At 62.3% G+C, this 115343-nt stretch carries 100 protein-coding genes and 1 pseudogene; 51 read left to right on the forward strand and 50 right to left on the reverse strand.

Annotated elements, in window-relative coordinates; all coding sequences use genetic code 11:
- Positions 1 to 89: 89 nt before the first annotated feature.
- From ACFQ6Y_RS00005 to ACFQ6Y_RS00030, 6 genes are all read right to left on the reverse strand, one after another.
- Positions 90 to 782, reverse strand: a complete 693-nt coding sequence (locus ACFQ6Y_RS00005) for an alpha/beta hydrolase (RefSeq protein WP_378627349.1) — start codon at positions 780 to 782, stop codon at positions 90 to 92.
- A 69-nt stretch (positions 783 to 851) separates the two neighbouring features.
- Complete coding sequence (locus ACFQ6Y_RS00010; RefSeq protein WP_378627371.1) at positions 852 to 2075, reverse strand: lipase family protein; 1224 nt, start codon at positions 2073 to 2075, stop codon at positions 852 to 854.
- A gap of 277 nt (positions 2076 to 2352) precedes the next feature.
- Complete coding sequence (locus ACFQ6Y_RS00015; protein WP_378627374.1) at positions 2353 to 3009, reverse strand: TetR/AcrR family transcriptional regulator; 657 nt, start codon at positions 3007 to 3009, stop codon at positions 2353 to 2355.
- A 34-nt stretch (positions 3010 to 3043) separates the two neighbouring features.
- Complete coding sequence (locus ACFQ6Y_RS00020) at positions 3044 to 4837, reverse strand: AMP-dependent synthetase/ligase (RefSeq protein ID WP_378627379.1); 1794 nt, start codon at positions 4835 to 4837, stop codon at positions 3044 to 3046.
- 128 nt (positions 4838 to 4965) lie between these two features.
- Positions 4966 to 6327 carry a DUF1214 domain-containing protein gene (locus ACFQ6Y_RS00025; protein ID WP_378627381.1) on the reverse strand — a complete coding sequence of 454 codons (1362 nt, stop codon included), beginning with the start codon at positions 6325 to 6327 and terminating at the stop codon, positions 4966 to 4968.
- A 102-nt stretch (positions 6328 to 6429) separates the two neighbouring features.
- Positions 6430 to 6687 carry a helix-turn-helix transcriptional regulator gene (locus ACFQ6Y_RS00030; RefSeq protein ID WP_378627385.1) on the reverse strand — a complete coding sequence of 86 codons (258 nt, stop codon included), beginning with the start codon at positions 6685 to 6687 and terminating at the stop codon, positions 6430 to 6432.
- Positions 6688 to 7429: 742 nt separating this feature from the next.
- Between ACFQ6Y_RS00030 and ACFQ6Y_RS00035 the strand changes: the two genes are divergently transcribed.
- Positions 7430 to 8257 carry a dTDP-4-dehydrorhamnose reductase gene (locus ACFQ6Y_RS00035; RefSeq protein ID WP_378627389.1) on the forward strand — a complete coding sequence of 276 codons (828 nt, stop codon included), beginning with the start codon at positions 7430 to 7432 and terminating at the stop codon, positions 8255 to 8257.
- Between the two features lie 185 nt (positions 8258 to 8442).
- Here the strand turns inward: ACFQ6Y_RS00035 and ACFQ6Y_RS00040 are convergent, their stop codons facing one another.
- Genes ACFQ6Y_RS00040 through ACFQ6Y_RS00050 form a run of 3 tightly spaced genes read right to left on the reverse strand, consistent with a single transcriptional unit; the run spans position 8443 to position 11846 of the window.
- A complete protein-coding gene (locus ACFQ6Y_RS00040) occupies positions 8443 to 9255 on the reverse strand; it encodes an SDR family oxidoreductase (protein WP_378627392.1) in 813 nt (270 codons plus the stop codon).
- Positions 9248 to 11050, reverse strand: a complete 1803-nt coding sequence (locus ACFQ6Y_RS00045) for an AMP-dependent synthetase/ligase (protein WP_378627395.1) — start codon at positions 11048 to 11050, stop codon at positions 9248 to 9250. The genes ACFQ6Y_RS00040 and ACFQ6Y_RS00045 overlap by 8 nt, the downstream gene beginning before the upstream one ends.
- A 31-nt stretch (positions 11051 to 11081) precedes the next feature.
- Positions 11082 to 11846 carry an SDR family NAD(P)-dependent oxidoreductase gene (locus ACFQ6Y_RS00050; protein ID WP_378627398.1) on the reverse strand — a complete coding sequence of 255 codons (765 nt, stop codon included), beginning with the start codon at positions 11844 to 11846 and terminating at the stop codon, positions 11082 to 11084.
- Positions 11847 to 12039: 193 nt separating this feature from the next.
- Here ACFQ6Y_RS00050 and ACFQ6Y_RS00055 point away from each other — a divergent pair, with 193 nt between their 5' ends.
- Genes ACFQ6Y_RS00055 through ACFQ6Y_RS00065 form a run of 3 tightly spaced genes read left to right on the forward strand, consistent with a single transcriptional unit; the run spans position 12040 to position 14677 of the window.
- Positions 12040 to 13272 (forward strand): cytochrome P450, encoded by a 1233-nt coding sequence (locus tag ACFQ6Y_RS00055; protein WP_378627401.1) that lies wholly within the window; start codon positions 12040 to 12042, stop codon positions 13270 to 13272.
- A gap of 17 nt (positions 13273 to 13289) precedes the next feature.
- A complete protein-coding gene (locus ACFQ6Y_RS00060; RefSeq protein WP_378627404.1) occupies positions 13290 to 13484 on the forward strand; it encodes a ferredoxin in 195 nt (64 codons plus the stop codon).
- Positions 13481 to 14677 carry an NAD(P)/FAD-dependent oxidoreductase gene (locus ACFQ6Y_RS00065; RefSeq protein ID WP_378627407.1) on the forward strand — a complete coding sequence of 399 codons (1197 nt, stop codon included), beginning with the start codon at positions 13481 to 13483 and terminating at the stop codon, positions 14675 to 14677. Before ACFQ6Y_RS00060 ends, ACFQ6Y_RS00065 begins: the two co-directional genes overlap by 4 nt.
- A 63-nt stretch (positions 14678 to 14740) precedes the next feature.
- Here ACFQ6Y_RS00065 and ACFQ6Y_RS00070 read toward each other — a convergent pair whose 3' ends face one another.
- Genes ACFQ6Y_RS00070 through ACFQ6Y_RS00100 form a run of 7 tightly spaced genes read right to left on the reverse strand, consistent with a single transcriptional unit; the run spans position 14741 to position 21709 of the window.
- Complete coding sequence (locus ACFQ6Y_RS00070) at positions 14741 to 15154, reverse strand: acyl-CoA thioesterase (RefSeq protein ID WP_378627410.1); 414 nt, start codon at positions 15152 to 15154, stop codon at positions 14741 to 14743.
- Positions 15155 to 15173: 19 nt separating this feature from the next.
- A complete protein-coding gene (locus tag ACFQ6Y_RS00075; protein ID WP_378627414.1) occupies positions 15174 to 16328 on the reverse strand; it encodes a CaiB/BaiF CoA transferase family protein in 1155 nt (384 codons plus the stop codon).
- Positions 16329 to 16332: 4 nt separating this feature from the next.
- The gene (locus tag ACFQ6Y_RS00080) at positions 16333 to 17121 is read right to left on the reverse strand and encodes an enoyl-CoA hydratase/isomerase family protein (RefSeq protein WP_378627419.1); all 789 of its coding nucleotides are present in this window, start codon (positions 17119 to 17121) and stop codon (positions 16333 to 16335) included.
- A gap of 16 nt (positions 17122 to 17137) precedes the next feature.
- Positions 17138 to 18295, reverse strand: coding sequence for an acyl-CoA dehydrogenase family protein (locus ACFQ6Y_RS00085; protein WP_378627423.1), 1158 nt, complete (start codon positions 18293 to 18295; stop codon positions 17138 to 17140).
- A 27-nt stretch (positions 18296 to 18322) separates the two neighbouring features.
- Positions 18323 to 19849: a class I adenylate-forming enzyme family protein gene (locus ACFQ6Y_RS00090; protein ID WP_378627427.1), complete on the reverse strand. Its 1527-nt coding sequence runs from the start codon at positions 19847 to 19849 to the stop codon at positions 18323 to 18325.
- A gap of 13 nt (positions 19850 to 19862) precedes the next feature.
- On the reverse strand, positions 19863 to 20759 hold the full coding sequence (locus ACFQ6Y_RS00095) for an SDR family NAD(P)-dependent oxidoreductase (RefSeq protein ID WP_378627431.1): 897 nt from the start codon (positions 20757 to 20759) through the stop codon (positions 19863 to 19865).
- Positions 20756 to 21709 carry an acyl-CoA thioesterase gene (locus tag ACFQ6Y_RS00100; protein ID WP_378627460.1) on the reverse strand — a complete coding sequence of 318 codons (954 nt, stop codon included), beginning with the start codon at positions 21707 to 21709 and terminating at the stop codon, positions 20756 to 20758. Before ACFQ6Y_RS00100 ends, ACFQ6Y_RS00095 begins: the two co-directional genes overlap by 4 nt.
- Positions 21710 to 21932: 223 nt before the next feature.
- Between ACFQ6Y_RS00100 and ACFQ6Y_RS00105 the strand changes: the two genes are divergently transcribed.
- From ACFQ6Y_RS00105 to ACFQ6Y_RS00130, 6 genes are read left to right on the forward strand one after another with little or no spacing between them, the layout of a single operon-like run.
- Positions 21933 to 23120 carry a lipid-transfer protein gene (locus ACFQ6Y_RS00105; protein ID WP_378627462.1) on the forward strand — a complete coding sequence of 396 codons (1188 nt, stop codon included), beginning with the start codon at positions 21933 to 21935 and terminating at the stop codon, positions 23118 to 23120.
- A gap of 1 nt (position 23121) precedes the next feature.
- Positions 23122 to 23583 (forward strand): MaoC family dehydratase N-terminal domain-containing protein, encoded by a 462-nt coding sequence (locus ACFQ6Y_RS00110; protein WP_378627465.1) that lies wholly within the window; start codon positions 23122 to 23124, stop codon positions 23581 to 23583.
- Positions 23580 to 23990, forward strand: a complete 411-nt coding sequence (locus tag ACFQ6Y_RS00115) for a MaoC/PaaZ C-terminal domain-containing protein (RefSeq protein WP_378627467.1) — start codon at positions 23580 to 23582, stop codon at positions 23988 to 23990. Before ACFQ6Y_RS00110 ends, ACFQ6Y_RS00115 begins: the two co-directional genes overlap by 4 nt.
- Positions 23991 to 24022: 32 nt before the next feature.
- Positions 24023 to 24826: an SDR family NAD(P)-dependent oxidoreductase gene (locus tag ACFQ6Y_RS00120; RefSeq protein ID WP_228401825.1), complete on the forward strand. Its 804-nt coding sequence runs from the start codon at positions 24023 to 24025 to the stop codon at positions 24824 to 24826.
- The gene (locus tag ACFQ6Y_RS00125; protein ID WP_378627469.1) at positions 24826 to 25992 is read left to right on the forward strand and encodes a thiolase family protein; all 1167 of its coding nucleotides are present in this window, start codon (positions 24826 to 24828) and stop codon (positions 25990 to 25992) included. Before ACFQ6Y_RS00120 ends, ACFQ6Y_RS00125 begins: the two co-directional genes overlap by 1 nt.
- 31 nt (positions 25993 to 26023) lie before the next feature.
- The gene (locus tag ACFQ6Y_RS00130) at positions 26024 to 26821 is read left to right on the forward strand and encodes an enoyl-CoA hydratase/isomerase family protein (protein ID WP_378627471.1); all 798 of its coding nucleotides are present in this window, start codon (positions 26024 to 26026) and stop codon (positions 26819 to 26821) included.
- A gap of 166 nt (positions 26822 to 26987) precedes the next feature.
- On the opposite strand, the gene ACFQ6Y_RS00135 is transcribed toward ACFQ6Y_RS00130, so the two are convergent.
- Positions 26988 to 28184 (reverse strand): TetR/AcrR family transcriptional regulator, encoded by a 1197-nt coding sequence (locus ACFQ6Y_RS00135; protein ID WP_378627474.1) that lies wholly within the window; start codon positions 28182 to 28184, stop codon positions 26988 to 26990.
- 302 nt (positions 28185 to 28486) lie between these two features.
- Here ACFQ6Y_RS00135 and ACFQ6Y_RS00140 point away from each other — a divergent pair, with 302 nt between their 5' ends.
- The 6 genes from ACFQ6Y_RS00140 to ACFQ6Y_RS00165 all read left to right on the forward strand — a co-directional run bounded on the left by ACFQ6Y_RS00140 (position 28487) and on the right by ACFQ6Y_RS00165 (position 34522).
- Positions 28487 to 29359 (forward strand): ABC transporter permease, encoded by an 873-nt coding sequence (locus tag ACFQ6Y_RS00140; protein ID WP_378627477.1) that lies wholly within the window; start codon positions 28487 to 28489, stop codon positions 29357 to 29359.
- A gap of 19 nt (positions 29360 to 29378) precedes the next feature.
- Positions 29379 to 30176 (forward strand): ABC transporter ATP-binding protein, encoded by a 798-nt coding sequence (locus tag ACFQ6Y_RS00145; RefSeq protein WP_378627500.1) that lies wholly within the window; start codon positions 29379 to 29381, stop codon positions 30174 to 30176.
- 37 nt (positions 30177 to 30213) lie between these two features.
- Positions 30214 to 31188 (forward strand): ABC transporter substrate-binding protein, encoded by a 975-nt coding sequence (locus tag ACFQ6Y_RS00150; protein WP_378627503.1) that lies wholly within the window; start codon positions 30214 to 30216, stop codon positions 31186 to 31188.
- Between the two features lie 174 nt (positions 31189 to 31362).
- A complete protein-coding gene (locus ACFQ6Y_RS00155) occupies positions 31363 to 32400 on the forward strand; it encodes a LysR family transcriptional regulator (protein WP_378627505.1) in 1038 nt (345 codons plus the stop codon).
- Between the two features lie 121 nt (positions 32401 to 32521).
- Entirely contained in the window at positions 32522 to 33331 is an 810-nt protein-coding gene (locus ACFQ6Y_RS00160; RefSeq protein ID WP_378627508.1) for an enoyl-CoA hydratase-related protein, read from the forward strand.
- Between the two features lie 42 nt (positions 33332 to 33373).
- Entirely contained in the window at positions 33374 to 34522 is a 1149-nt protein-coding gene (locus ACFQ6Y_RS00165) for an acyl-CoA dehydrogenase family protein (protein WP_378627510.1), read from the forward strand.
- A gap of 379 nt (positions 34523 to 34901) precedes the next feature.
- Here the strand turns inward: ACFQ6Y_RS00165 and ACFQ6Y_RS00170 are convergent, their stop codons facing one another.
- The gene (locus ACFQ6Y_RS00170) at positions 34902 to 35270 is read right to left on the reverse strand and encodes a hypothetical protein (RefSeq protein ID WP_378627519.1); all 369 of its coding nucleotides are present in this window, start codon (positions 35268 to 35270) and stop codon (positions 34902 to 34904) included.
- Between the two features lie 292 nt (positions 35271 to 35562).
- Between ACFQ6Y_RS00170 and ACFQ6Y_RS00175 the strand changes: the two genes are divergently transcribed.
- Positions 35563 to 36234, forward strand: coding sequence for a DNA alkylation repair protein (locus ACFQ6Y_RS00175; protein ID WP_378627522.1), 672 nt, complete (start codon positions 35563 to 35565; stop codon positions 36232 to 36234).
- 69 nt (positions 36235 to 36303) lie between these two features.
- Here ACFQ6Y_RS00175 and ACFQ6Y_RS00180 read toward each other — a convergent pair whose 3' ends face one another.
- Positions 36304 to 37674 (reverse strand): lysine N(6)-hydroxylase/L-ornithine N(5)-oxygenase family protein, encoded by a 1371-nt coding sequence (locus ACFQ6Y_RS00180; protein WP_378627525.1) that lies wholly within the window; start codon positions 37672 to 37674, stop codon positions 36304 to 36306.
- Positions 37675 to 37986: 312 nt separating this feature from the next.
- On the opposite strand from ACFQ6Y_RS00180, the gene panD reads away from it, so the two are divergent.
- The 10 genes from panD (at position 37987) to ACFQ6Y_RS00230 (ending at position 62182) form a co-directional block, all read left to right on the forward strand.
- Positions 37987 to 38382: an aspartate 1-decarboxylase gene (gene panD / locus ACFQ6Y_RS00185; RefSeq protein ID WP_378532694.1), complete on the forward strand. Its 396-nt coding sequence runs from the start codon at positions 37987 to 37989 to the stop codon at positions 38380 to 38382.
- A 114-nt stretch (positions 38383 to 38496) separates the two neighbouring features.
- Positions 38497 to 45132, forward strand: a complete 6636-nt coding sequence (locus ACFQ6Y_RS00190; protein ID WP_378627527.1) for an amino acid adenylation domain-containing protein — start codon at positions 38497 to 38499, stop codon at positions 45130 to 45132.
- Positions 45129 to 52907: an amino acid adenylation domain-containing protein gene (locus ACFQ6Y_RS00195; RefSeq protein WP_378627530.1), complete on the forward strand. Its 7779-nt coding sequence runs from the start codon at positions 45129 to 45131 to the stop codon at positions 52905 to 52907. The genes ACFQ6Y_RS00190 and ACFQ6Y_RS00195 overlap by 4 nt, the downstream gene beginning before the upstream one ends.
- Positions 52908 to 53107: 200 nt before the next feature.
- Positions 53108 to 54103, forward strand: coding sequence for an iron-siderophore ABC transporter substrate-binding protein (locus ACFQ6Y_RS00200; protein WP_378530326.1), 996 nt, complete (start codon positions 53108 to 53110; stop codon positions 54101 to 54103).
- 41 nt (positions 54104 to 54144) lie between these two features.
- Positions 54145 to 55467: an enterobactin transporter EntS gene (gene entS / locus ACFQ6Y_RS00205; protein WP_378627534.1), complete on the forward strand. Its 1323-nt coding sequence runs from the start codon at positions 54145 to 54147 to the stop codon at positions 55465 to 55467.
- On the forward strand, positions 55467 to 57086 hold the full coding sequence (locus tag ACFQ6Y_RS00210; RefSeq protein WP_378627538.1) for a (2,3-dihydroxybenzoyl)adenylate synthase: 1620 nt from the start codon (positions 55467 to 55469) through the stop codon (positions 57084 to 57086). Before entS ends, ACFQ6Y_RS00210 begins: the two co-directional genes overlap by 1 nt.
- Positions 57083 to 58525: a salicylate synthase gene (locus ACFQ6Y_RS00215; RefSeq protein ID WP_378627542.1), complete on the forward strand. Its 1443-nt coding sequence runs from the start codon at positions 57083 to 57085 to the stop codon at positions 58523 to 58525. Before ACFQ6Y_RS00210 ends, ACFQ6Y_RS00215 begins: the two co-directional genes overlap by 4 nt.
- A 9-nt stretch (positions 58526 to 58534) precedes the next feature.
- Complete coding sequence (locus ACFQ6Y_RS00220; protein WP_378627547.1) at positions 58535 to 60400, forward strand: SIP domain-containing protein; 1866 nt, start codon at positions 58535 to 58537, stop codon at positions 60398 to 60400.
- Between the two features lie 68 nt (positions 60401 to 60468).
- Complete coding sequence (locus tag ACFQ6Y_RS00225) at positions 60469 to 61134, forward strand: HEAT repeat domain-containing protein (protein WP_378627550.1); 666 nt, start codon at positions 60469 to 60471, stop codon at positions 61132 to 61134.
- A gap of 13 nt (positions 61135 to 61147) precedes the next feature.
- Positions 61148 to 62182 (forward strand): MerR family transcriptional regulator, encoded by a 1035-nt coding sequence (locus tag ACFQ6Y_RS00230; RefSeq protein WP_378627552.1) that lies wholly within the window; start codon positions 61148 to 61150, stop codon positions 62180 to 62182.
- A gap of 43 nt (positions 62183 to 62225) precedes the next feature.
- On the opposite strand, the gene ACFQ6Y_RS00235 is transcribed toward ACFQ6Y_RS00230, so the two are convergent.
- Positions 62226 to 62597, reverse strand: coding sequence for an SdpI family protein (locus ACFQ6Y_RS00235; protein WP_378627554.1), 372 nt, complete (start codon positions 62595 to 62597; stop codon positions 62226 to 62228).
- Between the two features lie 174 nt (positions 62598 to 62771).
- Positions 62772 to 63113 carry a VOC family protein gene (locus tag ACFQ6Y_RS00240; protein ID WP_378541551.1) on the reverse strand — a complete coding sequence of 114 codons (342 nt, stop codon included), beginning with the start codon at positions 63111 to 63113 and terminating at the stop codon, positions 62772 to 62774.
- A 139-nt stretch (positions 63114 to 63252) separates the two neighbouring features.
- Between ACFQ6Y_RS00240 and ACFQ6Y_RS00245 the strand changes: the two genes are divergently transcribed.
- From ACFQ6Y_RS00245 to ACFQ6Y_RS00255, 3 genes and pseudogenes are all read left to right on the forward strand, one after another.
- A complete protein-coding gene (locus tag ACFQ6Y_RS00245) occupies positions 63253 to 63729 on the forward strand; it encodes a hypothetical protein (protein ID WP_378627556.1) in 477 nt (158 codons plus the stop codon).
- Between the two features lie 133 nt (positions 63730 to 63862).
- Positions 63863 to 64021 (forward strand): annotated as a pseudogene (locus ACFQ6Y_RS00250) (mini-circle protein); the annotation flags it as partial.
- A 79-nt stretch (positions 64022 to 64100) separates the two neighbouring features.
- Complete coding sequence (locus ACFQ6Y_RS00255; protein WP_370852753.1) at positions 64101 to 64193, forward strand: DUF664 domain-containing protein; 93 nt, start codon at positions 64101 to 64103, stop codon at positions 64191 to 64193.
- A 62-nt stretch (positions 64194 to 64255) separates the two neighbouring features.
- Here ACFQ6Y_RS00255 and ACFQ6Y_RS00260 read toward each other — a convergent pair whose 3' ends face one another.
- The 5 genes from ACFQ6Y_RS00260 to ACFQ6Y_RS00280 all read right to left on the reverse strand — a co-directional run bounded on the left by ACFQ6Y_RS00260 (position 64256) and on the right by ACFQ6Y_RS00280 (position 68407).
- Positions 64256 to 64717 (reverse strand): DUF6389 family protein, encoded by a 462-nt coding sequence (locus tag ACFQ6Y_RS00260; protein ID WP_378627559.1) that lies wholly within the window; start codon positions 64715 to 64717, stop codon positions 64256 to 64258.
- A 19-nt stretch (positions 64718 to 64736) separates the two neighbouring features.
- Complete coding sequence (locus ACFQ6Y_RS00265) at positions 64737 to 65453, reverse strand: NUDIX domain-containing protein (protein ID WP_378627561.1); 717 nt, start codon at positions 65451 to 65453, stop codon at positions 64737 to 64739.
- Positions 65454 to 65613: 160 nt separating this feature from the next.
- Complete coding sequence (dmpG, locus tag ACFQ6Y_RS00270) at positions 65614 to 66642, reverse strand: 4-hydroxy-2-oxovalerate aldolase (protein ID WP_378530352.1); 1029 nt, start codon at positions 66640 to 66642, stop codon at positions 65614 to 65616.
- Positions 66639 to 67583, reverse strand: coding sequence for an acetaldehyde dehydrogenase (acetylating) (locus ACFQ6Y_RS00275; protein WP_003943168.1), 945 nt, complete (start codon positions 67581 to 67583; stop codon positions 66639 to 66641). The genes dmpG and ACFQ6Y_RS00275 overlap by 4 nt, the downstream gene beginning before the upstream one ends.
- A complete protein-coding gene (locus ACFQ6Y_RS00280) occupies positions 67580 to 68407 on the reverse strand; it encodes a 2-keto-4-pentenoate hydratase (RefSeq protein ID WP_378627564.1) in 828 nt (275 codons plus the stop codon). Before ACFQ6Y_RS00280 ends, ACFQ6Y_RS00275 begins: the two co-directional genes overlap by 4 nt.
- Before the next feature lie 69 nt (positions 68408 to 68476).
- Between ACFQ6Y_RS00280 and ACFQ6Y_RS00285 the strand changes: the two genes are divergently transcribed.
- Positions 68477 to 69238 (forward strand): IclR family transcriptional regulator, encoded by a 762-nt coding sequence (locus tag ACFQ6Y_RS00285; RefSeq protein ID WP_378448369.1) that lies wholly within the window; start codon positions 68477 to 68479, stop codon positions 69236 to 69238.
- On the opposite strand, the gene helR is transcribed toward ACFQ6Y_RS00285, so the two are convergent.
- Positions 69200 to 71422 carry an RNA polymerase recycling motor ATPase HelR gene (gene helR, locus ACFQ6Y_RS00290; RefSeq protein WP_378627571.1) on the reverse strand — a complete coding sequence of 741 codons (2223 nt, stop codon included), beginning with the start codon at positions 71420 to 71422 and terminating at the stop codon, positions 69200 to 69202. The genes ACFQ6Y_RS00285 and helR overlap by 39 nt on opposite strands.
- 277 nt (positions 71423 to 71699) lie before the next feature.
- Between helR and ACFQ6Y_RS00295 the strand changes: the two genes are divergently transcribed.
- A complete protein-coding gene (locus tag ACFQ6Y_RS00295; RefSeq protein WP_378541565.1) occupies positions 71700 to 72164 on the forward strand; it encodes a hypothetical protein in 465 nt (154 codons plus the stop codon).
- A 12-nt stretch (positions 72165 to 72176) separates the two neighbouring features.
- Here the strand turns inward: ACFQ6Y_RS00295 and ACFQ6Y_RS00300 are convergent, their stop codons facing one another.
- From ACFQ6Y_RS00300 to ACFQ6Y_RS00330, 7 genes are all read right to left on the reverse strand, one after another.
- Complete coding sequence (locus ACFQ6Y_RS00300) at positions 72177 to 73094, reverse strand: carbohydrate ABC transporter permease (protein ID WP_378530360.1); 918 nt, start codon at positions 73092 to 73094, stop codon at positions 72177 to 72179.
- 8 nt (positions 73095 to 73102) lie between these two features.
- Entirely contained in the window at positions 73103 to 74053 is a 951-nt protein-coding gene (locus ACFQ6Y_RS00305) for a carbohydrate ABC transporter permease (protein ID WP_378541569.1), read from the reverse strand.
- A gap of 9 nt (positions 74054 to 74062) precedes the next feature.
- Positions 74063 to 74956 carry a phosphodiesterase gene (locus tag ACFQ6Y_RS00310; protein ID WP_378627574.1) on the reverse strand — a complete coding sequence of 298 codons (894 nt, stop codon included), beginning with the start codon at positions 74954 to 74956 and terminating at the stop codon, positions 74063 to 74065.
- A 25-nt stretch (positions 74957 to 74981) separates the two neighbouring features.
- Positions 74982 to 75731: a tyrosine-protein phosphatase gene (locus ACFQ6Y_RS00315; RefSeq protein WP_378627576.1), complete on the reverse strand. Its 750-nt coding sequence runs from the start codon at positions 75729 to 75731 to the stop codon at positions 74982 to 74984.
- 50 nt (positions 75732 to 75781) lie between these two features.
- A complete protein-coding gene (locus tag ACFQ6Y_RS00320) occupies positions 75782 to 77140 on the reverse strand; it encodes an extracellular solute-binding protein (protein WP_378627578.1) in 1359 nt (452 codons plus the stop codon).
- A 50-nt stretch (positions 77141 to 77190) separates the two neighbouring features.
- Positions 77191 to 78321 (reverse strand): ABC transporter ATP-binding protein, encoded by a 1131-nt coding sequence (locus tag ACFQ6Y_RS00325; RefSeq protein WP_378627581.1) that lies wholly within the window; start codon positions 78319 to 78321, stop codon positions 77191 to 77193.
- A 163-nt stretch (positions 78322 to 78484) separates the two neighbouring features.
- Positions 78485 to 79363, reverse strand: coding sequence for a MurR/RpiR family transcriptional regulator (locus tag ACFQ6Y_RS00330; protein ID WP_378627584.1), 879 nt, complete (start codon positions 79361 to 79363; stop codon positions 78485 to 78487).
- A 178-nt stretch (positions 79364 to 79541) separates the two neighbouring features.
- On the opposite strand from ACFQ6Y_RS00330, the gene ACFQ6Y_RS00335 reads away from it, so the two are divergent.
- The 3 genes from ACFQ6Y_RS00335 (at position 79542) to ACFQ6Y_RS00345 (ending at position 82446) form a co-directional block, all read left to right on the forward strand.
- Complete coding sequence (locus ACFQ6Y_RS00335) at positions 79542 to 79778, forward strand: CsbD family protein (protein WP_283306332.1); 237 nt, start codon at positions 79542 to 79544, stop codon at positions 79776 to 79778.
- A gap of 142 nt (positions 79779 to 79920) precedes the next feature.
- Complete coding sequence (locus ACFQ6Y_RS00340; protein ID WP_378627587.1) at positions 79921 to 82089, forward strand: catalase; 2169 nt, start codon at positions 79921 to 79923, stop codon at positions 82087 to 82089.
- An 87-nt stretch (positions 82090 to 82176) separates the two neighbouring features.
- A complete protein-coding gene (locus tag ACFQ6Y_RS00345; protein ID WP_378627589.1) occupies positions 82177 to 82446 on the forward strand; it encodes a Rho termination factor N-terminal domain-containing protein in 270 nt (89 codons plus the stop codon).
- 57 nt (positions 82447 to 82503) lie between these two features.
- On the opposite strand, the gene ACFQ6Y_RS00350 is transcribed toward ACFQ6Y_RS00345, so the two are convergent.
- Positions 82504 to 82797 carry a hypothetical protein gene (locus ACFQ6Y_RS00350; protein WP_378627591.1) on the reverse strand — a complete coding sequence of 98 codons (294 nt, stop codon included), beginning with the start codon at positions 82795 to 82797 and terminating at the stop codon, positions 82504 to 82506.
- 171 nt (positions 82798 to 82968) lie between these two features.
- On the opposite strand from ACFQ6Y_RS00350, the gene ACFQ6Y_RS00355 reads away from it, so the two are divergent.
- The 3 genes from ACFQ6Y_RS00355 (at position 82969) to ACFQ6Y_RS00365 (ending at position 85264) form a co-directional block, all read left to right on the forward strand.
- Positions 82969 to 84117 (forward strand): glutamate--cysteine ligase, encoded by a 1149-nt coding sequence (locus tag ACFQ6Y_RS00355; protein WP_378627594.1) that lies wholly within the window; start codon positions 82969 to 82971, stop codon positions 84115 to 84117.
- A 245-nt stretch (positions 84118 to 84362) separates the two neighbouring features.
- Positions 84363 to 84740: a hypothetical protein gene (locus tag ACFQ6Y_RS00360; protein WP_378530387.1), complete on the forward strand. Its 378-nt coding sequence runs from the start codon at positions 84363 to 84365 to the stop codon at positions 84738 to 84740.
- Complete coding sequence (locus ACFQ6Y_RS00365) at positions 84737 to 85264, forward strand: CinA family protein (protein WP_378627596.1); 528 nt, start codon at positions 84737 to 84739, stop codon at positions 85262 to 85264. The genes ACFQ6Y_RS00360 and ACFQ6Y_RS00365 overlap by 4 nt, the downstream gene beginning before the upstream one ends.
- A gap of 8 nt (positions 85265 to 85272) precedes the next feature.
- On the opposite strand, the gene ACFQ6Y_RS00370 is transcribed toward ACFQ6Y_RS00365, so the two are convergent.
- Positions 85273 to 85488 (reverse strand): hypothetical protein, encoded by a 216-nt coding sequence (locus ACFQ6Y_RS00370; RefSeq protein WP_003943261.1) that lies wholly within the window; start codon positions 85486 to 85488, stop codon positions 85273 to 85275.
- Between the two features lie 75 nt (positions 85489 to 85563).
- The gene (locus ACFQ6Y_RS00375) at positions 85564 to 86451 is read right to left on the reverse strand and encodes a PHP domain-containing protein (protein WP_378627600.1); all 888 of its coding nucleotides are present in this window, start codon (positions 86449 to 86451) and stop codon (positions 85564 to 85566) included.
- Between the two features lie 547 nt (positions 86452 to 86998).
- Between ACFQ6Y_RS00375 and ACFQ6Y_RS00380 the strand changes: the two genes are divergently transcribed.
- On the forward strand, positions 86999 to 90832 hold the full coding sequence (locus tag ACFQ6Y_RS00380; protein WP_378627603.1) for a GTPase: 3834 nt from the start codon (positions 86999 to 87001) through the stop codon (positions 90830 to 90832).
- Positions 90829 to 92436 (forward strand): GTPase, encoded by a 1608-nt coding sequence (locus tag ACFQ6Y_RS00385; RefSeq protein WP_378627606.1) that lies wholly within the window; start codon positions 90829 to 90831, stop codon positions 92434 to 92436. Before ACFQ6Y_RS00380 ends, ACFQ6Y_RS00385 begins: the two co-directional genes overlap by 4 nt.
- Positions 92437 to 92542: 106 nt before the next feature.
- On the opposite strand, the gene ACFQ6Y_RS00390 is transcribed toward ACFQ6Y_RS00385, so the two are convergent.
- From ACFQ6Y_RS00390 to ACFQ6Y_RS00400, 3 genes are all read right to left on the reverse strand, one after another.
- Positions 92543 to 92905, reverse strand: coding sequence for a hypothetical protein (locus ACFQ6Y_RS00390; RefSeq protein WP_378627608.1), 363 nt, complete (start codon positions 92903 to 92905; stop codon positions 92543 to 92545).
- Between the two features lie 101 nt (positions 92906 to 93006).
- Positions 93007 to 93342, reverse strand: a complete 336-nt coding sequence (locus ACFQ6Y_RS00395; protein ID WP_378627611.1) for a hypothetical protein — start codon at positions 93340 to 93342, stop codon at positions 93007 to 93009.
- 98 nt (positions 93343 to 93440) lie between these two features.
- On the reverse strand, positions 93441 to 94166 hold the full coding sequence (locus ACFQ6Y_RS00400) for a TetR/AcrR family transcriptional regulator (protein ID WP_378627613.1): 726 nt from the start codon (positions 94164 to 94166) through the stop codon (positions 93441 to 93443).
- Between the two features lie 97 nt (positions 94167 to 94263).
- Between ACFQ6Y_RS00400 and ACFQ6Y_RS00405 the strand changes: the two genes are divergently transcribed.
- Positions 94264 to 94641: a VOC family protein gene (locus ACFQ6Y_RS00405; RefSeq protein WP_378627616.1), complete on the forward strand. Its 378-nt coding sequence runs from the start codon at positions 94264 to 94266 to the stop codon at positions 94639 to 94641.
- Here ACFQ6Y_RS00405 and ACFQ6Y_RS00410 read toward each other — a convergent pair.
- Positions 94629 to 96242: a helix-turn-helix domain-containing protein gene (locus tag ACFQ6Y_RS00410; protein ID WP_378627618.1), complete on the reverse strand. Its 1614-nt coding sequence runs from the start codon at positions 96240 to 96242 to the stop codon at positions 94629 to 94631. The two genes, ACFQ6Y_RS00405 and ACFQ6Y_RS00410, sit on opposite strands and share 13 nt — an antisense overlap.
- 107 nt (positions 96243 to 96349) lie before the next feature.
- Here ACFQ6Y_RS00410 and fepB point away from each other — a divergent pair, with 107 nt between their 5' ends.
- The 5 genes from fepB (at position 96350) to ACFQ6Y_RS00435 (ending at position 101189) form a co-directional block, all read left to right on the forward strand.
- Positions 96350 to 97363: a Fe2+-enterobactin ABC transporter substrate-binding protein gene (gene fepB / locus ACFQ6Y_RS00415; RefSeq protein ID WP_378627622.1), complete on the forward strand. Its 1014-nt coding sequence runs from the start codon at positions 96350 to 96352 to the stop codon at positions 97361 to 97363.
- On the forward strand, positions 97356 to 98414 hold the full coding sequence (locus tag ACFQ6Y_RS00420) for a FecCD family ABC transporter permease (RefSeq protein ID WP_378627625.1): 1059 nt from the start codon (positions 97356 to 97358) through the stop codon (positions 98412 to 98414). Before fepB ends, ACFQ6Y_RS00420 begins: the two co-directional genes overlap by 8 nt.
- A 101-nt stretch (positions 98415 to 98515) precedes the next feature.
- The gene (locus ACFQ6Y_RS00425) at positions 98516 to 99466 is read left to right on the forward strand and encodes a FecCD family ABC transporter permease (RefSeq protein ID WP_378627628.1); all 951 of its coding nucleotides are present in this window, start codon (positions 98516 to 98518) and stop codon (positions 99464 to 99466) included.
- A gap of 25 nt (positions 99467 to 99491) precedes the next feature.
- The gene (locus ACFQ6Y_RS00430; protein WP_378627630.1) at positions 99492 to 100310 is read left to right on the forward strand and encodes an ABC transporter ATP-binding protein; all 819 of its coding nucleotides are present in this window, start codon (positions 99492 to 99494) and stop codon (positions 100308 to 100310) included.
- Positions 100311 to 100331: 21 nt separating this feature from the next.
- A complete protein-coding gene (locus ACFQ6Y_RS00435) occupies positions 100332 to 101189 on the forward strand; it encodes a siderophore-interacting protein (RefSeq protein WP_378627632.1) in 858 nt (285 codons plus the stop codon).
- Positions 101190 to 101237: 48 nt separating this feature from the next.
- On the opposite strand, the gene ACFQ6Y_RS00440 is transcribed toward ACFQ6Y_RS00435, so the two are convergent.
- Positions 101238 to 102587 (reverse strand): lipase family protein, encoded by a 1350-nt coding sequence (locus tag ACFQ6Y_RS00440; RefSeq protein WP_378627634.1) that lies wholly within the window; start codon positions 102585 to 102587, stop codon positions 101238 to 101240.
- A 289-nt stretch (positions 102588 to 102876) separates the two neighbouring features.
- On the opposite strand from ACFQ6Y_RS00440, the gene ACFQ6Y_RS00445 reads away from it, so the two are divergent.
- Entirely contained in the window at positions 102877 to 103518 is a 642-nt protein-coding gene (locus ACFQ6Y_RS00445) for a TetR/AcrR family transcriptional regulator (RefSeq protein WP_378627636.1), read from the forward strand.
- Positions 103519 to 103599: 81 nt separating this feature from the next.
- On the opposite strand, the gene ACFQ6Y_RS00450 is transcribed toward ACFQ6Y_RS00445, so the two are convergent.
- From ACFQ6Y_RS00450 to ACFQ6Y_RS00470, 5 genes are all read right to left on the reverse strand, one after another.
- Positions 103600 to 104337 (reverse strand): SDR family oxidoreductase, encoded by a 738-nt coding sequence (locus ACFQ6Y_RS00450; RefSeq protein WP_378541611.1) that lies wholly within the window; start codon positions 104335 to 104337, stop codon positions 103600 to 103602.
- Positions 104334 to 105809: an aldehyde dehydrogenase family protein gene (locus ACFQ6Y_RS00455; protein ID WP_378627639.1), complete on the reverse strand. Its 1476-nt coding sequence runs from the start codon at positions 105807 to 105809 to the stop codon at positions 104334 to 104336. The genes ACFQ6Y_RS00450 and ACFQ6Y_RS00455 overlap by 4 nt, the downstream gene beginning before the upstream one ends.
- A 133-nt stretch (positions 105810 to 105942) precedes the next feature.
- Complete coding sequence (locus ACFQ6Y_RS00460) at positions 105943 to 107127, reverse strand: winged helix DNA-binding domain-containing protein (protein WP_378627642.1); 1185 nt, start codon at positions 107125 to 107127, stop codon at positions 105943 to 105945.
- On the reverse strand, positions 107127 to 107768 hold the full coding sequence (locus ACFQ6Y_RS00465; protein WP_378627646.1) for a histidine phosphatase family protein: 642 nt from the start codon (positions 107766 to 107768) through the stop codon (positions 107127 to 107129). The genes ACFQ6Y_RS00460 and ACFQ6Y_RS00465 overlap by 1 nt, the downstream gene beginning before the upstream one ends.
- A gap of 16 nt (positions 107769 to 107784) precedes the next feature.
- Complete coding sequence (locus ACFQ6Y_RS00470; RefSeq protein ID WP_378627649.1) at positions 107785 to 109200, reverse strand: FAD-binding oxidoreductase; 1416 nt, start codon at positions 109198 to 109200, stop codon at positions 107785 to 107787.
- 141 nt (positions 109201 to 109341) lie between these two features.
- Here ACFQ6Y_RS00470 and ACFQ6Y_RS00475 point away from each other — a divergent pair, with 141 nt between their 5' ends.
- Positions 109342 to 110244, forward strand: a complete 903-nt coding sequence (locus ACFQ6Y_RS00475; RefSeq protein ID WP_378627651.1) for a LysR family transcriptional regulator — start codon at positions 109342 to 109344, stop codon at positions 110242 to 110244.
- 17 nt (positions 110245 to 110261) lie between these two features.
- Here ACFQ6Y_RS00475 and ACFQ6Y_RS00480 read toward each other — a convergent pair whose 3' ends face one another.
- On the reverse strand, positions 110262 to 111338 hold the full coding sequence (locus tag ACFQ6Y_RS00480) for a helix-turn-helix domain-containing protein (protein ID WP_378627654.1): 1077 nt from the start codon (positions 111336 to 111338) through the stop codon (positions 110262 to 110264).
- A 9-nt stretch (positions 111339 to 111347) separates the two neighbouring features.
- The gene (locus ACFQ6Y_RS00485; RefSeq protein WP_378627657.1) at positions 111348 to 112319 is read right to left on the reverse strand and encodes an alpha/beta hydrolase; all 972 of its coding nucleotides are present in this window, start codon (positions 112317 to 112319) and stop codon (positions 111348 to 111350) included.
- 93 nt (positions 112320 to 112412) lie between these two features.
- Between ACFQ6Y_RS00485 and ACFQ6Y_RS00490 the strand changes: the two genes are divergently transcribed.
- The 3 genes from ACFQ6Y_RS00490 to ACFQ6Y_RS00500 all read left to right on the forward strand — a co-directional run bounded on the left by ACFQ6Y_RS00490 (position 112413) and on the right by ACFQ6Y_RS00500 (position 114868).
- Positions 112413 to 113000: a hypothetical protein gene (locus tag ACFQ6Y_RS00490; protein ID WP_378627659.1), complete on the forward strand. Its 588-nt coding sequence runs from the start codon at positions 112413 to 112415 to the stop codon at positions 112998 to 113000.
- A 161-nt stretch (positions 113001 to 113161) separates the two neighbouring features.
- Positions 113162 to 113590: a YciI family protein gene (locus tag ACFQ6Y_RS00495; RefSeq protein ID WP_007735729.1), complete on the forward strand. Its 429-nt coding sequence runs from the start codon at positions 113162 to 113164 to the stop codon at positions 113588 to 113590.
- Between the two features lie 3 nt (positions 113591 to 113593).
- Positions 113594 to 114868: an RNA polymerase sigma factor gene (locus ACFQ6Y_RS00500; RefSeq protein WP_378627662.1), complete on the forward strand. Its 1275-nt coding sequence runs from the start codon at positions 113594 to 113596 to the stop codon at positions 114866 to 114868.
- Positions 114869 to 114883: 15 nt separating this feature from the next.
- Here ACFQ6Y_RS00500 and ACFQ6Y_RS00505 read toward each other — a convergent pair whose 3' ends face one another.
- Positions 114884 to 115297, reverse strand: coding sequence for a hypothetical protein (locus tag ACFQ6Y_RS00505; protein WP_378627666.1), 414 nt, complete (start codon positions 115295 to 115297; stop codon positions 114884 to 114886).
- Positions 115298 to 115343 lie beyond the last annotated feature (46 nt).

The raw sequence follows: 115343 nt of genomic DNA on the forward strand, positions 1-115343 counted from the left end.
TCTCTGCTCTCCGTGCAACGTAGCGGTTCGGTCCGACGCCCCCCGAGCGGACCGGGGATCTACGGCTCGGGGGGTGAGTAATCGGGTGGTCAGACCTGAATTTCGCTGAGCGCGTCGACGATCAAGTCGGCAACGGCTGATGGCTGCGACGCCAAGGACGCGTGCCCAGCCGGCAGTTCGACGAGTTTGCGGGGGTTCATTCGCCCAGCCATCATTCGCTCGTTGTCGGGATGGATCATTCGATCTTCACTGGAGACCTGGTACCAGGTCGGCTTGACCTTCCACGCCGGTGCAGTAACCGCGTCACCGAAAGCGCTTGCCAATGGCGCCTTTTGGGTTACTGCCATGATCAATGAGTCGCTGACGTCGAGATCCTGACAGAAGCTTTCGCGATACTTTTCCTGGATGATCCACAGGTATCCGTCGGAGTCCGGTGCCAGGTTTGCGGCGGCGGCAGGCGGGTTCTGTTGGGTGATACCGCCAGGGCTTTCGCCGGCGTCGGGTGCAAACGCTGCGATGTACACCAGCCCGACGACGTTGGGGAGGTCCCCCATTTCGGTGATGACTGCACCGCCGTAGGAGTGCCCGACCAGCAGAACTGGGCCTTGAATCTGCTTGACCATCTTGCGCGTGCGTTCGGCATCGTCAGCGAGTGATGTCAGAGGCAGTTCGACGGCACGGAGTTTCGAATATCCCCGGGCGTCCAGATCGACGATTACTTTGCCCCAGTGGGCCGCGCCGCCCCAAAAACCGTGTACCAAAACAATAGTTACGTCACTCATGCCGTTCCCTTCGGTTGATGATCTTTGCTGTCGGCAGTAGCCAGGCCACTGGTGTTCGTGGTCAGCCCGTCAAGCACCGCACGCGGAGTTGACGGGTGCCTTGTTGATTCGGTCCCACAAGAATTTTGCCGCAAGCGGCATTCCGGTCACTGTTCCGAAATCGTGACTGAGAGTTGATCCCGGTAGCAGAGGCGGTGTGATGTCGTCCTGTGTGAATTCGACTTCCGCTCCCAATGCACACCACCTGTCTCTCAGTGCTGCAACGGAATCAGCGGGAACGATGTCGTCGTTAGTGGACGTGTGCAGGTATACCGGGGCGGATGGGGCCGTGCGTCCGATTTGTTGATCGTCGACGACCGCCGCGAGTTCCGGCTCCTCGGACAGGATCTGAGAGAAGGATTTTCCGTCGACGGTGTAGTCGGTACTACGAGTACCCAACGATGTCAGCCCGGTATCCGGCACGCATTGCGTTGCGCTGGTCGTCAGCCATTGCTTTCCCTTGTCGTTGAGTCGCTTGTCGAAGATCGGCCCTAGCTCGGGGTACCTCGCCATCAAGCTGTTGAGGGTGTAGCCGACCGCTCCGGTGAGCAGGGACCCGTCTGCCTTGCGGAGAACCTCACGCAGGTCGGGATCGGCTGCCCCCGCGTAGGTTCCGAGCACGTTCAACTCGGGCGCTCGTTTGCCGACGATTTCTGCCGCGGACGCGCTCGCGCCGCCACCTTGGGAGTAACCCCAGAAGGCGATCGGTGTGGAGTCAGGCAGATTCCACAGTTGATTCGAGGCGCGCGCGGCATCGACGACGGCGTTGCCCTGCTCAACTCTGTTGACGTAGGTGTGGATTCCGGGAGTGCCGAGCCCGATGTAATCGGGCATGACTACACGAAACCCTGCGGTGAGCAGCAAGCCGGCGTCTGCGACGTTGTAGTTGACCGGCAGGCTCAACTGAGGGCTGATCTGAATGTTGAAGGCCCATGCAAGGTTCTTCGAACCGGCGCATTGATCGCCCTGACCGAACGTGCCCGGAGCAACGACGACGGTGGGCCGTTCACCGGGTCCGCGCCAGGGAAACGCCGGGGTGATGGCTGCGCCCGTGGTAGCGACGGGAGTCCCGTCCACGAGTGTGGAGGTGTACATGATCCTTTCCCCGTTGCCTGGCCACGTGCCGGATATGCCGGGTATCTGCCCGAGGAGGGCAGTTGTCTCGGACTTGATCATCGCTCCCTCCCCTGTCGGCAACGTCGCGGGTGGTTGATAAAAGTCCTGCGATTCCGCTTGTGCGAGAGCAGGAGTCATAGAAACAGCTCCTGCAGCGAGGAAGCCCACTGCCGCGAGACGGAGTAGTGCAACTTTGTGCATTTCTTCTCAGATCTTCCGTGTAAGACATTGTTGTCTAACTTTCTTTCAAAGTAGCGCACTTGTGACGGGACTCGCAATGGTCATCGCTCACCGGGGTTCGCCACAGCGGGCGCCCATGAGAGTGTCTGCAGGGTGAGCTTCGGCCGCAAAAGATCTCTGACCTGCGAGAAGTATCGGAACGCCGAACGGCTCCGGAGAGATGAGGGAGGTCGGATCAGCCGATCGAGGTGTCGGTGCCGATCAGAGCGCTCAGAATCGTGGACATGACTTTGACAAGACTGTCGACGGGCGGGCGAGTGGGCGTAGTGCTCCACTGATGCACGAGAGCTATGAGTGCGCCGATGAAGGCCGTCGACGCCATGTCGTATCCGCCGGGAGGAACAAAATCCTCACCCACGGCATTTTGCACTGTCGATTTGAAGAACGCGGCCCATTCTGTGCGCCGCTCTACTCGGTGTGCTTCCACTCGGGGGCTGACCCCGACGATGTCTACGTACGAGATCTGAGCTCGCCGAGGATCGCTGCCGATCGACTCGACGAACGCCGTCATCGCCGTTTCTGCGAGATCGGTGAGTGTGACGGGCTTTTCGTCAGCGATCGCAGTCAACATCGCGTCCCGCGCATCGCTTTGAATCTGGTCGTACAGAGCGATCAACAGATCTTCGCGGCTGTCGAATTCGTCGTAGAACTGTCGTCTTGCAAGGCTCGCGGCGGTGCAGATGTCTGCGACCGAACTCGATGCGTAGCCCTTGTCCGAGAAGACTTCCAGCGCAGCCCAAATGAACTGCAGCCGCCTTTCGGCACGCCGAGCCGATACCGGTCGACCACCGTAGTTTCGAGTCTCGTCGCTCACCTCCTGCACGTCGTACATGATAGTCCCTCGCTCGGTGGGCGACGCAGAGACCTCAGGCGTAGATCGCCTCCACGTCGGAAGCGTAATTTGCGAGGACGATGTCACGCCTGAGCGACAGCTTCGGCGTCAGTTCCCCGGCATCCTGAGACCATTCGGTGTCGAGGATGCGGAACTGTTTGATCTGTTCCGCCTTCGAGACCATCTTGTTGGTTTCCGCTACAGCACTGTCGATTTCGGCGTGCAGGCCGTGAACGAGCTCGAGATCGGAGACAGTTACCTCCTGGGGTAGGCCTCGCCGCTCCCGCCACGCCCGAAGTGCGGTGGAATCAAGAGTGATCAGCGCACTGATGAATGGTCGTGCGTCGCCGAGCACCATTGCCTGATTGATCAGGGGGTGAGCACGGAGGGCATCCTCGAGTGGGGCCGGTGAGACATTCTTTCCTGCAGCAGTGACCAGGATTTCCTTCTTACGGCCGGTGATGAAGACGTAGCCATGCTCGTCGATGGTCCCGAAGTCTCCGGTCCTGAACCATCCGTCGTCGAAGGCCTCCGAAGTGGCGTCCTCGTTGTGCCAGTATTGGTCGAAGACGACGGGACCCTTGACGAGAAGTTCTCCATCCTCGTCAACTTTTGCCGAGTGCCCGTCGAAAGGTCTTCCCACTGAACCGATCTTGTGGTGGCTGGGTGTGTTCAAGGTGATCGCGGCGCTGGTTTCCGTCAATCCGTAGCCCTCGAGTACGGGGACGCCGATGCCGTTGAAGTAATGCCCGAGTCGCGCCCCCAGGGGTGCGCCGCCTGAGACGACGTGGGTGCACCGGCCTCCGAGCACGGTCTTGATTCTCCGGTAGACGGCCCAGGAGAAGATCCGGTGTTTGAGCGCGAGTCCTGGCCCCATGCGCTCAGGCGACTGACGGCAGCGGCTCCATTCGATGGCCACATCTGCCGCTGCGTCGAAGATTTTGCCTCGGCCTGCGTCCTGCGCATTCTGCCTGGCACCGTTGTAGATCTTCTCGAAGACGCGCGGTACGGACAGGACGAAATGCGGTTTGAATTCCGCGAATTGGTCAACCAACGTGGTCCAATCAGACGTGTGCCCGACGGTGACCTTTGCATCGAAGGCGCTGAGCGAGACCACTCGCGCAAAGATGTGCGCCAACGGGAGAAACATGAGTGTGCACTTCCCGTCGCGCAGAGCTGCCGAGAGTGCATTTCGTGCAGCCATGGATTCGGCGAACAGGTTGCCGTGTGTCAACACGACCCCTTTGGGGCGTCCGGTTGTCCCGGACGTGTACACCAGGGTGGCGGGCGTCGAAGCTTTGACGGTTCGGCGCCTGGCCTCGACTTCTTTCCGGTCTGTCACCTTGCCGCGCCGGACGAGTTCGCCGATGGCGCCCGCATCGATCTGCAGCGTTTCGCGGAGTTTGTCCAGGGAGTTTCCGATCGTGTGCACGAGTTCGCGGTGAGCGGGGGTCTCGACGACGAGGAGGACGGCCCCGGAATCGTCGAGAATCCACGACACCTGCTCGGCCGACGAGGTCTCGTAGACGGTGACGGTGCATGCACCAACGGTCCAGATCGCGTAGTCGAGAAGCACCCACTCGTAACGCGTCGATGCCATGATCGCCACGCGATCCCCCGGCGTGATACCTGAGGCGATCAACCCGGCAGCAGCAGCTGTGACCTGCTCCGCGAATGCTGCCGCCGTGACATCAGCCCACTGCCCGTCCTCGCCGCGTTTCTTGAACGCGACGAAGTCCGGTGACTCGTCGGCGTAGCGAAACACGTTATCGGTCAGAGATATCCGGCTCGGCACGGTCAAAGTGACTGGTGAGGTGAAAGCGCGCATGTCTGTCGATTCCCTTCGAGGGCAGCTCGATGGCAGTCTCCCGCCGAGTTCGACAAATGTTAGACACACGTATCTCACTTTGTCGAGTGCTGCCTCCGCGTCGCGCGCAACGTCCGGCCCCGCCGAGCCTAAGAAGTGCGGGGTTCGTCGACGTCGATCAGGTCGACATCGTCCAACTCCCATTCTTTCGACATCACTTCGGGTCCGACGCCGTAGAAGCGGAACATCAGCTCGAACGTGACCGAGGCTCCGGTTGCAATGAAGTTCGACTCCAGTCCGGGAATTTCCTTCGGTCCGAAGTACACGTCGAGGGATCCGTCGTCGTTGACTTTCACTCCGGGAGTTTGAGAGGAAACCGAGAACTTCGTAGCGTGACGGATGAAGGTGTGGTCGTTGCCGTCATACATCGTGACGGACCAGTATTGGGAGACAGGTACGCCGGACGGTACTCGCATCCGGTACGTGCGATCGGAGCGGAACAGATTGCCTGCGCGATCGCGAATGTTCACAAGGTAGAACTGCCCGACGCCCAACCGTTTGAGACCGATGAAGGCCATGTGATAGACGACGGCGCGGTCGGTGTACGGGTAGACCTCGCCGTTCGCGAAGTTGCGATTCTGTCCTTCGATGAAATCGCGCCCGGCCGGAAAGAACCATTGTCGGCCTTCGAAGAATGCAGGCTCGTGCTCGTACAGCTCCCGCAGCCACTCGTGTGCTTCCTGTAACGCTCTCTCCAACAGCGCGATCCGCTGGGACGACGGCGTAAACGGCCGTCCGCGCTCGATGCCGATCGTCTTCAGCATCTCCGCAAAGGCGCGATCACGTGGAAGCCAGGGCTCGGCCTGCACCGTGCGGTCCAACGCTTCCCAATATCGGATGTCGTAGGGAATCCGTGTGTCGACCAACTGGCCGCGCAGGTCTCTCCTCGTCGTCGACCGCGGATTATCCGCCTCGGCGAGCGGATAGATGCCAATCTTGCTGCAGTACTCCAATCCTGAGTCGAGGGCAGCCTGGGTCGGGGCGGGGAGTACCGATCGCAGCAATGCGTACACCCGATTCGTATCGGATTGCAACACAACATATCCTTCGGGTATCGGGCCGTCGTAGCCAGGCGGTAGGACGAGATAACGGGCGCCCCTGCCCTCGTCGGCGCCGAACCTTCCCACGTCTTCGAGCGGTACCTGCCAGACGTTGCACACACTGCCGTTGAGTACGTGATGGTCGGATCCTGCCGGGATGTCTATGACCATCGGCCCGTCCCGCCCCGGGTCTATGAAGGCCATGTAGTAGATCAGGTCCGGATTGGGCGTCAATGTTTGATTCTGCCAGTCCAAAAGACCTGACCAGAAGAGGAATTCGTTCTTTCCCTCGGGCGCCATCTTCGAGCGCATGATTTCGTAGTTCACTGCGGCCATCCCCCAGACTGCCGCCTCGACGGCACGTCGGTGAATCACGCGCTCGATCGCATTCCCATCTGATCGATTCGACATCCTCGAACCCTCCTCGTTCCACCCGTCGTATTGACGCCCCCACAGCCTGGCTGCTCCCGGCGCATCGCGACTCACTCGAAACGGGTGATGTGCAGGTCGGGATTATTCGGTCCGAGCTCGAGAGGGGTACTGAGAAGGTGACACCCCGTAATACGTCTTGAACGCAGTGCTGAGATTGAACGCATCCGAATATCCGGTCTTCTTCGCCAAACGATCCAACGTGAGCGTTGGATCGACGATCAGCGAGTCCGCGACCAGCGCCAGCCTCCACCGTCGCAGATGCTGCATCGGGGGTTCACCGACGGAACTTTTGAATTCAGAGACGAACATGGATCGAGACATGCCGGCGATGGCGCTCATCGCCGGCAGGGTCCATTTCTTCTCAGGATTCGAGTAGACTTCCCGCAATACTGCGCTGATCGATTGACGGGGATCGTGTGACAGGTTTCCCACACTCCAACCTGCAGACCACTCCGCGAGCATCAAGCAGACAATCGACTCGAGGAGTCTGACCGCCGCGGACGGGAAACCTTTCCCATCGGCCCAGTTGTCGTGTTCCCGAGCAAGCGACTGCAGGGCATGGGATACCGAGCTGACCTCTGAGGTTTTGGACGTCAAGAGATTCGGAAGGTGATGCTCCAGAATCGAATACAGATTCCCCGCCGACTCGAAGGAGAATATGAGGGCGGATGGATGGCTCGACTTTTCCGCTCGATCCGAATCGCGATACGGTTCGGACAAACGAAAGTTACCTTCGCCGGACAGGCACAAGATGCCGACCCCACCAGCGTGGATCACTGTAACTTCTCCGCGTGAAGTGGTGGATGTAATCTCCAGTGATACTTCAGTATTGCTGAAAATGAGGAACTTTCGCGAGGATCCCATTTCGAATGTCGACGACTCTAGAGATGCACTGAAGTCCTCGATGCCGGGCTTCAGGATACCGAAGTTCACGATACGAAATGCCGAGAGTGCGCTGTCTACGGGACTGAGCATCTCCTGATCCTAGGCACATGGAGAGTGGGAGGGGCGAAACGCAATCACATGGATCCTGAACTCGCGCGCATGGTGAGTTGACCGGTCACGAACCTAGCGTTCAACCATGGCAAAAGGTAGAGAGATTCTGGTACTCGGAAGCACTGGCCAAACCGGCCGGATAGTGGCGGATTCACTGGAGAGTGAAGGATACGCCGTACGGCGAGCCTCCCGTTCGTCTGTGTCCACGCCCTTCGATTGGTTCACGCAGGGCACCTGGCGGCAAGCAGTCGAAGGCGTCTCGCGAGCGTACGTGGTTTTGCCCGAAAGATTGGTGGAGTTTGTTGCCTTCGTGAACCTTCTGGAGAATTGTGGAGTTGAGCATGCAGTTGTTCTGACGGCTAGAAACCCATCCGTCAGCGGTGACGGCATAGCTGTCGGCGCCGAATTCGCGTTTGCCCAGTCGGCGGTCAAGAGCACTTTCCTTCAGCCGAGTTGGTTCGCGCAGAATTTCACGACGGGTATGTTCGCGGGACAACTTCAGGCCACCGGCGCATTGAGGCTCCCAGCGGGAGCCGGTTCTGAGCCGTTCATCGATTACCGAGACATCGCCGAAGTGGCCTCCGCCATCCTTTCCATGGACGACCCGTCACCGAGCGGTCCTGTGCCGCTGACGGGTCCGAAGTCCTACTCATTCGAGGAAGCACTCCGGGTCCTTGCTGATGTAACCGGCACGGATGCAGGGAGATTCGAATCGATCTCCGTTCTCGAATGGAAATCCGATGCAGCACGTATGGGAATTCCTGAATCCTTCGTGCAGTCGCTGACAAACCTGTTCGTTGCGATATCCAAAGGTCGTGACGACTACATTTCCAGCGGTGTGTACGAGGTGCTCGGGCGGGAACCTCGTACACTTTCCGACACTTTCAGTGATCACTCGAACGTGACGAGTTGAGCAACTTGTGTCGCGAGACGGAGGTACCTTCCTCGTGATCATCTACCCTTGGACGGTCTGCTGAATCGAGCGCGCCTACCGGGACGCTGACGAGCACGAAGACCCGACTAGCTCTGTGCTAGTAGAGATTCCAGGGACGTTTCGGTAACGACGCGCTGATGCGAGTGTTTGCCAGTCCGCATTCATCACTGGAAGTCGCGTGTAGCACCCCTCCAAATGTCCTCGCGGCACATCAACGTCTCGCCACCACCGTCCACGAACAGGGTCTGCCCGGTGATCCGCGTATTGGCCGGACTGAGGAAGAACGAGATCGCCGGTGCGACGTCCCATGACTCTGCCCGTCCACCGAGCGGCATAGGACGTGCCGCCATTACGCGAGCGACCTCCGCCGGAGTCCGATCGCGGTTGGTCATCGGCGTGTTGACCCATCCAGGTGCAACTGCATTGAGTGGGATGCCTGCACCCGCCCACTCCGCGGTCGGAGCAGTGCGTCGTAGCCATCGGCCCGCTGCTCGTTTGCTGCTGGCATATGCCGTGTGCTCGGCGTCGCCGGGTAGCGCGTCGACCAGGCGGACGGCGAGCCCCTCATTTCCGGCTAAGCAAGCTTCGACCACACCGTCGTCAACGGGGAGGAGGACAGCACGCGACGTGATCAGCACCGCGCGGGGTGCGTCGCGACGCAACAAGGGGCGCAGTCCCTCGAGGCTCGCGATCGCGCCGAAGTAATTGATCCGCACCGTCATACTGTCCTGACGATGGACACCGGCATTGGCGACGATACCGTCGATGCCGGTCGGTGCGAGGTCATGAATTGCATCGAACAGAGAGGTGCGGCCGGTGAGCGTCGCGAGGTCCGCGATTACGTCGACGTCGGCCAGGTCGACACCGATGACGCGGTCTCCCTGGGCGCGGAGGTGTTCCGCTGTGGCCGCGCCGATGCCACTTGCGGCACCGGTGACGACGATGGTGCGTCCACCGTTGGATTCGTTGTCAGACATAGAGGGCGTCTATCTCAGCGGCATACTTCTCGTGTACGAGCTTGCGCCGTACCTTGGTTGTGGCGGTGAGCTCTTCGCCGTTGGTGTCCCAGTACAACGGCAGTACCCGGTGTGCACGCACCTGCTCCACGCGAGACAACTTCTCGTTGCCACGGGCAATGCCCTCGGCGATCTCGTTCATTATCTGTGGATCCTGTGAAAGCGTCTCCGCGCGAAGGTCCGTGATACCGCGGGTGGCCGCGAATGCGGCGACCTGCTCGCGGTCGAGAACCACCAGTGCCGCGATGTGTGACCGGCCGTCGCCGACCGCGACGACCGAACCTGCAAGGGGACAAGCAAGTCGGAGGGCGTTCTCGATGTTCGCCGGGGCGAGGTTTTTACCCGACGAGTTGATGATCATGTCCTTTTTACGGTCGACGATCCGGACATAGCCGTCCTCGTCGAGGGTGGCGATGTCGCCGGTATGGAGCCATCCCTCCCCATCGACCGCCTCGGCCGTTCTCGTCGGGTCGTTGCGATAGCCCCGCATCACGCCGGGACTACGGAGCAGTAGTTCACCGTCGTCGGCGAGCTTCACCTCGACACCGTTGCGCGCCTGGCCCACGGTGCCGATCCGTATCCGACGAGGGTGGTTGGCGATGCCCGATGCCGCGCTCTCGGTGAGCCCGTAGACCTCGCAGACCGTAACGCCAAGCGCGAGAAAGAATTCCAGTGTTTCCGGCGCGATCGGTGCTCCGCCGGAAGTCGCGTAGTACAAGGCATCGAGGCCGAACCGTTGCCTCCACCGGTTCAAGACGTTCACGTCCAGCGCGGCGTGTTCAGTCGCAAGCGCCTTGGAAACAGATGCGCCGGCGAGCTCCAGACGGATCTTTTCCAGCCCGACTGCGAGCGCTCGCTCGGTCATGTCCCGTTCGGCGGTGGACTCCGCGGCGATCGCATTTTCGATCATTGCCTTGAGCTTGTACCAGATCATCGGTACGCCCATGAAGGTCGAAGGGTGCACCTCCAAAAACGCTGTCAGTACCGATCTTCCATCGATTACGTCTGTCACCGTTGCCCCGGTCACCATCGGTAGGTAGTGCGCGGCGAACCTGTTCGCGAGGTTGGCGTCAGGCAGATACGACAACACGCGCTCCTCCGCATCAGGGGTTGTGAATTCCTGTTGCTGCGCCGCCCTGGTCGACGCGGAGTAGAGCAAGTTGGCATGGGTGATCTCGACGCCCTTGGGATCCCCTGTTGTGCCCGAGGTGTAGATCAATGCGACCAGATCGTCGCGCGCGACGGCGCGCCAGGACGCCTCGAAGTCGAAATCCGGATCGGAGAGCGCGTCGAGCGCGTCCAGTGAGATCTGGTCGGCGGCAGTGCCGTCGACGCAAACCACGCTAGTACCCGGGTACTGCCCTGCAGCCGGGCGAATGACCTCACTGAACTGCGCCTCACACACGACCACCTGGCTGCCGGCAGTGCCGAACAACGACGAGACCTGATCGGCGGTGAACGTGTTGTAGATCGAGTACGACACCGCACCGAGATGCATCACTGCTGCGTCGACGAAGTGAAATTCCGGCCGATTTCTCAACATGATCGCAACTGTGTCGCCAGGGCGCACCCCGAGTCCGGCGAGACCGGCGGCGATGCGTCGAACCTGTCCGTCGTACTCGCGCCAGGTGAACGCCCGCCCGCCCGCCCAGTCATGCAGCGCGACGCGATCGGGGTGAGCGGTGACTGTGGACTGGAATACGTGGCAGAGGCTGGGCGCCTGAGCGACCTGTTCCGTGGTCAGATGAGTCGGCACGTGAGGCCTTCCTTGGTCGAGGGGTCGGGACTCACAGGGCATTTGGGGGCCAGAGTTGGAGTACCTGTCCCGACATGTGGGTCGTGGCGGGTGAGACGAGATAGCACACGGCCTCGGCGACCTCTTCAGGTGTCCCGAGACTGTCGGCGATCTCTTTCTCGCGCTCGGGCTGTTCGCTGAGTCGCTTGCGCAGCCTGCCGGTCGAGATCAGACCTGGAGCAACGCAGTTGACCCGAATTCCCTCGGAGGCCAGCTCGTTCGCGAGGTAGCGGGTGTAGTGCATGACGGCTGCCTTGGTAATTCCGTAGTGGGCGTAAGTGCCCTGCGAGTTGGCGACCACCCCGGTGACCGAACCCATGGTGACGATCGCGGGATTGGTTGCCTTTCGCAGTGCCGGGAGACATGCCTGCACGGTCGTGATGGTGCCGTGAAGGTTGCGACGCAGAACGTCGTCCAATGCATCCAAATCTATTGTGGTGGCAGTATTTTCGGCAAGTCCTCCACTCCCGCCGCCAGCGTTGCACACCACGGCATCGAGTTGTGACCACTCCCGGAGGATCTGTTCGCCGAGCGCATTCATCGCCTCGACGTCGGTGGTGCTGGCCTCGAGTGCGATGGTCGGCGCGCCGATCTCGCTCAGTTCGTCGAGGACCGAACCGGCGGCCTCGCCGAACGTGCGGTATCCGTCGAAGTCGGTATCGACGACAGCGACGGCGAACCCCTCGCGTGCGAGGGAGAGGGCGATCTGGCGGCCGATGCCGCGAGCGGCCCCGGTAACGAGTGCGGTGGTGGACATTATTGCCTCCTGCGAGTCAAACGATCATTTACTTGTATGTGCCCCGACTGCGCCCTGTCAAGGGCCGAGGGGGAAATTGATGTAACAATCTGTTCGGGATGTGGCATTGCTTTTTATCCGATCAGCAGGATAATGATGTGAATAAGTGAATAACAACTAGATTTCAATCGAACACTCAGCCTCTGGAGATTGTATGACACACGCAGTCGATGTCCCCTTGTATCCGATGCCTCGAAGCGTCGAGCGCTGCCCGTTCGATCCGGCAGAGGGACTGTTCGCGATCCAGCGTGGCGACGGGCTACGCCGGGCGCGGATCTGGGATGGCAGCCAGCCCTGGCTCGTAACACGGCACGCTGACGTCCGGGCAGTGATGGCGAGTCCGCTGGTCAGCGCCGACACCGACAACCCGGCATATCCACACAGCTCCGCCGCGATCAAGGCGCGCCGGGCACGGGCGAAAACTTTCTTCACCGAAGACGGTGCCGCTCACGACATCCCGCGCCGCGCGCTGGCCAGGGACTTCACGGCCAAACGCATGCAGGGAATGCGCGAGGTCGTCCAGACCATCACCGACCAGTGCATCGACGAGATTCTCGCCGGCCCGAAACCGGTGGACCTCGTCGCGGCGCTGGCTCTCCCGGTGCCGTCGGTCATGATCTGCGAACTGCTCGGAGTGCCGTACGACGAGCACGATCGTTTTCAGGTGCTCACCAAGGTGTTCACGGCGGCGACATCTACGGCGCAGGACACAGTCGCAGCGGCGGAGGAAATGATCGAGATGATTGCCGTGGTCATCGACGGCAAGATGGACAATCCGGCTGACGACACGTTGAGCCGACTCGTCGTCGAGCAGCTGATTCCCGGACACATGACCGTCGAAGAGATCGCACGGATGGGGTTGCTACTTCTGACCGCCGGCCACGAGACGTCGGCGAACATGATCGCCCTCGGGACTGCAGCTCTGCTGTCCAATCCGGCGCAGGCCGCCTTGATCCGCGACTCCGACGATCCCGCGGTCGTCGCAGGCGCAGTCGAAGAACTACTGCGCTATCTGACCATCGTCCACTCGGGCGCCCGGCGCGTCGCGATTGGTGATTTCGAGATCGCCGGGACACAGATTCATGCCGGCGACGGTCTGATCCTCGACTTCGGTGCCGCCAACCGTGACGCCGACGCCTTCACCAGCGACGACCACGCCGAACCTGACGTCCTCGATATCAACCGACCCGCACGTCACCACCTCGCATTCAGCTTCGGTGTTCACCAGTGCCTCGGCCAGCAACTCGCCCGGGTCGAACTGCAGGTCGTGTACTCGACCCTGCTCAAACGAATCCCCACCCTCACACTTGCCGAACCGCTCGAAAATCTCGAATACAAAACCGACATGTCCATCTACGGCCTGCACAGCTTGCCGGTGACCTGGTAACCGAAAGGACCGATCTGATGAGAATTCACATCGACGAAGACAAATGCGTCGGCGGTGGGCAGTGCGTGCTAGCCGCACCCGAAGTGTTCGACCAGCGCGATGAGGACGGCATCGTCGTCCTTCTCCAGGACGCACCTTCGACGGACCTCGCAGCGCAGGTACACGAGGCCGCACTACTGTGCCCGGCACTTGCAATTGTGGTCGAAGAATGACCATCGACCAAGTTGTGGTCGTCGGAGTCTCGGCAGCGGGTCTGACTGCCGCCGAGACACTGCGCCGCGAAGGCTACGCCGGCCGACTGGTGCTGGTCGACAGCGACACGCGGCCTCCGTACGATCGGCCACCGCTGTCGAAGCAGCTCCTTCGGGGGGAGTGGGCAGAGGAGAAGCTCACATTGCGCCCGCCCGCCGCGCTCGAAGGCCTCGACGCCGAGTGGCGACTTGGAGTACGGGCCGAGCAACTCGACCTGGTGTCCCGCGAGGTCGAGCTCTCGGATGGCTCCCGAGCGCCATTCGACGGTCTGGTCGTCGCGACTGGTGTGCGTCCGCGGACGTTGCCGTTCGCGGCTGGCCGTCAGGGTGTACACGTACTGCGCTCCGTTGAGGACGCGCTTGCACTGCGACTGGGAATGGTGCCTGGCGCCGAGGTTGTCATCGTGGGCGCGGGCTTCCTCGGTACGGAGGCAGCCGCGGTGGCTGCTGGACTCGGCTGCCGAGTGACTGTGATCGATCCACTGGACCTACCGCTGGAACGCCAACTCGGTCCTCGGATCGGCAAGCGGGTGGCTCAGCTACACCGCGACCACGACGTCCAGCTTCTCTGCGGGAACGGGGTTACCGGTGTCCGTGAGATCGGCGGCCGCGTGTGCGGCGTCGTTCTGAACGACGGTGCGGAAGTCGCGGCCGACGTGCTGCTCGTTGCGATCGGCGCCGAGCCGGTCACAGACTGGCTGAAGGATAGTGGACTCGTCATCGAAAACGGCGTTCACTGTGACGAGTTCTGCCAGGCCGCGCCAGGGGTCGTCGCAGCCGGTGATGTCGCGTCGTGGCAGCACCCGACACTGGGCCGGCTCCGGCTCGAGCACAGAATGAACGCCACCGAGCAGGGGATGGCCGCCGCCCGGACTTTGTTGGGGCAACGGACTCCGTTCTCGCCGGTGCCTTACTTCTGGAGCGATCAGTACGACGTGCGGATTCAGGTTTACGGCCGTCCCACAGCAGCCGACTTCACCGCTGTGGAGGGATCCCTCGACGACGGACCCTTCGCCGCAGTGCAACGCTCCGTATCGGGTCGTATCACCGCCGTCGCCGGGTGGAACATGCCCCGCCAGCTACGTGGGCTCCGTCAAGAACTCGTGAATCAGCAGGCTGTCCAGTGCAGTGCTGATCGGACGGATTCGAAGTAGTTTCAATCGGCGAAGAGATATCTGGCCGGGCGGTGTGGCGTCGCCACCGCGCCCGGCCAGATTTCACATCTCCGAGATTGTCAGCCGAGGGCGGAACTCGTCAGGGATCGGCCACGGCTTGCGGGTCTCCTCGTCGACGAGCACGATTACCGCCTCGGCAGTCACTGCAGGATCGGCGGCGGTGCACGTGCGAATTGCGCTGTGCACGCGGAAGGACGTCGTTCCGACAGCGGATACCCACACGTCGACGAATAGCGGCGTGGCCTGGTACCAAAGTTCTTGGTGATACTCGAATTCCTGCTTGCGGACCAAGTGCCTCACAGTGGTGGGCAGCGGCTCGAGCAACCCACGTGCGGCGTGCAACGTCACCGGTCGGCCGAGATAGGTGCGCCGCGCCTCTTCGATGATCCGCACCGACGCGACATTGTTGATGTGGCCCTCGGGGCCGAGGTCGTCGTACCGGACCGCGACGGACACTGTCCGTACGGTGTCGAATTCAGTTGACGACATAGGCAGCACGCAGTTCGTCGATCCGTGTCGGTCCAATTCCCGCAGCGAGCAAGACCGTCCCGGTGTCGGCTCCGACGACGGGCGCAGCGACCGGTCGAGGCAGTGGCGTCCCGGAGAATCGCGGCATCGGTGCAGGTTCGATGCTCCCGGATGGACCGACGAGAAAAGTCTGACGCGCCCGGTTGTGCGGGTGGTGCGGTGCCTCGGTCATGTCGAGAACGGGGGAGAAGCTTGCGCCGCGGCCGTCGAAGGTCGTCTCCCACTCGTCACGTTCGTGCTGGATGAACAAGGCGGCGAGAGTCTTACGCATGAGCGGCCATGCGGCACTGTCCGTTCGGTTCGCGAACGTCGGATCCCCAGCAAGGCCCAGGACGCCGAGCAGCGCGCGGTAAGAACGCTCGTCTCCGATGCCGAGAGCGACATGGCGGTCGTCGGCGCAGCGGTAGATGTCGTAGCAGGGGTTGCCGCCGTCGATGCCGTTGGTGCTTCGTTCGACATTCCATCTGCCCGCGTTCCGGAAGTCGTGCACCATCGCCATCATCGTGGCGCTTCCGTCGACCATCGCAGTGTCGACAACCTGACCCTGGCCGGAGGTGCGGCTGTTCAGGACCGCACCGAGAACCCCTAGCGCGAGGAACATTCCGCCTCCCATGTCCCCGACCAGGTTGAGCGGCGGCACCGGCTCGTCGCGGGTACCAATTGCCCCGAGAACGCCGGTGAGTGCAATGAAGTTGATGTCGTGACCAGGATCTTGGGCGAGCGGGCCGTCCTGCCCCCAGCCAGTCATCCGGCCGTACACGAGAGCGGGATTACGCGAGAGCAGCTCCTTCGGCCCGACGCCGAGCCGTTCGGCTACCCCGGGGCGAAAGCCCTCGATGACAGCGTCTACGCCACTGACGAGATCCAGAACGAGATCGGCCCCGCGAGGGTCCTTGAGATCGACGGTGATCGAGCGTTGATTGCGGTGCAGCACAGGGAATGGGTTGTCCCGGCCGGCGTCGCTCGGGCGGTCGACTCGGATGACCTCGGCTCCCATGTCACCGAGGAGCATTCCGGCGAAGGGCGTCGGACCGATGCCGCCCAGTTCGAGTATTCGGACACCGGTGAGCGGACCCCGTGAGGTGGCTGATTTGGTGGTCATAGGGTCAGCTCACGAACTTCGGGGCGCGCTTCTCGACGAACGCCAGCCGGGCTTCTTCGGCGTCCGGCGACGCCAGGCAGGTTGCGAACTGCTCGGCCTCTAGCGACAGGTAGTCGCCGAGAGACAGGGTCGCAGCGGCCTTGAGGTTTCGCCGCGCAGCGGCAAGCCCGCGAGGCGATTTCGAGGCGATGTGGGCGGCGACCTCCCGAACCCGCGCCGAGAGTTGCTCGGGCGGTAGTACCTCGTTGGCCAGCCCCCATTCGACGATCTCCGCGCCGCGGATTTTCGGCGAGAGCAGCATCAGCTCTGCTGCCTTGGCCGGGCCGAGCATCCGCGAGAGCTGCCACGGCCCACCGAGATCGCCGCCGAAGGCGACGTCGACGAAGGCCGTGCGCATCACCGTCGTCGTCGAGACGTATCGCAGGTCGGCACTGAGGGCGAACGACATGTTCGCACCGGCGCAGCCGCCCCTGACCTCCGCGATGACCGGCGTGTTCATGTCGTGCATCTGGGTGATCAGACGGGTGTAGCGCATCAATCCGGTCCGACCCGAGAGGTGGTCCCCGGGAGGGTACGGTGCCGGATCGGTGCCGGAGTTGTCACGGCCTACGCCGAAATGGTCACCCGTACCGGTGAGAACGACGACTCGGACGGACGGATCCATCTCGGAGCGCTCGAGCGCGTCGAGAAGTCCGTCGGCCATTTCGAAGTTGAAGGAATTGCGACGCTCGGGACGGTTCATCGCGATAGTCGCGATGCCGTCCTCGATTGTGAACAGAACGGTGTCGGTCATGGTTGTCCTCCAGGCCTTACAGGCCCATGTCCTTCGCGATGATGGTCTTCATGACTTCGGTGGATCCACCGTAAATGCGGTTGACTCGCAAGTCGGCGAACATCCGGGCGATGGCGTACTCCCGCATGTAGCCGTAACCGCCGTGCAGTTGGAGGCACTTGTCGACAACGCGGCCGGCCATCTCCGTGGTCTGCAACTTGATACGCGCCGCATCGGCTGCGGTTAGTTCGTGATCGCTTTCCAGTTCGATGCCACGATCGACCAGGGCCTGACTCGCTGCTACCTCGGCGTCGCACTCGGCGAGCACGAACTTGGTATTCTGGAACGCCGCGACAGGCTTGCCGAAAACCTTCCGTTCTTGGACATATTCGCAGGTCATATCCACTGCGGCACGCGCACGCGCGACGGCGTCGACACCGACGATCAGCCGCTCCCGGGGAAGGTTCCGCCCGAGATAACTGAAGGCCGCCCCCTCCTCGCCGAGCAGATTCTCGACCGGAACATGCACGTCGGTGAACGACAGTTCGTTGGTGTCGCTGGCCTTGAGTCCGATCTTGTCGAGGTTGCGGCCGAACTCGAAGCCATCGGCGTCTGTGGGAACGACGATCAGGCTCAATCCCGCGCGTCGGTCGGTTTCGCTCGGCGTCGCCGTACGGGCCGCGACGACGCACAACTCGGAGTTTCGGGCACCGGAGATGAACGTCTTCGCGCCGTTGATCACGTAGTGGCGGCCGTCGGGGGAAAGCCGGGCCGAAGTCCGGATTCCGGCGAGATCGGAGCCGGTGCCGGGCTCGGTCATCGCGATGCACAACAGGATGTCGCCTGATGCGATACCCGGCAGCCAACGCTGCTTCTGCTCGTCGGTGGCAAGGCCCAGCAAGTACGGCAGTACCATTCCGGTGCTCAGGCCGTAGTGGCCCAAGTGCACGCACGCTCGCGCGACTTCTTCGGAGATGATCGCCTGGTATTTGAAGCTCACCTCGCCTGGCCCGCCGTACTCCTCGGGGATACCGAAACCGGTGACGCCGATCTTGCCCATCTTGCGGAAGAGATCCCGCGGCACCATCCGGTCGTGCTCCCACTCCGTGTAGGAGGGTGAGACCTCGGTTGCGATGAAGCCGCGAATCATGTCACGAAACGCATCGTGGTCGGCGTCGTAGATCTTGCGTTGCATTGTCGAACTCTCCTTGTGTCGTCTGGCTCAGCTAGCCGCGATGGTGTCGCGCAGCTTGCCTTTGATGATTTTTCCGGTGCCGGTCATGGGCATTTCGTCGACAATCGTCAGACTGCGCGGTGCCTTGTACCCGGCGATCCGGTCCTTGACGAAGGCCCGTACTTCCTCGATCGACGCGTCCTGTCCGGGTCGTAGAACGACGACGGCGTGTACCCGTTCCCCCCAGTCCGCGTCCGGGACGCCGATCACGGCGCAAGCCGCGACGGCGGGATGCCCTGCGAGCACGTTCTCGACTTCGGCGGGGTACACGTTCTCGCCGCCGGAGATGATCATGTCCTTGAGACGGTCGGCGATCCAGAGGTAACCATCCTCGTCGAGGTAGCCTCCGTCGCCGGTTTGGAGCCAGCCATCACGGATCGTGGCTGCCGTTTCGTTGGGTTTGTTCCAGTAGCCCGCCATCACATGGTCACCGCGGGTGACGATCTGGCCGACCGTCCCCGAGGGCACCGGGTTACCGTCGGGGTCGACGACCTCGAGTTCGATGCACGGGGTCGCCCGACCGACCGATCCGAGCTTGCGGCCGGCCCGGTGGTCGGGCCCGTTGAGCATTGTCAGGCAACCGGTTTCGGTCATGCCGTAGACGTGGACGAGTTGCGTGTGCGGCAAATTTTTCATGACCAGCGCGAGCAGGCTGTCGGGGGTCGCCGACGCGCCGTATCCGATGAATTCGAGGCTGCTCAGGTCGTACGACGCGAAATCCTCGTGCTCGCAGATTCGTTGGATCATCGTCGGTACCAGTGCGCATCCGGTGACGCGGTGTTCCTCGATCGTGCGCATTGCGTTTTCCGGCGAGAATGTCGGTACGAACACGAGCTTGCCGCCGAGCAGTTGCTGGGAGTACCAGCCCAGTAGGGCGCCGATGTGAAAGAGCGGGCCGGTCAACATGGTGACGCCATCCGCGCGGACTGCCGCCCCGGACATCTGATAACTCAGTAACCCGGTGAGAAACGAGCGGTGGGTGATCATCGTGCCCTTGGCAGCGCCCGTGGTGCCGCCGGTGTAGAGCACGAACGCGAGGTCGTCATCCGATCGGTGCGCGTCGGCGACCGGTTCAGCACCCGCGATCAACTCGTCGTAGGCCGCGGCGCCCTGGGGCGCCTCACCGCGTCCGATGTAGACGATGGTCGCGAGGCCGGGGACCTGCTCGCGTATCACCGGCACCATGGGGGCGAAGGCTTCGTCGACGAACACTACCTTGCACCCAGAGTCGTTGAGCGCGTATGTGATTTCGGCTGCCGACCACCGTGTGTTGAGCGGGCTCGGTACCGCCCCCGCCCACCAGCTTCCATGGAAGACTTCATGGTGCCTATCGGAGTTGAGCGCGACGATCGCAACCCGGTCGTTGTCGCCGACGCCGAGCGCGTGTAACGCGCCCGCGAGCCGGGCGACGCGATCAGCCGACTGAGTCGAGGTGAAGACGCGGTCGGCGTCGATGGTCAGGACGTCATCGGCCCAGTAGCGAACCGCGCGGTGCAAGGCATGGGTGAGGTACATCGGGTCAGACCTTTCAACTCATGATGTTCGGGCGAACGATCTCCAGTGCGTGGGGAAACGACTCGTCTTCCATGATCGCGGCGAGTTCGGTGACGCTCCAGCTGTGGTCGGCCTCCACGACGTGACCGACTGAGAACCCGCGATAGAGGCCGACATGACCACCGGTCACGGAAAAGACCTGCCCGGTGAACGGGCAGTCTGCTTTGACGAGGTATGCGACCAGTGGCGAAGCGTTTCGCGGGTGGAACTTGTCGAACGCATCTTCGTCCTTCGGCGCGGCGACGGCTGCAGCGAGTCCGGGCGACGAGGTAACCATCGCGGTCCGGGCGGCCGGCGAGATCGCGTTGGCGCGGACGCCGTAGTGGCCGAGTTCGGCCACCGCGAGGAGTGCCTGCGCGGCAAGACCGGCCTTGGCCGCGGCGTAGTTCCATTGTCCGACGTTTCCGTGCAGGCCCGCGGCCGATGTGGTGTTGACGATCGAGCGGTCGGCCTGACGGCCTGCCTTGCTTTCTGCCCGCCAGTGCCGTGCGGCTGCCCGGGTTACCGAAAAGGCGCCCTTGAGATGGACGTCGACAACGAGGTCGTAGTCCTCCTCGGACATGTTCCAGACCATCGCGTCGCGAACGACGCCCGCGTTGTTGACGATTGCATGCATGTCACCAAAGGTGTCGAGCGCAGCCTCGACAAGGCGCTCGCCGGTCGCCATTTCCGCGACGCTGCCAGCGACGCCGACCGCTTTGCCGCCAGCTGCGATGATTTCCGATACGACGTCGGCCGGGTCGGCCAGGTCGTTGACGACAACCCGCGCCCCCTCACGTGCCATGAGGAGTGCGTGCTCGCGACCGATGCCGGCGCCTGCGCCGGTCACGATGACGACCCTGCCGTCCAGTTGTCCTCTGTGTTGACTCACTTTTCGTCCTTTGTGTTGGAAAGAAGCCGGACCACCGACTCCTGGGCGGCGCTGGCAACCATCGTTCCGTTGGGGGACCAGAAGGAGCCCTGGTTGAATCCCCGCCGAGACGCGATGCTGATACTCGCCTGACGCAGAAGCAGCCAGTCGTCGGCACGCAGCGATCGATGAAACCAGACGGAGTGATCGATCGAAGCCAACCCGACTCGACCGGGCTCGCGGCGCAGCGGATACATCACCTCGTGCTCGATCGCCGAGGACTGCGCGAGTGTGCTGTCCGACAGATATGTCAGAGCGCAGGCGTGCACGAGCGGGTCGTCGGGCAACGGGTGGCGTGAGCGCAGCCAAATGTCCTGACGGACAGCGCCATCGCTGTCAGGTGCGGTGGGACCCGTCGGCCGCGGCACGATGCGCGCCTCGATCGCGCCGGCGTAGACCGCCTCGGCATATGCCTCGGGATGTAACGAGCGCCACACGTCGTACATGTCGGGTGCAGTGTCGGGAGCGGGCACGACCGGTGCGACCAGATGTCGCTCGCTGTCGGCAGTCGGACGCACGAAAGACGCTGTCATCACGAATATTTCGGAACCGTCCTGAACTGCGGCCACCTGGCGTGCGCTGTAGGTGCGGCCGTCTCGGCTTCGTTCGACGTGGTATTCGATGATCTGGTCCGGTCGGCCTTCGCGCAGGAAATATCCGTGTAGCGAGTGTGGAACTCGATCGGCATCGACGGTCGCTCCCGCGGCGGCGAGTGCCTGGGCGGCGACCTGGCCACCCATTACTCGCTTCGGTGCGCCCGCGTGGCCGAGTCCGTGGAAGGTGTCCGTGCGGTGCGGCCGAACGGAGACGAGGTCGGCCAGTGGTGCGGCCGTGGTGAAGTCAGGGTTTGGCTCGGGACCGTCGATCGAAGCGTTCGTTTCGAGCTTCGTCGGACTTGTCTGATGGGCCACGGCATCCTCCTTTTCGCTGGCGAACAGCCCCTACTTGCTACCGTTCTGACTCTAACGATAATTCACTTTACCCTGCTGGTGTCAAGATGGTTCCCGAATCGTCAGTTACTTTGCGGATCGCAGCCCCTTCGTTGACGACCTGGATCCGACTCCGCCTCGCGCAGTCTTGACAGTGCGCCTCTCGACGTTTAAAAGTTAATAGCTATTAGGCGAGGAGGCCAAAATGAAATCTCGAGTGCTGATAGCCGGCGCAGGGATGATCCCCTTTACCAAACCCAGTGTCGGTGCACGGTATGACGATATGGGTGTCGCAGCTGCCCGAGCAGCCCTCGACGATGCCGGCTTGAGTTACGATCAGATCGGCCAGGTCTACGCTGGATATGTTTACGGTGACTCGACTTCCGGTCAAAGGATTGCGTACCAGCTGGGGATGACTCGTATTCCCGTCCTCAACGTCAACAACAACTGTGCGTCCGGGTCGTCGGCACTGTGGTTGGCCCGCCAGGCAGTCGCGAGTGGTGCAACCGAATGTGCGCTAACTATCGGTTTCGAGCAGATGCCGCCGGGCGCCCTCACCGCGAAGTGGACGGACCGGCCCGCTCCGCTGTCGGCGTTCCAGTCCTCACTCGAGGACATCTACGACGTCGACCCCGCACTGCCGATGACGCCGCAGTACTTCGCCGCCGCAGCGCAGGAGTACTTCGACATCACGGGCGCCACCGTCGAGACGCTGGCCGCCGTCGCTGTGAAGGCTCGTAGGCACGCGGGCAACAACCCACTCGCCGTCTTCCGCACTCCGATCACCGTCGAGGACGTGCTTGCCTCGCCCACCGTCGCTGGTCCGCTGACCCGGCTGCAGTGCTGCCCGCCAACTTCCGGCGCAGCCGCTGCCGTCGTGTGCACAGAGGAGTTCGCCCGCAAGCACGGCGTCGACCCACAGGTCGCGATAGTGGCGCAGGCGCTGGAATCCGACGACGCGGACCTCTTCGACACTCGGAGCGCGATCTCCCTCGTCGGGTCGGACGTGACCCGTCGAATTGCCGAGCGCGTGTACGACGAGGCCGGAGTAGGCCCAGCCGACATCGACGTCGTCGAGCTGCACGACTGCTTCACCATCAACGAGGTGCTCACCTACGAGGGGCTCGGTCTCTGTGAAACCGGCGGCGCCGAGAAGTTCATCGCAAACGGCGACAACACCTATGGCGGCCGCGTGGTCACCAACCCGTCCGGTGGTCTGCTCTCCAAAGGCCATCCCCTCGGTGCCACCGGTCTCGCGCAGATCGTCGAGCTCACTCGACAACTGCGCGGCACCGCGGGCGACCGGCAGGTGCCGAACGCCCGGCTCGGCCTGCAGCACAACCTCGGCCTGGGAACAGCCGGCGTCGTAACCCTTCTGGAGAGGCTCTCGTGAGATGACTACCCCCATCGACCCCGCGCTCGTCGGTACTCGCACCGAGGAGTTCTCGACCTCCGCCGAACGTGGACGGCTCCGATTCTTCGCCGAGGCCACCGGCCAGACCGACCCGCTCTACAGCGACCTCGACGCGGCAAGAGCCGCCGGCCACCCCGATCTCCCGATTCCGCCGACCTTTTTCTTCTGCCTGGAGATGGACAACCCCAACCGCAGCGACTTCCTCACCCAGCTCGGCGTCGATGTCCGCACCATCCTTCACGGCGGACAGAAGTTCACGTACCACGCGCCTGCGTACGCCGGCGACGTGCTGACTTTCTGGACCGAAGTTACCGATGTCTCCAGCAAGAAGGGCGGCGCGCTGCAGTTCATCGTCCGCGACACCCACGTCGGCGTCTCAGGAAAACCCGTCGCGACACTCACCAGCACGATCGTCGTGCGCGATCCCAAGGCGGCTCGATGACCTCGCCAACCACCACCGGCACCGACCTCGTCCACGGCCAGGAGATCTACCTCGCCTGCCCTCGGATCACCCGCACCGCGCTGGCCCTCTACGCCGGCGCCTCTGGCGACCACAACCCGGTGCACATCGACACCGACGCGTGCCGTGCGGTCGGCATCGACGACGTCTTCGCCCACGGGATGCTCTCGATGGCCTATCTCAGTCGGCTGCTCACCGACCACTGGGCGCAGGAGCAGATCGTCTCCTTCGAGGTCCGCTTCAGCGCGATCACCCCCGTCAACAGCGCGCCGACGTGCACGGGCACCGTCACGAGGGCCGACGACAGCGTCGCCCATCTCGACCTCACCGTTGCTCTGCCCGACGGCACCGTCACGCTGCGTGGCGCTGCCGTCGTGCGGCTCGGCTGAACCAGACCCTCTCTCACAAAGGAAGAATTGACATGCCCACACTTCAGGACAAAGTAGCGGTCGTCACCGGTTCCGGTCGCGGAATCGGACGCGCCGTGGCGCTCAAGCTGGCAGCCGAAGGAGCCAAGGTCGTCGTCAACGACCTCGACGACGCGCCCGCCAAGGAGACCGTCGAGGACATCGTCAGGGCAGGAGGGCAGGCCGTCGCTTGCGTCGGCTCGGTCACCGCGCCCGACTTCGCTCAGCGCTTCGTCGACACCGCAGTCGAGAACTTCGGCGGCATCGACATCATCGTCAACAACGCCGGCTACATCATGGACAACGTCATCCAGCGGATGACGGACGAGCAGTGGGACAGCGTCCTCGAGATGCACCTGACCGCGCCGTTCAAGATCCTGCGGGCGGCCGCCCCGTACATCAAGTCGAACCCGACCGAGTACCACCGCAAGGTCGTCAACGTCTCGTCGGTCTCGGGCGTCTACGGCAACCCAGGCCAGGTCAATTACGCTGCCGCGAAGGCCGGCGTCATCGGTTTGACCAAGACCCTCGCCAAGGAGTGGGGCCGCTACCGGGTCAACGTCAACGCTGTTGCCTTCGGCTTCATCCTGACCCGGATGACCGAAGCTGTTGCGAGCGAGGACACCGTTGTCGAGATCGAGGGCCGCAAGATGAGGGTCGGTGTCAGCCAGGCCGCAATGGACAGTGTGCAGAAGACCAGCCCGCTCGGACGCCCGGGTACGCCCGAAGAAGCAGCAGGGGCGATCTACGCATTGTGCCTGCAGGAGATGAACTACGTCTCCGGTCAGTGCGTCACCGTTGATGCGGGTGCCCGATGATGCGTGACGCCGTTATCGTCGAGGCTGTTCGGACTCCGGTCGGGAAGCGCAAAGGTTCACTCTCCCAATTGCATTCGGCAGATCTCTCTGCCATCGTCCTCAACGCGCTCATTGAGCTCACGGGCCTCGACCCCGCGCTTGTGGACGACGTGGTTTGGGGCTGCGCCATCCCCATCGGCATGCAGAGCGGTGGCATCGGCCGAGCGTCGGTGCTCGCCGCGGGCTGGCCCGAGTCCGTCCCGGCTGTAACGGTCGAGCGCCAGTGCGGTTCGTCTCAGCAGGCGGTGCACCAGGCCGCTGCGGGTGTCATCTCGGGGCAGTACGACATCGCCGTGGCCGGTGGTGTGGAGATCATGAGCGCCGTTCCGGCGCAGGCGGCGCTCGGCGACGGTTCGTGTGGAGAACCATTTGGTCCTTCGGTGTTGCAGCGTTACAACGGAATGCGCTTCCATCAAGGTGTGGGCGCACAGATGATCGCCGACGAGTACGGCCTCACCCGCACGGACCTCGACCAGCATGCGCTCGATTCTCACGCGCGTGCCGCGCAAGCGATCGACGAGGGGCGATTCAAGAACCAGATCGTGCCCGTCGAGATCGTCGAAGAGGACGGCGCAACAAGACTTTTCGACACGGACGAGGGCATCCGTCGCGGCTCCACGATCGAGGGGCTCGGTGCACTAAAACCGGCCTTCGGGGGCGACGGAACCATCACTGCCGGCAACGCCTCGCAGATCTCCGACGGTTCGGCCGCACTGCTCGTCACGACCAGTGAGATCGCACAGAAGAAGGGCTGGCGCCCACTGGCGCGTATCCATACTGCTGTGGTCGCGGGTACCGACCCGGTCACCATGCTCAAGGGCCCGATCCCCGCGACCGCCAAGGCGCTGGCCAAGGCGGGTCTGGACATCGACGACATCGGAGTCTTCGAGATCAACGAGGCTTTCGCACCGGTAAGCCTCGCGTGGCTGCGCGAGACCGGTGCGTCGTACGAGCGGATGAATCCGAACGGCGGTGCGATGGCGATCGGTCACCCGATCGGCGGTTCCGGCGCCCGACTGATGACAACAATGGTCCACCACATGGTCGACCACGACATTCGATACGGGCTCCAGTCGATGTGTGAGGGCGGCGGGATGGCCAACGCCACGATCCTCGAACGCCTCTGACCCCCGAAGAAACCGAGCAGGAGTAAAAGCTATGGACGAGCTGCAGAAATACGCGTTCGACAACCTCGCCACCACCCGTCGCGGTGCGGTCCTCGAGGTCCGCATCGACCGCCCCGACGACTTCAATGCGATCAATCACGCCACGCATCGTGACTTCATCCGACTGTGGCGCGAGCTGCGCCGCGACACCTCGGTGCGGGCCGTCGTACTGACCGGAAATGGCAAGGCTTTCTCGGCCGGCGGCAACCTGAAGGGTCCGCGGATGTCGGCGGGTCAGGAGCTCGACGACTTCTTCCGCGACGCGCGGTCGATCATCGTCGACCTGCTCGAGGTGCCGCAGCCGATCATCGCCGCCATCAACGGCCCCGCAATCGGTTTGGGTGCGACGATTGCCTTGCTCTGCGACGTCACTTACGCCTCGCGCACCGCCATTATCGCTGACCCCCACGTCAACGTGGGTGTCGTCGCCGGTGACGGCGGCGCGATCGTCTGGCCCTGGCTGGTCGGCATGGCCCGGACCAAGGAGTATTTCTTCACCGGCGACAAGATCGACGCGACGGAGGCTGAACGCATCGGCTTGATCAACCACGTCGTCGAACCCGACGAGCTGCTCGACGCCGCGCACACGTTGGCCCAGCGGCTGGCCGGTGGGCACACTCGGGCCATTCAGGGAACCAAGCAGGTCCTCAACGCGATCCTGCGCGATACCGCCAATACGGTCCTCGACTTGGCACTGTCTGTGGAGAAGGAGTGTTTCGCCTCGGGCGACCATGCCGTAGCGGTCGAGCAGTTCTTTGCCCAGCGAGCGATGGAAAATCAGAACGCTTGAACTGCAAAAGGTTTCGTTGTCTGCCGCCGAATTTCGAGTGGCCTTGACGTACCCCGGGATCCGGCCGTGCTCCTACGGTCGGATCCAGATCGGGTTGCAATGGCATCACAGACAAACGTATTTCGGCAGCATCACGTGCCGCCGACCACCTTAGATCTGACTCCTCTCAGACCAGCAGGTTGGCGGTGTCGAACTTCTCTTCGATGCCGAGGACGGCGTGCCCGAGCCGCCGAAGAGGTTGGCGCTGCTCGGTTTTCCGCAAGGGAAGGTGATGTCGCATGGAGTCGATCACGCGCTGCGCCGACCGGACCAGTGCTTCTGTGTCGGCCTGGCTCAAGTCTTGCCGGCTGGCTGCGAGCAATACTGCCCACTCGTTGATGTAATCCTGCTGCGCCCGCCGGATCGGGGTGCGCTCCTCTGCAGGGACGTTGACGATCCCGGTTGTCAACGCCACGAGTGCGTCACCTTGAGCGACATTGATCCGGACGAATGACGCGAGCGCCAACTCGAGTGCCTCGGCGGGGTCGTCAGTACTCGACAGCACCGCTGCCAGGTCGAAATTCAGCGCTTCGAGACAACGCAGGATAATGTGCGAGAGTATCGCCGACTTGCCCGGAAAGTGGTGGTAGAGAGTCGGTCCCGAAATACCGGCCGCAGCGCCGATATCGTCCATGCCGACTGCCTGGAAGCCGCGTTCGGCGAATAGGTGAACGGCAGCAGCCAATGCGGCCTCACGCCGGGATGCGAAGCTCAGCTCGCTGGACGGCGGTGGAGGCAGCGGTGCCGGTGCCGCGGGCAGCAGTCGGGGCATCTCGGTTACCGCGGTGGCGGCGGCGACCATGAGCTGTCGACCTCGCTCGCGGTCGACCTTTGCGCGCTCGAAAGCTCGGGCACTGTTCATCACTGCATGGACGGCCCACGTCAGTGCGTCGGCGTCGGATTCGGTCAGATCGGGGCGCGCCTCGACGAGCGCGGTTCTCAACGGCTCCAGCGCTGCGAGATGGCGTTCGGTGAGCTTCGACTGTATCGCCGGCTCGAGGAAGGGGCTGGTGCGTTCCCACAGGGTATTGACACGGCCCGGACGCAAGAGGGCCTTCGCGGCCTCGTCGAGGATCGCGGGTAACTCCGTTGCGCTCGTGTAGATCCGTTCGATCTGTTCGATTTCGAGTTCGATCGCGGCCGTCAGCAGGTCGGCCTTGCTGCGGAAGTGGCGATAGAGGGCTGGACCGGTGATACCCACCTCGGCGGCAATATCTGCTACCGAGGTGTCGTGGAAGCCCTTTCTTTCGAACTGTTGCGCGGCGGCCGTTACGATCAGTTGTTTGCGATTGCGCGGGCGGCGCTGAGGAGACCCCTCGGACATTTAATGGCCCTCTCGTGGCGGAACGCCGATCGGCGTAGCGCAGATGTTAGCAGGCGTTCGAATTTCTCGACGTGATTCTCGACCTGCTCGGAACTCGTTCACGAATCGATCGAAGGCAGCACTCATTTTCGTAAAGTAAATGACTTCGTTATTTTTGAGAAAACTGGGCTTCCCTCAAAAAATGCTCATATGCACTGTTGACGTGGGGGACTCTAGGTGCAATGTTATTAATTACTCGGGTCGCGTACGAATTCGAGTTCTGGCGTCGCGGAGCGTAGGCCCGCCGCAACTTAGGAGCCCTCATGTCGCAAATCACTGCCGACGAGCAGTCGATGCATCGCAAGGACGACGTGCCGCCCGGCGCGCCGGTACCCGCGCCGGTGAAGGACCGGCGAACGCGAACCGCGCGGAGATCGACGCTGTTGATCCGCGGAGCGCAACTTGCGCTCGTGGTCGTCTGGCTCGGCGCGTGGGACCTGACCGCGCGCTACCAGTGGATCACTCCGATTCTGGCCAAGTCGCCGAAGCAGTCATGGGACTACTTCGTCGCGGCCGTGAAAAACGGGGAACTCTGGTCCAACGGCCAGGCCACGATGCTTGCCGTCGTGATCGCCTGGGTCGTTGCCAGCAGCGTCGGCGTTGTCGCTGGTATCACTCTTGGCCTCCTGCCGACCTTCGAGCGCATTCTCGCGCCGTTCCTCGACGCGGCCAACGCAATGCCCCGAATCGCTCTCGCGCCGTTCTTCATCGTTGCCTTCGGCATCGGCACAGAAGCCAAAGTGGCACTGGCCAGCACGCTCGTGTTCTTCATCGTGTTGTCAGCGTCACGGGCCGGAGTCCGGTCGGCCGACTCCGAGTGGCTACGCCTGTCGGCAGTTCTCGGCGCGAAGAAGCACCACCTGTTCTGGAAGGTCATGCTGCCGGTAGCGACTCCCGCGATCATCGCCTCGCTCCGACTCGGTCTGATCTACGCATTGCTCGGTGTCGTCGGATCCGAGTTGATCGCCGCCGAAAACGGCCTCGGCCAGCTGATCGCCAAGTACTCGTCCCTGTTCCAGCTCGAGGCGGTCTACGCGATCCTGATCTTGCTCGCCGTCATCGCCGTCGCTCTGAACCAGGTCATGGGATCCATCGAGAGGCGTCTCCTCCGCTGGCAGCCCCCGGCCGACCACTGATCCCAAGGAGACAACCGCCATGAACAGCACCACCGTCAGAGCCGCTACCGAGAAGGTCGAGCGCGGCGACACGATGATCCGCCTGCACCAAGCCCGAGTCACCTTCGACAAACCCGAGGGCGGTACCCGCACGGTGCTGCACGACATCGACCTCGACATCGCGGCCGGACAGTTCGTCGCCCTGGTCGGGCGCAGCGGCTGCGGCAAGACCACCCTGCTGAATATGATCGCTGCGCTGGTAGAACCGTCGTCCGGCTCGATCGAGGTCCATGGCACCACTCCCAGAGAGGCCCGCCGTCATCTGGGTTTCATGCTCGCCCGAGACGCGCTGCTCCCATGGCGTTCCGCGCAGGGCAATGTCGAGTACGGGCTGGAACTACGCGGCATCGACCGCACCACCCGGCGCAAGGTTGCCCGTGACTGGCTGGGGCGCGTACACCTCGGTGGCTCCGAACGGCTGTGGCCGTGGCAGCTGTCCCAAGGCATGCGCCAGCGGGTCGCTCTCGCCCGCACATGGGCCCTCGATCCTGACGTTCTGCTGATGGACGAGCCCTTCGCAGCTCTCGATGCCCGAACTCGGATCTCGGTTCAGCAGGAGTTCCTCGAGTTGTGGCAGTCGGGACCCCAACGCACGGTCGTCTTCGTCACCCACGATCTGGGTGAGGCAATCGCACTCGCGGACCGCGTCGTCCTCCTGGGCGAGGGCAAGATCCTCGACGATGTCGAGGTTTGTATCGAACGACCTCGTGATCTGGAGAGTGTGGCCGCCCACCCGCGTTACCAAGAACTGTACGAGCGATTCCGAGCATCCCTTTGAATTTTCGGTCCCTTCGAATCCAGGAGATCCAGGCGTGATGAAAACCAAGATTCTGTCCCTCTGCGGCGCGCTTGCGCTGCTTGCGGGAGCCGTTGCGTGCGGCTCGTCCGACGCTGACAGCGGCAATTCCAACAAGATCAATGTCGGCTCGTTCCCCGGCACCATTTACACCTACCCACTCGGTGTCGCCGAGACGAAGGGCTTCTTCACCAACGAGGGCCTGGATGTGACACTGATCGACGGCAAGTCCGGCCCCGAGATTCTGTCAGCGATGATCGGCGGCAGCACCCAGATCACCTTCGGGCAACCAGGCGTCATCGTTCCCGCCGGAGCCCAGGGCCAGGAACTCAAAGTGCTCGGCCCCTACTCGCGCGGCAGGGTCGTCATGGTGGCGACCGAGGAATCCGGCATCACCTCGCTCGACCAACTCCCGGGCAAGAGGTTTGCGGTCCCGCAGCGCGGCGATTCCAACGAACAGCGAACCCTGAACGTACTCGACGAGTTCGGTATCGACGGCACGGCGATCACCTTCATCGGCACCGGTTCGCCGGCCACGACGGCTGCCGCTATCGCGAACGGTCAGGCCGACGCGAGTGTCCTCGGCCTGACGACGTACGAGTCGCTACTTGCCAAAGGCACCAAGCTTCGCATCATCGCCGGTTCCACCGAGGGCACGATGGGTGAACGAGGCAAGAATGACGTGACCGGCATGTTCGCCACCACGAAGCAATTCTGGGACAAGAATCCCGACGCTGTCGGCAAGTTCTGCCGAGCGATGAGATCCTCGATCGAGTGGATTGCAGACGACGCCAACTCCGATGAGGCCACCAAGATTCTCATCGAGTGGACCGGTCTGTCCGAGGACACCGCCCGCGGCGTTTGGGAGAGCGAGCGCAATACCTTCAGCATGGATCTGAGCGAGCAACTTTGGGACGCCAATGTTTCCTACGTCGATCCGAATATCGACCCGAAGTACAACGCTATTGTCACCAACGGATGCCCTTCGAGCTAACCAACGCGAACAGGGGCGATTATCCCGTCCGTGACGGGCCTGTTCGGACTCGACGACTTCAACCGTCCTTCGAACCCCCAAACAGGTCATCGCATCTGATCGAAGTTCAGGTGGCGGCCGGATCAGCCCTTGACGACGCTCTCGACTGAGTTGCCAGTGCGCTACGTTGCCAGCATGGACGTGCGGCAAATGGAGTATTTTCTTGCGGTTGTCGACAACGGCGGCATCAACCGTGCCGCATCGGCGCTCCATGTGGCTCAGCCGTCGTTGTCTCAGTCGATTCGCAAGCTCGAGAGTGAACTGAAAACGGAGTTGTTTCACCGCGTCGGCCGGGGTCTTGTACTCGCCCCGGCCGGCGAGGCGTTGGTCGGCCCGGCGCGCAGAGTACTGCGCGAAATGGACGCGGCACAGGTCGCTGTTCGTGAGGTTCGGGCGCTCGAGCGAGGCCGCATAGACATCGCAGCTCTATCCGACATGTCCACCGATCCACTGTCGGTCTGGGTTGCGCGCTTTCGGGTGAAATACCCCAACATTCGTATGCGCATCGAGGAGCGTGACGACCTCGCCGGGGTGCTCGAGTTGGTGAAGTCCGGCGCCTGCGAACTTGGCGTGACCATGTTGCCGCTTCCCCGAGAGGAGTTTGCGAGCGCAGACGCCGTCCGTCAACGATTTGTTCTCGTACTACCGCCGGGTACTGGTGACGATTTGCCCGACCCCGTCCCCCTCGAGATGCTCGACCGTATCCCTTTGGTCATGGGTGGACGTAACACCGCCAATCGGGATTACGTCGAGAGAATGCTTCGCGAGAGTGGTGTCGAACCTTATGTTGCCGTCGAGGTACCTCAGCGCGGCGCTGTGGTTCCGATGGTTCTCTCCGGTGGTGGTGCAGCGATCCTCTCGATGCGCGTCGCGGTTGAGGCAATGCAGCGCGGTGCAGAGGTCAAAGATCTGACTCCATCCCTCAGCCGCGACATCGGGTTCGTACACCGCGTCGGTCGAACCACCGAAACTGCTACGGCATTTCTGGACTACTCGAACCTCCTGGTCGGACAGTGGGACCGAGCTGTGGACCGACAAATGGCCCTAGGACATTCACGGATAGAAGCAACCTCGACGATCGTCGCGGCAATGGAGCGCCGCAATGTGGCGGCGTTTCGCAACGAATCCCCGGTCGAGCGGGTTCCCGACGATCTTCTGCCGCCCGACCTATAGGCAATTGCAGTCGATGCAGCCCGAATTGCGTCTTTGACGCTGTCGATATCTCGTCGTTTGATGTGATGAATGCCGTTGCGAACAAGGATCTTCGGTGGCTCACAATCACGAAAGGCAATCGATGACAAACAGGGGCGCACGCTCGGTCGTCTCATGTTCGATCGAGAACGGTATCGCGACAGTCACACTCAGCAATCCTGAACGTCGAAACGCGCTTTCGCTGCAAATGTTCGGCGAATTGTCCGAGACGCTGTGCGAGTTGGAAAAGTCGGTCGATGTGCGCGTTGTGGTTCTCACCGGTGAAGGCTCGACGTTTTGCGTCGGTGCCGATTTGGCCGCTGAGCCTCGACTACGTTCCCTACAAGGGGATTCCGTCGAAGGGGACACCTCACGCCTGCGAGCCTCCACACGCGTTGCGGAGCAGTTGTATGAATTTCCGCGCCCGACGATCGCGGCGATCAATGGTCCGTGCGCCGGCGCCGGGCTGTCCCTGGCTGCAGCCGCCGACTTCCGTATCGCTTCGGACACAGCGGTCTTCAATACCGCATTTCTTTCTGCGGGATTGTCCGGCGATCTATGCGGTATCTGGTTTCTGATGCGAATGCTCGGTGGTGCAAGAGCGCGTGAGCTCTTCTTGACGCCGTCCAAGTTCGATGCGCAGTCTGCCTACAGGCTGGGATTGGTGAACTCGGTCGTGTTCTCCGACGAACTTGACGCAGCAGTCCGGCAGTTCGCTGATCGGCTGGCTGCATCTGCTCCGGTCGCGCTCCGGGCGATGAAGCAGAATCTCATTGCAGCCCAGACGATGTCATTGAGCGAGTACGCGGGTGCCGAGGTGGCCGCAATGGTCCGATCGTTTCACACCGAGGATGCGCGTGAGGCAGCGTGTGCATTCCTCGAGAAGCGTGCCCCCGTCTTCATGGGTCGATGAATCCAGCACACTGACCACTTACACACTCGTTCAGGAGAATTCATGTACAGGGATGTCTACACTGCCGATCACGACGCGTTCCGAGAGACTGTCGGACAGTTCATCGACAAGGAAATTGTTCCCAACATCCGAGAGTGGGAATCCGCCGGGGTGGTTCCGCGGGAGTTGTATCGCAAAACAGCGGAACTGGGCATCAACGGGCTGCAGATTGCCGAAGAATACGGCGGCGGCGGTGTCCAGGGATTCCGTTTCAACGCGGTAGTGCTCGAGGAAACCGGTTATGCTGCTGCGACAGTCGGCGGATTGCAGGTCCACCTCAACACCGTACTTCCCTATTTTCTCGAGTATGCGAATGACGAGCAGAAGGCGCGGTGGTTTCCGGGTTTCGCCAATGGTGATCTGGTGACTGCGATCGCGATGACCGAGCCCGGAACGGGTTCGGACCTCGCTGGGATGTCAACCACTGCTGTGCGCGACGGCGACGACTACGTGCTCAACGGTGCCAAGACATTCATCACCGGTGGAATCAATGCCGATCTGGTCATTGTCGCAGCGCGGACAGAGAAGTCGAGTAGTAACCGACGGAAGGGCCTGTCACTCTTGGTGGTCGAGGCCGGTATGGCAGGCTTTCTACGCGGCAGAAACCTCGACAAGATGGGCCTCAAAGCCCAGGACACCGCGGAACTCGTGTTCGACAACGTCCGGGTTCCCGCCGCGAACCTGTTGGGTGTCGAGGGCGACGCATTCACCATGCTGACTGCGAACTTGCCACAGGAAAGACTCACCGTTGCGATCGCCGCTCAGGCAACCGCCACCGCGGCTTTGAAATTGGCGATTGATTACGTCAAGGACCGCAGGGTTTTCGGGCAACGAGTTGCAGATTTCCAGAACACCAAGTTCGTTCTCGCCGATTGTGCTACGGACCTTGAGGCAGCGCAGGCGCTCGTCGACCGAGCGCTCGTTGCACTGGACGACGGACGACTTTCGGTTTCCGACGCAGCCAAGGTAAAGCTTTTCTGCACGGAGAATCAGGCCCGCATCATCGACAAGTGTTTGCAGTTGCACGGTGGATACGGATACATGAGCGAATATCCGATCGCCCGCCTTTATACCGACGCCAGGGTGTCCCGGATCTTCGGCGGTACCAGCGAGGTGATGCGAAGCATCATCTCGAAGTCGTTGAATCTTTAAGACATATGGTGGCCGATGTTGCCGGGTAGGCAGTTGCCGACGAACTGAAACGGAGTGGTGGGCGGCGGCGCCGATCTTGGTCGTGGCGTCGTTGGTGTTCAATGCCTTTCGCGGCGGCGTCAAAATGGGCGCGCACCCGAGTTCTTGCCGACGTATTCCCGATCGTGACCCCTCTCGCTCGACGGACCCGCTGCGGGAAGTCAGAGCGCACTGGGCAGGCGCAGCGACAATTAACGTCTTTGTCGGTAATCCCGCCGTTCTCGTGATGCGAGATCCGCTCGAGTAGTCCGGGACACCGCTGCCATCCGGCGGGGGAGTGTCCGGGTACTGAACCGACCTATCGGTGAATCTGTTTGCCGAGCAGACATATTCAGAGAATCTACACCCCGATCAAGAAGTAAGCTCCCGCCAGATAGACCAGGGTAAGTCCTGCCAAGACCCACGCCATGTAAGGACGGATGTAGAGGCGCCGCAGTCGGTGCAATCGCAGTGAGGTTCGCAAGAACGCGCCCACGGTCCCGAGCAACAACATGAGGCTCGGGACGAAGACCGCCAGTCGGCGATCTTTCGGCGAGCACAGCAAGGTATCGGTGGCGATGCATTCGCCTCGTCGGGAGCCCAGCCACACGATCGCGAGAACCAACACCGCGCTGGCCAGAACGACGGACAGGCCGTAGGTCAGGGTTCGCCTGTTGATCTTTCGCTCTCGACGCTGAATTACATCTGATGCGTCAGAACTGCCGGTCATCACACCCCCTCCTGAACATCGCACCACACTTAGCGGATCGACGTTGGCAGAGGGCGTACATAGATACCGGCGCCCAGAACGTCTCGAGGGTGAACACGAAAAGGAGTGGGCCGGTTATCGCCCGGGTGAGAACGTTCGTACCGCATGTGCAAGGTTCATCCTGTCGTCATGGTGACATGCCGCCACCTCAGGACCAGTCACGTACCCATTGGCCGACGTTTCAAACGTAGGTTGATCGCTTTCCCGTACTTTGCTTGTAGGTGAATTGCAGAAGTAGTGACTGGAGGACGAAGTGGCCCAAACAACGGTTGCCGCGGTGATGGACGAGTTGGCTGCTCTCGAAGATCCGAAGGCGCGTGCGGTGAACGAGAAGCACGGCGACAATCACGGCGTGAATCTCACAAAGCTGCGCGCTGTTGCGAAGCGATTGAAGACTCAGCAGGAACTCGCACAACAGCTTTGGGCGACGGGCGACACCGCGGCCAGGTTGCTGGCCATTTTGATCTGTCGCCCGAAGGCGTTCGAGCGTGACCAGTTGGACGTCATGTTGCGTGAGGCTCGTATTCCCAAGGTGCATGACTGGCTCGTCAACTATGTCGTGAAGAAGAACCCGCACGCCGAGGAGTTGCGGGTGGCCTGGACCGCTGACCCGGATCCTGTGGTCGCTAGCGCCGGGTGGGCTCTGACCACCGAACGTGTTGCGAAGAAGCCTGAGGGCCTTGACCTTTCAGGTCTACTCGACGTCATCGAGGCGGAGATGAAGGATGCTCCTGACCGCCTGCAATGGGCGATGAATCATTGCCTGGCTCAGATCGGGATCGAACATGTCGAGTACCGCGCCCGGGCAATCGAGATCGGTGAGCGACTACGGGTGCTCGAGGATTACCCGACGCCCCCGAACTGCACCTCGCCGTTTGCGCCCATCTGGATCTCGGAGATGGTGCGACGACAGGCCGCCGAGTAGAGAGGCCAGCTCTTCCCGCGGCGGCCCGGTGACGGCAAGCGTCAGTTACGTGACTATCGGTGTTCGGAGCTATCGGGTCGCAAGACTGTTCGGCGTGTTTTCCCTTCCTGTGGCTACCTCGACCGTGAAGCCTTCAGTTCGAGAATCGTTTCGCGGAAAGCGATGTGCAACTACGGAGCCGAGAATCTCCCCTGCACGGACGGCCACGTTCGACAGAAGTGACGCAGTCAGCCCGTGTGTCTTTTCGGTGCCGCCTTGCAGGTAAATGCCCGCCCGGACTTCCGGTTTCGTGGTGAGGCGGTAATCCCGCGCCACTTCCGTCGCCGAATCACCCACGGGTGCGAGGTCACCGAGGATCTCTCGCAGCGGCATCGGCGTGAACCCGGTTGCGAGCACGACAGCGTCGCAGGAAAGCGTGTCGGTGACGCCGTCGAGAGTGCTGCGGACGCTGACGTCGATACCGTCCTGGCCTTCGATCACGTTCGTGATGTACGACGCCTTGCGCATGAACAAGCGCCGCTTGCCGCGGACAATCTCCTGGTACTCGGTCGTGTAGAGCTCGTTGATCAGCTCGATGTCGACTACGGAGTAGTTGGTTCCCTTGTGAAGGGAGAGGAGGCGCTCCCGTTGTTCCGGTGTCGTGGCATGCAATTCGTCGACGGTCGAGGGGTCGAAAATCCGGTTGGCGTACGGGCTGTCGTCGGCGGGGCTGTAGCCGTAGCGAGAGAAGACGCTGTGCACCTCGGCATTCGGATAGTGCCGGTGCAGGTACTGCACTACCTCTGCGGCGCTCTGTCCGGCTCCGAGTACGACGAAACGCTGATGGCGCAGTTCGGGGAGGTTCTGGAGGTGGAACAGGAACTGGTGATTGTGGAAGCATCGGGGTGACGGGGCTGCCCATTCAGGCAGCCGCGCACGCAGACCCGCACCGACCACGACGTTGCGTGTCCGCAGGGTCTCGCCCGCGGACGTCTCGACGCTGAACTCGTCGACGGTCCCGCTGGAGGATCTGGATCCAGTGATCCCAGTCACAGTAGCGCCGTATTGGACGTCGGCGTCGACTCGATCGGCCGCCCACCGGAGGTAGTCGTCGAACTCGTGGCGAGTGGGGAAAAAGGTTTGGTGATTGACGAAGTCCACAAGTCGACCCTTGTCGAACAGGTAGGTGAAGAAACTGTAGGAACTCCTGGGGTTCCGAAATGTCACCAGATCCTTCGGGAACGCGATCTGCATCGTTGCTCCGTCGAGGAGCATGCCTGGATGCCAGGCAAAGGCGAGTTGTCGTTCGACGAAGCGGGCGCTGATGCGATCGGCGGGGATACACGTCGCGTTGTGCTCCTCGATCGCAATCGCCAGAGCCAGGTTCGAAGGTCCGAAGCCCACTCCGACGATGTCGAGTGCGCCGGGTGTCGAATCTTGTTTCGCCTGAGTCGAAGTCATGGCATCAGTCCATCCTCGCCGTTGGCGGCGGTACGAATATGTCGTCGGCCCGGTCTCGGCCAAGTAGTAGTGCAGCCTAACCTGATTCTGCGTTGCGATGGGGTCCGCGTGCTTCGTCCGGTCCGCGTTCCGGAGTCTCGGACGTTTGTCCATGACGGTTTCACGAAAGACCCTGTGCAGCACGGATTGTCTCTGGCCCTGGGGGTTCGCCGGTGGGCCCGGCAGATCGCACCGCACCGGTCCCATTTGGTGGAATTGCTACAACCCACCGATTGCTTGGGATAGGCTACCCTTCTGAACGTGAATCGAATCATGCTCTCAGGGAAGATCCACCGTGCAACCGTCACACAGGCCGATCTGCACTACGTCGGATCGGTCACGATCGACGTAGATCTCATGGAGGCGGCCGATCTACTCGAGGGGGAACAGGTCCACATAGTCGACATCGACAACGGCGCGCGGCTGGAGACCTATGCGATCGCCGGCGCACGCGGTTCTGGCGTAATCGGCATCAATGGCGCTGCTGCGCACCTTATTTCACCAGGTGACTTGGTGATCATCATGTCCTACCGACACCTCGACGATCGCGAGTTGGCCGATTTCGTGCCCCGAGTAGTGCACGTCGATTCGGCGAACACGATCGTCGAGCTGGGATCGGACCCAGCCGAGCCGGTTCCCGGCGCACAGGACCAGTACGCCAGTCGCTGACAGCCGGGTCGCTGAATCTTTCACGCGGGGTTCGGAATCAAGTCTTTTTCTTTACATTTTCATGGGGATTACGAGGGATCGAAGGGTTGGGCTGTGCAGCGACAGGCGACAGGGATGGACGACGTTCGAGCAGTCGTGGCGGAAGCCGTAGGTGTCGCGCCGTCCACAGTCGGTGACCATGTCAATCTCTTCGAGCTCGGCCTCGAATCGCTGGTCGTCATGCGGTTGGTGGGGCGCTGGCGCCGCAGCGGGCTGACCGTGACGTTTGCCGATCTGGCCGAGGTTCCGACTGTTGCACACTGGTCGACGATCCTGACCGAGACGAACGAAGTCGAGACAGCCTCGGCGGCATCGGACGTCCGCGCGGGCAGCGACGCTGCCTTCGATCTCGCAGTCCTACAGCACGCCTACTGGGTGGGCCGCGGTCACGACCAGTTTCTCGGCGGCGTCGCCCCTCACCTTTATACCGAATTCGACGGTCCGATCGTCGATCCAGAACGGCTTCGAAGCGCCTTGGCGACGGTCACCGCGAGGCATGGAATGCTTCGCGCCCGGATTACCGACAACGGCCAGCAGGTAATCCTGCCGAGCCTCGATCGCACCCTGCTCACCGTCGCCGATCTCACGGCAGCTGCTGAGTCCGAGATCGACGCCCACCTCGACGCCACTCGTCATCGACTTTCCCATCAGATGCTCGACATCGAAGCTGGGCAGGTCTTTTCGGCCGAGTTGACCGTCCTGCCTGGTGACCGGTCGAGATTGCATCTCGACGTCGACATGATCGCCGGAGATGCCGTGAGCTACCGCATCCTTCTCGACGACATCGCCCGGGTGTACGGCGGAGAGACGCTGCCGCCCCTCGGCTACGACTACGGTAACTACCTCGCCGACCGCCCGACGGAGCGCCGCGAATCCCGTTCTGCTGCACAGTCCTACTGGCGGGCACGCCTCGACGATCTGCCAGGTGCGCCGACTCTGCCGCTGGTGGAAGGGGATTCCGGTTCCGCCGCTGCGACCCGGCTGTCGTTCCACCTCGACGCCGACGGATACGACCGGCTTCGCATTGCTGCCCGAGCCAACGGAGTGACGCCGGCAGTCGCGGTGGCCACGGCGTTCGCCGAGGTAGTCGGCGCGTGGTCTCGTGAATCGCGTTTCCTGTTGAACGTTCCGATGTTCGACCGCGCCGACACCCACCCGGACGTCGCAGCACTGGTCGGCGACTTCTCCAGTTCGGTGATGCTCGACGTCGATCTCACCGAGACCGTGTCCTTCCTCGAACGGGCCAAGGCCGTTCAGGCGACCCTCCATGCGGACGCCGCCCATGCCGACTACTCCGGTGTCGAGGTCCTGCGGGATCTGAGTCGTTCACGGGGAGAGCAGGTTCTGGCGCCGGTGGTGTTCACCAGTGCACTGAGTCTGGGGGAACTCTTCCATCGCCGGGTCCGCGAGACGTTCGGCGATCCGGTGTGGATCATCTCCCAAGGCCCTCAAGTGGTTCTGGACGCGCAGATCACCGAACTCGACGGCGGACTCCTCGTCAACTGGGACATCCGCGCCAACGAGTTCCTTCCTGGAGTGCCCGAGGCGATGTTCGGCGCCTTCGAACATCTGGTGTCCTCGATCGTCGACGGAGGGAAATCATTCTGGGACAACGCAGTTCCCGCACTGACTGCGCCTGTCGGCGCCTGGAACTCTGACGTCATGAACTCTGACGTCATAGAGGCGCCGGTACCGGAGGTCCCGAACACGGCCTCGTCGCTGCTGCATGCCGCATTCTTCGAGAGGGCCGCAGCCACCCCGGATGCGATCGCGCTGACGTGGGCGTCGGGCACCACGATGACATACGGCGCGCTCGCCGACAGCGCGCTGCGGATGGCGGCGGCACTCGTCGGGGCCGGAATCGCGGTTGGTGACACCGTCGGAATCACCCTACCCAAGGGTTCTGACCAGGTCGTCGCGGTCCTGGGCGTCCTCGCGGCTGGGGCCGTGTACGTACCGGTGGGCGTGGATCAGCCACACTCGCGCGCAGATCTCATCGCCGACGCCGCAGGATTCCGCACGGTAATCGGGCGGGACTTGTCCGTAGCTGCGGCCCTTGCACACGATCCGATCACCCAGCCGCATCTCGGATCCCCCGACGACCCGGCGTACATGATCTTCACCTCGGGATCGACCGGTCGCCCCAAGGGCGTCGTGGTTCCTCATGTCGCGGCGATGAACACGATCGGTGACATCGTCGACCGGTACCGCTTGGACGAGTCTTACCGTCCACTGTGCTTGTCCGAGTTGGACTTCGACCTGTGCACCTTCGACTTGTTCTCGTGCCTGTCCGTCGGAGGCACCGCCGTGCTGATCGAGGAACACGAACGGCGCGATCCGCAGCGCTGGGCCCGGATGATCGTCGAGCACCGGGTCAGCGTCCTCAGTTGCGTACCTCCGCTTCTCGACATGATCCTGTCCACCGGCATCGATCTCGGAGCCACGTTGCGAGTGGTGATGCTCGGTGGGGACAAGGTGACAACCGATCTGTACCGTCGGCTGACTGCAGCGATACCTGGATGCCGGTTCGCCGGACTCGGAGGCGCTACCGAGACTGCGATTCACAACAGCATCTGCGAGGTGCGGACTGTCGATCCGCGATGGCGCACGGTCCCTTTCGGAACGCCACTGCGGAACATGGAGTTCCGCGTAGTCGACAGGCACGGTCGTGACGTTCCCCAGTGGGTCGGCGGCGAACTGTGGGTGTCCGGCATCGGCCTGGCCACCGGCTATCTCGACGACCCGCAACGCACGGCAGAACGGTTCGTCCAAGCATTTGGTCGTCGCTGGTACCGCACGGGCGACCTCGTTCGCTACGTCGAGGACGGCATGGTCGAATTCATCGGCCGTATCGACAACCAGGTGAAGATCAACGGTTTCCGGATCGAACTCGGCGAGGTCGAGTCCGTGATGAACCAGGATCCCGATATCGTCTCCGGTGCTGCTGCTCTCGACGTCTCCGGTTCGCCGAGTCTGGTTGCTGCCGTCGTACTCGAGGACGGCGCTACAGCATCGGACGCTACGGCATCCGTCGACATGATTCTGGAGCGTCTGTCCACTGCACTTCCGGCACACATGGTGCCCGACCGGATCGTGGTCACCACTGCACTGCCGGTCACGATCAACGGCAAGATAGACCGGGACGCAATCGTCGCCGCCGCCCGCACCTTGTCCGACACACAGCGCCGCGCCGCTCACGTAGCTCCCCGTACTCCGTTGGAGGAGAACATCGCCGACGTGTGGCGATCGGTGCTCGGTGTCGACCGTGTCGGTGTCACCGACACCCTCTTCGCGCTCGGTGGAGACTCGGTCCTCGCCACCACGATCGTCGCGCGACTGCGCGATCGTCTGAACACGGACGCGATAACCGTGCGGATGGTGTTCGCGGCGCCCACCGTAGCCGGCCTCGCCGCTCGGATCGACGCATCGGGCGGGCTCGCGGAACGGGCAGCGACAGTCGCGTCGGATGCGCCGCTGCTCAGCCTGACCGACGACGATCACGCTGCGATCGCCGACCGGTTCGGCGACGTCGAGGACATCTGGCCACTCTCACCGCTCCAACGTGGGCTGTACTACCAGATCAGCCTCGACCCGGCCGCGGCCCTGCTGTACACGGTGCAGAACGTCGCCGCCCTCGACCGGCACCTCGACGACGCACGCATCAACGCGGCAGTGTCCACCGTGATCTCCGAAAACCCCACCTTGCGAGCGGCATTCACGGTCACCGCCCTCGGCGAACCGGTGCAGGTGATCCGTCGCCGAGTCGACGCCGCCGTCCGTGTGGTCGACCTGACCACACACACCGACGCCGATCGACAGGTGATCTGCGAGCTCGCTGAGGACCGGGCGGCAGGCTACGACGTCGACGCACCGCCACTGTTCCGGGTGACCCTCCTGCATTTGCCCGGCAACGAAGACCGGCTGGTCGTCAACTACTGGTTCGGAGCCTTCGACGGCACCTCGTCGTGGCTGCTGGCAGACCGTATTCTCGATCTCCACGACAACCGCGCCGCGCCGGCACCCGAAACGAGCTACCGAGATCATCTCGCGTGGCTGACACGTCAAGACCGCGCCGCATCGTCGGCGGCGTGGCGAGATATGTTCGCAGACTTCGATTCTCCGACACTCCTTACCAACCGCACCGCTGATCGCGCAGGGGCAGCGTTGCCGCAGCGCCTCGAACGGCTCCTGCCCGGCGCCACCTCGGCTCGTCTGGCCGACATCGCTCGGACCGCCCAGGTCACTCCGTTCACCCTTCTCGCCGCTGCATGGGGAGCGGTCCTGACAGCGGTCACCGGACGCACGGACGTCGTATTCGGCACCGCGCTGTCCGGACGCCCGATCGAGGTCGCCGGCAGTGACCGGACGATCGGCGCCTTCATCGACACTGTTCCGGTGCGCGCGTTCGGTCGTGGATCCGACACTGCGGCGACGCTGGCGAGACGGATCCAGGATCAGCGCCTCGATCTGATGCCTCACGATCACCTCGGGCTCGGCGCCGTCCAGAAGGCGATCGGACTCGGAGAGTTGTTCGACACGCTGCTGGTTCTGCGGAATGCGGCCGCGCAAGATTCGGGTACGACGCCGCGCCTGCGGCATCTGTCGACCGTCGACGGCTCGGAATTCCCGATCTCCATCGCCGTCGACCCCGGTGACCGACTCAATCTCAGCGTCACCTACCTGCCGGATCTGGTCGACGAGTCCACCGCCCGCGATCTGCTCGACCGATTCCACGACGCCCTCGAGACGATCGCCGACGAACCTGATCGGCCGCTCGCCCGGTGGGCAACCCGTCGAATTCCCAGTTACCCGAGCCTGACCGGCACCCCCGACATCACGATTGCCGAACTACTTTCCGAGCGGGCCGAACTCGATCCGGACCGGACCGCGGTAGTTCTGGGCGAGGAGTCGGTGACCTTCGCCGAACTCTCCTCGCGTATAGACTCGTTCGCTGCTGCACTGATCCGCCGGGGAGCCGGGCCCGAACGTATCGTGGCGCTCGCTCTGCCTCGCACCGTGGAGACCGTGGTGGCCTTGTTCGCAGTGCTGCGTACCGGGGCGGCCTATCTGCCGCTCGAACTCGATCACCCCACGGACCGGCTGAACGTGATACTCGCCGACGCACAGCCGAGCATCCTGGTGAGCACCAGTGCCGTCGTGTCGCGGCCGTTTGTCACCGACGCCGATGTAATGGTGATCGACGACGCAGAAACCGTGGCAGAACTACGCGCCGATCGGGTGCTGACGGCCGCCGACCAGGTGGCATTCGCCCCCGGCGTCCCGGGCAGGCTGGAGCATCCCGCGTACGTCATTTACACCTCCGGGTCGACGGGGGCGCCGAAGGGTGTCCTGACGCCCTATCGGGGCCTGACCAACATGCAACTCAACCACCGCAGCAAGATCTTCGAACCCACGATCGCCGCTGGTGGTGGTCGGACATTGCGTATCGCCCACACCGTCTCGTTCTCCTTCGACATGTCGTGGGAGGAACTGCTCTGGCTCGTCGAAGGCCACGAGGTACACATCTGCGACGAGGAACTACGCCGCGACGCAACACGTTTGGCGGCGTACTGTGCGCAACGGAAGATCGACGTCGTCAACGTCACCCCGACCTACGCGCAGCTCCTCCTCGACGAAGGCATCCTCGACGGTGACAGCAGGATGCCGCTCGTGCTGCTCGGCGGCGAAGCCGTCCCGGACTCGTTGTGGTCCAGGCTTCTTCACGAACCGGGTGTAGAGGGCTACAACCTGTACGGGCCAACCGAGTACACGATCAACGCACTCGGCGGAGGGACAAGCGACAGCGAGACGGCGACCATCGGTTCGCCGGTCACCGAAACCCACGCCTACGTCCTCGACCCCTGGCTGCGCCCGGTTCCGGAAGGCACGATCGGAGAGCTGTATCTGGCCGGAGCTGGTCTCGCACGCGGATACCTCGGCCGGTTCGGCACCACCGCAGCTCATTTCGTGTCGAACCCGCTGGCGGACGGTGGCCGGATGTATCGGACCGGCGACCTGGTACAGGTGCGTCCGGACGGTCTATTCGACTACTGTGGCCGCGCCGACGACCAGGTCAAGATCCGCGGCTACCGCGTCGAACTCGGCGAAGTCGAGGCGGCGGTCACGTCCTGCCCGGGCGTGGGGTCCGCAGTGGTCCGAGCGATCACCGCACCGGCAACCGGGACCCGCCAACTGACCGCGTACCTCGTCCCTGACGGGAGCGTCGAAGCGGAAGGGCTGTTTGCTTCCGTCCGAGACCGTCTCGCGTCACGGTTGCCGGACTACATGGTGCCGACGTCGTTCGCGCTACTCGATCGAATTCCGATGACCGTCAACGGGAAACTCGACGTCCGTGCCCTGCCGGAACCCGACTCCAGCGGCAGCAACCATCAGCCGCCGCGCAGTCCGGTCGAAACCGTCCTGTGCGAGATCGTCGCCCGCATCCTCGGCGTCGACCGGGTCGGTATCGACGACGACTTCTTCGGGCTGGGTGGGGACAGCATCACTTCCCTCGCCGTGGCATCTGCGGCTCGAAGCGCCGGCATCGGCCTCACCCCTCGCGCGATCATGCAGAAGCGCACGGTGCGACTTTTCGGGACCGAGTTGACCGTCGAAGAGAACTCGGCGGCTGAGGAACGTGCCGCCGTGACGAGCGTCGAGGTGACGGACCTCAGTGCCGACGAACTCGACGAGTTCGAGAACAGCCTGTGAACGCACAAGCCCGGGCCGAAGCCACAGCAGGCCGATCGAAGATCCTCGAAGTCCTGCCGCTGACGGCGCTGCAGACCGGAATGTATCTGCAGTCCAGCCTGGCGGCGGCGGAGAACGATCCCTACCTCTCCCAGACGGTGGTGACCTTCCGGTCGGCGGTCGACGCCCGGATCGTCACAGTGAGTATCACCGCGATGCTCGACCGCTACCCGCACCTGAAAGCTGTTCTTCGACAACGGAGCAACGGAACCCTCGTATGGGTCGTGCCACGGGCGACGGTGCCACAGATCTCGCTGTCGGCGGCGGGAGCAGACCTCGAGGAAGCCAGAGCGGTCGATCGCGCCGCCGGATTCGAATTCCTGCGGAGCCCGCTGATCCGGTTCACGGTCGTCGATCGTGCACTGGTGATCACCTACCACCACAGTCTGATGGACGGATGGTCGGAAGCACTGTTCGTCCGCGAACTGCTGAGCGTTTACGAAGCGGGCGGCACGGCCGATCGGCTCGAGCCTGCGGCCGAATTCGGAACCTTCCTCGGGTGGATGGCGAAGCGGGACGCCGACGCTGCCCGTACGGGCTGGGCCGGCTACCTCGACGGTCTGGACGCGCCCACCCTCGTCGCATCCGGCACCGACGTGGTGGAGAGTACCCCGGTTCGGCTCGACGTCGTTCTCCCACCCGATCTGGGCGAGCGGGTCACGTTGTGCGCCAAGGACGCCGGGGTGACGGTCAATGTGGTGGTCCAGCTCGCCTGGGCACTTGTCCTCTCCTCCTTGACCGGCAGGCGCGACGTCGTGTTCGGGATGGCCGCATCCATCCGTCCGTACGATCTGCCCGGTGCCGCCTCGATCGTCGGTCTGCTACTCAACACCGTCCCGGTGCGCGTGCGGGTCGATCGGATCGTCACTACCCGTGATCTACTCGCCCACATCCAGTCCGGACACCTCGACCTCGACGACCACCGACATCTCGGCCTGTCCGACATCGCCCGCACCACCGGTCATTCGACGCTGTTCGACACGACAGTGGTCTACCAGAACTATCCCAGCGCAGTCCCGGACGACGGCGCCAGTGTCGACGACGTCACCGTGCTCGGTGCACCGATGAGTTTCCCCCTCGCTCTGGTCGCGGGCCCCGATCCCTCGCTGTGGGCGTTTGTCGTCTACCGACCCGAATCGATCCCGGCCGACGTCGCATCCACTGTGGCAACGCTGTTCACGGACCTGCTCGACGAGCTGACTGCCGATTCGGACGTACCCGTGTCGCTGGCGCTTGCGAACGCGCGGACAAGCACAGAGGTCCACGACACAGGCCAGATCGTCGCCGTACCGAGATTGGAACAGCAACTGGCGCACAGGTTCGCGGAGTCCGCGGCCGAGGTGGCGATCGTGTCCGGTGCCGACACCGTGACCTACGCCGAGTTGGCAACCCGGGTCGCTGACTTGTCGGCGGCACTGCGCGATGCCGGGACAGGGCCGGAATCCACTGTTGCAGTCGCTGTCCCACGCGGACCCGACATGGTCGCTGCACTCCTTGCCATCCTCGACGTCGGTGCGGCGGTGGTACCGATCGACATCCTGTACCCGCGGGATCGCATCGAGTACCTTTTGGCCGACGCGAATCCCCACACGATGATCGTCGACCCGGACACCAGTACCCTGCTCAGCACACTGGTACCCGCGACCACGCGCATCACGACCTCCGAGATCCCTCAGGATTGTGGGTCAGCGCCTTTCGTCTCCGAGTGGACCGGAGATCTGCCCGCGTACCTCGTCTACACGTCCGGCTCGACCGGCGCGCCGAAAGGTGTCCTCGGTACCCGAGACGGGCTTTCGAATCGTTTGCACTGGGCCGTGAATCGATGGGGTCAGCCACGTAGCCGTCTGGCCAAGAGTTCCCTGAGCTTCATCGACGGAACCACCGAACTCTTGACCGGTCTACTGGCTGGGCAACGTGTGATCGTGGCCCTCGACGACGAGTTCACCGACGCCTACGCGCTGGCCCGGTTGGCCACCACTCATCGAGCGGAACAGATGACGGCGGTCGGATCCCTCGCCGCCGCGCTCTGTGATGCAGCTGCAGCCGATGTCTCGACGGTTACCCACTGGATCGTCAGCGGTGAAACGCTGACGTCGGGCGTGATCGAGTCCATCGCACAAGCCTGCCCTGCAACACATCTGACCAATTCCTACGGGTCTTCGGAAGTGGTCGGCGACGTCGCCACTCATGACGTGTCGATTCCGGGGAACGATTCCCCGGCGGCCAGCGTCGTCGGTTCGGCAGTGCCGAACACGACAATCCGGGTCCTCGACGAGTTTCTCCTTCCCGTTCCTCGCGGTGTGGTGGGCGAGATCTACGTCGCGGGAATTCAACTCGCTCGCGGCTATCACCGGGCGCCGGCGGCGACAGCCACTCGATTCGTTGCCTACCCGGACGGCGCCGCCGGGGAGCGGATGTACCGCACCGGGGACCGCGGGCGACAGCTGCCGGACGGCACCCTCGACATCGTGGGACGCACTGACCGGCAGGTCAAGATCCGGGGACATCGAATCGAGCTCGGGGAGATCGAAGCTGCGACCGCCGCAAGTGGACTCGTCGACGACGTGGCCGTAGTTGCCGTATCCGACGCTGCCGGACGGCCGCGACTGGCCGGGTTCGTCGTTCCGAGTAGCAGTGAAGCCGAGCGGGGCGCCGAGAAGTCACACGTCGCCGACACGATCGGCGACGAGATCAGCGTGCGACTGCGTCAGACTTTGCCGGAGTACATGATTCCCGCCTCGTGGATGGTCTTGGCGACACTGCCGGTCACTCCCAACGGAAAGCTGGACCGGCTCGCTTTGGTTCGCATCGAGATCCCCACGACCTCGACGGGCGGCGCCGCGCCGCAGTCTGCCACCGAACTGGCGTTGGCGGCAATCATTGCCGACCTCGTGGGGATCGACATAGCCGAGATCGCCGCTGCCGACGACTTCTTCGCTCTGGGGGGCGACAGCATCGCGGCCATCACGTTCGTGCACCATGCTGCCCGTGAGGGGATCGTGCTGAGCACGGCGGACGTATTTGCCAGGCGCACGGTCGCGGCAATCGCTGCGTGCGCGGACGCTGCAGTTCCCCGTGGCGCGCAGCCGGTGGGCAGCGGAGCCGCTCCCCTGATCGAGCTCGACGACACCGAACGTGCGGAACTCGCAGCCTCGGGAACCGATATCGACGACGTTCGTCCAGCGACCGCTTTGCAGCAGGGTATTGTCTTCCAATCGCTGACCGCGGCCGAGGACTCGGACGAAATATACATAATTGCAACACAATTCGAAATCAACGGTGTGCTCGAGAGCGTCCGACTCGAAGAGGCGTTGCACGCACTCCTCGATCGGCATCCGAGTCTGCGATCGACGTTCACGACCCTGCAATCGGGTCGCACGGTCGCTGTACTCCGACCACATCGCGACATCGAGGTGCGCCGATACACCGTCGGCTCCCTCGACGGTCCGAACTCAGAGTCCCTGATCGCAGCAGACCGACGAACCTTCGACGTCGAGGATTCTGTCTTGATCCGCGTCACCGTGCTCGACGAATCACCGGTCCGCCACCGGGTGGCCCTGACGATGCATCATCTGCTCGTCGACGGATGGTCGATGGGGACCGTCGGCACGGACCTGTTCCGCCTGTACCAGGGTCGAACCCTCACTGCCCCGGCTTCGTTCGACGACTACCTACGGTGGTTGACCTCTCGCGAGAGCGCTGCGGCGACAACCGCGTGGCGGAAGGTGCTCGGTCGCGATCCCGAGTCACCTGGAAACCCTGTCCGCCCCTGCCTGGTGTCCGACTCCGACGGCCGTGCCTCACGAGTCGCTGCCGAGGAGATCATCGTCGATCTGTCCGAAGCAAGGACCGGGAATCTCAAATCCTTTGCTGCTCAGTCCGGGTCGACGCTCAGCGAACTGGTGCACGCGGCCTGGGCCGTGGTACTCGCGGCCGTCACCGGGCAGAACGACGTCGTGTTCGGATCGACGGTCTCGGGTCGACCTGCCGACCTCGACCGCTCGGCCGACATGGTCGGACTCTTCGTCAACACTGTTCCGGTGCGCGTGGACGTTCCTGCTGCCGCGACAGTGTCCGACGTCCTCGGTCGCCTGCGCGAGCAGACCGTGTCCGTCCTGGATCACCACCATGTGGGACTCGCCGACATCCAGCGGATCGGTGGCGTCGGCCGGTTGTTCGACACCCTCGTCGTGTTCGAGAACTTCGCCGAAGCAGACACTGCCGGTATCGATTCCGCCGACTTCACGGTGCGCGTTGGAGATTTTCACACGATGACGCACTATCCGATCACCGTGACCGTCTTTCCCGGAGACCGCTTGCGGATCGTCGTGGAGTTCCGGCCCGATCTGGTGGACACCCGCAGCGCCGCAATGATGAGTGACGCCCTGCATGCGGTCTTGGCGTCGATGAACACCCCCGAAGCCCACCGTGTATCCGACCTGGCGCTCGTCGACGCCGCAGAGCGCCGGCGCATCCTTGGTGAGTTCGCCGGAGCCGAATCACACTATCCGGGTGGCACGTTGGTGGAAGTCTTCGATGCGCAGTGCGTCCGAACGCCCGAGCTTGTCGCCGTCACCGATGCCCGGACCACTCTCACGTTCTCCGCGCTCGACATCCTCGCGAACCGTATCGCCCGAGCACTGCTGCGTCTCGGAGTGGGAGCCGAGGACGTCGTCGTCGTACCCGCGACGCGGTCTGCGCTCACTCTTGCCTCCATCGTCGCGGTGATGCGGTCGGGGGCTGCGTACCTGCCGATCGAACCGGATGCGCCCGCCTCACGCACCCAACGCATTGTCGACAGTGCCCGACCCACCGCGATCGTGACGACACCGGACGACCGCGCCGTCGACAATGCCTTGCTCGACGGATCGGTGACACTGGGGGCGTGCACGATCGTCGACACTTCGACGCTCGCCGAATCCGAAGACGACCACCGCGTCGTCACCGACGCCGAACGACGCACCCCGCTGCACGCTGACTCGCCGGCGTACCTGATCTACACCTCCGGCACCACCGGCGTCCCCAAAGGTGTCGTCGTTCCGCATCGGGGGTTGGCGAACCTGTACTTCAGTCATCGTGATCGGGTGCATGATCCAACGGTCGCACGCACCGGACGCTCTCATCTCAACGTCGGTCACGCCTGGTCGCTGGCGTTCGACGCCTCCTGGCAGCCGCAGCTGTGGATGTTCGGCGGCCACGCGGTCCACGTGTTCGACCGTGATGCCGCGGCGGATCCGTCCGCGCTGCTCCGTGAACTGCGCCGAGTGTCCGCCGATTTCGTCGAAGTGGTGCCATCGGTTCTCGAACACCTGATTCGCGCCGGGCTCGGCTCCGAGATCAGTGCGCTCGGTGTGGGCGGAGAAGCCGTGACCCGGGAGCTCTGGGACAGGATGCGGTCACTGGATTCGGTTGTGCTGCACAACTTCTACGGCCCGACCGAGGTAACCGTCGACGCCGTCCACACCTCGACGGAATGCTCCGGAGAGCCTCTCATCGGACGGCCCGTCGCTGGTCTGCGTGCCTACGTCCTGGATGCCGGCCTGCGTCCGGTGCCCGTCGGGGTGGTGGGCGAGTTGTATCTCGGTGGCCCCGGCGTTGTGCGCGGCTACCGTGCTGCCCCGGCGCTGACAGCCCAGCATTTCCTGCCGGATCCGTTCGCCGCCGACGGGACCAGGATGTACCGCACCGGCGACCTGGTGTCGTGGACGGACCACGGATTGCTCGACTACACCGGTCGCGCCGATCACCAGGTCAAGATCCGCGGGCACCGGGTGGAACTGGGCGAGATCGAACACTGCCTGCGCGCGCTCGACGGAGTGGCCGATGCCCGCGTCGTAGCCCGCACCGATGGCACTGGCACAGAACGGTTGTCGGCGCACGTCGTGCCGGAACCGCGGCGCACGCTGGACATCGGAGAGTTGCGTGCCGGCGTCGCCGGCCGGTTGCCGTCGTACATGGTGCCTGCCAGCTACACGGTCCTCGACCGGTTTCCGTTGCTGTCCAACGGCAAACTGGACCTCGCTGCGTTCCCCGAGGGCAAGGTTCCCGACCGAGTGCCCAGCCCGCCGGAGACCGACCTGGAACACCGGCTGTGCGCCGAGATCTCCGACCTGCTCGGCATCCCCGACATCGGAGTCGACGACGACTTCTTCGATCTCGGCGGCGACAGCATCATGTCGATGGAACTGTCCGCCCGTCTGCGTGCGCGCGGACTGACGGTCTCGCCCCGAGACGTCTCGACGGGGCGCACCGTACGCGCTCTTGCTGTATCTGCCGAGGCATCTGTTGGTGCACAGGTTGATTCGCGCTACTCCTCACTTTCGCCGTACGGCGAAGTGCCGCTCACTCCCATCGTGGCCTGGCTAGCCGGCGTAGACGGGCCGATAGACCAGATCTCGCAAGCGGTGCTGCTTCGGATCCCGGCCGAGTTCACCGAGCAGAGGATCGTCGCGATGATCGACGCGCTCGCGCGGCGGCACCCGATATTGCGGGCACGATTCGACGGTACCCAGTTGGATATTCCTGAACCCGATGGTTTTCCCTCCGAATGGCTTTCGGTACTGGACATCACCGGTGAGCGCGACGATTCCGCCCGGGAGGCGGTTCGTGCTGAGTCGCGGGCAGCAAAGGCACGATTGCGTCCGGCTGACGGGCGCATGATCGACCTGGTGTGGTTCCGGCGTGACGAAGAGCCCGGCGAACTGCTCATCACCTTGCACCACCTGGTGGTGGACGGAGTGTCGTGGCGGGTGCTGTTGCCCGACCTCCACGTCGACGGTTACGGCTCTTCCACGACGCCCGTGGCGGAACCAGCCCCCGACTCGTTCCGGCGGTGGGCGCATGCGGTGCACGATCACGCGCATTCGGCGTCGATCCTCGATGATCTCGACCGGTGGGCAGCCATCGCCGCACCCGGCGCTCGGATACCGCTGATCCGCCCCCTCGATCCCACTGCCGACGTCGGCGCCACGTTGGACCGGGTGTCGTTCACGTTGACCGAGGACGAGACGGCCGCGCTCCTTGCCGGTGTGTCCACCGTGCTCGGGGGGTCGGTGGACGACGTTCTGCTCGGCACGTTCACCGCCGCGCTCGCGGCCTGGTCCGAGGCCGGAACAGAAGGTGCGGACGCCGAATTCGTCGTCGACGTCGAGGGGCACGGCCGCGGAGACGTCGGCAAGAGCTCTGTCGACGGATCGGGGGTCGTGGGTTGGCTCACCGACGTCCATCCGATCAGGATCACCGCACGCACCGATCGATTCGACGCGGTGCTCACCGGTTCGGTTGCCGCGGCGCGTGAACTCGTCGCCGGGGCCAAGCGCGCACGGTCGGCGGTGCCAGGGGAGGGGATGTCCTACGGGGCGTTGCGTTACCTGAATCCGCAAGGGCGGAAGGTACTCGGTGAATACGACTCGGCAGCAGTGGAATTCAACTACCTGGGTCGATTCGACCTCGGCGGTGACGACGGCGGTGACGACGACGGCGGCAGGTTCAGGGCAAGCCCGCTGCGCGACAGTATGGATTCCGGACTCGGTGACGCCGTGCCGTGTTCTCATCCCGTGGTGGTGGACGGTTACGTGCACGATCGCCGTGGCGTCGGCGGCCTGACCACCTCCATGCTGGGCGCCACCGTGGCCTGGCCGCCTGCGGTGGTGGCTGAGGTGCCACGGTTGGTCGACGCGTGGGCAGCGGCGTTGCGATCCGTCGCCGCGATCGTTTCCGGTGGTGACGGGGGCTAATGAATCTGAGGCAAGGGTAACCTTCGTGCTACGTTAGGCGCCGTCACCCGCTGGGGGTGTATGAGCAGATCGATCGGTCGAGAGGTGTTGGAGTGAAAAGGATTATGGGAAGAGGGCCGTCAGAGCGGCGCAACCGGAGCGGCGGCAAGCGCGTCCGCGGAATGGTAGCTGTACTGGCGGCATGCGGCCTCGTGGTTGGAATGGCAGCCTGCAGCAGCAACGACGACAGCGGTAGCACCGAGACTTCGTCGGCAGCGAATGCCGCGTTCCCGGTGACGATCAAGTCTGCTCTCGGCACGGCCGAGATCAAGGAGGAGCCCAAGCGGGTCGCAACCTGGGGATGGTCCAACCAGGACGCCCTCCTGGCGCTCGGCGTCGTCCCGGTTGCGATGCCCACCTTCGCCGGACCTCAGTACGGGGCCGACGACAAGGGCATTCTGAAGTGGGACGCCGAGGCGCTCGACAAGCTCGGTGGCGAGCAGCCGACCTTGTTGTCGGGTGACGGAACCGGTGAGGCGCCCGTCGAGCAGTTCGCGAAGGCAGAACCGGATCTCATCTTCGCCCCGTACTCCGGTATCACTCAGCAGGAATTCGACGCGCTGTCGAAGATCGCGCCTGTGGTGTCCTTCCCGGACGAGCCGTGGACCGCGTCGTGGCAGGACCAGGTGACCATCGCCGGTCAGGCGTTGGGCAAGCAGGCCGAGGCCACCGCACTCATCGACAAGACCAATGCCGCGATCAGCGCGACAGCTGCGAAGAACCCTGCGCTGCAGGGTAAGACCGTGACCATCGCACTTCCGAACAGCCCGAGCACGTTCGCGGTGAGCAAGGACGCCGACGTGCGCGTCGAGTTCCTCGAACAGCTTGGACTGAAGAACGAGCCGACGATCCAGCAGGCAGATCCGACCAAGGACCCGGAGGCCGTGTACTTCGAGCTGAGCACCGAGCAGGCGCCCCTGATCGCGGCCGACGTGCTGTTCGTGGTCGCTTACGACAAGGACTCTCTCAACGCGTTCCTCGCCGAGCCTTTGGTTGCCGCACAGCCGGTGATCGTCGACGGCCGCACTGCATCCACCAAGGACTTCAGCGTCGACAAGAACTTCGCCTTCGGAGGACTGACGGTCCTGACCATCCCGTACATCCTCGACGACGTCGCCACGGTGCTGAACACCGCCGCAGGCAACGTCAAGGGATAGTCGAGGGACAAGGGCCGGATAACGGCCAGGGAGGAAACACCATGAGCGGCAAGGCTCTACTGCTGGACCTGTCGCCACTGCGCGAGAGCCCACCGTTCCGGAGCATCGTCATCGCACGCACCATCGCGGTGTTCGGAATCGGCATGCTGATCGTCGCAGTGCCCGTGCAGATCTTCGCGTTGACCGGATCGACGGCACACGTCGGATTCGCGTCGACGGTCACGGGCGTCGCCACCCTGGTCGGTCTGCTCACCGGGGGCGTACTCGCCGACCGGTACGACAGACGACGACTGATCGTATGGACCCGAACATTGTGCGGCTTGGCGTTTGTCGGGCTGGCGCTCAACGCGGCGTCGGCGGACCCGAGTGTATGGGCTATCTACGCACTCGGCGCCGTCGACGGCGCGATCGGCGCGATCAGCATCACCGCGCTCCTCGCCGTGACTCCGGCTCTGATCCCGGAGAACTCGTTCGCCGCGGCCGGAGCCATCAACGCACTCACCGTCCAGCTCGGCATGATGGCGGCCCCCGCGCTCGGTGGCGTGGTAATCGCCACCGGTGGGGTGACCTGGAACTACTGGGCTGCCGCAGCAGGCACCCTGCTCACTGTTCCACTTCTGGCGACTCTGCCGGAATTGCGGCCGGACGAGACGGACGAGGAGTCGCCGTGGGCGTCCCTCACCGGAGGGTTCCGGTTCGCGTTGAGCCGGAACATCGTTCGGTCGGTTCTCATCGTCGGAACCATCGCTTTGCTCGGCGGCGGCGTCGGGGTACTGATCCCGGCCTTCGTGGAGCAACGCTTCGACGGAGATCCGCGCACCGCCGGCCTGCTGTATTCGGCCACCGCAGTCGGGGCGGCCCTGGGATCGGTGGCCAGCGGGTGGATCAGCAGGGTGCGGCGCAAAGGCTACGTCCTCGTACTCGCGCTCGCGGCCAGTTTCCTGGCGCTCGCCGGAGTCGGACTGGCACCGATGGTCTGGGTAGCGCTCGTCCTGTTGGCCGTGGCCGGGGCATTCGGTGCCGTTCAGGAGATCGTGGCGTACACCGTGATCCAGACCAACACGCCGGACCGGCTGCTCGGCCGCGCGAACAGTCTGTGGAGCGCACAGAACGTATTCGGACTGTCCGTGGGGTCGGCGGTCGCAGGTTTGATCGGCACCGTGTTCGTCGCCTCCACCGCCTTGATCGTGTACGGCGTCATCATGGTGTCTCTGTCCGTACTCGCACTGATCTCGTTGGCGTCACTACGTGACTACGTGGACCACGCTGTCGACAACATGGTCGGCAACATTGTCGACAGCAGCTCGCCGGGCGTCACACCCGAGCATTCCGGCACAGAATCACTCGAACGCGAGGAACTATGATGACCGCAGAGCTCTCCACGAACATCGACGTCGTACCGTTTTCCGTCGAGCGGGCCCAACGGTACGCCGACGCCGGCTTATGGCGTGGACGTGCCATACCCACGGAATTCGACACTTGGGTTGCCGACCATTCACGTCGCCGAGCCGTCGTCGGTAGCGATGGGGCATTGTCCTATTCCGAGTTGGGAATCCGGGTACGTGCCACCGCTGCCGGCTTCGCCGAACGCGGCGTCAGTGCTGGGGATCGGGTGATTGTTCAACTGCCCAACACACCCTCGTTCGTCGTGGTGCTCTTCGCCTTGCTCGAATGCGGCGCCGTTCCGGTGTTGACCCTGCCCGCCCATCGTGCCCGAGAGATCGTGCACCTCGCCGGCCTGTCCGAGGCGACGGCATACGTGATCGCCGACAGCGACGGGGGTTTCGACTACCGCGACCTCGCCCGTGAGGTCGTCGGGTCAGTTCCTAGTGTGACAACGGTATTCGTCGACGGTGACGCAGCGGAATTCACCTCACTCGCAGATGTTCACGCCGAGCGCCGCGCCTTCGATCGGGCCGATTCACGGGACGTCGCGGTGCTGCTGGTGTCCGGCGGAACCACCGGATTGCCGAAGCTGATTCCCCGCACACACGACGACTACGCGTACAACGCCCGAGCCAGCGCGCAGATATGTGAACTCACCGCAGACGACGTGTATCTCGCGGTCCTTCCCGCGGCTCACAATTTCCCCCTTGCCTGCCCCGGCATTCTCGGTGCGTTCGGTGTCGGCGCCGCCGTGGTCCTGACGCGCGATCCCAGCCCGGACCACACGTTCGGACTGATCGAACAGCACGGCGTCACCGTGACCGCTCTCGTACCGAGTCTGACCCATTTATGGTGTGAAGCAACCGAATGGGAGAGTGCAGATCTCTCCAGCCTTCGGTTGCTGCAGGTCGGGGGAGCCAAGCTCACCCCGGAGGTCGCCAAACTCGTCCGGCCCGCCCTCGGATGCACCCTGCAGCAGGTGTTCGGCATGGCCGAAGGATTGCTGAACTACACGCGCCTCGACGACACCGACGATCTGGTGCTGACCACGCAGGGCCGTCCTCTCTCCGAACTCGACGAGATCCGGATCGTCGACGAGGCCGGTGACGATGTCCTACCGGGCGAGGTGGGGGAACTCCTCACCCGTGGGCCTTACACCATCAACGGCTATTACCGTGCCGCCGAACATAATCGGACCGCGATCACCGCCGACGGGTTCTACCGAAGTGGCGACCAGGTCCGCATGCTCGCGACCGGCCACCTGATCGTCACCGGCCGGATCAAAGACGTCATCACCCGGGGCGGCGAAAATGTCGCCGCAGACGCTCTCGAAGACCTGTTGCTCACCCACCCGGCGGTGTCCAGGGTCGCGGTGGTCGGCATCCCGGACCGTGATCTCGGAGAGAGCGTGTGCGCGGTGATCGTCACCCGCACAACCGAACCCACACTGGGGGAGTTGCGATCCTTCCTCGTCGGTCTCGGATGCGCCGCAAACACCCTTCCCGATCGTGTGGTCACTCGCCCGTCGCTGCCGATGACCGCAGTCGGGAAGATCGACAAGAACGCGTTGGTCGCTGCCGTCGGGAGCCGTTCGTGACATCATCGACCGTCGACGATCTCGACACCGATCTCGATCCTTCCCGTCTTACGGCAGGGAACCTACTCGACCGAGACCTCGCCAAGGTCGTCGCCTTTGCCGAATCCGGCCTGTTCGAGGAATACGTGGTCTACGAGAACCACGGGGACTGGGTGATCGCGGCAGGCATTCTCGGCTCCGTGGTGATGACAGGCCGGACCGTGACCACCACCTGGGACGGCGTCGACAGCGTGTCCGATTGGTCGGACGACCCGGCGCTCGCGCTGCAGGACTCCCTCGCGGCGCTCCCGGTTCAGCACTGGAATGCCTACGGCTGGGTGAGTTTCGAGTTCTCGGCGTACACCCATTGTGTGCCGGCCGGCCGGCCGCTGGGCGAGTCCACCCTGGCGCACCTGATCATCCCGCGCGTCGAAATCACCTTCGGCCGATCCCTGGGCGACGACATCGTCGTGACCGGCGGTACGCCCGCCGACGCGGCCGCGCTCACCGACGTCCTCCGGCGTGTCACCGCCGTGGTACCACCTTCGTCAGGTGCCGTCGACGTCTTCACCGACACCGATAGCTACCGAGAACGCGCCGCCGCGGCGATCGACGAAGTGCGTCGTGGCGACTACACGAAAGTCATTCTCTCCCGGACTGTTCCGGTCACTTTCGACGTCGACCTGCCCAATACCTACCGTGTCGGGCGACTCGCCAACACGCCGGCCCGCTCCTTTCTGCTGAACCTCGGAGACATCGCAGCGGCAGGATTCAGCCCCGAACTCGTCGTCGCCGTCGACGGCCGGAGAGGCGTCTCGGCCGAACCGCTCGCCGGGACCCGTGCCCTCGGTGTGGGACCGGAGGCGGACGCGGCAGCACGCAATGATCTGGAGGAGGACCCGAAAGAGATTGCCGAACATGCAGTATCGGTCCGCACCGCGTTCCGGGAGGTCGCCTCCGTCTCTACCAGCGACTCGACCACGGTCACCGACTTCATGAGTGTTCGTGAACGTGGCAGTGTGCAGCACCTCGCCTCGACCGTGCGCGGCCTGTTGCGCGACGACCTCTCACCCTGGGATGCGTTCGCGGCCGTCTTTCCCGCCGTCACCGCGTCGGGAATCCCTAAACGCGAGTCGATCGACGCGATCGCACGTCTCGACAACGGCGAACGCGGCCTGTACTCGGGGGCGGTGGTTCGCGCCTCGTCGACCGGGACGCTTGAAGCCGCCCTCGTTCTCCGGGCCGTCTACCAGCAGCAAGGACGCACGTGGTTGCGTGCCGGGGCAGGGATTGTCGCGCAGTCCACTCCGGACCGAGAGTTCGACGAGACCTGTGAGAAGCTCACGAGCGTTGCACCGTATCTGATTCGGCGGCAGCATCCCAGTGCTGTCGAAGTGAGCGGCACCGAAGTGAGCGGCGCCGACGCATTCGATGTAAGCGCATTCGACGTAGAAGGGTAATAGCGACACATGGCCAGATCCCACCGGCAACAGTTGGTGCACCCCGAGGTGATCCGGCGTGCCACGGTCGTCGAGACGTCCGACATCGACGCCGGGATGCGACGCATCGTCCTGCGCGGCCCGGAACTTGTCGCGTTCGAGAAGGACGGGTTCGAGTTCCCGGCGCTGTGCAGTTCCGGATTCGACGACTTCGTGAGACTGTTCTTTCCCACCGAGTCCGGCGAAGTGGTGCTTCCGCAGCAGCGCGCACGCACGGTCGAGTGGCCACGCGACCCCAAGCCCGTCACCCGCAACTACACCGTGCGCAAGTTCGATCCCACTGCCGCCGAGTTGACTCTCGATTTTGTCACCCACGAGACCGGAATCGCGTCCACCTGGGGACGACGGTGCCTGCCGGGCGACTCCATCGACCTCCTTGGTCCGGTTCGTTCGGGGCGTGCGCCGGAGGATGTGGACTGGGTACTCGTCGTCGGAGACGAAACTGCGATACCGGCAATCGCGCGTTGGCTCGAAGAGATGCCCGCCGGTCTGGACGCTCGAGTCGTTGTCGAGGTCACTTCAGCCGAGCACACTCTCGATCTGCCCAGCGCGGCTTCGGTCTCGCTCACTCGGGTAGGCCGAGACGACAGTCCGGCCGGTGAACTGTCAGCGCTCGAGCAGGCCGTGCGCTCCGTACCGTGGCGTGACGGCGCCGTGTTCGCCTGGGTAGCCGGAGAATCCACCTCGCTCAAGGGGATTCGTCGGTATCTGCGTGAAGAGCGTCAGTTGCCGGCGGAGATGGTGGACATCACCGGCTATTGGCGACGTGCCGAGGTCGTCACTCTCGCCGACGATCCCGCCGTGCCCGATCTCGCGGCCGCGACGACCGAACCGTTCGACAAGCTCGCCGAGCGGGCAGAGATCGTCTCCCCGTTCGCGATCAGGGCGGCAAACACTCTGCGTATTCCTCACCACGTTGCCGAAGGTGCCGACAATCTGGGCGAGTTGGCCTCTCGCACCGGAACCGACTCTCGAGCCTTGGCGAAGTTCGTCCGCTACTTGATCGCCACCGAGGTTCTGGCCCGGGGACCAGGGGAGACGCTGACCCTCGGCGAAGTGGGTGAGGCGATGCTGGGCGACGAGTGGGTCTCGAACTGGCTCGACCTCGAGGGAATCGAGGCACGGGTCGAGTTGTCCATCACCGGGTTGGTCGGCGCCGTTCGATCCGGAACGGCCGCGATCAGTGCCGTTACCGGCCGCACTCTCGACGAAGACTTGGACGCCCATCCACTGCTGGCCGACAAGCATCACCATCACATCGCCGACGAGGCAGCATTTCTGGGATCGGCCCTCGCAGCCGAATATCCCCTCAGCGACGTCACGCGCATCCTGGTCGCGGGTAGCGGTTCCGGAGTCGTGATGAACGCCGTGCTCGGTGCCGAACAGCACCTCGCGGCAACGGTCCTCGGTTTGCCCAGTGAACTCGAACGGATCGACAAGGACGTCGACCCCGCGGTGTCGGACCGGATCAGCCATCTGACGCAGAGTGTTCTCGCGCCGGTGACTGCCCACCCGTTCGACGCGTATCTCCTTCTCGAAGCGACCGGGCGTCTTCCGGACAATGACCTGAGCCTGCTGCTCCGTACAGCCAGCGATGCCGTTGTGCCCGGTGGCAAGATCATCGTTGTCGAGCGGTTGCTCGACGAAGGTGCCGCCGGAACCTCGATCAGTGAGGACGCTGCCGAATTCGACCTGCTGATGCTCTGTATGCACGGCACCGGAATACGTACCGCATCCGAGTTCGCAGCTGTCGCGGAAGATGCAGGTCTGGTCGTGTCTGCATCACGACTCGTCGGCTGGGGAATCGCAGTTCTGGACCTGCGCCGCCAGCTCTGAACTTGGCTGCGACCTTCGCCGGCTTGACCTTGACACAGTGACAAGGACTCCAATGGTCGACGAAGGAGGTGGTTGTCGTGAACACAACCAACCACGGTGGGCAGAATGCTCACCTCGTCGACGCATTGGCCGCAGCTGATTCCTCGGTTCGGCTGCGCGCCGCGCTAGCCGCCGGCACACGCCCGGACCCTGAGCTGACGGTTGCCCTGGTCGACCGGTGTGCCGTCGAGCCGGATTTCTTCGTCCGCGACATGCTGACCTGGGCGTTGTGCCGCCTGCCGGCCGAAATCACGGTGCCGAGGTTGATCTGTGAGCTCGGGTCCGATGGTTCGCAAGCCCGCAGTCAGGCGCTCCACACCTTGTCCAAGATCGGCGATCCGATCGCTTGGCCCGCGGTCTCTGCGGTGGTTCACGACCAGGACGACGAGGTCGTGCGCAGTGCGTGGCGTGCGGCTGTGGCCCTCGTGCCGTCAGGAGGCGAGGGGGCGCTCGCGGCCGAGTTGGCCACCGAACTCGGGCGGGGCGAACTCCAGATGCAGCTCAGTCTCAGTCGAGCTCTGACAGGACTCGGCGAGGCTGTACTCCCGGTGCTCGACGCGGCCGGTGCAAGCCTGAATCCGCGTCTTCGGGCGCATGCTGATGCTACAAAGCAACTCTGGCACGACCCCGACGGTGGGTTCGCTCTCTCACACGAGTTGGCGAAGCGCGTCGCGGCAATCGGCCCGGACGGGTAGGAAGGGGAGACGGATGTTGATCGGCGAGGTCTCGCGGCGTTGTGGTGTCAGCACACGGATGCTGCGTCACTACGACACGTTGGGACTGGTGAAGCCGACGGGCCGCACGTCCGGCGGTTACCGCGAGTACTCCGCCGATGACATCCGTCGACTCTTCCACGTCGAGAGCCTGAGGACGTTGGGGCTTTCGCTGAACGAGGCCAAGCGTGCATTGGACGAGCCCGACTTCGCCCCGGCCGATTTGGTGGGTGAACTCATGCAACACACTCGGCAACGGATCGCGGCGGAGGAAGAATTGCTGACCAAACTCGAAAGGGTCGACGCCTCCGCCCCTTCGGAGTGGGACGACGTCCTGCGCATGGTTTCACTGTTGCGTGCACTCGAATCCGAGTTCGCTGCCCACCGTCAGCAAGCGATCCTGTCGCAGGAGCTGAATGCAGCGTTGCCCGTCGACGCACTCGTCGAGGCCATCCTGTCGGAGAAGGATGCCAACGTGGCCGGAGCGTTGCAATGGGCGTTGGCGAGGACTGAAGGTGCGGGCCTTGCAGCTCTCGCGAAGGGTCTCGAATCGGAGGACGTCCAGGTTCGGCGTCGCGCGATGTCCGCCATCTCCGGGATCCACACCGAGGAGGCAACTCGGTGTTTGAAGCGAGCTCTCGATGATTCGGACGGGATAGTCCGCGCCGACTCCGCTCTCACCCTCGGAACTCGCGGAGAATCCATCTCGATGCCCGCTCTTCTCGAGATGGTCGCCGACGGGCGACGCGACGTCGAGGCCGGCGAGGTGCTGGGCCTTCTGGCGGAGCGCTCACCCGCGAGCGGCGAAGTCGTCGCAGCAGTGCAGGACAGGCTCGACAACACCGCCGACGCGCCGACTCGGCTGCGAATCACTCAGGCGCTCGCCGAGATTCCCGGCGCGGCAGCACACGAAGCACTCGCCCGGCTCACCCACGACGACGACAAGACGGTCGCGTCAACGGCAGCCGCGATCCTCGAGATGCGGGACCGTGGACCACGTCGGCGCGAACGACCGCGCATCGGGAACTGAAATCGGAGAACGAGGACACGTCTGACAACTGCGGCCCAGGCTGTCAACGCCGCAACGATTTTGCTGCGGCGTTGCCCTTCAACGCCGCACAGAGCAGGACGACGAGCACTGCTAGAAACACGACCGTTGAAGTGACAGCTGACACCACAGATCCGAAACCCGTCACGACACCGATCGCGACCTGCGTGCAGAGTCCCACTACGGCTGTCCACACCGTCCGGCGCAGAAGCGGCCGCGCAATCCGATGGGCCAATTGCCACGCCTCGGGGCTCGAGATCGTTGCCCTCGTGCGTATGCCGACAACGGGATTCGGTTCATCACCGACGACTCGCGGAAGAAGCCCGGCAACGAAGGCGAGAATAAGCGTCGACGACGACAGTGAGGCCGTCAGACCCAGCAAATCAGGCGATCCCATCCGTCCAGCCCCCTGTCGGCAGATTTTGACACAGCGGACATTCCAGTCTGGGGTGCCGCTGGGACACATCCGACTGTATGCGAACGAATGCATATACGGCTGTGTGGGTGAGGTACTTTCAAGCTTTGCCGAATGAGCAGTGGACTCGATCTCGGACTGGTTGTCAGACAGACCCTAATGCGGATCACCCACGCAGAAAAGGTTTCCCGCCGGATCCGCCAACACGTCCCAAATTGATCCGCCCGACTCATGGCGCTCGACGTGGGCTGCTCCTGCCGCGACGAAGGTCGCGACGACCTGGTCCCGCGGAGGATCCTGCGGTTCGAGGTCGAAGTCGAGGTGAACCGTATTCCTTTGGCTGCGAGCCTGATCGATCCGTTGGAAACCGAGAGTGAGTGGGAGGTCCGGGGCCGTCACCGTCAGGAAATCTTCGTCACCATCGATACTCGCCTCGCTGAATCGCTCCGACCACCAGGTGGCAAGTGATCGGGCATCCGTTGCATCGAACGTAACCATGGCCAATCGCACCATCGCACACCAACCTCTTTACATGTGACTGCCTTTCGATCGATCTTAGGCAAAGCCCTGCACCTGATGCGCACCCGCTGCGCGGTGATCAACGGATATGGTTTCTCACGTGGTGGATCAACGGCGAATGAGTTTGCGACGCAGGTACCTGAGCCTCGGTCTTGGCGAACTGGCCGCCGCGGGAGTGTTTGCCGCTGTGGCTGTCAGCGTCGTGGTGCCTCGGCTCGAAGGTCCGCACGACTCCGCGGCGCTGTGGTCGGCGCTGGCCCCACTGCTCGTGGTTCTCGTGCAAGCGGGTGTCTATTGGCTGCTTGCCCGAGGCTGGGTCGAGCAGGCGCCGATGCCGGCCCGCCTCGCGGCGCTCTACCGTGTGTTTCGGGTCCTCGACATTGTGGTCTTGGCGGTCGGTCTCCTCGGCGTGCTCATTTGGCTACCAGATCATTTCGTCACTGCGGCGGTCATCATGGTGGTGTGGGCTTTCGGCGTCGTCGAATACGTCAATTACTTCGTGGCCCGTCTCGCTTATCCGCTGCGGCGGTGGCCGTTCGAGGTCGGCAAGTGGCGGACACCTCAACTTGTGCGCGACCTGCATTCGGCGCGGTGATACCGGCAGTAAAGCCGGCCTTTGCCGCAACGGCAAAATTTGATGCGGGATCGGCGTGAGTTCGGAAGGATCGGTACTGCCTAGCCAGGAATGAAGCCTCTTCGTCGTTCTTCACCGAGGAAGGAGATCCACCATGGCACCGTCGCGTCGGAGCCGCCGTGATGTCCCACCACCCCGGACAGGGAATAGCGAGACCGATACGCTGCGCGCGTTTCTCGACTACCTGCGTGATTCGATCGCTGCCAAGGTTGAAGGTGCTCCGGACCCTCAGGTGCGCACCACAATTGTTCGGTCGGGAACAACCTTGCTCGGGCTGGTCAATCATTTGACCTTTGTCGAACGATCGATGTTTCTCGCCGAAAACGTGACTGATTGGAAAGCGACGTTTCAGCGAAGAGACCGGACGCCATGCCGGGCACGCTGACATCCTCCGCGAGCTGATCGACGGTTCGACCGGTCGGTGACATCGCAACATCGATCACAACAGTGGTTCGAAGTCGTCCATCTCGCCGACAGCTTCCGCGCTTCATCGAGGTGAATGTCCACGACTGAAATCGGGGCCTACAGTAATCGGGTCGGTTGCTCCGTCGGGGGTTGTTACTTCCCAGTGCAGTTCGGATGCAGTCGGGGGAACGAGCGCGCCGATCCACTCGGCGACGACACCGACGATAACTTCGTCGAGTTCCGTGCGTGACCACTCTCGCGGACGAGTGGGAACCGGTGGCTCCCAGCCTTCCTCACCCCAGATCACGCCGAAAAGCTCCCGCTCGTCGCCGATCTGCTGATTCAAACTGAACGCATCAGGATCGTCGAATCGCGCCCAGACGCCGAAAGTGCCCTCGCCGTCCTGGTCCACGGAGACGTCGATGACAATGCCTTCGGTATGTGCTGTCGCCGCGGCGCGCATCGCCGCCAGCCGGCTTTCGACTACCGACGATGCGGTGTCGAGGACAGACCTCAGCGCGTCACGGTACTCGGCAGGTTCCATCGGCACAGGATATAGAATTTCAGGCAATCGACGTCGAAGTCAGTGCCCCCGACATGGCAGCCCATTGAAGAAGAATGACGGTCTTACCGTCGACGATCTCTCCGCCGGCGACCATGTCGAGTGCCGTGTCGAACGGCAACTCCAGGACTTCGATGTCCTCGCCTTCGTCTGGCACCCCGCCGCCGCTGCCGGTTCTGTCCGCCGGACTGTATCGAGCGGCGTAGAAATGCACTCTCTCGGTGACGGATCCGGGGCTCATGTACAGATCGAACAGATGCTGCACCTCACCGATCGCGACCCCAAGCTCCTCGCTCGTCTCTCGCCGAATGGCTACTTCCGGGGTGTCGTCGTCGAGCAAACCGGCTGCGGTCTCGATCAACATTCCGTCGGGGTGTGCGTTGACGTAAGCGGGAAAGCGGAATTGCTTCGTCAGCAGGACGGTGCGCCGTTCGGGGTCGTACAGCAAGATCGTCGCGCCGTTCCCGCGGTCGTAGGTTTCACGTTGCTGCGTCTCGCGAGTCCCGTCCCGTCGCCGATACGTGAAGGTGCTGCGACGCAACACATGCCAACCGTCTGAGGTGACCTCGACTCGTTCGACTTCGACATCAGGATTACCGTGCAGCCCGAAGCCTGTTCGGTCGAGGCCGGTGCGACCCCGGCTGTCCGGTATGTCGACGCCGACACAACCCTCGGTTGAAGTTGGGTGTACCAGCGGGTCGCAGTCGGGTTCGGTCATGTCATTCACCGTAGCGAAGATCGGCCCCTCGCCGTTATTGGGCAACAACAGTTTCAGAGGTTGAGCGCTGTAATGACAGAACCTCTCAGCCCAACTGAGAAGTCCCGCCCCCGTCCGGAGACGTGAGCGGGACTCGGGTATCAGCGAATTCGGCAGCGCGTCAGACAGCTTCCTTGCTCGCCTGCGCAGCAAGGGTGAGCGCGATATCGACGATCATGTCCTCCTGGCCACCCACCAGACGGCGGCGTCCGGCTTCGAGCAGCAGTGTGCGAACGTCGATTCCGTAGCGCTCCGACGCAGCCTCAGCGTGGCGCAGGAAGCTCGAGTACACGCCTGCGTAGCCCAGTGTGAGGGTCTCTCGATCGACGCGGACCGGTCGGTCCTGCAGTGGACGGACGATGTCGTCGGCAGCATCTTGCAAGGCGAACAGGTCGCAGCCGTGCTCCCACTCCTCGATGTTCGCAACGGCGATGAATGCTTCGAGGGGGCAGTTGCCGGCTCCGGCACCGTGTCCGGCCAAGGAAGCGTCGACGCGCGTGACGCCGTTCTGCACGGCCACAACAGAATTGGCGACCGAGAGTGAAAGGTTCTCGTGGGCGTGGATACCGATTTCGGTGCCCTCGTCGAGAATATCGCGGTATGCGCGAACACGATCCGCGACGTCGTTCATCACCAGGCGTCCACCCGAGTCGGTGACGTAGACGCAGTGCGCGCCATACGATTCCATCAACTTGGCCTGCTTCGCCAACTCCTCGGCCGGTGCCATGTGGCTCATCATCAGGAAGCCCGAGACGTCCATGCCGATCTCGCGGGCGGTCTCGATGTGCTGCGCGGAGACGTCGGCCTCGGTGCAGTGGGTGGCAACGCGAACGGAGCGGACACCCAGGTCGTAGGCGTGCTTGAGTTCACTGATCGTGCCGACGCCGGGCAGTAGCAGCGTGGTGAGGCGAGCGTGCTGCAGTACCTCGGCTGCTGCTTCGATCCATTCCCAGTCGGTGTTCGAGCCGGGGCCGTAGTTGAGCGAGCCGCCAGCGAGGCCGTCACCGTGCGCAACTTCGATCGCGTCGACGCCGGCAGCGTCGAGAGCTGTGACGATCCGCTTGACGTCGGTCGGCGAAATGCGGTGGCGAACAGCGTGCATGCCGTCGCGAAGGGTGACGTCCTGGACGAAGATCTTGCGGTTGCTCACTTGGTTGCTTCCTTCTGCTGGGCGATGCGCTCCGCGATCTGCATTCCGGCGGACGTCATGATGTCGAGATTGCCGGCGTACGCGGGCAGGTAGTGCGCAGCACCCTCGACCTCGAGGAATACCGACACCTGGTGGGTAGGGCGATTGCCGTCGACGAGCAACGTCTCGACCGGCTGGTCGGCCGGGATCTCGGTGATCTGGACTTCCTGCTTGAGGCGGTAGCCCGGGACGTATGCCGAGACGTCGCCGACCATTTTCTCGATCGACTGACGGATCTCGTCGTGGACAGCCGGATCCGGCGCGTCGACGAGGCAGAAGACCGTGTCGCGCATGATGAGCGGCGGCTCAGCGGGGTTGAGGATGATGATGGCCTTGCCGCGACGAGCGCCGCCGACTGCCACGATCGCCTCGGACGTGGTTTCGGTGAACTCGTCGATGTTGGCGCGCGTTCCGGGACCGGCCGACTTGGAGGCGATGGACGCGACGATCTCCGCGTACGCCACCGGAACCACCCGAGAAACAGCGGCAACCATCGGGATGGTGGCCTGGCCGCCACACGTCACCATGTTGACGTTGGGTGCGTCCAAGTGTTCGTCCGCGTTGACGGCCGGTACGACGTACGGTCCGATCGCGGCAGGCGTCAGGTCGATCATGCGCTTGCCGAGGGGAGCCAGCCGCGCGTTGTTGGCCACGTGAGCCTTTGCCGAGGTGGCGTCGAAGACGATCTCGATTTCGTCGAAGTTCGGCAGACCGACCAGGCCTTCGACGCCTTCTGCCGTGATCGGTACGTTCAGACGCGCCGCGCGAGCGAGGCCGTCCGACGCGGGGTCGATACCGACCATCGCGCCCATCTCCAGGTAATCGGAGTTACGCAGCACCTTGATCATCAGATCCGTGCCGATGTTGCCCGATCCGATGATCGCGACCTTGACCTTGCTCATGCGTTGTCCTCTTCGCTGGAAAAACTGGTGGTGACGGAACCGAGCCCGGAGACGGTCACGGTGACTTCGTTGCCTGCGGTGACCGGCGCCATGGGGCCGAGTGCGCCGGACAGGATCACCTGGCCTGCGGTCAGCGGCTGCCCCAACTCGCGCGCCGTGCGGGCGAGCCAGACGACGGCTTCGATCGGATCGCCCAGGCAGGCGGTTCCGACGCCGGTGGAGACCTCGGTGCCGTCGACGGACATCGACATGACGACGCCCGCGGGTTCCACCTCGTCGAGGGTGCGGCGTTCGGTTCCGAGGACGTAGACGCCCGAGGACGCATTGTCGGCGACCGTGTCACCGAACTTGATGTCCCACGACTCGATGCGGCTGTCGCAGATCTCGATCGCCGCGACGGCGTAGTCGATCGCGCCGCGGACCTGGGCGCTGTCCAGTGGCCCGTCCACAAGGTCGACGCCGAGCACGAAGGCCACTTCCGCTTCGACCTTGGGCTGGATCAAACGGCTCATGGGGATGACGCCGCCGGCCGGGAACTCCATGTCGGCGTACAGCACGCCGAGGTCGGGCTGGTCGACGCCGAGCTGCTGCTGGACTGCCACCGAGGTCAGGCCGATCTTGCGGCCTACGACCACGGCCCCGCCCTGCCGACGGATTTCGTCGACGCGACGCTGGACGGCGTAGGCGGCGACGAGGTCGTCGGCGCCGATCAGATCGCGCACTGGCGCGCAGGGAGTACCGCTCGCGATGGCGGCTGCGAGGCGGTCCGCAGCAGCTGCGATGTCGGTCTCGCTAGCTGTACTGGTATTCGTGGGCTGGCTCATGGCCACTACTTTCGCTGCGGCACCGAGATTGCGCCAGGGAACTGTCTCACTCAGCGATACGCTGGGGAGGTGACTGGCAGCGCAAACCTCGACACCGTGCTCGGCAAGGCGGTGACGATCCTGCGCGCCTTCCGGGCCGACGACCACGTGTTGCCTCTGGCCGCCCTGGTCCAGCGGACGGGCCTGCACAAGGCAACCGTGCACCGCCTGGCCAACGAACTGGTTGCGAACCGGTTACTCGACCGACTCGACGGTGGTTACCGACTCAGCGGTGGCCTCTTCGAACTCGGCATGCTCGCCTCTCTCGAACGGAGCCTTCTGGAGATGGCGATGCCGTTCCTCCAGGACTTGTACGAGCGGACCCACGAGACAGTCCACCTGGGGGTCCGTGACGGCCACGACGTCGTCTACGTCGCGAAGATCGGCGGCCATCGACAAGCCAACTCCCCTTCTCGGACCGGCGGCCGGATACCGCTGTACTGCACCGCAATCGGAAAGGCGCTCCTTGCGTTCTCCGACAACGAATTTCGCCGCGAAGTGTTGTCGGAACCGATGACGCGCCGAACCCCGCACACGATTGTCGCGCCCGGCATTCTCAACACCCAACTGAACAGAGTGGTCGAGACCGGCATTGCGTTCGAGCGCGAGGAATCGGCGCCGGGTCTTGCGTGTGTCGCGGCACCGGTCTTCGGAACCAATGACAAACCCGTCGCGGCCATCAGTGTCACCGGTCCCACCAGTCGCTTCGTCCCCGAGAGCCAGGTGTCCTACGTGCGCGCTGCTGCCGAAGGCCTACACAGCACGATCGCTCGTCGCGAACGATTGCGGTGACCTCGCCGTCCCGACCTGGGCGAGTCCGGTCAGGGCCTGCGGCAACGGACCCTCGTGCAAGACGCCCAGACGTTGAGTGGCGCGGGTGAGGGCGACATAGAGTTCCGACGCACCGCGCGGGCCGTCGGCAATGATCCGCTCCGGTTCCACGACAAGCACGGCATCGAACTCCAAACCCTTCGTTTCCGAAACCGGCACAGCGCCTGGCACATCCGCAGGTCCGATGACGATGCTCGTACCTTCGCGTCCGTCCTCGTCCTGATTGAATTCGTCGACGGCGGACGCCAGTTCGTCAGCGGAGATTCGCTTGGACCACGGTTGGACCCCGCAAGCGCGGACGGACTCGGGTGGTTGGACTCCCGGCGCGAACTCGGCGAGCAAGGCGGCGGCGACGCTCATGATCTCGGCCGGAGTGCGGTAGTTCACCGACAGTGATCGGTAGATCCAGCGACCGGGGACATACGGCTCCATCATCGTCGCCCACGAGCGGGCACCTGCGGGTGAACGACGTTGCGCGAGATCGCCTACCACCGTGAATGACCGGTCCGGGCAACGACGCATCAGGACCCGCCAGTCCATCTCGGACAGTTCTTGTGCCTCGTCGACGACGATATGCCGGTACGTCCAGTCTCTGTCTGCAGCAGCGCGTTCGGCGAGTTCTCGGGTGTCACGTTCGACGAAACGGTCTGCCAGGTCCTCGGCGTACAGCATGTCCTGGGCGAGAAGATGGTCCTCGTCGTCCATCAGGTCTTCGCGACTGATCATCATGTCCAGCACACCCGCCGCATACGCGGCCTCGTCCTGGCGTTCGCGTTCGGCGCTCTGATCCACAGGCTTGTCCCGGCCGAGCATGTCCACCAATTCGTCGAGAAGCGGAACGTCGGACACCGTCCAGGCATCGCCATCTCGGCGCAACAGTCTCTCGTCCGCACCTGCCGCCCGTAGGCGTTCCGGAGAAGTAAACAGCTGTGTCAGTAGCTCTTTCGGTGTCAGGATCGGCCAGAGTGCGTCGAGCGCTGCGGCAAACGCGTCATTCTCCGCCAACTCTGCGGTCAGATCTGCGCGCACTTGCTCCCACGCTTCACGGTCACTGCGGGTCAACCATCCCTTTCCGATGCGCGCTATCGCCCGTTCGGTCAGTGCCCAGGTGAGGATTTCGGTGAACACCGTGCGAGCGTCGTTGTGGGGGAGCTTGCTGGCGCGGGCTTCTTCTCGGGCCCACTCCGCGGTTTCGGCGTCGATCCGCACTGTGACGTCCGCCAGTTCGATCGACAGCGGGCTCTCGGGCAGTCGCTGATGATCGGCGATCGCCGCGCTGAGCACATTCAGGATCTTCAGTGAACCCTTGAGTTCAGCGGCGCCCGGGATGTCCTCGGCGGTGACGCGTAGGCCGGGGACAAGATCACCGGTGGTCATGAAGACCACGTCGGACTCGCCCAGTGAGGGCAGTACGCGGCCGATGTGGTTCAAGAACGCCGGGTTGGGCCCGACCACGAGAACTCCGTGACGTTCCATACGTTCTCGCTGCGTGTAGAGAAGGTAGGCGACGCGGTGCAAGGCGACGACGGTCTTCCCGGTGCCCGGGCCACCTTCGATCACCAACACTCCAGGGTGCTCGAGACGGACGATGTCGTCCTGCTCGGCCTGGATCGTGGCCACGATGTCCCGCATGCCCTCACCTCGCGGTGCGTTGACCGCCGCGAGCAGGGCGGAGTCCCCGCGTGCGTCGCGTTCACCACCCTCGGGGCGCCCGAGTACCTCGTCGGTGAAATCGACCACGCGTCGACTCCGTGTGTGGAACTGACGGCGTCGACGCATGTTCTCCGGGTTTGCAGCGGTGGCGACGTAGAACGGGCGAGATGCCGGCGCCCGCCAATCGAGCAGAACCGGTTCGTAGTCGTTGTCCGCGTCCAGAAGGCCGATTCGCCCGATGTACGAAGTCTCACCCGACAGTGAGTCCAACCGGCCGAAACACAGTCCGTTGTCGGCTACATCCAGCCTTTTCACCTCTTTGGCAAGCGCGCGTACCTCTGCATCGCGTTCCATGAGTGCTTGGCCGTCTCCGCGCAGAGCGGTGCTGTACCGACCCTTGACTCGGGCCCGTTCGACGTCGAGTCGCGCGTAGAGCGCCTCCACATAGTTCCGCTCGGATTGCAGTTCGTCTTCGTATCCCTGGATTGGCACATGCCCTCACTTCCGCTGGCTGTTCCGATCCGGTAGTCGGTCGTACGGGATCGGAAGAGCCATTCTGCGGCACTGCCCGGGCCTTGCCGCAAGCCCCCCGGTGGGCTATATATTGGTAGTGGAAGGGAGTGTCGATCCTCCCCCGCTTTCCCACAAATCCTCTCGCGACCCCCAGACTGATGCACGGCTCCCAGCCTGGTCGATGTTTGGACCCCGAGTGCCACGGGTACAAATCCAATGACCGGTGTTCCAAAATCGGTTCCCCTCATGAACTTACGTGGATCGAGGGATTGTGAAGGCGATACTGGCAACGGCCGCGAGCATCCTTCTGGTGGTTGCCTTGGCCGTCGCCGTCTTGCTTCTACTTTCCGGATCACCGCGCGAAGGTACTTCGCACGAACTCGCCGACACGGTTCACACGATCGGCGGGCAACCGACAACCTGTACCGAATTGTTCGGTGAAACATGCAGCTTTACTTTGCAGTCCGACTACAACCAGTGGGGACAAAACCTCGAGAGTTTTGTCAATGCCGGGACTCTCGGACCTTTCGCCCGCAGCATCGGGTTCGTGGCGGAGGCGAAGCTGAGCTTGCAGGCATGCGAGGTCAGCGCTACCGCGGGTAGGACGATCCTCGATTTCTACAATCTTGCGGGGATCGACCACCCCACGGCCACCACCACCGACCTCTTTCCCTTCTGGAACGAGTCACGCCAATTCTTGTGCCCGGTAAACAGTTTCTGAGACTGTTGTTTGCTACTTGAGACCGGACTGGACGAACGCGTCGCGCACGTAGCGCTGAAGGAACAGATAGATCAGGAAGATCGGCAGACACGCCAGTCCGGACGCCGCCATGATGGCACCCCAATTGTTCCCTTCGGCACCGAGGAAGCTGCGAATACCGATCTGTAGCACCGAATTCGACTGGCGCATGATGAGCGCGGGCCAGAGATATTCGTTCCAAGCAGAGATGAACAGCATGATTCCCAGCGCCGCGAGAGCAGGCTTCATGTTGGGCAGCACAACCTTCCACAGCGTTGCCCACGAGTTCTGTCCGTCGATCTGACTGGCGTCCAGTAGCTCCCGCGGAAACGCCTCCATATGCTGTCGCATCAGCAGGACTCCGAAGGCCGAGCACAAGTTCGGGATCACGATGCCTGCAACGGTGTTGAGCAAGCCCATCTGGGAGATCAGCAGGTAGTTGGGGATCATCGTGACCTGAAACGGAACCAACCACGACCCGACGAAGAGTAGGAACAGCGCTTGCTTGCCGAAGAAGTTCCACCGGGCAAACCCATAGGCGGCGAGGATTGCGACGAACAGCTGGCTGACCGACATGGCCAACGCCATGGTGAAGGTGTTCACCATCATCGACGCCATCGGGATCGTGTTCCACACGTATCGGAAGTTCTCGAGGCTGAAGGGCGAGGGGAGCGGGCTCGCCGACAGCGAATCGTCAGGGCGACGAAAGGCCGTGGCAAACAGCCAGTAGATCGGAAAAATGCTGAACACGGTCACGGCCGCGAGGACAACGTGCCCGACCACCCGTCGCGTTCGAGACCGGGACCGTACCGGTCCGTCGTTGCTCTCACTCCGGGCGTTGAGGTGCTCCACCACCGGGATCGCATCGGAACCACGTGGATGGCCGGGTGCGTCGACCAGAACAAATGCCATGTCAGTTCCTAATTGTCGTAGAAGCTCAGCCGGTCCGACAGGCGGACGAAGATGACTGCGATGATTCCGAAGCCGAGGAAGAAGAGAGTGCCTGCGGCAGCTGACAGTCCGGCGTCGAAGTTCTGGAAACCGAACTGGTACAACAGGTAATAGATGTTCGTGGACGCGCCGCTCGGTCCACCCTGGGTGAGAATGTCGATCACGGGATACGCCCACTGCGCACCCAACAGGATCGTCATGAGGGCCAGGAACACCAGCGTCGGGGAGAGTAGCGGCAGTGTGATCTTTCGGGTGATCGTCGCCTCGGACGCCCCGTCGAGTGATGCCGCAGAAGCATAGTCCGGATTGATGCCCGCCAGCCCAGCTGAAATGACCAGCACCCCGAAGCCGAGCATTTGCCATCCGACGATCACGACCACACCGAGTAGAGCGAACTTCGGATCACGAAAGATGTTGCCCATCTCGATTCCCCACGTTGCGGCCACCCTCGGGACAGCGCCGCCGTCGGGATTGAAGAGCCAACGCCACACGGCACTGCCCGCGATCGGTGTCACCAGGAACGGGACGAAGATCAGAGCCTGATAGATCGTCTTCGACCGTCCGGATATCCGTTTGGACACCAACGCGATGAGGATCGGCAGCAACAGCGAGAACAGCATGAAGGCGAGTGTGTAGACCACGGTGTTCCGCAGCGCCTGATGCAACTCGGGCAACGAGAGAACTCGCGTGTAATTATCCAGTCCTACCGACACTTTGGGAGTGGTAGGTACCATGTTCCACTTGTAGAACGACAGGTTGACAGTCTCGCCGAGCGGTTTGTAGATCCACACGATCAACAGCACCACTGCCGGCAACAGGTACAGGTATGGCACCCAGACACGGGGTGCCCACCCGGAACGGGCCGGGCGCGCCGCTATGGCACGCTCCGACCCGCCGGTACTTGGAACTTCGACAAACATGTTCGTGGCTCAATTCGCCAGTGCAGTAGCAGAACTGGACGGATCACTCGCGGAGACCAGCTTGGATATGGCCTCTTGCAGGTACTCGGCGCTCATTTCGTACACAGTTGCCGACTCCTCCACAGGAACTATCGTGTGCAGAACTCGATCTCGGAAGACGTGGACCATGTTGAATGCCTGTGCGCCGTTTTGGCCGCGCATGCTGCCCTTACTCGCGAGAAGATCCTGCGTGTAGCAGGTCGCCGAGGCAACCGAGACAGGAATTCCGGCGAACGTGCAGGTGGTCGAGTAGTGCAGGTGGCCACCGAGGATGCCGCGGACATCGGTTCCTTCGAGCACAGTGGCAAGTTTGTTCTGTTCCTTGAGTTCTACCAACGAGAGCACATCCAGAACTGACGGGACTGGCGGATGATGCAGTGCAAGAAGGGTGCCGTGTGGTGCCGGTACGGCAAGAATCTTTTCGAGCCAAGCGAGTTGTTCGTCGGTGATCAACCCGTGATGGCTGCCGGGAACAGTGCTGTCCAACACGATGATACGGAGGCCGTTCACGTCGACCACCGAGTCGACGGATTCCTGGGTCGGAGCGGCGTCCAGCAGGCCGCTGCGGAATGCCGGACGCGCGTCGTGATTGCCCATGACCCAGATCACCTTCGCACCAAGCCGTTCGGCTGCCGGCTCGACGATCCGGCGCAGTCGGACGTATGCCTCGGGTTCTCCCACGTCGGCCAGATCGCCGGTGAAGACAATAGCCTCCGGACGCTGGCCAGTCCTTTCCAGTCGCTCGAAGATGCGTGCCAGATTGGCGTCGCTGTCCACGGAACCGTGGAGAAGATCTCCGTCGGTGACAAAGTGAGTGTCGCTGAGGTGCAGGATGTAGTGATCGGGTTCGCCGTACTGGGACATGAATGATTCTCCTGTGAAGTGTGGGTTAGTTGACCAGTGCAAGGTGTAGGCGATCGAGTTCTGCGGAGCTCAATCCATGGGCAAGAAGGTATTCGGAGGCGCCGCCGTACGAGTCGTCGATGGACTGCAGACTTGCCCGCATGAGCGCAGCCGGGCTTGCCCCGACCAGTTGGGCGACGTCCGCCCCGCCTATGCCGTATTCGCGCATCTTGACGGCCATCGCCGACACCCATTCGCCGGCCAACATGACCTCGGAGAGCGAATAGTCTGCGACGATGTCGCGGTTGTCCACGCCGACCGCCGCCAGTGCAAGCGCGATGACAAGACCGGTGCGGTCTTTGCCTGCCGTGCAGTGCACCAGTACTGCCCGATCATCGGATTCAGCGATGGTTCGCACTGCGCGAGTCAACCGGGTGCCGCACTGGTCGATGACCTTTGTATAGATTGCCGCGAGGTCCAAACTGGTTTCGCGGGTGTTTATTTCACCCTCGAAGATGGGTAGATGATGCTGCTCGAGCGTCAGACCTTCGAGTGCGTTCGGCGCCGTGTCCAATTCCTCCTGCTCGCGCAAGTCGATGACGAATGCCAGTCCTCGACCGCGGAGAACCTCGCGATCCACCTGGTTGAGACGGTGAAGAGCGTCTGACCGAAAAAGCTTGTTCCACTTGGTGGTAAGACCGTCACGAGTGGCGTATCCGCCGACGTCGCGAAAGTTGTAGGTACCGTTCAGGTCGAGCCGGCGGTTGGCTCGCTGATCCGGAAGAGCTGTACTCATAGTTGTTCCCGATCCGGAAGTTGTGTTCGCTGGAATTGGATTGGACCGTGTCAGCCGATCAAGTCCTGAGCCCGTTGCTGTGCGGCCTGCATCGTCGACTTCGGGTCCTTGCCGTAGAACACGGATTCTTCGATGGCTTGCGCGAGAATGTCGTCGACCTGGACGTAGCTGTTGCCGGGGTAGGACTGCCAGGGCTGGAGTGAGTCGAGTTGCTTGAGATTGGGTGCCAGCAGTGGGTTGCCGTCCGCCCAAGGCTTGAGTGCAGCGGGATCCTGCGTCAGCGACGAACGAAGGGGTAGGTATCCGATCTTTGTGGAGATCTGCGTGTACGCATGATCACTTGTCATGAATTTGATCAATTCCCAAGCAGCGCGCGCCTTCGCCGGGTCCTGCGAGAAGACGGACAGGACGGAACCTGAGTTCGTGGGAATCGCTGCACGTCCGTCGAAGGCAGGCATCGCGGTTGCTCTCAAGTCCCAACCGGCCTTTGTCGCGGAACTGACAAACATTCCCTGCAGTGCAGACGTGTTGAGATCGATGGCGATGTCACCCTTCGCGAAGCTCTCGTACTGCGTCGCCGCATCTGCGTTGACCAGGACCCCGTCTTCGTAGAGTCCGCGGAGCATGGTGACCGCCGAAACCGAGTCAGGCTCGCCGAATTCGATGGTCTTGCGATCTTCGGACAGCACACCACCGCCGGCTGATTTGAAGAGCGCCTGCATGCACCAGCTGCCGCCCTTGACCGAACAGCTGACGCCGAGCGACGGCTTTCCGGTCTTGGCGGTCACTGCCTTCGCGGCAGCGGCCACCTTGCTCCAGGTCGAGAGGTCGGTGTCTGCCGGGAGGCCGGCTTCGATCAGTGCAGTGGAGTTGTAGAACAATGTGGGAGTGGAGAACACATACGGAACGCCGTAGGTGTCGCCATTCCAATCGCCGAGTGTTGCAGCTCTGGGGTGGAAGGGATGGTCTCCGCCGAAGTTGGCCTGGACTGCGTCCTTGCCGACCAGTTCGTCGAGATTTCTGGCTTTCAGTGCTGTGACTGCGAAATCGAGAGTGTCGAAGGTCAATTGAGCGACATCGGGTGGTGACCCGGCGAGCATTTGTGTCTGCACACTGCTTGCGGTGCCGGAACCGGCCGCGCCACCGCTTTGCGGCGGCTGTGCTTTTACGTGAATGTTCGGGTGGGCGGCCTCGAAGTCGGAGATGAGACCGGTGATGGTGTCTGTCCACAAACCGGCCTGGGCAAGGTTGTAGGACTCGAAGACGATGTCGACCTGCTGGTTCGGGTCGAGTTCCGGCACCTGTTCCGCGGAATCCGAGCCGCCGGTGGTGGCGCCGCCAGTGGCACAGCCGGCAAGGGCGAGGGATGCCGCTAACGCTATGGCGATCTTCCATCGTGTTTTGCGCATGACAAAGCTCCTCGTGATGAAATTTTCTTGTGAGAGGGCGAACTGAAGGTTCAGCTGAGAACTGATGAATCGAGATTCAATGTTGCTGGTATGTCCAGCCATTCGAGGCGACGCCCGCTGGCTCGGTCGAAGAGGTGAAGGTGGCGCAGCTCGGCGGACAGTACCGCGGGCTGTCCTTCGTGGAGGGCGATCGGTCGCGGAGCGCGCACGCAGATCGTGGTCGAACCGACCAGGCAGTAGGCCACCTGCTCGCTTCCGAGATTCTCGACCGACGTGACATCGACCGTGATACGTGCGCCGGGGCCGGAATCCGTGCCTGGATGGATCGGTGTGAGATGTTCGGGACGAATGCCGAGTACGACGTCGCGGGAATCGGACTCTCCTGGCCAGAGTGAGGCTTCGATGCCTTCGGCCGTAACCCTCACGCTCCCGCCGGACGAAAATACCCTTGCATCAACAAGATTCATTGCAGGGCTGCCCAGAAATCCTGCAACGAATACTGATGCCGGGCGATCGTAGACATCCTCGGGGGTGCCGAGTTGCTCGAGTCCGCCGTTGTTGAGCAGCGCGATACGCGTCGCCATTGTCATAGCCTCGACCTGGTCGTGGGTGACGTAGACGAAGGTGGCGCCCAACCTTCGGTGGAGGTCGGTGAGTTCACGACGAGTTGTTGTTCGGAGCTTCGCATCGAGGTTGGAGAGTGGCTCGTCCATCAAGAACGCCTTCGGATTTCGGACGATCGCTCGGCCCACCGCTACGCGCTGACGCTGACCACCCGACAGCTCCTTGGGCTTGCGCTCCAGCAGATGTGCGATCTCCAGTTGCTGTGCTACTTCCTCGACACGTGCTACTGCCGACGCCTTGTCGATCTTTTTGACCTTCAAAGGGAAACCGAGGTTCTTCGCGACGGAAAGGTGCGGGTAGAGGGCATAGTTCTGAAACACCATGGCGACGTCTCGCCGACGGGCGGGAGCCGTAGTGATGTCTTCGTCGTCGAGCAGTATTCGGCCACTTGTCGGCTCGAGGAGACCGGCGAGCATCCTGAGCAACGTAGTTTTCCCGCAGCCGCTCGGTCCGAGGAGGACCAGAAAATCCCCGTCACGAACATCGATGTCGATGTTGTCGACTGCGGTGACATCTGCGAATTTCCGACTCAGATTCTCTATTCGAATCCTGCCCATTGGCTTCTCCCGATGAAATGACGTTACCCAATCGCGTCGAATTGGGGATTTTCGTTACATCAGAAGTTAGCCAGTCGAAGATGAACGGTGACCGAACGCCGTCGTAATTGTCCGTAATTCTCAGGGCAACTATTCGAACCGAAACGTGCGACGAACCCGAATTTCAGGTGGTGGAACCGTGATTGAGGATTCCGATGACGTGTTCGAGGGTCTGAGCTGCAGCTTCGGCTGACCCGCCACGGCGTTCACTGACCGCGATCTGGAGACCGATCAGAAAGGTCAGTTGAATGACGGTCGCGGAGGCGCCGTGTGCGCCCCACGGCCCGGTTCCGCCACCGAGAACCAACCCCATGTCGGCCAGTTCCACCAGCGGGGAACGCGCGTAGCCGGTCACGCCGATGACGGTTGCGCCGGCGTCTTTTGCAGCTTGGGCGGGCTGGAGAGTCAGTGAGTTGAGCCCACTGTCACTGATCGCCAGACAAACGTCACGCGAAGTGAGGTGCCGGGCTGTGAGTTGCTGCATCACTGCATCAGTGGGCGCTTCAGCTGTGCGGCCGTTCAGAATGAACCGAACAGCCACTGCAGATGCCGACGGCCCGGACACCCCGTTTCCCACAACGAGTACGCGTTCGGCGTCGGCAATTGCCTCGACAGCCCGGTCGAAAGCTTCGCGATCCAGAGGTGTGAGTGCGCCGCCGAGATCGGCCGCCACTTCGCCGAGTACTGCCTGCAGCAGTCCGTTGCTGTCCTTGGTGTGCGCCGCGTCCTGCACCCGTGATTCTGCTGCGCCGAGATCTCTGAGCAGCAGCATGCGCAGATGCTGAAATCCTTTGAATCCGAGATTCTGACAAGCCCGAATGACAGTTGCCGTCGACGTGGACGCGTGCTCGGCCACATCTGCCGCCGACCACCAGGCAAACTCATTGGGCCTGGCGATGCAGATGTCGGCGACACGTCGCTCGCTCGGGGCCAGGGTGGGCGCAAGCGCGCGAATCGTGGACAGGGTTCCGCCCACGGGGGGATCGGTCTGTAACTGGCTCATCTGCACTGAATAACACACGAGAGTGAACGACACTCCCCTCGGCAGTCGGTGCATGTATGTGCCACGTGTTGTCGATGCACGAATGTTTATGCGAATTACGACCGGGTAGGGCTTCTGTGTGGGAATCCTGCGCGGCAGGAATCTCGAGCGCGAATCCGAAACGACCTGGAGGAACAACGTGACAGATGACAAGAGCGGCCCCAGCGAGGGCATCAAAGGCGTCGTAGAGGACGTCAAGGGTAAGGCCAAGGAAGCCGTTGGTGCGGTCTCCGGGAACGACAGTTTGACCCGAGAGGGTCGCGCCCAGCAGGACAAGGCCGAGAGCCAGCGAGAAGTGGCGAAGAAAGAGGCAGAAGCCGAGAAGGCTCGCGCGGAAGCTGCTGCGGACGAAGCGCGGCAGAAGTCCGAGCAATAGCCCCGACGCACTCGTCGCCCTCGGCCTGGGATTGATCCCAGTCCGGGGGCGAGTCGTGGCTCCGCGTTCAGAGAAAATCTCTACTTCATTACGGCGTAACAGAATTCGTGCGCCCAGCATCACGATCAAGAGGAGCTGTTCGATGCCTTCATCCCAGTCCGTCCCAGGTGCACCGGCCCCGAAAACGCCGGACCTGACAGAGCCGGTCAAGCCTCGAGCGCCGTTGCCTCCCAAGGACGACCAGAGGCAGCCGGAAGTGCGTACCGTAGCGGGTGCCGAGGAAAAGGTGAAGGGAAACGGTCGCGGCCAGCGGGGTGAGTACCTCACCACCGCAACCGGAACGCGACTCTACGAGACCGACCACTCGCTCACTGCGGGTGAGCGGGGACCGACTCTTCTTCAAGACCACCACCTTCGTGAGAAGATCACACACTTCGATCACGAGCGAATTCCGGAGCGCGTCGTCCACGCCCGCGGGGCGGCCGCACACGGTACGTTCCTGGCAAACGGCGCAGCCGAAAACATCTGTAAAGCTTCGCTTTTCGCTTCAGGTGCGCGAACACCCGTATTCGTGCGATTCTCGACGGTTCTGGGTTCACGCGGTTCGGCGGACACCGTCCGTGACACACGCGGGTTCGCCACCAAGTTCTACACCGACGAAGGTGTCTTCGATCTGGTCGGCAACAACATCCCGGTGTTCTTCATCCAGGACGGAATCAAATTCCCGGACATCATCCATGCCGCGAAACCTCACCCGGACCGCGAGATTCCGCAGGCACAGAGCGCTCACGACACCTTCTGGGACTTCGTGTCGCTACACACCGAGGCCACCGCGCACACATTGTGGAACATGTCTGATCGAGGCATCCCGCGCTCCTATCGCATGATGGAGGGCTTCGGCATTCACACATTCAGGCTCGTCAACGCCGACGGCGAGACGAATCTTGTTAAATTCCACTGGAAGCCGGCAGCCGGAGTGCATTCACTAGTGTGGGAGGAAGCTCAGATCGCAGGCGGTGTGGATCCAGACTTCCACCGACGCGATCTTGCCGACGCCATCGAGGCAGGTGCATATCCGTCCTGGGATCTGGGCGTGCAGGTATTCCCCGATACCGAAGACGAAATGTTCGAAGGCATAGATCTTTTGGATCCCACCAAAATTGTGCCCGAAGAGCTCGCGCCGGTTCAGGTCATCGGAACGATGACGCTCGATGCCAATCCGACCAACTTCTTCGCCGAGACCGAACAGGTGGCATTCCATCCAGGCCACTTGGTTCCGGGCGTCGACATCACCAATGATCGGCTCCTGCAGGCACGATTGTTCTCCTACCTCGACACCCAGATCACGCGACTCGGCGGTCCCAATTTCGATCAGATCCCGATCAACCGTCCTCACTCGCCCGTCAACGACATGCTTCGCGACGGCTTCCACCAGGACGGTGTGCATACCGGGATCGCGCCGTACCATCCCAATTCGTTGGACGGTGGCTGCCCCTTCTTGGCCTCGGCAGACAGTGCCGCCTATATCGAGGTGCCCGAGGAAGTTTCAGGGCGCAAGGTGAGGCAGGCGCCGGCATCGTTCGACGATCACTTCTCGCAAGCTCGACTCTTCTATCGCAGTCTGTCCCCTGTCGAACAGGAGCACGTCGCACAGGCGTACACCTTCGAATTGGGGAAGTGCTACGAGGAGAACATCAAGACCCGGAATCTGGGCATTTTGGCCAACATCGATGCGGCTCTCGTATCGATCGTCGCAGGCGGGCTTGGCCTTCCGGTACCCGAACCGACTGAGCCGTTGAGTGATCCGGAGCCCAGTCCTGCACTGTCTCAGGTGGGTGCGGAATGGCCTGTTGACGGAAGGATCATTGCACTACTGGTCGACGAGAACTCCGATCTCGACACGGTTGTCGCCGTTCGAGACAAGATCTTCGACGCCGGTATGGTGCCGCTGATCCTCGGCCCGCACGGCGGAACCATCGGGGACGGTGACGACGCGGTGACGGTGCAGCGGACTTACCTCACAGCTCGTTCGATCGAATTCGATGCAATCCTGCTGAGCGGCGACGTTTCTCGGATCGGCGAGGGCAAGTTGGATCCACGGGTGGAGACTCTGCTGAACGAAATGTATCGTCACAGCAAGGCGATTGGTGGTTGGGGTGAGAGCATGAGTGCGCTGGCCGCGGCCGGTATCGACGAGTCTGCATTGGGAGTCGTTGTCGATGCCGACGCGGAAGGAGCCCTCGCCTCACTGGCTCAGCTTCTGAAGACGCACCGCGTGTGGGGGCGTTTCGAGGTGCCGCCCACATCCTGAGTGCCGACGTACGTTCGAACTTGCGGTGTGGCCGAATTGCCAGTTCGGCCACACCGTCGGAGTGAAGACGAGTGAAGGGACGAAACAGTGGCTCGCAAGGACTCACAACCTCAACTCAAGGATCAAGAACTCTACGAAGAGTTACGCGAGAAGGGCGATTCCAAGGAAAAGGCGGCCCGAATCTCCAATGCAGCCGCCAATCGAGGGCGGTCGAATGTCGCCAAGTCCGGCGGACAATCCTCACCGTTCGAGGAGTGGACGGTGGACGACCTGAAAAAGCGCGCCAAGGAACTCGATCTGCACGACTATTCGAAGCTGAACAAGGGCGAGCTGATCGAGAAACTCCGCAATCACTGAGCTGTATTCTGCTCGAGTCGTACTCTGCTGGTGCAGAATGCGACTCGAGCGTTCGGTTCAGTGCCCTTCTTGATCGAAGAGTTCCTGACCTTCCAGTCGCTTGACCCGACGGTGTTCCATCAAGATGGCCAGCGTTCCGATGATGAAGGACACCACGCACACGACGCCGGCAATGACTGCCCATCCACGAAATCCGTAACCTGCTGCCACCAAGGTCAATCCGAGAGTTGCCAGGCCCAGCCCGATCAGCAGGTATCCGGGATAGTTGCGGCCGTCGCTGATTGCCTCCCCGACATGCGATCGATTGGTGTGTTCGTCATCTACCGGTGAACTTCCGCTCGCGTTTGTCACGGCACACTCCGTCCTGAGTTCGTGAAGACTTGCGATTTGCCGCTTGTCGTCGGCTCACAGGGCACTACCCGATCGGTGAGTGGGTGAAACCGATGGCGTAGTGCCGAAAGGCGAAGAAGGTCGTAGGCTCGAAGTACCGGATGTGGAGGAACACCGGTGCAAGGAAGTGCTATGAATGCGAAGCCGACTCCCGACCTGTTCTCCGTAGGTACACCGACTCTCGGTGTGGAGGAAGAGTTCTTGCTCTGCGATCCGCAGACCGGGCATCCTAGTCTGCGCAACGTCGAAGTTGCGGCCGCCGGGCGAGAACTCGGTATCTCGCTGCAACTCGAACTCACGCGCTGTCAGGTGGAGACGTCCACGTCGATCGGTAGTCATATTCGTGATCTTCGTGATCAACTCTGTGAATCTCGTGCCGTCACCGCCGATGCCGCTGCTCGCGTGGGTTGTCAGCTCATCGCAGTCGGGACGCCGTTCTTCGATCCGCCGGTCGACGAGATCACTCAGAAGTCGCGATATCAGCGGATGGCCGGACAGTTCGGTGCGATCACCGAAGGTGTGATGTGTGGCTGCCACATTCATGTGGGTGTGGAAGATCGAGAACGATCGGTCCAAATCGTCAATCATCTGCGCCCATGGTTGCCGACCTTGCTGGCGTTGACGGCGAACTCCCCGATCAGCGGCGGACGCGATACCGGCTATGCAAGTTGGCGTTACGTTCTGTTCGGCAGATGGCCCAGCTCGGGTCCGCCGCCCTACTTCGAGTCTGTCGGGCACTACGAAGATGCCGTTGCAGCGATGCTGGAGACAGGGGTCATTCTCGATCCACACATGGTCTATTGGGACGTGCGCATGTCGGATCACCTTCCCACCGTGGAGATTCGGATCAGCGACGTGCCTGCCACCGTTGAGGAGACGCTGACTCTGGCCACGTTGGTACAGGCTCTTGTCGGCACCGCATCCGCCGCGATCACCAAAGGTGAGGTGGCGCCCACTGTGGATCATGAGTTACTCCGGGCGGCTTGCTGGCGGGCGGCACGCGACGGACTCGACGGGAGGTCGCTGGACGTGGAATCCGTGCGTTTGCTGACCGCTCACCAGGCGGTTCGGCGATTGGTGGATCATGTCGAACCTGCTCTGACCGCATTCGGCGAGTTCGAGCAGGTCACGGCGTCCTTGGACAAGGTCTTCAGCAATGGAAACGGAGCGATCGTGCAGCGCCGACAACTCGCGCGTCGGTCACGTGTGGCTGATGTGATCGACGAGTGTGCCCGACGCACTTTCGAAGGATGCAGTTCGCAAGGGGGGAGTGAGCTGTAGGCAACAGGGACAGGCAACGGGGAGGCGTTGACTTCCAATTTTGTGCCGAGTTCACTGGAAATGAGAACTTGTCGACTCCCCTGTGCAGAAATCATCCCGTCTGTAGGCCGCGTCGCGAGTTGCATGATGGCGAAGGGTTAGTCATGAAAAACGAATCTGGCGAACGGGCGTCCGAAGAACCTCAGTCTGCGCGTGGAGCCCCGGGCTCCCGAGGCACAGGCTCGAATGAACCCGGAGGCGGTCCGGTGGATCGCCCTTCCGGCGCGTTCGGCGACGAGGAGACGATCTCGGGGGTAGAAGGAACCGAGACAACTCCCGCCGAGCCCACCGCATCCGAACCGGCCGTGCCGCCGTACGAGGGACGTCAGGAGGCCGCAAAGAAGTCGGCCTTCAAGGAGGCGGAGAGTTCTGGTGGACCGAATACGGGAGGGGCCGGCAAACCCGTCGTCGATTCGGGGCTCAAGGCACGACCGGCGGAAGAGACTCCTGGTGGACGAACTGCATCCCCTGCAGACGAGCAACCCGCCGCGGAGACGACTGAATCGGCTTCCAGCGAAAGCGGAGTGGGACCGGCACATCAAACCGGCGTAGGGAGGAGCGAAGACAAGAGGGACAATATATGAGTGACGATCCACGCACGGAGCTTCCGTCGGACAACAACCTCGACGCGCTGTGCAGTCGGCTGGCTACCTTGGTCGAAGAGCGCGGCCTGACAGTCGCTACGGCGGAATCGCTGACTGCCGGGAATATCGCCGCGCACCTGGGGAAGGCGCCGAACGCCGGGTCTTGGTTTTGTGGTGGGATCGTCGCGTACACCAGAGCGGTCAAGCATTCCCTACTTCATGTTCCGGACGGGCCAGTGGTCTGTGAGGAGGCTGCCCGGGTCATGGCACACAGCACTGCCACGCTGATGGGCGCGACTTTGACGCTGGCCGTCACCGGCGAAGCCGGACCGGATACACAGGAGAACGATCCACCCGGAACTGTGTGGTTCGGGGTCGTGGACCACGGGACCGCTGAAACGGAGATGCAGGTATTCTCAGGTGCCCCCGAAGCCATCCTGGGAGCAACTGTCGAGCACGCGATCCAACTACTTCTGCGTCACGCATCCGGTCGTCACACGCCGAGTACGAGAGTTGTGAACTAGTCGAGTGTTCAACTCTTCGAACGGTTCTTCTTGTGACGACCCGTGTGTTTCGCAGGCGCCTGCGCGGTTGGAACCAGATGACCGTCGGCTGTGTATTTTTCGACCACGAGGTTCTTGCTGACTCCTCGGTTGGCATCCACTGCGCAAGTGATTGCTTCCTTGTCGGAGTTGAAAGGTTCCTCGGTCGAAGAGCCGTCGGGCATCGTGATCTTGTACCGATCCATACATCGACTATTGCGGGTTGATTCGCCTCCGACAACCCGAGCTCACGGAAATTCCGGTCTGGCGGATCCTGCGGATCAGCGAGTCCAATAGTCTTCGGGCCTTTTACCTGAACGGAATCCGTAGTGCTCGAGCATCGCTGTCGCTTCCGGGAAGTTGGCTGCCAGAGCTTCGGGCACATGGGCATCGCTTCCGAATGTCACCGCTTTGCCTCCCTCTTCGCTCCACCACTGGGGTATCCAAGGCCACAGCCGACGGGTAGTCATCTCGAGAACTCGGCCGCTGTCGGCGATGGCGCGCATGGCATTTCGGAATCCGTCCTCGAATCGGCGGGGATCGAAAGGTCCGGTGCTTTCGGTCGGCCATGCGCGCACCGCGTAGTCGATGTGGGTGAACACTTCGAAGACACGGGAACGCGCGACCATGCGCGGAATCTCTTCCAGGTACGCCAACATGACCTCGTCAGCGCCCCAAATTCGGAACAGGGTGTTCGGTTCACTCCGATCTTCGCCGACTTCTAGCGTGTGCAAGGAACCCACTACTCGGTCGATGCCGCCGAGATCGAGAAATTGCGACGCGTGCGCTTCGTGTAGGTGGGGTTGTCCGAACTCGACTCCGGTGAGTATCCGCAATTCAGGAAAACGGTGTCGGCATCGTTCGATGCTGTCGAGATAGCCGTCGACGTCGAGGACCGGTGCGTGAACGTAGCCGTCAGCGGTGAGGAGGTGACGTTGGTGGGGCATCAGGTCAGCGGCGTTTGTACGCCAGCGGTCGTCGAAGTCGAGATGCTCGGTGAACACCAACGCCGGCAATCCGATTGCTTCGGCACGAGCGCAAGTCTGTTGCATTCGCCCGGAAGCGTCGGACTGTGGACCGCCGGTGTCCCACGACCACTCGCTGTGAACATGACTGTCCGCGGGTAGATGCATGTTCAGTTCGTACCAACTCGGGAGGGAACTGTTCAAGCCCTTTTTCGTTCTGTCCGAGGGGATCGGTCACCGTCGCGAGTGGTTCCAGCGCTTGGCCTCGGACTGTTCGCAGCGACCGAGCTGCACACCATGCGGAAACTGGATCAACGACGACCGGAGTATGTTGTCAGCTTTGTGGCGAGCGTGCGAGTGAGGAAGAAGTCAGCCTTGAAATGTATGCGTAGACGTATTTCCGAGGGGCAGGCATCGAAGCAGGAAATCTCGAGTTCGTTCCGACGTGTCGGAGCGTTGTATTTGAAGCCCTGAGGTGCAAACCGAGAGGGTCGGAATTCTGTCGGTGGGTTCATCTAAGATGCAATTCAAATACCGATGCTCATGTCGGGAAACGGATTCTCGATTCGGGTCGGTAGTCGGAATTAAGAATGCATCGTTCGTTGGCGGTTGGTTAGAAATAGCTACGTCCGTCAGTGCAGAACTTCGGTTCACGCATTGCGTCAGTTATTCGAACCGAATCCAAGCGGACTGCAATGCGAAGTTCCGGAGGTCTTTCCGATACAGGGAGCAGCCTGCGAAAGGGTCAGGAATGGTCGATGCTGGAGTCGCTCTGCAACACGCAGTGGCACGAGCCGTCGGTAGTGGCAATCGAGAATTGGAAGAACTCGATTCCCTAGTGGGCTCGCTGGTCAAACAGTTTGCGCTGCCATCCGGGGCACATTTGCCGGCGTCATCCGGGGCAGGTCTCAGCGATGAGCTTGCCGAAATCTCAGGCGAGTTCGAGCGCAGCCTTCGCGCTCACTTGGCTGACCAGCGCCGAGTCCTATCTACTTTCAACGTCGCCTTTTTCGGCAGAACCGGAGCCGGAAAAAGCACGTTGCTCTCAGCGTTCGGTGAGCTCGACGGTGGCTATGTTTCACCCGGTGAAAGCGATTGGACCACCGACGTCACCGAGATCGCATGGCATAGCTGCCGGCTATGGGATACGCCAGGGATTAATGGGTGGGGGCGCACACAGTCGCGAGTTGATCTCGAGGAAACCGCAAGGCGAGCCGTCGAGATTGCAGATGTGGTTCTCTTGTGTTTCGACAGCCAGAGCCAGCAGGCCTCCGAGTTCACGAAGGTTGCTCAATGGGTGCGTGCGTATGGAAAGCCTGCCGTGGCAGTTTTGAATGTGCGCAATCTTCGCTGGCGACACCCCGCCAAGGTAGCTAGCCAATCTGCTCGGCAATCGCTGTCTCGCGCAGTTCGAGAGCATGTCGATTCGATCGCAACCGAGTTGGCCAAGATCGATCTTCCATCCGCCCCGATCGTCGCAGTTCAAAGCCGCCGGGCATTGTTCGGTCGCGCCAGTACACCGTTCAAAGGGCCTGCGGAGCGGAATTTTCTGTCGGATCGTGAGCAGTTCGGCGTGGAATATCTCACCCACTGGTCGAACTTCGGCGTTCTGGAAGAACTACTCACTGCGTCGATAGTCGAGGGTGGCGCCGAGCTCCGGCAAACCTCGCTGCGCGAGGGCTTTCGCGGTGTACTCGACGAGACGGCTGACAGACTCGAACTACTGATTGGAGGCGTAGATTCTAGAGTCGCTGCCGCGGAGCGCCAGATTGACCAACTGCTGGACGTCTTGGGCTATATAGAAGGCGATGAGCGAGCAAAGTATCTGGGCGGCGGCGACGGACCGGATCTCCTTTCGGCCTTGGAGGACTCGCGTGGACGGTCGTTCACAGCAACTCCCGAAGGCACTCTAGATCGACATATGAGCCACCTGATCAAATCGCACCTGTCGGGTCTTCGTGAAGCGTCTGTCGTGAAATCCGATGAACTGGTAGCGACTGTTTTCGAGAGCGGTAACTCAGTCGATGACGAGTTGTTCCGCAATGCAGTTTTCGCGATGAACGACATCCAAGAGGCTGTTGTTACGGTTTGGAACTCGAAAGCAGCATTCCTGCTTAGGGAACTCAAACTGGCGAGTGTCGACGATGCGCCTGACATCACCGGGTCGTCGACCGATTCGGCGTCCTTGGATGGGCATGCCGGTCGGATGAAGTCGAATTTGGCCAGGTCGATGAAGATAGCCGGGATGGCCGCCGGTGGTGCGGCCGGTGCCATCTTCGTTCCAGCCGTCGCGAACGTCTGGAATCCTGTCGGTTGGGCAGGAGCGGCCGTTGCCGTCGGCTTAGGTGGCGCATCCCAAGCCGGTCGCTACATCGGCGAACGAGTCGCCGCAAGCACTGAAAAGCAGGGTGCTCTAGCAAGATTCGATTTTGGACTGCAATCGCGATCTGCCGTTCATCGAACTTACGATCGGATCGAAGAGGAACTGCGTGAACACGGCCGAGATCTGTCTTGGCAAGTGGCCGAGCCCATTCTGTCGGAACTGCTCGGTGAAGCCCTTACGTTGCGAACGGATCAGGTGGCCGCAGCTCATCTGATACTTCGCCTCCGTCAAGCATCGGAGTCTCTTCCGCAAGCTATTGATGCAAAGTCGGTTTTGGAACGTGCGCAAGCGCGCGTCCTGACTGATCATTCGGCGTTGCCGCCGAGCGAGGGTGGGGCTTCCGAATCAGATGCGAGGGGATCGGTATCCGGGCGTAAAGTCTGGTTGGGTGAAGATTGGTTCGAATCCGGATGCCTTGACAAGAATGCGGTTGAGTCCGAACGACTTCCGGTCTTCGTTGAAGCCGACAACGTGGACCTGGTGAGTCTGAAACATGCACTATCGGGAGCATGGGGGCTGCCTTCCGATTCGTCTGTTGCCGAATTGATTCGAGAAATCGGGGACGCGACCATGCTTGATGCGCAGATGGCGGGTGCTTCGCATAGTGAGGTAGGAATCAAGCCGGCCATCGTTGTGCTGGGTGACTACAGTTCCGGGAAGTCCAGTCTGATTAAGCGTTTGCTGGTGGAGATGAGCGGTCAGATTCCCGTGAACCTTCGTGTACGGGGTGGTGCGGCCACAAGTGCGGTTGAGCGCTACGACCTCGGACATATCCAGTTGCTCGATACGCCAGGATTTCAGAGTGGTAACCGTGAACACGACGCCTTGGCCTTGAGTTCTGTCGGCGAAGCTGCGCTTGTGCTTGTCGTATTGCACGTCAACTTGCTCATCGGCGACATGACCCTACTCCAAGGGATTATCGAAGGGACACGCGATACTGTCGCCAAAGGTACCCGAATGATCTACCTGATCAATCGATCTGACGAGTTGGGCGTCGATCCCACCGCTGCACCGGAAGACTTCCTTCTGCTGAAAGAGCGCAAGAAGGCGGAACTCATTGCGGCAATGGGTTCATGCGGGATCGAGGTGAACGCGAACCAGGTTCATGTGCTCTCCGGTGATCCGTTCGGAGAGATCGGCGCGCGTGTGGACGTGAGTCGCGAGGATTACGCGCAGCACCGCGATTGGGATGGTGTCGAGCCCCTTGTGCGGATGCTCGACTCGTACTCGAGAAAATCAGGGCGTGCCGGTGTGAGCGGAGCTCAGCTCGATACAGCTTTGAATTTGATGCTGCAGGGGCGCAACCGAATTGAGCAGAAGGTTGCGGAATTGCAAGGTGACGAGAGGGCTCGAACCTCGCTGGAACAGTCAATTCGAAACTGCCAGCAGGATTCTGAGTTACTGGAGAAGTCGCTTCGTCAGGATGCGCAGCGAGTCGTTGAACCATATGCGAATAGGTACACGGTGTACGCGGTTGGACAGGAGCGTGGGGGTGTCGAAGACATTCATGCCGCGTTGAATGCGTTGTGGGCGAACAGCGACCTCGACTCGGATGTTGATCAGTTCATAATTAAAGCCCGACAACAGATCGAGACTTGGTTCCGTACGCACGCGTCGACAATCGGGCGTGAAATGGAATCGCTGGTCTTCACAACGGTGGGGCACCGAGCCACGAATCGCGAATCAGAATCAATTGTGGTCGATGCGGGGAATATTGCTGCGGGTGCGGCCAAGGGAGGCGCTGCATTCGTGAGGGCGATCGCGAATCGAGACGCGATTTACGCCATCGGCAAGGGCATAGGGGTGAACTTCAAGCCTTGGGGAGCTGTGAAAGCCGCGGGCAGGGTAGCAAAGGTTGCGCCGATCTTGGCCGCAGCCGGAGTGGCTGCCGATGCACACGCGATGATCAAGGACGAACGCGCAATGAAAGCTCGTGAGGAGCAAAGGCGTGAGGTCGCGGGAATCATCGAGGATGCCGCGGCAGACCTCGTGCATCAAGTATTGAACGGAGTAGAAGAGGACGGACCGATACCGCTCCTTCGTGCGTACGCAGCTCCTTTGTCCGAGTATGCGAAGTTGCTGGAGAGCCAGCGACTGGTCGCGGTCGACGAAGAGCGCGCGCTGATGGATGCGCACTCGACGGTCGAAAAGTTACTGTGCCAGGCTGAAAATCTGCGCAAATGCGAACGGAGCGGTGAATGAACGACATCGATGTGCTGAAGGTCAACGAATGGCTGGCGCGTCTGCCCGGTGGTTCGCTCGCAGAGAACTATGCCGAACATTGGCAGCAATTCGCCTCGATCGAGGCGCCTGTGATTACGATCTTCGGATCGTATGACACCGGCAAGAGCTCGCTGATCCGACGCCTGTTGGTAGATAGTCGAGTGCAGGTGCCGGATTGGCTGACAATTAGCGCTCGGCATGAGACGTTCGACGTCAACAGTGTCGAGTTGGCAGGCGTCATCTTGCGGGACACGCCGGGTCTGGCAATTGGGGCGAAAGATGCTCGGGGCGTAATGAACACACAGCGTGCAACCGAGGCGATCGACTTAACCGATATTGCAATTATCACGGTCACAACGCAATTGGCAACTGGCGAACATCAGACGCTTCGCGAGATCGTCGGGAGTGAGTGGACGTCCGATAGTCTTTGGTTCTCTATCTCCAGGTTCGACGAAGCGGGGATCGATCCGGATGATGATCTCGAGGGGTACAGGCAACTGGCGGCCAGAAAAGCGGTGGAACTATCCGAATCATTGGAGTTATCGGCCGCGTATCCAGTTTTTGTCGTCGCCCAAGATTTTGCTCAGATGGCGGGATCGATGAGGGATGTCGATGCTGAGGTTTGGGACGACTCACGTCAGTGGGACGGCATGGATGACCTCTCTGCGGCGATCAGGAGAGTCGCGGCATCTGACTTTGTTGCGCTGAGAGCCTCGACTGAGCGCCGGTACTGGCGCCAGGCGGTTGCCAGGATTGTCGCTGAGTTGCGAACTCAGTTGGATGCTTGTGCCCCGCTTGCTGCCCAGGCCGACGCGGCGGCAGGTCGTCGTCGTCAATCGCTTGTCGCACTCGAAAGTGTCGATACCGCGGCCAAAGACGACCTACGCGGTGCGTTGGGTGAAGCCACCAGAAGGGTCGTAGAAAGTGGAGTGCTGGACCAGTCGGAAGTGGTTGCGGCCCTGCGGCCCACACTTGTCGATTGGTTCGGCAAACACCAACGTGAACTGGATCGACTGCGTCAGGATGTCGGGAAATCGGCGGAGCGCCAACGAAATCAGCCGTCTTGGGGAAAGCTTGAAGGGCTTGTAGCGAAGATCGCCGATAGCAAGGAACCTGTTGCTGCGATCCAACTAACCGCATTTGCCCCCCATGTCAGCATGGTTGGAGCGTTGTTGATCAAACGCTTGCGCGACTTCGAGCGTGGACAGAAGGGTGCATCTTTCGGAAAAGGCACAAACCGAGGCTCGTCTGGTCGACGCCCTGAGCCGAATGCGTGGTCGTTGAGCGACGGCGCCGATATAGCTGCCTTCCTGTTGCCGATAGTCGTTTCAATCGCCGCTTGGATCGACGAAGTTCGCGTGAATCGGGCCGTGGCTTCGCAGGAGCAGAAGTCGCGGGACGAGCAGCGGAGAAAGTTGACCGCCGCGGTGAGCGCAATTGCACTCGATTCGTGGAGTGAAGCTATTTCCGAAGTTCGGAACGAAATCGACGATGCCAGTGTGCATGCAGAATTATCTGACGGACTTCATGATTCGATCGCGAAATTGCAGACCGCGATATCCGAGGGCGAAGGTTTGTTGTAGGCGAATCTGCCTCGAGGCGAGCGATATAAACTGACGCTCGGCTGCTGCGACTGGTGCACGTTGATTTCAGCCCGACAAGTAGCCCGTCGATATTCACCGGGTCGGGCTACATATTGGGTAGGACAACTACGAAGAACCAGCCGCTCAGTGCCAGACCGATGAATCCGGTGAAGAGGCCGACTATTGCATCCCAGGGCAGCTGGCGGGCATTCGAGAGCAGATGCCCGCCAGCCCTCCTCGGGTGACGTCGGAGCGCGAAGATTCCTGTTGTAATCGCGCCGACGCCCAGCAGGATGCCGAAGCCGAAAGCCCAGAACAGGAGCACCGACAGTGCGCCGAGCATCTCCGATCTTTCACTCCAGCGCGCGACGCGCTGTGTTTCGGTCGGGGGAGGCCACTTGTGAGAAGGCGTCAGCGCTGCTCCGAAACGGCGGGTGCGGCGACGGATCGACTGGTCGCTGAGGAACATTTTTCACCACCGCAGGAGTTGAGTTGATGAGCTCGGTCGATGAGCCGTTGGTATCTACTCGTCTACCCCGTCTTGGCGGATGTATACCGCTGAATTGAGGGCTAGGTGGTTGGCGCTTCTTCCCAGAAGTTTCCGTTCCACACGATGGAGATGGGGTATTCGTTGTTGACGCCGTTTTCCCAGTAGTCGATGACGCCGTGGCGCTCCGATTCGAGTTCGATCCAGCCGATGCTGAATCCCCCGCGAAGTACGCGTTGAGCCAGTTGGTCGATGTTGTCCAGCGAACTGCAGAGCCCTCGGACTCGGGACTCGATCCAGTCCGCGGAGGGGTCGGGGATGGTGATCTCCAAGATGCTCGCGTCGCTCAGCGGAATTTCGATCAGGAGCTCACCGGAATCTCGTACCTCTCGGGTCGACCGATTCTTGTAGGCGTGCAACAGCTCTCGTGGCTCGAATAACGAGAGGTTGCCACCAGACCGTCGAGACCAACCGAAGCGCTGCACGTACGTATTGTCTCCCACGAATTGCAGGAATGTCATTCGATGCGAACAAGGCCCTCCAGGGCATCCAGGACCCGGTCCAGTCCGAACTCCCACGCCGCCTCGGGGCTGTACGGGGTGTTCTTGGCCTCGCCGGCCGCGCCGCCGACTCGCTGCGCCAACGGGAAGTCGTCGTCGAGGTAAGCGGCCAGACGCTGGTTCCAGGACGACCACACCTCGGCCATGTCGGCTGCTCGAGGGTCGGGGCGCCGCGCTTGCGCCGAGGATCGGGCGAAGTCGGCCACGAATGTCAGGGCGGAGTCCCGGTCGATGTCGGTCAGTCCCGTGTCGTCGAAGGCATGAAGTTCGTGGTCGTATTTCGCGATCGTGCCCGGACCTAACGCGGCGCGCTGGTCGGTGATGTCGAGGAGCCACCAATGCTCCGCATAAAGGGCAAGCTCTTCCTCGGCGACCCGACGCACCCGTTGGCGCCAGGTCATGTTTCCGTACGGCAGGCGGGGGCTGGTTCCGTGCACGGCGTCGACCATCAGCACCAGCAGATCGTCGCGGGATCCGACGTGGGTGTAGAGCGCCATCCCCGAGATGCCGAGGTCGGTGGCGAGGCGACGCACGGTCACGGCGTCGAGCCCCTCGGTATCTGCGAGGGTGAGCGCAGCGTCGACTGCCTGTGAGGTCGTGACCTTCGCCCGCGGGCCGCGGGCGCCGCCCTTCGGTGAGAGGGGGTGATCGCGCCAGAGTAGGTCGATCAGTTCGCGTGCCATCAGTCGTCTCCAAGAATCGGGAACACCTCAACTCTGGTATACCTTATACGGTGCATACTGTATGCACTGCACAAGGTTTATGATCATGGAGGCCACGATGAAAATCACCAGCACTGCTCTGTCCTTGAACGTTGCCGACACCGACGCGTCGGCGCGCTTTGCGAAAACCCATTTCGGTTTCACCGAGGCCATGGCCGACGACGGCTTCGTTTCCCTGAATCATCCGGATGCCGGGGTCAACGTGGTCTTCCTGCGCACTGGCCTCGGGACGTTCAAGCCCGACTTCGTCGCAGGTCCGGCCGGTCAAGGCATGCTCGTCGCATTCGTGGTTGATGACCTCGACGCCGAGTTCTCCCGAATCGCCGCCGAAGGTGCCTCCATCGTCACCGAGCCGGAGACCGAACCGTGGGGCGAGCGCTACTGCCAGTTCGTCGACCCCAACGGAATCGTGTGGCAACTCGTTCAGTGGGTGTGAACCCGAGTGTTCGGCTCGGCGGCGCGTGGCACCGAACGTAACCAGAGGGCGCGTTCGACGGACTGAGCTTGGAAACGCTGCGGTGAGATCCCGTGCGCAGTGCGAAACGCGCGGCTGAATGCGGACAGGTGCGCGTAGCCCAGGTTTCTCGACACCGTGCCTGGTGCAATCCCGAGTTGCAGTTGGGTGCGCGCCTGGGTCATCCGGGAAAGGGAGCGCCATTGCGGATACGTGGAGCCGGTCTCGGTCCGGAACTCCCGGCGCAGACTGGCCGCGTCGGTGCCGAACTCTTGCGCCCACTCGTCCAGTGTGCGAGGGTCGGCCGGCCGAGCGGCGATTGTCGCTGCCAGTCGTGTGGCAATCGAATCGGCGACGGATTCGTTCGAAACCGATTGCGCGAGAGGGCCGGTGGCGATGATGTCGAACACCGCGGTGCCGTCGTGGCCACGTGGCCGCAAGGGTGTGTATGCGGCGACGAATGTGTGCAACAGTGCCAATTCGTGTGCGGAGGAGAACTGGACTGTCTCGAGAGCGTCGGCAGGTACGGTCGACCCGTTCGAGGCACGGAAGCCGAGCGGTAGCAGCAGTGACCCCGTCGGAACTGTGACGGTATTGCGGACGCCTGCAGGCAGGATCATTGCCTCGCCGGTGCGCAGTTCCCAGCGGCAGTCGGCGACATCCACCCGAGCTTCGCCTCGGTAGACCCACACTGCGACGTGGGCGCCGTTGACGCGCGGCCACGTCGCGTTGGCCGGGATCGGCGGCGCGGTGTCCCCGGATTGTCCGGGCTGTGCGAGCATGCGGACCAATGCCTGGTCATTGTCTGTGCGCGCACTTCGATCGGTTGGGCGGGAGCGGGTCCGTCGACGATAGTCGCTCGGGCTCTCTCCCATCTGGGCTCGGAACGCGCGAGTGAATCCGCTGCCCGTTTCGAAGCCGACTTCGTTTGCTATCCAACCGATCTCGCGATCCTCCTTCAGATACTCCAACGAGGCGGCGATCCGCGCTCGAAGCCGCCAGCGAGTGAAGGTGAGGCCGGTCTCCTCCACGAAATACCGCTGGAGCGTTCGAGTGCTGATCCCGGCGCGCTTCGCGAACTGTCCCTCGGTGTCGTCGGCGCCAGGTGTTCGCAACAGGGCGTGCGCGATCTCGAACGCTTCCCGTGACTGCGGCAATCGCGGCAGCGACGTGCATCCGTCGTCCGCCCGGGCGATCATTTCGAACAGAGACGTCGGCCTTTCCGCGTCTCCGCGCAGATAGCCCAGGTTGTGAACGAACTCGTGGATCAGTCTGTCTTCCCACCCCGGCGGCACGCGCAGGCGAGTCACGGCCGTTGGTCCGTCGGTGACGCCGTCCGAGGGCGGAAGCAGGATGGGGAACGCGACGGAATTCGAATCCGTCTCCATCGCGTATCGCACGCCGGCCGGGATCCACAGCAATTCGCCTGCCGGTATCTCGTGGACGGCCGATCCGGCTCTGACGCGTCCGCTGCCTGCAAGAACCCAGAACAAGAGTGGTGAGCGGCCGGTGCTGAGTTCGGTGCTGCCGGCGCGGATCGGCCCCAAGTCGACCGTGTCCGACCCTCCCGATAGTGGTAACACGTTGGCGCTCCTGGACAACCCTTGCTACTTAAGTATGGCTAACTTTACCTCTCGGTCGGTCTGCGTTCGCAGCGGCAACTCTCGTACCGTCAGAAAGCCACATACTCATGCGCAGATCTCTACGCCCGGCGGCGGCAATACTCGCCGCGGTCGTCGCCCTCGCTCTAGCCGGCTGCTCGAATTCGTCAGGTAGTGACACCGGAACCGAGGGCACCCAGAAAACCTCCGGGTCCACCGAGGGATGGCCGCGCACCGTCGAGCACGGTGGCCGCAGCACCGAGATCACCGCAAAGCCGACTCGGATCGTGTCCACCTCGCCGTCCTTGACCGGCACGCTGCTCGCGATCGGTGCACCGGTGGTCGCGAGTGCGGCTACAACGCCGTCGGGAATGACCGACAGTCAGGGATTCTTCTCTCAGTGGTCGGACGTGGCGGCTGATCGTGGCGTCGAGGTGCTCTACCGAAATCTCGAGCTGGACCTCGACGCGATCGAGACCTTCGAGCCCGATCTGATCATCGGGTCCGCCAACGGCGGCGACTCGACGCTCGACGCCTACGCACAGCTGAGCGATATCGCGCCCACCGTTCTTCTCGACTACGGCGCCAGCTCCTGGGAGGAGCTTGCGGCTCAGATCGGGGCGGCGACCGGACTCGAGACCGAGGCCGACAAGACCGTCGACGAGTACGACAGCTGGGTGACCACGCAGGCCGGGAAGATCAAACTCCCCGAGCAGCCGGTGACGGCACTGGTCTACATGGGAGCCGACGGGGTCTGGACATTCCGAGCCGACAGCCCGCAGGGCAATCTGCTGACCTCGCTCGGCTTCACCTATGCCGAGCCCGCCGAACAGTTTGTCGCCCCGGACAAGCGGGGTGCCTCCGGCGTCGCGATCGTCAGCTCCGAGAACATGTCTGCCGCACTTGACGGTTCGCAGACGCTGTTTGCCGTCTCGATGGGCCCCAAGGACGTGGAGAAGCAACTCGCGGCCGACCCGCTCCTTGCGAATCAACCTGCGGTCAAGGGTGATCGGGTCTACACGATGGGAACTGCAGCTTTCCGTCTCGACTACTTCAGTGCGAAGCAGACAGTCGAGCTACTGGTGTCCACGTTCGGTGGATGATCGCGTGACCACTTCTGCGCAGTCCCAGATTGAAGCACCGCTGCGGTCTGGGACAGCCGCGCGTGCGGGGTTGTTGGTCGTCGTCTCGATTGTCGTGATCGTGCTGGCATCCGTCGGTGGACTCGTCCTCGGCTCTCGTAACATCCCGGCCTCCACTGTGATCGACGCAGTGCTTTCCTACGACGCCGGCAATAACGAGCACCTCATCGTGATCGAATCGCGGTTGCCTCGAACAATTCTCGGGCTTGTCGTCGGGGCCGCGCTCGGACTGGCCGGTGCGCTGATGCAGTCGATCACCCGCAACCCTCTGGCTGATCCGGGGTTGCTGGGGGTGAACGCCGGAGCGTCAGCGGCAGTTGTGATTGCGATTGCCTATCTGGGGGTGACCTCGGTCGGCGGTTATCTGTGGTTCGCGCTCGCCGGCGCGGCCATTGCCTCGGTAGGTGTGTACATGTTGGGGTCTGCGCATCGCAGCGCCGCGACCCCAGCGCGCATGGCGCTCGCCGGTGCCGCTGTGGCGACGGCGATCACGGCGCTCACCAGCATTGTTCTCATCAGCAACGAGGCCGCATTCAATCAGTTCCGATTTTGGGCGGTCGGCTCGTTGCAGGGCCGCGGCGGGGACGTGATCGTCACCATCCTGCCCTTCGTCATTGTCGGTATCGCGTTGTCGTTGTTGCTGATTCGACCACTCAATGCGATCGCGCTCGGCGAGGACGTCGCCAAAGGGCTCGGCGCCCGCACCGGACCCGCCCGGATCGGGTCCGCTGTTGCAGTCATCCTGCTGGCGGGAGCCGCTACTGCGGCCGCAGGCCCACTCGGCTTCGTGGGGCTCGCTGCGCCGCACATCGTGCGCGGCGTTGTCGGACCGGATCTGCGGTTGCTTCTGCCGTGCGTGCTCGTCGTCGCGCCGGCGTTCCTGCTCTTGGCCGACGTTCTCGGCCGCGTTGCCACCGCACCGGGAGACCTCCAGACGGGGATAGCAGTGACTGTGCTCGGCGGCCCGTTGTTTGTCGCGCTCGTTCGCTCGCGGAGGGTGGCGTCGCTGTGAACATGATTGCAGCGCAGCCGGTCCCACCGCTGTTTCGCGGCTGGGTGATTCGAATCGGGTCAGGGTCGTGGCGAATCGTCCCGCGAGTGCTGTTCGTAGCCATGACAATCAGTGCGGCACTGGCGGCACTCTCGTTTGCCACGCTGATGTACGGGACACTGGACCTGTCGTTGGGTGAGGTGTGGCGCGCCCTGCACGGCGAAGGCAGCGCGGCGGCGGTTCGGTCCGTCCAGAACCGCCGTCTGCCACGGCTGATCACGGCGATCGGGGTGGGCGGCAGCCTCGGTGTGGCCGGCGCGGTTTTCCAGACGCTTTCGCGCAACGTTCTCGGCTCGCCGGACATCATCGGTTTCACGACGGGCGCTGCGACAGCGGCGGTGGTCCAGATCGTGTTCTTCGGCGGCGGGGTACTGCAGACCGCGGGCGCCGCTGTTCTCGGCGGCATGCTGACCGCCTTGCTTGTGTACGCCCTGGCACGTAAAGACGGGGTCAGCGGCGGCCTTCGCCTCGTCCTCGTCGGCATCGGAGTGGGCGCGATGCTGAGCGCCGTGATGTCTTTCCTGGTGGTGCGCGCGGATATCGACGACGCCACCGTGGTGCAGCAATGGACGGCCGGTTCGCTGACCGGGCGCGGTTGGCCGCATGCGGTCAGTGTTGCGATCGCCGTTGGTGTTCTCGTTCCCGCTCTCGTCGTGGTGTCCAGGCGCGTCACCATGATGGAGATGGGTGACGATGCAGCGTCTTCGCTCGGAATCTCCGTGGAGCGATACCGATTCGCCGGCATCCTGCTTGCGGTCGCGCTCACGGGAGCAGCGACAGCCGCCACCGGTCCTATCGCATTTGTGGCGCTCGCAGCTCCCCAGATCGCACGCCGGCTGGCGCGGCGCAGCGGTGTTCTTGTCGCAACCTCCTTCCTGCTCGGCGCTGTCCTGTTGGCGGGCGCCGACTTGATCGCGCAAGCGGTCGAGGTCGGTCTCCGCACGCCGGTCGGTCTTGTGACCAGTCTGCTCGGCGGTGCCTATCTGATCTGGCTGCTCGCCCGTCAGGCCTGAAAAAACCTCGTTACGAAAGAGATTCATGACCACTTCGACATCAAGGCTGCGCGCTGAGAAGATCGAGCTTCGGTACGCCGATCGAACCATCGTGGACGAGTTGAGTCTCGAGATCCCCGACGGCGGGTTTACCGTGGTCGTCGGACCGAACGGGTGCGGCAAGTCGACTCTGCTCCGAGCGCTCGGAAGAATGCTCACACCCCGATCGGGCCGGGTTGTGCTAGGCGGTAACAATATTCGGTCCTACCGCACCAAAGAAGTGGCCCGGCGAATCGCTCTGTTGCCGCAGTCCCCGCTTTCCCCCGGAGCGATCAGTGTCGCCGACCTCGTCTCCCGCGGCCGATATCCGTACCAGAGCATGCTGCGCCAATGGTCACCCGAAGACGAGCGCGTTGTCTCCGAGGCGCTGACCGAGGTCGGAATGCGTGACGCAGCAGATCAATTGGTAGACGAGTTGAGCGGTGGGCAACGACAACGTGTGTGGATTGCCATGACCCTCGCGCAGCGCACCCCGGTGTTGTTGCTCGACGAACCGACCACCTTTCTCGACATCGCCCATCAGATCGAAGTTCTCGACCTCTGTTCCCAACTTCACCAGTCCGGTCGAACATTGGTTGCGGTACTGCACGACCTGAACCTCGCGGCCAGATATGCCACGCATGTGGTCGCGATGCGGTCCGGAAAAATCATCATGCAGGGCAGTGCCTCGGAGGTCTTCACCCCCGAGTTGTTGCGCGAAGTGTTCGACCTCGAGGCTCTGGTTCTCGACGATCCGGAAACCGGACGGCCACTCGTTGTTCCGCGCGATCGCCGACCTGTCACCCCGCTACCCGTCCAAAGCTGAAACCACGATCAGGAGAAAACGATGACCACCACACCTAGACCTGAAGAATCCCGACCCGAAGAAACTGAAACCACTGCGTCGGCAAAAGCGCCACGCGGCGAAGACCATGACCGTGGCCTCAACGATGTGGTCGCCGTCGTCGAACGCGTCAAACGCCCGACCGAGAGTATCCTGCGCATCACGGTCCACTTGACCTCGTCGGCGGATGATCCGAATTGGTTGCGTCCCAACGTCGCATTCCGCATTCAGCTAGGTCCGCAGTACGGCGACATCTCTCGTGTCTACACGGTGCGCACTTTCGACGCGTCGAGTGGTTCGATGACCTTCGACGTCGTGCTGCACGGGCACACCAGCCCGATGATGAGGTGGGCCGCCGACCTGCGTGTGGGTGACTCGTTCTCGCTCACCGGTCCTCGCCCGCACTTCCTCGTTCCCGAGATCGCTGGGCGCCGTGTCGCGCTCTTCGCCGACGACACCGCAATACCCGCTCTCTATTCGATTCTGCTTCAGTGGCCCGAGGGTCTGACCGGTGTCGGCTGGGTCGCCACCGGTGACGCCGAGGCGTTCGCGGAACTGCCCGTGATCCCCGGTCTCGAATTGCACCACGTCGAGGAACGCCTCGCCGAGTATGCTCTCGAGCTCGAGAATCCAGGGGACTACGCGGTGTGGGGAGCCGGGGAGCGCGACGAGATGCGTGCTATCCGAGCGCATTTCCGAAAGATAGTCGGCCTGGCGAAGGATGACGTGGTTGTCTTCGGCTACTGGAAGCGCGGGGTCAGCACCACCGAGATCGATCAGAACCGACTTCGGAACTACACGAGCATCCTCGAAAGCGGCGGCACGCTTGCAGATATCGACGATCTGGCAATCGGGATCTGACTACGCGGGATCTGACGACGCGGGATCTGACGACGTCGGTTGGATTGTTCAGCCCACCGCGTGCTCTTCCGGCGCCAGCGAGTTACCCGGTGCGATGTTCGAGCAGTTGTTCGGCGCTGGGTTCCCGTTGAAACGGTCGTTGAGCCAGGTTATGGCGCCGGGGAGCCACAGCGCGCCACCGGGAACGTGACTGATGGTGTCGTACTGGTCGTACTGGATGGGTAGACCTGCGTCGCAGTAACGAGTGGCGAGTGTGCGGACGTCCCCGGCAACCATGACGCCGTCGCCGGGGCCGACGCCGGGCCCACCTGGCTGGGTGCCTTCGAGAACTCCGTTTGCCGCCTGGGCAATGAACATCGGGATGGTGGGTATCGGCGCGATGCCCATGTTGACCTTGTTTGCGACGTCGACGTACTCGGATACCGAGTTGGGATTGGCGTACTCCGGTTTGGCAATGTCCTGCCAGGTGACTCCCGGATACTGCAGGATCACGTTCCCGATCGAGGCGTCCTCGAGGCGGGGCAGGAGTTCACGTCCCCGATCGCTGATATACGGATCGAAATCGATGTCGTAGGCACGGGCGAGTCCGACGACTGCCATCCCGACAACGCCTGCCCAACCGATACTTCCGTTCGCGTACCGGAGATTGTTTGCCGGGTTGACCAACAGTCCACCCTGGGCCGCGCCGATCAGGTCTTCGTTGATGTCCGGGGCGTAGTCCGGTGCGAGGATGGACGCCCAATTGGTGGCTATTGCACCACCCGAGTACCCCATCAGTCCGATCTCGGCTGAGTCGGAAATACCTGTCTCGGGAGTGTTGCGAGCGGCGCGGATGGAGTCGAGAGTCATCATTCCGTATTCGGGTCCTGCCGCGAAGTCTGCGTTCGGGCCCTCGGTGTCGGGAATGACGACGGTGTAGCCCAGCGCCAGTAGAGGACCGAACATGACGGCTTCGCCGGAAGCGAGAGTCCCGCCGAAGGCGACATTGCGTCCACTGGTGGTCAGGCTGCCGATCGGGGTGTCCCCCGCGACGGCCCGTGACGGCCCGTCTTCTGGGTTCAGTGAGTCGTAAGCCGACTGGAATGAGACGACTTTGTCCGGCTGGGCGTTGGGCGGTCGAAGAATCGAGGTGACATTCGCAGACGGCCGGCCCAGAGCGTCGGTCGACCGGTACAGCACCTGTACGGCCTGCAGCGGGGTGGGGATGTTGACGGCGTGATAGGGCAAGGTTCTCGTTTTGAGAACGGCCCCAGGCTGATACGAAGACAGCGGTGCCAAACCGTCGTACTGGTAGAAGGGATCTGCCGACGGTTGCGCGGCGACAGTTGGTGCTGTGATGCCCGTGAGTGCAATGGCTGTCAGTGCCACCACTCCCCGAAAGAGAATCCTTGATGCCACGGCCGACCCCTCGATTTCGTATGTCACTGTGCGCTTGACGAACTGTTGTGATGGCGCCCACACGTTATCTTACTTTTGAGTAATAAACGAGGGGGTTTGTCTTGTTCATTCGAATCAGATTTGGATGCAATGGCTTTGAGGGATGATCAGCTGCCGTGAGGCTCTCATTCTGCTGTCATGTGTACGATACGACTAGTAGCTATCGCATCCATCGGGTGCCTCGGGCCGCATGCGCTCGACATCAACAAAACCCCTGTGCTGCAAGGGGTTGACGGGCAAAGGAGGACGCATGGGCAAACGCACTCCCAGCGAGGGGGTGTCTCGCAATCCCGGCAATACCGAGACGGGATTGCTCACTCCTCCAAGTGGCACACGTAGTGAAGTGGCCCACGAGAAGGCCCTCCGATCGGCGGAATCCCTTCTGAAGTCCGGTGGGATGAAGGCCGCGACCATCGATGCGATCTCCGAACAATCGGGCGTCAGCAAGGTAACTCTGTATCGGCACTGGCCGTCGCGCCAGGCGATCGCCGCTGAAGCGTTCGGTGTGCTCATGGCCCGGCACTTGACGTTTCCGGAGTCTGACAGTGCGCAAGCCGATTTGAACGACTACCTCGGGGACATCGGAAAGTTCTACGGAGGACCGCTCGGTTCGATCTTCGCTGAACTTGTCGGCGCGTGTGCCAACGATCCGACGACGGCGGCGTACTTCCGCACCTTCTTCCTCGACGAACGTCGTCGCGGCTTCGCCGAACTGATTCGACGATGTGTGGAGTCCGGATACTTCCGCGACGACATCGAGATCGAGGAAGCGATCGATCTCTTCTTCGGACCCTTGGTCTACCGGATGTTGGTGGGGCACGCGAGTATCGACGACAACACGGTGCGCGCGATCATCGATCATGCCGTTCGTGGACTCCGGAGCGATACCTAAGAGGTTTATCCGTTGGAATCCTTGTGCTGGAGAGGGCGAACTGCCCTCTCCAGCGTTGCGATGTGTGTCAACTGGGTGCCGTCAGCTGAGCATTTTCAGCACGTTCTGGTACTCACCGTTGATCTCGGCATAACGAAGTGGCTTGGCGGCCTCGACCACGATTTCCGTGGCGTTGTCGTGTGCCTTCAGTGCGGTAATGGTTTCGGCGATGTAATCGTCGAGCGGCAGAGCAGATTCGGAGTTCTCCTGGTTCATCAGCGTGGTGCGGACGCCCGGTGGGATGAGCTCGATGCACTGGATCGAAGTATCGGCGAGTTGCACACGCATGCTCTCGGTGAAGAGATGAACAGCAGCTTTCGTCGCGTTGTAGGTCGGAGTGATGGGAAGCGGGACGAAGCCGACGGCGGATGACACAGTGATGATGGTGGCGGTGGGCTTCGTCAACAGATGCGGAATGAACTGGCCGGCCAGTCGAATTGTCCCGAGTAGGTTCGTCGTGATCGTTCGCTCGGCGACGTCGAGGAAGTCCGGGCTTTTAAGATCCTCCGGGTACATGATTCCCGACATTGTCACAAGGACGTTCAGGTCGGGAAAGTCTTGCGTGACAGATTCATACGCCTCTCGGATGGAATTCGTGTCGTCCACATCGATGACGACGGTACTGATCTTCGGATGCTCGCTCGAGATCTCTTGCAGCAGAGTGGATCGCCGTCCACCGATGATTACCTTGTTCCCCTCGTTCTGCAATGCCAGTGCAAGTTCGAGGCCGATTCCGGAGGTTCCGCCGGCAATGAAGATGGTATTTCCCGTGATGTTCAACTTGTGATTCCTTGCTTTGACGGGGGAGTCGACGTGACTACAGTGATCGATTTGAGTTGGGTGTATCCGTTGAGCGTTTCGAGGCAGAACTCTCGCCCGAGACCGCTTTCCTTGAATCCTCCGAAGGGAACGCCGCCTCCCAGGTTGAAATACTGATTGATCCAGATACATCCGGCCGCAAGACGATCGGCGGTTTCCATCGCGTTCTTCAAGTTCGACGTATAGATCCCGGCAGCGAGCCCGTATGGAGTGTCGTTCGCTTCTGTGATCACTTGCTCGTAATTGTTCCACTTGAGGACGCACAAAACAGGTCCGAAGATTTCGTCCTGCGCAATTCGCATCGAGTTCGTGACCTCCAGAATTGTCGGTTCGATGAAGTTTCCGGCTTCGAATCCCGGCACTACTGTTCGTTTGCCGCCGGTAAGTAGTTGTGCGCCTTCTTCGATTCCGGAATTGATCATCGAGATCACACGATCGGCATGTTCTTGGTGAATCAGGCCACTCAGCTCGGTGTCTTCGCTCAGAGGTGGCCCGACTCGCAACGATCGGAATGTGGCGACGAGTTTTTCCACGAAGGTGTCGTAGATATCCTCGTGGATGAACAGACGTGTTCCGGCTAAGCAGGATTGGCCATTGCACATCAGGACGCCAGAGGTTGCGTCGGCGACCACAGCATCGACGTCGTCGATGTCAGGAAAGACGATGCTCGGACTCTTGCCGCCGAGTTCGAGAGTGGTCGAGATCAGTCGGGATGCTGCGGCGTGTGCCACCAGCCTGCCGACTTCGGTGCTCCCGGTGAAAGCGAGTTTGCTGACTTTCGGATGACCGATCAGGGCTGCGCCGGCCTCTTCGCCGAGGCCGGGTACAACATTGAGAACGCCTTTCGGGAACACTTCGGCGGCGATCCTCGCCAGTTCCATGACTGAAACACAGGCATTTTCATCAGGTTTGAGTACGACGGTGTTTCCGGCAGCGAGAGCGGGAGCAATCTTGAATGCCGTCATCACAACGGGATCGTTCCAGGGAATGATCTGTCCGCACACGCCCAAGGGCACCCGTTTCGCAACCAGATACCCCGAGGCCAATTCGCGGCCGAAACCGTGGTGCGCCAGCGAAACTGACGCAAAGTATCGAAGGTGCGACACTGCGGCCCGATAGTCTTCTCGCATCTCCCTGATGTGTCGCCCGGTATCCATACACTCGAGTTGGGCTAGTTCTTCGGCACGTTCCTCAACCAGTGAGGCAAACTGCAAGATTTGTGTGGACCGTTGTTCGGTCGTCAGGCCTGCCCACGCCGGAAATGCCCGTCCGGCGGCTTCGACCGCATCATTGATTTCTTCTGCCCCGCATCGGGACAGTGTGGCGAGTAGAGCGCCGGAAGCGGCGTCACGGGCCTCGAAGGTGGATGTGCCGATGGCTCGGAACGCTCCATCGATATACGCACCGTATTCACGAACTGCTTGACCTTCCATGGAACCTCCTAGATCGGTCAATTGGTGACATTGAAAGTGTACTGTACGTTTCGTACACTTGTCGACGGTTGCCGTGCCGCGCATGGATCGCGTTAGCGGAAAGACCAGCTAGAACATTGTTCTGGTCACATCGTCAAGGCGTGGCTCCAGCAATTTCAGCCGCCTGCTTCATAGCCTGTGAGACGTACCCCGTGCCGATTCTGACGCCGCCCAGCCACTCGGTGAGGCGCGCCGCCTCGGCATCGAGAGAACGTCGCGCAGACGCTGACACGGTCTCGAGCAATCGGACGTGCACCACACCGGTTTCATCTTGGATCCAGCACCCCACGACGCGACCGTCGACCCAAGCGGTGGTGCCGGCATTACCGCGGGTGTCGAAGAGTTGGTTGCGGTGCGGGCCGAGGTAGAAGTCACGGTTCTTCCACCCCATGATCGTCGGGTCGAGCACCGGTAGGAGTGCCACCCAAGGACCTGGATCAGGCACCGTGGCGACGTCATCGGGTAGCAACCAGCCGGTGTCGCCTCCGTCGAGTGAGACTGCAACGGCGTCGAGTTCGGCGAGGGCGGCCCGGACGACCGTCTTCGTCGAGCCCAGCCACCAGACGATGTCGTCTTCCGTGCCCGGTCCGAAGGTGTAGAGCCAACGGCGGACTATTTCTCGATAGCCGTCTGCAGATTCGAGATCGACGGGGGCGTCGTCGAGCCAGTGTCGAGTGAGAGTCCACAGTGGGCGTGAGACTGGGAAGCGTGCGGTGTTGGTGCCGCGCATGATGTCTGCGGTCGCACCGAGATGCGTGAGAACCCTGGGTGCCGACCAGATTTCACCTGCCGAGCCCTCGACCTTGACGTCTATCATCGGCACGGCCTGACGAATCTCTACCGCTGAAAGCCCTTCAGGCCTATCGGTGAGCAACTTCAGTACTTCCGTCCGTGCGCGATCGAGCCAGTCGTTGCCGTCGACGGCGAGTCCGGCCTTGACGACATCCTTGGCCATTCGTGCCCGCTCGGTGTTCGCGACGAGGGCGGACGCACTCGACCACGCGGCCGGCAGCAAGTCGCGGGGAAAGGTGAAGAGTGTGCGGCGCATTGCCAATTGCTTCACGAGACTGCGTTGGTCGTACAAGGCGCGGTCGACATCGGCGGCATCCAAGGATCGAACCCTCGCCCAGCAAGACAGATAGACCGTCGCTGACTCGGTGGCGTGAAGCACCGTCATCGCCCGAGTCGCAGCTTCCGGGGAATCGACACGGAACGAGGGCGCCAGCGCATGACGTACGCCCATGCGTGCACGGCGTTCGTCGTCGGAGACATGGCGCATCAAAGCATCGTGCCACAGTCCAGGTGCGAGGTATCGGCTAGCTGTGCGAGAGTTCGATTGCGCCAGTAGTCGTCGTGCTGGAGATGAGTGATTGCACCCGGTGTGGTCGCGAAAGTTGCAAACCCTGCGGCTTCGATGGGGATCTGCAGCCAGGCGGAGACTACGAATGTGTGTGCAAAGCCGTGTGTTACGACAATATGATCGTGGTCGAGATCGGTCATCAGTTCGCGAGTGCATTCGCCGACCCTCGATGCGATGTCGCGGCGAGTCTCGGCACCGGCAACGGGGCCACGGTGATCGAGGCGGTTGGTGTCGGGAGCCGGCACCTGGCGCTGGGCGAGCCACGAGTTCGGGCGTCCTTCGGCTTCTCCGAAGCTGATTTCGCGCAATCGTGAATCCGTTGTCACCGGAGTGCCGAGTGTCCGGGCAATAATCGTAGATGTCTCGGCGCAACGACGGAGGTCCGACGAGGTGATGCGGATCGGCCGCGAATTTCCTGTGCGTCGTCGCTTCAGGGCTGCCGCGATCAATTCTGCATCGCGCCGACCGGACGGGGTGAGAACCGAATTGTGCCAACCGCCGACGACGTCCTGCGCTGTGTGTTCGGCATGAGGATGAGTGACGACGTAAAGATCCTGCACGCGACCGCCTTTTTACTTACCCGACCTTTTCCGGCAACAGTATTCCAGGATTGAGGATTCCACGCGGGTCCCAGGACGATTTGATCAACTGCATCGCGGTGATGTCGGTGTTCGTGCGCCCCAGCGTTACCCACGGAGACTTCGCGCGACCTATCCCGTGCTCGGCGCTGATGCTTCCATGGTGGGCGGCAACGAGTTGGAAGACCGTATCGGTCAGTTCGTGTGCGACCCCAGGGGCGGCATCCAGGAGGTTCACATGAATGTTTCCGTCGGCGAAGTGCCCGAACAAGATTGGCCGCACGAGGGGGAATCGCTCGTCCAACGTCTCTCGAAGGTTCCCGATGAACATGCCCATCACGGACAAGGGCACGGAGATGTCCAGCTTTACAACCGGTGTCGTCGACGAAGCGCTGATGCTTTCGGTGTGACTCTCCCGCAAGGTCCACAGTTTTCGAGCGGGTCCAGGTTCGACCGTCGCGTCCTCGATGAGATCGGCAGAGTCGGAGAGAACTTCCAGGAGTGACTCTTCCGTCTCGCGCGGCGACGACACCTCGATGAGTGTGTACATCGGCGAAGGGGCGCCGAACGGACGACGGGCGTCGGTGTGTGCGCAGACGAGGTCGATGCCGTCGTCAGTCATGATCTCGGCGGCTTCGACGGTCAATCCGCTCTGCCGCAAGCGATTACATAGATGCAACGCTTGCTCGATGTCGCTTACGCCGGCGAGTACAACCTGGGTGTCGGTCGCCGGGGTGACCAGCTTCATCAATACTTTGGTGATGACGGCAAGAGTTCCCTCGCTGCCGGCAAGAAGGCCTGGAATGTCGTAACCGACATTGTCTTTGACGAGTGGCGTCCATCTGCTCAAGACGGAACCGTCGGCGAGCACTGCCTCGATACCGAGGATCTGTGCCCGCGTGTTTCCGTATCGGACCATGCGCGTACCACCGGCGTTGGTAGCGACGATGCCGCCGAGTGTCGCGGATTCCTTTGATGCCAAATCGATTCCGAACCGGAGACCGTGTGCAGATGCGGCCAGGTCGGCGCGGGCAACGGTCACGCCGGCGCCGGCTGCGATTGTCCGGCCGATGGGATCGACGGACTCGATCGTCTCCAACCGTCTGGTACTCAGCACCACGGACCCGGCCGAGGCGATTCCGCCACCGACCAGTCCGGTGTTGCCGCCTTGAGGCGTCACAGGTACCCCCGCATCGAAGCATGCTCGAAGGACCGCAGACACTTCGGCGGTGTTGACCGGACGAACTATCGCGATCGCGTCGCCGATCCAACGTCCCGTCCAGTCGCGCGTGTAGCCCTCGATCAGTTCGGGATCGGTGAGGACATGCGTTTCGCCGACGATCTCCGCGATGGCGTCGAGGAGTCTCGCGTCCGTTGCGGGTTCGCGCGGTTCGGCGAGTGTTCGGGGGTTCATGTGCAACCTTGTGATCGTTCGGGAGACAATATTTCGGGAGACAAGCGGTAGAGCAGCGTGACCTCGATCCTCCGACCTCAGGTGATGCCATGTCCAAGACCAAGTAGTGACACCACCATCTGTTCTTCTTATAATCGCCGTATGAACCTGCAGCGCGCCCGTTATCTGATCGCTCTCTCGGATCATGGCAGCTTCACTCGCGCCGCCGCGAACGTCCACGTCGCGCAGTCGGCGCTCAGTCAGCAGATCAAGGTTCTCGAGCGCGAACTCGGAGTGCCTTTGGTGGATCGTCGAGGTCCGCAGTTCACCTTCACCGACGCCGGCCGAGTAGCGGTACGAGAGGCGCGCTTTTTGCTCGGGTGTGCGGACCGGGCGGTCGATCGAATTCGATTGGCTGCGCGCGGCGTGGATGGAGAACTGCGCATCGCTTACACCCGCTCGTGGGCCGGCGGCGCAGTAGCGGATCTGGTCAGCACCTATCGAAAGCTCTACCCGGGCGTGGAGGTCGTCGTTCATCGTGGCACGTCGGCGCAGACAGTTGATCTCGTCCGAAACGGAGCAGTCGACGTCGCGGTCGTGCGGCCGCCACTCGAAGACGGTGATCGCGAACTTCCCCTGATCGTCCTCGACACCGAACCAATCCTGGTGGCGGTGCCCGCGGATCATCCGTTCGGGGGTCGAACGACCCTCGAACTCGGGGACCTGGTCGGCATTCCCGTCGTGTTCTGGCCCGAGGTAAACGCTCCGGGCATGTATTCGCGCACTCTCGAACAGCTTTGGCCGGACGGCACTCCCGATATCGTTCGATTCGAAGCTGACGACGAGCAGGTCCTCCATGCCGTATCGGACGGAGTGGGAATTGCGCCGATCCCTCAGGGGCGGGCAAGGATGCTCCGCATTCCGGGTATCCATCTGTGCGAAATCGTCGGTGAACAACCAACTCTCGATGTTGCTGTCACCTATCGACAGGACAATCCGAATCCAGCGCTTGCACCGTTCGTTGCGCTCGCCGAACGCGAAAGATTGTCAACTGCTTCGCCGTGACTGATCCTGGGCAGGATCTATTCGGCGTCGAGAACCAGCATCATTGCGGTTGCGCGTGCTCGGTTCTCGACGGTGTCAACGTGAAACTCGACGTGCTGAGACAGCTTTGACAACCGGTGCGCGACGCTGCTGTGATGGAGATGCATGGTATCCGCCGTGGCCCTCAATGTTCCGGATCGCAGATATGTCCTCAAGGTTTCCAGCAGCTCCGATCCCTGCTTGGTGTCGCCAATCCGTCTGGCAAGAACCAAATCCGGGATTTTCGTGTGATCGATGTGCGATCCGGGCGCCAGGAGGTTGAGCGCGCCGAAGCTGTCGGCGTTCACGATCGGTGTTGTTACCGAGGTCTGAGTGTGAGCGAATCGTGCTGTGCTGATTATCGTGTGCATTTCGGAAGCGGCTGCAGCCAAGGATATTCCGGCGCGGATGGATGACGCCAACGCTGCCTCGAACAGTCCGGTTGTCGGTGTGAACGAATCCTTCACAATATCCAGATATTCTCCGTCAGCCTCTACCCTGATGGCTTTGCCGGGGATGCAATCCTTCGAAATGGTAAGACGTGCAGTGCTGTTCGCCGCACCCGAGGAAACCGTGGATACGACAACACGGACTGGGGTGCCGGGTTCAATCCCGAGACCGGCGCACGAAGTGAGTACGGTCAACTCGTCCATCGGAAAGAGCAGATTGCGGGTGTGCTCGGCTTCGGTAGGTAAGCGGCGGGGCTGCAGGATTATCGAGGCAGTCAGAGCCATTCGGTCGACGAGCATCTCGTCGAGTGGCAAGTTTGCACCAGGACGCTCGATCCATACTCTCCCGAGAACATCATCGTCGACGGCAATCTCCCTGGTAATGCTGGGGGCGAGACAGGATTCGGGAGACCACCGGCCGCGCGGGTCGCAACGACGTGAATTCTTCTTGTTACCGTGTTCGACGATCTCGATGCCCACAACGCAGTCCGCCAACTGTGCGCTCGCGCGCAGCAATGATGCTGTGTCGGCGCCGTGCCGCACGAGGGTGTCGAAGTAGTCGATGACGCGTACCAAGCCCGCCGAGTCTGCGTCGAGCTCGGCAAGCCGGTACATCAGTCCTTGCATCTCGCAACGCTACGAGACTGGCGACAGCGAACGCAACCCTCTCCGGAGCGCCGTGAGGGCTTCGGCGGCACCTCTTTCGCTGACCGCTGCGGTAGCGACAAGTGCCGACCCGTGAAAGGTCCCGGGGAAGGAGTGCAATTCGACGCTGACGCCCGCTTGCAGCAGTCGAAGGGCGTATTCGATTCCTTCGTCGCGGAGCGGGTCGAGTTCCATGGTGGAAAGGTAGGTCGGCGGTAGACCTGTGAGATCGGTAGCCCGGGACGGCGCAGCGTAAATGGAGACGTCCCGATCTGCGGGACCTGAGTACGACTCGCCGAGATAGTACTTCCACGACAGGATGGCGTTGGGGCGGTGCCACAAGGGTGTGTCGACGAAGTTCGTCATCGAGACCGTTGCCAGACGGTCGTCGAGTTCGGGGATCTCGAGGAATTGGAATGCGACGGGCACAACGCCCTCGTCGCGGGCCTTGAGCACGGTGCCCGCGGCCAGTCCACCGCCCGCGCTCTGCCCGCCGACTGCGATGCGGCTGGGATCCACACCGAGTTCCTCGGCATGTTCGTGGATGTACATAAGCGCGGCGTAGCAGTCGTTGACGGGCCCGGGGAAGGGTGTCTCGGGAGCGAGGCGGTACTCCACGTTGGCGACGGCGAATCCTAGTTCGCGCGCTACCTGGACACAGAATGGATCGCTGGATTCTGCTGTGCCGATTGCGAATCCGCCGCCGTGAATCCAGAGCAGAACAGGGATAGGTCCGGCGGTGTTATCCGGAGTGAAGAAGCGAATCGTGACCGCCGGATCGGCGTTCAGGCCAGGGGCGGACAGCTCGCGAAGCGTGACTCCGTCGAATGACAGGTCGACCAACATTGTGCCGACCAGTGCGTCATAGGTGGCCCGCGCGTTGGGAAGGTCCGAGAAGTCAACCTTCGGGAGCATGGTGAGTGCTGCGGCGAGTTCGGGGTCGAGAGTGGGAAATGTTGTCATGCATTCATCATCCAGCTTGAATGTGGCCTGCGTCACCAGCGGCGTGTAGGGAATTGGGGAGTCGCCATCCGACGCCCGTCGGATCTCCCTAGGATGACGCCGGTGGACACAGTACATCTCGGGGTGGACTCGAGCGATTCGGCGATCAGGGCTCGGATCGGTGGACATCCGCCGCAGGTTTTCGCGGGACAGCCGATTCTGCAGACACACGAATACCTTCTGACGCTTGCGGCCCACACGGCCACGTGGCTCGGTGAGCGAGAACTTTCCGTCTTCATTCGTCGGGGTTTCTCAATCGGAGATGATGACCTCGAATACCCGGACATCGGGGTTCGGGCAGTCCTGCACTCTCCGTCATCGAGAAGTGCGGAATCGGCGGGCAGTCATGGGGGCTTGGGGAGCGCGGCGTTGATCAAAACTCCCGCAGATGAAGAGGTGATGTCGTTGGTGTTGATCGCTCCGCAACCGGTGCTCATCCAGAACGAACCGTCCTACGCCGAGGCCGTCGAGGCCGACGGACACCGTTTCCTTTTCCAGATCAATGACGAGGGGTGGCCGGTGGGTTCGCAGTCGCAGTTCGCGGAGGAGTACCTATTCGGTTACGGGTCGGTGTATTTCTACGGGAGCACTGACGCGAACGGCCTCGTTCGTGAAGTTGTGCCGGGATTTCTCGACTTCTGACCTGCCCGACGACCCGTCTGCCGATAGCGTGAGCAGCGCATCCAGACCGGCGGTTTTGTCCTCGGGAAAAAACTTTCGGAAGTTTGTCGATCGGTGAGTGTGCCGTTCGACGTGTAGGCAGAGGGACCGAACAGAGCGGTCCACAAACGAAGGAGATTCTCATGAAGTACATGCTGATCATGCGTTCCACCGACGAGGCCATCGAAGCATCCAAGGACATGGATTTCGACGAGATCATCGCCGCGATGGGTCAGTACAACGAGTCCCTGATCAAGGCCGGTGTCTTGTTGGCCGGTGAGGGATTGGCCATGGAGGAGGGGTTCATCGTCGATTTCGAGTCCGATCCTCCGCTGGTTTCCGACGGCCCGTACGGAGAGACGAAGGAGTTGTTCTCCGGCTTCTGGATCATCCAGACGTCGACCAAGGATGAAGCCCTGGAATGGGCAAAGCGCTGCCCGTTGGGGCCGGGCAGCAAGCTCGAGGTGCGCCGCGTGAGTGAGATGTCGGACTTCGATCAGGACAACGAGTACATCCAGAAAGAAGCCGGCTGGCGCGAAGAGCTCGGCACCGATCGTCCGGTCGCAGGCTGAACCATGACCGACGAGGCGGTGCGAGAAGCAACGAGAACGGCTGTCGACGCGGTCTGGCGTATCGAATCCGCGAAGATCGTCGCCACGTTGACTCGCACCGTCGGAGATCTTGATCTTGCCGAGGACCTGGCGGCGCAGGCTCTGCTCGAAGCCGTCGAGCAGTGGCCTGCCACCGGGGTTCCGCGAAATCCGGCTGCCTGGCTGACGTCTGTTGCGACACGACGCGCAATCGACGGGTGGCGACGACGCGAGAAGTTGGACGAACGCTACGCCCACTTCGCGCGTGAACTCGAGAACGACGCTTCGCACTTCGATGACGTCAGTTGGGATCCGGATCGGATCGACGACGACGTCCTTCGCCTGATGTTCATTGCCTGTCATCCTGTGTTGAATCGAAAAGCTCAGGTAGCCTTGACTCTTCGGGTAGTGGGCGGGTTGACCACGGAAGAAATTGCCAAAGCATTCCTGACGCCGACGGCAACAGTGCAGCAGCGGATAGTCCGCGCGAAGAAGGCGTTGACCGCCTCGAAAGCGGTATTCGAAGTTCCAGGGCGAGAGGAATTTTCGAAAAGACTGGGCGCTGTACTCGGTGTGCTGTATCTGGTGTTCAACGAAGGGTATGCGGCCAGCTCCGGGGACGAGTGGATGCGCGCGGATCTGAGTGCTGAAGCGCTGCGGCTGGCTCGGATACTGGCCGAACTGGTCCCGGGGGAATCCGAGGTGCACGGCCTCGTCGCGTTGATGGAACTGACAGCCTCGCGATTCGGTGCCAGGACAACTTCGACGGGCGAGCCCATCCTGCTTGCGGACCAAGACCGGACTCGGTGGGATCGCCTTCAGATCTCACGAGGGTTTGCCGCGCTAGAGCGGGCTGACTCCGTCGGGCGTGGACGCGGACCCTACGGTTTGCAGGCCGCGATAGCCGAATGTCATGCTCGAGCAGCAACTTTCGATGACACCGATTGGAAGAAGATCGTCATACTCTACGAGGCTTTGGCGCAACTGGCGCCCTCGCCCGTGGCCGACCTCAATCATGCGGCGGCGGTATCCATGGCATACGGTCCGGCCCCTGCACTCGAATTCGTCGACAAGCTTGTCGCTTCAGGTGAACTGGCCGGCTACCACCTGCTTCCGAGCGTGAGGGGTGAGTTGCTCAGTCAGCTCGGCCGATCCAGGGAAGCTCGAACCGAACTCCTCGAAGCGGCCCGGCTGGCTGGGAATGAGCGTGAGCGTGCAGTGCTGGTCGCGAAAGCTGATGCGCTGCTGCCGGATCAGTAGTCACGCGATTTGTAGTCAGGGCTCAGTTGGATCGTCATTCGGCACCATGGGCGGCATTCCGACTCCGTACGGGTCGAGCATGTCCGAGACACGACGACCCCATCGTTCGTGCGCGGACTGTCGGGTCATTCCGGCCGCGCGGCCGATGGTTGCCCACGTTGCGCCGAATCTGCGCAGGCTCATGACGCTTGCCGTCGAATCGATGCCCGCGGCAAGTTGAATCCGGAAACTTGCCAACTGCCACGCCATCTGACGCTGCGCCGGGATATCGGTGTCTTGTTCCGCCTCCCACTCGGGGCTGCCAGGTAAGGGGTCCGTACCGACAATTTTGTCCGCCTGCGCGCCGGCCTCGGTGATCGCGGCGTTGGCCGTCGTAATGGCGGCAGCATCGATCTTTGCGGTCAGAGCGTGCTCGACCAGGTCGTCCATGAGAAATTCTCCTTTCGTCAGGAATAGCCTGACAGTTCCAATCAAA

The organism is Rhodococcus sp. NPDC056516 (assembly GCF_042794655.1).
Taxonomy (GTDB): Bacteria; Actinomycetota; Actinomycetes; order Mycobacteriales; family Mycobacteriaceae; genus Rhodococcus_F.

What these genes read in the sequence shown, in the direction of transcription:
- ACFQ6Y_RS00005 (WP_378627349.1), bottom strand. Translation starts at nt 782, where the DNA reads ATGAGTGACGTAACTATTGTTTTGGTACACGGTTTTTGGGGCGGCGCG.
- ACFQ6Y_RS00010 (WP_378627371.1), bottom strand. Translation starts at nt 2,075, where the DNA reads ATGACTCCTGCTCTCGCACAAGCGGAATCGCAGGACTTTTATCAACCA.
- ACFQ6Y_RS00015 (WP_378627374.1), bottom strand. Translation starts at nt 3,009, where the DNA reads ATGTACGACGTGCAGGAGGTGAGCGACGAGACTCGAAACTACGGTGGT.
- ACFQ6Y_RS00020 (WP_378627379.1), bottom strand. Translation starts at nt 4,837, where the DNA reads ATGCGCGCTTTCACCTCACCAGTCACTTTGACCGTGCCGAGCCGGATA.
- ACFQ6Y_RS00025 (WP_378627381.1), bottom strand. Translation starts at nt 6,327, where the DNA reads ATGTCGAATCGATCAGATGGGAATGCGATCGAGCGCGTGATTCACCGA.
- ACFQ6Y_RS00030 (WP_378627385.1), bottom strand. Translation starts at nt 6,687, where the DNA reads ATGAGCGCCATCGCCGGCATGTCTCGATCCATGTTCGTCTCTGAATTC.
- ACFQ6Y_RS00035 (WP_378627389.1), top strand. Translation starts at nt 7,430, where the DNA reads ATGGCAAAAGGTAGAGAGATTCTGGTACTCGGAAGCACTGGCCAAACC.
- ACFQ6Y_RS00040 (WP_378627392.1), bottom strand. Translation starts at nt 9,255, where the DNA reads ATGTCTGACAACGAATCCAACGGTGGACGCACCATCGTCGTCACCGGT.
- ACFQ6Y_RS00050 (WP_378627398.1), bottom strand. Translation starts at nt 11,846, where the DNA reads ATGTCCACCACCGCACTCGTTACCGGGGCCGCTCGCGGCATCGGCCGC.
- ACFQ6Y_RS00055 (WP_378627401.1), top strand. Translation starts at nt 12,040, where the DNA reads ATGACACACGCAGTCGATGTCCCCTTGTATCCGATGCCTCGAAGCGTC.
- ACFQ6Y_RS00060 (WP_378627404.1), top strand. Translation starts at nt 13,290, where the DNA reads ATGAGAATTCACATCGACGAAGACAAATGCGTCGGCGGTGGGCAGTGC.
- ACFQ6Y_RS00065 (WP_378627407.1), top strand. Translation starts at nt 13,481, where the DNA reads ATGACCATCGACCAAGTTGTGGTCGTCGGAGTCTCGGCAGCGGGTCTG.
- ACFQ6Y_RS00075 (WP_378627414.1), bottom strand. Translation starts at nt 16,328, where the DNA reads ATGACCACCAAATCAGCCACCTCACGGGGTCCGCTCACCGGTGTCCGA.
- ACFQ6Y_RS00080 (WP_378627419.1), bottom strand. Translation starts at nt 17,121, where the DNA reads ATGACCGACACCGTTCTGTTCACAATCGAGGACGGCATCGCGACTATC.
- ACFQ6Y_RS00085 (WP_378627423.1), bottom strand. Translation starts at nt 18,295, where the DNA reads ATGCAACGCAAGATCTACGACGCCGACCACGATGCGTTTCGTGACATG.
- ACFQ6Y_RS00090 (WP_378627427.1), bottom strand. Translation starts at nt 19,849, where the DNA reads ATGTACCTCACCCATGCCTTGCACCGCGCGGTTCGCTACTGGGCCGAT.
- ACFQ6Y_RS00105 (WP_378627462.1), top strand. Translation starts at nt 21,933, where the DNA reads ATGAAATCTCGAGTGCTGATAGCCGGCGCAGGGATGATCCCCTTTACC.
- ACFQ6Y_RS00110 (WP_378627465.1), top strand. Translation starts at nt 23,122, where the DNA reads ATGACTACCCCCATCGACCCCGCGCTCGTCGGTACTCGCACCGAGGAG.
- ACFQ6Y_RS00115 (WP_378627467.1), top strand. Translation starts at nt 23,580, where the DNA reads ATGACCTCGCCAACCACCACCGGCACCGACCTCGTCCACGGCCAGGAG.
- ACFQ6Y_RS00120 (WP_228401825.1), top strand. Translation starts at nt 24,023, where the DNA reads ATGCCCACACTTCAGGACAAAGTAGCGGTCGTCACCGGTTCCGGTCGC.
- ACFQ6Y_RS00125 (WP_378627469.1), top strand. Translation starts at nt 24,826, where the DNA reads ATGCGTGACGCCGTTATCGTCGAGGCTGTTCGGACTCCGGTCGGGAAG.
- ACFQ6Y_RS00130 (WP_378627471.1), top strand. Translation starts at nt 26,024, where the DNA reads ATGGACGAGCTGCAGAAATACGCGTTCGACAACCTCGCCACCACCCGT.
- ACFQ6Y_RS00135 (WP_378627474.1), bottom strand. Translation starts at nt 28,184, where the DNA reads ATGTCCGAGGGGTCTCCTCAGCGCCGCCCGCGCAATCGCAAACAACTG.
- ACFQ6Y_RS00140 (WP_378627477.1), top strand. Translation starts at nt 28,487, where the DNA reads ATGTCGCAAATCACTGCCGACGAGCAGTCGATGCATCGCAAGGACGAC.
- ACFQ6Y_RS00145 (WP_378627500.1), top strand. Translation starts at nt 29,379, where the DNA reads ATGAACAGCACCACCGTCAGAGCCGCTACCGAGAAGGTCGAGCGCGGC.
- ACFQ6Y_RS00150 (WP_378627503.1), top strand. Translation starts at nt 30,214, where the DNA reads ATGAAAACCAAGATTCTGTCCCTCTGCGGCGCGCTTGCGCTGCTTGCG.
- ACFQ6Y_RS00155 (WP_378627505.1), top strand. Translation starts at nt 31,363, where the DNA reads ATGGACGTGCGGCAAATGGAGTATTTTCTTGCGGTTGTCGACAACGGC.
- ACFQ6Y_RS00160 (WP_378627508.1), top strand. Translation starts at nt 32,522, where the DNA reads ATGACAAACAGGGGCGCACGCTCGGTCGTCTCATGTTCGATCGAGAAC.
- ACFQ6Y_RS00165 (WP_378627510.1), top strand. Translation starts at nt 33,374, where the DNA reads ATGTACAGGGATGTCTACACTGCCGATCACGACGCGTTCCGAGAGACT.
- ACFQ6Y_RS00170 (WP_378627519.1), bottom strand. Translation starts at nt 35,270, where the DNA reads ATGACCGGCAGTTCTGACGCATCAGATGTAATTCAGCGTCGAGAGCGA.
- ACFQ6Y_RS00180 (WP_378627525.1), bottom strand. Translation starts at nt 37,674, where the DNA reads ATGACTTCGACTCAGGCGAAACAAGATTCGACACCCGGCGCACTCGAC.
- panD (WP_378532694.1), top strand. Translation starts at nt 37,987, where the DNA reads ATGCTCTCAGGGAAGATCCACCGTGCAACCGTCACACAGGCCGATCTG.
- ACFQ6Y_RS00190 (WP_378627527.1), top strand. Translation starts at nt 38,497, where the DNA reads ATGGACGACGTTCGAGCAGTCGTGGCGGAAGCCGTAGGTGTCGCGCCG.
- ACFQ6Y_RS00200 (WP_378530326.1), top strand. Translation starts at nt 53,108, where the DNA reads ATGGCAGCCTGCAGCAGCAACGACGACAGCGGTAGCACCGAGACTTCG.
- entS (WP_378627534.1), top strand. Translation starts at nt 54,145, where the DNA reads ATGAGCGGCAAGGCTCTACTGCTGGACCTGTCGCCACTGCGCGAGAGC.
- ACFQ6Y_RS00210 (WP_378627538.1), top strand. Translation starts at nt 55,467, where the DNA reads ATGACCGCAGAGCTCTCCACGAACATCGACGTCGTACCGTTTTCCGTC.
- ACFQ6Y_RS00220 (WP_378627547.1), top strand. Translation starts at nt 58,535, where the DNA reads ATGGCCAGATCCCACCGGCAACAGTTGGTGCACCCCGAGGTGATCCGG.
- ACFQ6Y_RS00230 (WP_378627552.1), top strand. Translation starts at nt 61,148, where the DNA reads ATGTTGATCGGCGAGGTCTCGCGGCGTTGTGGTGTCAGCACACGGATG.
- ACFQ6Y_RS00235 (WP_378627554.1), bottom strand. Translation starts at nt 62,597, where the DNA reads ATGGGATCGCCTGATTTGCTGGGTCTGACGGCCTCACTGTCGTCGTCG.
- ACFQ6Y_RS00240 (WP_378541551.1), bottom strand. Translation starts at nt 63,113, where the DNA reads ATGGTTACGTTCGATGCAACGGATGCCCGATCACTTGCCACCTGGTGG.
- ACFQ6Y_RS00245 (WP_378627556.1), top strand. Translation starts at nt 63,253, where the DNA reads ATGAGTTTGCGACGCAGGTACCTGAGCCTCGGTCTTGGCGAACTGGCC.
- ACFQ6Y_RS00260 (WP_378627559.1), bottom strand. Translation starts at nt 64,717, where the DNA reads ATGGAACCTGCCGAGTACCGTGACGCGCTGAGGTCTGTCCTCGACACC.
- ACFQ6Y_RS00265 (WP_378627561.1), bottom strand. Translation starts at nt 65,453, where the DNA reads ATGACCGAACCCGACTGCGACCCGCTGGTACACCCAACTTCAACCGAG.
- ACFQ6Y_RS00275 (WP_003943168.1), bottom strand. Translation starts at nt 67,583, where the DNA reads ATGAGCAAGGTCAAGGTCGCGATCATCGGATCGGGCAACATCGGCACG.
- ACFQ6Y_RS00280 (WP_378627564.1), bottom strand. Translation starts at nt 68,407, where the DNA reads ATGAGCCAGCCCACGAATACCAGTACAGCTAGCGAGACCGACATCGCA.
- ACFQ6Y_RS00300 (WP_378530360.1), bottom strand. Translation starts at nt 73,094, where the DNA reads ATGGCATTTGTTCTGGTCGACGCACCCGGCCATCCACGTGGTTCCGAT.
- ACFQ6Y_RS00305 (WP_378541569.1), bottom strand. Translation starts at nt 74,053, where the DNA reads ATGTTTGTCGAAGTTCCAAGTACCGGCGGGTCGGAGCGTGCCATAGCG.
- ACFQ6Y_RS00310 (WP_378627574.1), bottom strand. Translation starts at nt 74,956, where the DNA reads ATGTCCCAGTACGGCGAACCCGATCACTACATCCTGCACCTCAGCGAC.
- ACFQ6Y_RS00315 (WP_378627576.1), bottom strand. Translation starts at nt 75,731, where the DNA reads ATGAGTACAGCTCTTCCGGATCAGCGAGCCAACCGCCGGCTCGACCTG.
- ACFQ6Y_RS00320 (WP_378627578.1), bottom strand. Translation starts at nt 77,140, where the DNA reads ATGCGCAAAACACGATGGAAGATCGCCATAGCGTTAGCGGCATCCCTC.
- ACFQ6Y_RS00325 (WP_378627581.1), bottom strand. Translation starts at nt 78,321, where the DNA reads ATGGGCAGGATTCGAATAGAGAATCTGAGTCGGAAATTCGCAGATGTC.
- ACFQ6Y_RS00330 (WP_378627584.1), bottom strand. Translation starts at nt 79,363, where the DNA reads ATGAGCCAGTTACAGACCGATCCCCCCGTGGGCGGAACCCTGTCCACG.
- ACFQ6Y_RS00340 (WP_378627587.1), top strand. Translation starts at nt 79,921, where the DNA reads ATGCCTTCATCCCAGTCCGTCCCAGGTGCACCGGCCCCGAAAACGCCG.
- ACFQ6Y_RS00355 (WP_378627594.1), top strand. Translation starts at nt 82,969, where the DNA reads ATGAATGCGAAGCCGACTCCCGACCTGTTCTCCGTAGGTACACCGACT.
- ACFQ6Y_RS00365 (WP_378627596.1), top strand. Translation starts at nt 84,737, where the DNA reads ATGAGTGACGATCCACGCACGGAGCTTCCGTCGGACAACAACCTCGAC.
- ACFQ6Y_RS00370 (WP_003943261.1), bottom strand. Translation starts at nt 85,488, where the DNA reads ATGGATCGGTACAAGATCACGATGCCCGACGGCTCTTCGACCGAGGAA.
- ACFQ6Y_RS00380 (WP_378627603.1), top strand. Translation starts at nt 86,999, where the DNA reads ATGGTCGATGCTGGAGTCGCTCTGCAACACGCAGTGGCACGAGCCGTC.
- ACFQ6Y_RS00385 (WP_378627606.1), top strand. Translation starts at nt 90,829, where the DNA reads ATGAACGACATCGATGTGCTGAAGGTCAACGAATGGCTGGCGCGTCTG.
- ACFQ6Y_RS00390 (WP_378627608.1), bottom strand. Translation starts at nt 92,905, where the DNA reads ATGTTCCTCAGCGACCAGTCGATCCGTCGCCGCACCCGCCGTTTCGGA.
- ACFQ6Y_RS00400 (WP_378627613.1), bottom strand. Translation starts at nt 94,166, where the DNA reads ATGGCACGCGAACTGATCGACCTACTCTGGCGCGATCACCCCCTCTCA.
- ACFQ6Y_RS00405 (WP_378627616.1), top strand. Translation starts at nt 94,264, where the DNA reads ATGAAAATCACCAGCACTGCTCTGTCCTTGAACGTTGCCGACACCGAC.
- fepB (WP_378627622.1), top strand. Translation starts at nt 96,350, where the DNA reads ATGCGCAGATCTCTACGCCCGGCGGCGGCAATACTCGCCGCGGTCGTC.
- ACFQ6Y_RS00425 (WP_378627628.1), top strand. Translation starts at nt 98,516, where the DNA reads ATGACAATCAGTGCGGCACTGGCGGCACTCTCGTTTGCCACGCTGATG.
- ACFQ6Y_RS00430 (WP_378627630.1), top strand. Translation starts at nt 99,492, where the DNA reads ATGACCACTTCGACATCAAGGCTGCGCGCTGAGAAGATCGAGCTTCGG.
- ACFQ6Y_RS00435 (WP_378627632.1), top strand. Translation starts at nt 100,332, where the DNA reads ATGACCACCACACCTAGACCTGAAGAATCCCGACCCGAAGAAACTGAA.
- ACFQ6Y_RS00445 (WP_378627636.1), top strand. Translation starts at nt 102,877, where the DNA reads ATGGGCAAACGCACTCCCAGCGAGGGGGTGTCTCGCAATCCCGGCAAT.
- ACFQ6Y_RS00455 (WP_378627639.1), bottom strand. Translation starts at nt 105,809, where the DNA reads ATGGAAGGTCAAGCAGTTCGTGAATACGGTGCGTATATCGATGGAGCG.
- ACFQ6Y_RS00460 (WP_378627642.1), bottom strand. Translation starts at nt 107,127, where the DNA reads ATGCGCCATGTCTCCGACGACGAACGCCGTGCACGCATGGGCGTACGT.
- ACFQ6Y_RS00470 (WP_378627649.1), bottom strand. Translation starts at nt 109,200, where the DNA reads ATGAACCCCCGAACACTCGCCGAACCGCGCGAACCCGCAACGGACGCG.
- ACFQ6Y_RS00475 (WP_378627651.1), top strand. Translation starts at nt 109,342, where the DNA reads ATGAACCTGCAGCGCGCCCGTTATCTGATCGCTCTCTCGGATCATGGC.
- ACFQ6Y_RS00480 (WP_378627654.1), bottom strand. Translation starts at nt 111,338, where the DNA reads ATGCAAGGACTGATGTACCGGCTTGCCGAGCTCGACGCAGACTCGGCG.
- ACFQ6Y_RS00485 (WP_378627657.1), bottom strand. Translation starts at nt 112,319, where the DNA reads ATGACAACATTTCCCACTCTCGACCCCGAACTCGCCGCAGCACTCACC.
- ACFQ6Y_RS00490 (WP_378627659.1), top strand. Translation starts at nt 112,413, where the DNA reads ATGACGCCGGTGGACACAGTACATCTCGGGGTGGACTCGAGCGATTCG.
- ACFQ6Y_RS00495 (WP_007735729.1), top strand. Translation starts at nt 113,162, where the DNA reads ATGAAGTACATGCTGATCATGCGTTCCACCGACGAGGCCATCGAAGCA.
- ACFQ6Y_RS00500 (WP_378627662.1), top strand. Translation starts at nt 113,594, where the DNA reads ATGACCGACGAGGCGGTGCGAGAAGCAACGAGAACGGCTGTCGACGCG.
- ACFQ6Y_RS00505 (WP_378627666.1), bottom strand. Translation starts at nt 115,297, where the DNA reads ATGGACGACCTGGTCGAGCACGCTCTGACCGCAAAGATCGATGCTGCC.